The organism is Arthrobacter sp. BC5 (assembly GCF_056680255.1).
Genome location: NZ_CM155273.1, coordinates 457115 through 568635, shown reverse-complemented (window position 1 = coordinate 568635; position 111521 = coordinate 457115). Strand labels below are relative to the sequence as shown.

The window sequence follows — 111521 nt, the reverse complement described above, 5'->3', positions numbered from 1 at the left end:
AGCTCGCCGGTAGTCCCGAACCTACAGCCCAAGGGGTCGCGCCGACGTTGCATCACCAGCAGGCGGCCTTGCGCGGCAGGTCAGGGCGGGGGAGGCTGGAGCGATGACCGGGACTGCGCTCATCACGGGGGCCACCTCCGGCATCGGGGCCGAGTTCGCGCGGCAGCTCGCCGCCCGTGGCTGCGACCTGGTGCTGGTGGCCCGGAACGGCGATGCGCTCGGGGAATCGGCGGCCGCCCTGCGCAGGCAGTGGGGCGTGGAGGTCGAGACGATCACTGCGGACCTGCTCGACGACGACGGCCTGGAGCGCGTCCTCACGCGACTGCGGGCGGACGCCCCTCGGACGGGCCCCGGGAAGGGAACCGAGCCCGCATCCGAGGCGGGAGTCCGGGAAGGGGAGCGGGCAGCACCGACAGCGGTCACGGTGCTCGTGAACAATGCCGGCTACGGATTGGTGAAACCGTTCGCCGACAATCCGCTCGACGACGAGATCCGCCACCTGCGGATCCACGTCGAGGTACCCCTGTCCCTCGCGCATGCCGCCCTCCGGTCGATGCGGCCCCGCCGGGCCGGAACGATCATCAACGTCGCGAGTGTCGCGGGCTTCACCCCGAGGGGGACGTACGGCGCGGCCAAGGCGGCCGTGATCAGCTTCAGCCGCTGGGCGAATCTCACCTATGGACCGGAAGGAATCGGGGTGACGGCGGTCTGTCCTGGCTTCGTCCACACCGAGTTCCACCAGCGGATGGGTGTCGACATGGCGGGCGTGCCCTGGCCGCTGTGGCTCGACGCCGGGCTGGTGGTCCGGGAAGCACTGCGGGACACCGCTGCGGGCAAGGCCGTCTCCATCCCCAGCCTGCGCTACAAGGCCTTGACGGCAGTCGCGCGCGTTGCGCCACCGTCCGTCGTGGCGAGGCTGGTGCAGCGGGGTCGCTGACCGTGCGGCACGATCCGCCGCACGGTGGCGCAATTCCGCTGATGTCAGTCCTTCGCCCCGCCGCCGTCCCACGCGTCGGGCTCGGCCAGGGCGTCCTCGGGGTGCCGGTCCTCGTCCGGATCCTCCGGTGACCCGTCACCGTTGAAGGCGGCGGGCACGGTACCCGCCGTATGGGTCCCCTGCTCGTCCCGGATGCTTGCCGCCTCGTGGACGGCCGATCCCGCCGAGGGGTCGAGGACGGCCTCGCGCCGGTCCCCGTCGGGGCGGCCGTTCTCCCCCTCGCCGGATCCCCCGGTGGTCGTCGGGGGCGCTGCCCCTGCGCCGCCGTCGTGCCCGGAGCCCTGCCCGCTCCGCCGGGCTTCCTTCTCCAGGGGCGGGACGGGTACGGCCGGGCCGAGGGGATGCTCGGCGGGAAGGCCTGCGCCGCCGGGATTGCCGGCGCTGCTCGAGTCGGTCATGGTGCTCCTTCTGGTCGGCGCCGGAGTTCCGACGACGGTCGGACGGGACGGCGGTGGCACCGGGAACACTACGCGACGGGCCACCCGGCTGCCGCAATGTGTCCCTGCTGTCCAGAACGCCTTCACCCGGGATCGCGGGAGATGCAGAACAGGTCGATAAGTATGCTTATGATAAGGCACCACAGATCGATGAAGATGCCCCTTACAAGGAGGTAGGACGATGGCAGGTTACTTCAAACTGGTGGACGCCCATGACGACGGTTTCCGCGTGAAACTCACCGCTCCGGATGGAACGCTCGTCGCGGTCTCCACCTTCTACGCCTCGAAGGAAGAGGCCATCGCGGGGATCGAACTCATCCGTGAGATCGCGGGCACCGGCCCCGTGGTGGACCACAGCCGGGTCGAATCATCGGATCAGGACGAACTCTTCTTCGGATTGCAGGGCACGCCTAGGTCGGAAGGCGCAGTGCGCCACGACGCCTGACGGCAGCTCGACCCGACCGGGATCGGAGTCGTAGGGCGACACGGTGTACGACTGTATACAGTGCCGGGGATGTGGAATAGGATGGGGCTATTCCACAATCTCTCTGAAGGGAGCCAACGTCATGTCGACCGCGGACTCATTCGGCGCGAAGGGCGTACTCGATGTCGCCGGCGCTGAATACGAAATTTTCAGGTTAAGCGCGGTCGAGGGCGCCGAGAACCTCCCGTTCAGCCTCAAGGTCCTGCTCGAGAACCTGCTGCGCACCGAAGACGGCGCGAACATCACCGCGGACCACGTCCGTGCCCTCGCGCAGTGGGACGCTGCGGCCGAGCCCAGCACCGAGATCCAGTTCACCCCTGCACGCGTCATCATGCAGGACTTCACGGGCGTCCCGTGCGTCGTCGACCTCGCAACGATGCGTGAGGCTGTCGCAGACCTCGGCGGCGACCCCAAGCGCGTCAATCCCCTCGCACCCGCCGAGATGGTCATCGACCACTCGGTGCAGATCGACGCCTTCGGCAACGCCGGAGCCCTCGAGCGCAACATGGAGATCGAGTACCAGCGCAACGGGGAGCGCTACCAGTTCCTCCGCTGGGGCCAGACCGCATTCGACGACTTCAAGGTCGTACCGCCGGGCATGGGCATCGTGCACCAGGTCAACCTCGAGTACCTGGCCCGCACCGTCATGACCCGCGAGGTCGAGGGCGTTCTCCGCGCCTACCCCGACACCTGCGTCGGCACCGACTCGCACACCACGATGGTCAACGGCCTGGGTGTCCTCGGCTGGGGCGTCGGCGGCATCGAGGCCGAGGCCGCGATGCTCGGCCAGCCCGTCTCCATGCTCATCCCGCGCGTCGTCGGCTTCAAGCTCACCGGCGACATCCCCGCCGGTGCCACGGCGACCGACGTCGTCCTGACCATCACGCAGATCCTGCGCAAGCACGGCGTGGTCGGCAAGTTCGTCGAGTTCTACGGCGAGGGTGTCGCCTCCGTGCCCCTGGCCAACCGCGCGACCATCGGCAACATGAGCCCCGAGTTCGGCTCCACCGCCGCGATGTTCCCCATCGACGACGTCACGCTCGACTACCTGCGCCTCACGGGCCGGCCCGCCGAGAACGTGGCCCTCGTGGAGGCCTACGCCAAGGAGCAGGGGCTGTGGCACGATCCGTCCCGCGAGATCCGCTTCTCCGAGTACCTCGAACTGGACCTGTCGACCGTCGTCCCGTCGATCGCCGGACCGAAGCGCCCGCAGGACCGCGTGGAGCTCAGCAAGTCCAAGGACCAGTTCCGCGAGGACCTGCGCAACTACTCGAACGACCCCGACCTGGACTTCGCGCCCGGCGGAACCGTGGACGAGTCCTCGCAGGAGAGCTTCCCCGCCTCCGATTCGCCGAGCTTCACGCCCGGCACGACGTCGTCGGTCACGGACGAGAACTCCGAGCCCCGCGAGACCGTCCAGGCGGGCGGGGGCGAGTCCACGCGCCCGTCCAAGAAGGTCAGCGTGACCATGAAGGACGGCCGCGAGTTCGAACTGGACCACGGTGCCGTCAGCATCGCGTCGATCACCTCCTGCACCAACACGTCCAACCCGTCCGTCATGCTCGCCGCCGCTGTGCTGGCGCGCAATGCGGTCGAGAAGGGCCTCGTGTCCAAGCCGTGGGTCAAGACCTCCGTGGCTCCGGGCTCCAAGGTCGTCACCGACTACTACGAGAAGTCGGGCCTGATCCCGTACCTGGAGAAGCTCGGCTTCTTCACGGTCGGCTACGGCTGCGCCACGTGCATCGGCAACTCCGGTCCGCTGGAGGACGAGATCTCGCAGGCCATCCAGGACAACGACCTCGCTGTCACCGCCGTCCTGTCCGGTAACCGCAACTTCGAAGGACGCATCAACCCGGACGTGAAGATGAACTACCTGGCCTCGCCGCCGCTGGTGGTCGCCTACGCCCTCGCCGGGACCATGGACTTCGACTTCGACAACGAGGCCCTCGGCCAGGACGAAGCCGGCAACGACGTCTTCCTCAAGGACATCTGGCCCAACCCGGTCGAGGTCCAGAAGGTCATCGACAGCTCCATCGACGAGGACATGTTCACGTCGAGCTACCGGACGATCTTCGAGGGCGACGAGCGCTGGCAGTCCCTGCCCACGCCCGACGGCGCCACGTTCGCGTGGGATCCCGAGTCCACGTATGTGCGGAAGCCACCGTACTTCGAGGGGATGCAGCGCGAAGCGAGCCCGGTCGAGGACATCGACGGAGCCCGCGTGCTGCTGAAGCTCGGCGACTCGGTCACCACCGACCACATCTCGCCCGCGGGATCGTTCAAGTCGGACACCCCGGCCGGCCGCTACCTCACCGAGAAGGGCGTGCAGCGCAAGGACTTCAACTCGTACGGCTCGCGCCGTGGCAACCACGAGGTCATGATCCGCGGCACGTTCGCGAACATCCGGATCAAGAACCAGCTGCTCGACGGCGTCGAGGGCGGGTTCACGAAGGACTTCTCGCAGCCGGACGCGCCGCAGGCCGCCGTGTACGACGCCGCCGAGAACTACCGAGCGGCGGGCACGCCGCTGGTGGTCCTCGCCGGCAAGGAGTACGGCTCCGGCTCGTCGCGTGACTGGGCCGCCAAGGGCACCGCACTGCTGGGCGTCAAGGCCGTCGTCGCCGAGAGCTACGAGCGCATCCACCGCTCGAACCTGATCGGCATGGGCGTCCTGCCGCTGCAGTACCCAGCGGGCCAGAATGCCGAGTCCCTGGGCCTGACCGGTACGGAGACCTTCGCGGTCAGCGGAGTCACCGAGCTCAACGAGGGACGCACGCCGCGCATCGTGCACGTCACCGCGACCCCGGCCGACGGCGGCGCGGCGATCGAGTTCGACGCCGTCCTGCGCATCGACACGCCGGGTGAAGCGGACTACTACCGCAACGGCGGCATCCTGCAGTACGTGCTGCGCCAGCTCGCCAGCTAGCGCACCCGCGGTCCGGGCCGGGAGTTCCACCTCCCGGCCCGGACCGTCCGCAGGGCACCCGTCCTGCGACCGATCCGCGAGACCACCGAGGGGGTGCCATGGCCGAGTCCACAGAACTGTCGGCGCGCGTGGACGGCGACGCCATCTTCCGCGTCCTCCGCAGCGAGATCCTCGCCGGCGTGCACCCGCCCGGAACGGCACTGCGGGAAGTGGTCATCTCGGAACGCTTCGGCGTATCGCGGACCCCCGTCCGCGAAGCACTCAGCAGGCTGCAGCACGAGCGTCTCCTCGAACGCGCTGCCCGCGGTCTCCAGGTCCCGCAGATCGACCCCCAGGAGGTCATCCAGATCTACGACCTCCGCGTCATGCTCGAGGAGGAAGCCGCCGGGCAGGCGGCACTCAACCGGGGAGCGGCCGACATCATGCGGCTCGAGGCGCTCCTGGAACGCGACCGCGCCGTCGTGGACCCCGATGACACCACCAAGGTCACCAACAACCTCGAATTCCACACCTCCCTGTGGTCCGCCGCACGCAACCCCGTCCTCATGGACCTCCTGCAGCGGCTCTCGACCCACCTCATCCACACCCCGCGCTCCACCCTCTCGGTGGGAAACCGGTGGCAGGAAGTGCTCCAGGAGCACGAGGCGCTCATCAGCGCCATCACGGAGCGGCGCAGCGACGACGCGCGCGCGATCGCCCGCACCCACATGGAGACGGCCCGAACGCTGCGCCTGCAGCTGCTCCGCACCACCGCGGCGGACTGACCGTGCCCGATCCCCGCCGGCGCCTCCTGCTCGACGTCGACACCGGCATCGACGACGCCGTCGCCCTCCTGTACCTGCTCGCGACGCCGGGTGCCTCCGTGGAAGCCATCACCTGTACCGCCGGGAACGTCGGCGCCCGGCAGGTCGCCGTCAACAACCTCGCCCTGCTCGAGCTGTGCGGTCACGCCGGCGTGGAGGTGGCCATCGGCAGCGAGGTGCCGCTCGAGATCCCCCTGGTCACGACGGAGGAGACCCACGGAGACCAGGGCATCGGGTACGCCGCGCTGCCGCCTCCGCGCGGGCACATCTCCGGCCGCCACGCCGTCGACGTCTGGCTCGAGGCGGTCCGTGACCACCCCGGGCAGATCACCGCGGTGGTCACGGGCCCGCTGACCAACCTCGCCCTGGCGCTCCGCGCCGAGCCGGACCTGCCGATGCTCCTGAAGGGCCTGGTCATCATGGGTGGGGCGTTCAACTACCCGGGGAACACGACGCCGGTCGCCGAGTGGAACACGCACGTCGACCCGCACGCCGCCAAGGAGGTCTATGCCGCCTACGAGGGACTGCCGGTCGAGAAGCTGCCCATCGTATGCGCACTCGAGACCACGGAGCGGATCGAGTGCACACCGGTGCACGTCGACGCCGTCTCCCGCGCCGCCGGCGCCGGGCCGGAGCGGCTGGACCCGGACGAGGCCGAGGGAACACGCAGCACGAGTGGCAACGCCGTGGTCGCCTGCCTGTCGGACGCCCTGCGCTTCTACATGGAGTTCCACCGCCTCTACGACCAGGGCTACATCGCGCACCTCCACGACCTGTTCGCCGCGATGGTCGCGACCGGGGAGGCGGGTTTCGAGGAGCGGCTTGCAACCGTGGACGTCGAGACGGGATCCCCCCTGACCTTCGGGCAGACGGTCGCGGACTTCGCGGGGATGTGGAAGCGGGCGCCCAACGCGCGGATCGTCACGGGCAACGACCCCGCGGCGGTCTTCGACCTGATGGTCCGCAGGCTGTCGGACCTCGCGAGGATGCACGGCTGAGCCCTGCTCGCAGCGGTGCACGCCCCGGTACACTGGTAGCTGCCCGCGTCGACGCGTGGCCGGCGCCGAGGTGACATGAGGTGCGTCCTCCCCAGTCCATCGCGCCCAAGGAACATCATGAGTTCATCCCTGACCCTTGCCACCACGTCCACCGGGCAGCGTCCGCGGCGGCTGCTCCTGGCCCTCGGCGGGGCCCTGATCGTCGCCACCTACCTGTTCCTCGTGATCGTTCAGCCCGCCGAGATCGCCGGCGGCATGGGCAGCGTGGCGTCGCTCGTCTCGTTGTTCGGGTTCCTCGGTGGCGGCGCGCTGCTGGTCGGCGGGATACTGCCGATGCTCAGCACGAGCTCCCTGGTGGTCATGCCGATCGGCATCGCCCTCAACATCGCGATCGGGCAGATCGCCGGCTCGCTCGGCATGCAGATCTACCTCGATGCGATCGGGACCGTTCTCGTCGCCGTGCTGGCCGGGCCCGCGGCCGGAGCCGCCACGGGAGCCATCAGCAACGCCATCTGGGGCCTCTTCAACCCGTTCGCCCTGCCCTTCGCTGCCGGTGCCGCGCTGATCGGGCTGCTCGCAGGCATGGCGGCGAAGTACGGCGCGTTCCGACGCGTCTACCTCGCGCCCGTCGCGGGCCTCGTGGTCGGCGCGATCGGCGGGCTCGTCGCGGCGCCGGTGGCCGTCTTCATGTTCGGCGCGGCCGGGACCTTCGGCACCAACGCGATCATCGCCGTGTTCCGCTCCATGGGGGACAAGCTGCTCGTCGCCGCCACCAAGCAGGGCCTGCTGTCGGACTCGCTGGACAAGATCGTGGTCTTCGTCGTCGTCGCCCTGATCGTGTACGCGCTGCCGCAGCGCGCCGTGCGGCAGTTCCCGTTCGCGCGGAACCACCGCGTGCTCGGCACGCGGAGCGGGGAGCGCACCGCCGAGCCCGTGCGCGGACAGGGCGCCGGCGCCGCCTGAGCCATGTGCCGCCGCCGGATCTACAACCCCTTCACGGAGCTGCTGGTCGCCGTCCTGGTGGTGGTGCTCGTCCTCGTGGTGAACCGCTGGGAGTTCTCCCTCGCGGTCCTGGTCCTGCTGGTGGTCCCGGCGGTGCTGGTGTCCGGCAGGCCCCGGCAGATCGGCCTCGCGATCGTACTGGTCGCGGGACCGCTCCTGCTCTCGTCACTCCTGCTCCACGGGCTGTTCTTCCCCGAGGGCAGCGCCGTCCTGGTCGATCTCGGTGTTGCCCGGGTGACGGCCGAGGGTCTTTCCTTCGCCGCGCTCATGGGCCTGCGCATGACGGTCTTCACCGGGGTGCTGCTGACCGCCGCCATGACCCTGGACATCCCGGAGCTGCTCGCCACGATGACGCACCGCGGATGGAACCGGAAGCTCGTCTTCGTCGTGGGGTCCGCCGTCGGGCTCCTTCCCCATGTCGCGCTGCGCGCACGGCAGATCACTCGCGCCCAGCAGGCGCGCGGGCTCGTCGTCGGCCGCGGCCCGCTCTCGCGCTTCCGCGCCCTGCTCACGGTGGTGACGCCCCTGGTCATCGGCCTGCTCGTGGATGCGTCGGAGCGGACCGCGATGCTCGAGGCCCGTGGCTTCTCGTCCTCCGCCGTGCGCACGAGCTACCGCCCCGACACGGACTCCGCCGGGCAGCGGCTCGCGCGCCGCGGGATGGTCGCCGCCGTCGGTGTCTTCTCGGTCGCCTGGCTCGTGGCTGCGGGGGCCGCATGATCCGGCTCGAGAGCCGGTCCTTCACCTACGACGACGGCGTGCCGCTCCTGGCCGGCGTCAGCCTCGGGGTGGATCCGGGGGAGTACGTGGTGGTGGCGGGAGCATCCGGGGCCGGGAAGACCACCCTGGCGCGGCTCCTGGCCGGACTGACGGGGACCGATGCCGGGTCCTCGTTCCGGGGAACGATCACGCTCGACGGCGAGGCCCTGTGCTTCGACGGCGCACCCTCCGATCCGCGCATCGATCCGGCCGCCTGGAGCGCGAAGGTGGCGTACGTGGCGCAGGGAGCGTGGGGCCAGCTGTCCATGATGTCGGCCACCGTCGCGGAGGAGATCGCCTTCGGTCCGTCCAACCGAGGGGTGCCCACGGCGGAGCTGCGGCAGCTCGTCGGCGATGTCGCAGGCTCGCTGAGGCTGTCGGCCCTCCTCGGGCGCGATCCGCGGCGCCTGTCCGGTGGCCAGCTGCAGCGCACCATCATCGCCTCGGCCGTGGTTCAGCGGCCCCGCATCCTGGTCCTCGACGAACCGTTCCAGGGGCTCGACGAGCTCGCGGCGCAGGACGTCGCCGCGGCCCTGGACGCACTCCGGCGGGACGGCACGGGCGTCGTCGTGTGCGAACCGATGCTGCCGCGCACCGCGCCGCAGGGCACCCGGGTCCTGGCGCTCGCCGACGGTCGGCCCGTGTTCGCCGGTCCGCTGGAGGAGGCGCGAGAGGCAGGGCTCCGACGGTACGGCATCGGCACCGCGGGCGAGCCGCCCCGTCTCGATGCCCCCGGCAGGCCGCCGCTGGACCCGGCGGCCGCCGAGCTCATCACCCTGCAGGGGGTCCGCTTCAGCTATTCCCGGACCGTGGACACGGCGGGAGCCCCGGTCGGACTCACGGGTGTCGACCTGTCCGTCCGCGCCGGGGAGATCGTCGCGGTGCGCGGAGCGAACGGTTCGGGCAAGTCCACGCTGCTGCAGCACCTCAACGGGCTGTACCGGGCGGACAGCGGTCGCGTCACCGTTGCCGGCGAGCCGATCCTGCGCCAGCCGACGGGTTCCCTCGCCGCGACCGTCGGGTACCTGTTCCAGGACACGGACCAGCAGCTCTTCGAACGCACCGTCCTCCGCGAGGTGAGCTACGGTCCGCTCGCCGCCGGACTGCGCAGGAGCGACGCCGCCCGGCGGGCCTCCGACGCGCTCGCAAGCATGGGACTCGGCGCGCTGGAGCAGGTGCATCCGTACGAGGTGGGCTTCGTGCAGCGGCGCCTGGTCGCGCTGGCATCTGTTCTCGCCACGGGATCTCGGATCTGGGCGCTCGACGAACCGACGGCCGGACTGGACGAGTCCGCGCGCGCGGCGCTCGCCCGGCTGGTGACAGGACACGCACGGGCAGGGGGAGCGGTGGTCATGGCGACGCACGACGCCGCCTTCGCCGACACCGTGGCCCACCGGACCGTGTGGCTGGAGGCCGGCAGGATCCAGGCCGACCCTCTGGGGCCGGGCGACTGATCCGGCACCCGCGGGCGGACCCCAGCACCTAGGGTGGTGGGCATGGACGTGTTGCGGGAGAGGCATCGGAGAATCCGCTCGGCGGGCGCTGAGCTCGCCGTGTTCGAGTACGGGCTCGAACCCCGGCCGGATGCGCCGACGATGGTGTTCCTGCACGGCTACCCGGACGACCACCGGGTGTTCCAGCCGGTCCTCCGGGAGCTCGCGCCGACGCACCACCTCGTCGCGTTCGACACCCGGAACGCCGGCCGCTCGCTGCCCCTCGATGGCGCCGGGTTCACGCTCGCGCAGCTCGTCGACGACGTCTTCGCGGTCCTCGCGGGCATCGACGCCCCGGGCGGCGTGGTCCTCGTGGGCCATGACTGGGGCTCCATCCAGGGCTGGGCGGTGGTGCAGGACGAGCGGGCGGACGGGCTGGTCCTCGCCTACACCAGCATCTCCGGGCCGGACCTGCGCCACTTCTCGCGGTGGCTGCGGACCCGGCTCCGGAGCGCACGGCTGCTGCCCCAGGGTGTCGGTCAGCTCCTGCGCAGCTGGTACATCGGCGCCTTCCAGCTGCCGGCCCTGCCCGAACTGCTGTGGAAGTACGTTCTCACCCGCCGCTACGAGTTCGCCGCCCGGCGCAGCGTGGGCTCCGATCCCATCCGCGGCCTGGCCCTCTACCGGACCAACATGTCCCGGGGCGTGACGCCGCCGCGCCGCCGGCCGGTCACGCTTCCCGTGCACGTGATCGTGCCCCTGCAGGATCCGTTCCTCTCCCCGCACCTCGTCGACGGACTGGAGGAGTGGGTGCAGGACCTCACCGTCACGAGCGCGCCCGGCGGCCACTGGTGGATCGCCGCGCGGCCCCGTGCGTTCGCCGAACTGCTCGACCCTGCGCTGCGCGACGACGGCGCCTGACGTCCCGCACCCGTCGGGGGCTACGCCTCCAGCAGGCCCCGGATGTCCTCCGCCGTGAGCGCGGAACTGAAGACGGCGTCGTCGTCCATCACGGACGTGAACAGCTTGGCCTTCTGCTCCTTGAGCTTCATGACCTTCTCCTCGATGGTCCCCTTGGACACCATGCGGTAGACCATCACGTTCTTGGTCTGCCCGATCCGGTGCGTGCGGTCCACGGCCTGGGCCTCGGAGGCGGGGTTCCACCACGGGTCGAGCAGGAAGCAGTAGTCCGCCTCCGTCAGGTTGAGGCCGAACCCGCCGGCCTTCAGGCTGATGAGGAACACGGGTGCCTTGCCGTCCTTGAAGGAATCGATGACCTCCCCGCGGCTGCGCGTGGAGCCGTCGAGGTATGCGTACTCGATGCCGCGGGCGTCCAGCTGCTCGGCCGCCTTCTTGAGGTAGGACGTGAACTGGCTGAAGACGAGCGCACGGTGGCCCTCCGCGAGGATGCCTTCGAGGTTCTCGAACAGCACCTCGAGCTTGGCGGACGGGACACCCTCGTGCTCGGGATCCACGAGCGAGGCATCGAGGCTGAGCATGCGCAGCAGGGTCAGGGACCTGAACACGATCATCCGGTTCCGGTTCATGTCCTCGATCAGCCCGAGGAGCTTCTGCCGCTCGCGCTGGAGGTACGTCTCGTAGATGTGCCGGTGCTCGGGGTGGAGTTCCACCTCGAGGATCTGCTCCTGCTTCGGCGGGAGATCGGAGGCGACAGCCTCCTTGGTCCGGCGCATCATCAGCGGGCGGATGCGCTTGCGCAGCCGCACCAGCGGACGGTTGTCGCCGATCTTCTCGATCGGGGTCCGGTAGTCCTCCGTGAACTTCCGTGCAGAGGGGAACAGCCCCGGTGCCACGATGTTGAACAGGGACCACAGCTCCATGAGGTTGTTCTCCATGGGCGTTCCGGTGATCGCGAGCTTGAAGGGGGCGTCGAAGTCCTTCGCGGCCTGGTGCACCTTCGACGCCCGGTTCTTCACGAACTGCGCCTCGTCGAGCACGAGCCCCGACCAGGAGAGGTCCTGGTAGACGGAGAAGTCGAGGCGGAAGAGGGTGTAGGAGGTGATGACGATATCGGCGTCGCCCACCTGCTCCCGGATGGGCACCCCGGAGGCGCCCTGGGTGTCGCTGATCGTGACTATTCTCAGCCCGGGCGCGAACCGGTGAGCCTCGTTGGACCAGTTCGGCACCACCGAGGTGGGAGCGACGACGAGGAAGGGGGCCCCCTGGCCGGAGTTCTCCTTCGCGTAGGTCATCAGGGCCAGGGCCTGCAGGGTCTTGCCGAGGCCCATGTCATCGGCCAGTACTCCGCCGAGCTGGTGGCGCCATAGGAACGCGAGCCAGCTGAAGCCCTCCGCCTGGTACGGGCGCATCTCGGCGACGAGGCCGGCGGGGGCGGGGGTTGCCTCGACATCCTCGAGCTCGAGCAGTCCGCTCACTGCGTCCCGCCAGGACTGTGCCTGCTCGGTCTCCTCCGCGAGGTCCTCGAGGTCCGCCCAGAGCCCTGCCTGATAGCGGCTGATCTGCAGGCCGGATTCGGGGTCCCACTCGCTGAGCGCCCGGGCTTCCTCGATCAGTTCACGCAGCTGGTCGAACACCGGCTGCTCGAGGGACAGGTAGCTGTTGTCGACGAGCTTCAGCTTCTTCCGTCCCTTTGCGAGGGCGCGGAAGATCGAGTCGAAGGGGATGGTGCGGCCGCTCACCGTGACCATGACGCCGAGGTCGAACCAGTCGCGGTTGTCCGTCTCGACCGTGCTGATGCGCAGCGTGGGAGTCTCGGTGAGTTCGCGGTAGTCGGGCTTCTCGCCGACGACGTCGACGGTCACGCCGTCGAGCTCCAGGAGCCGGGGCAGCACGTCCTCGGCGAACTCCACGGCCTGCATGTCCTCGAGCTTCAGGGACTTGAGCGGCAGGGAGCCGAGGACCTGGCGGGCCGACGCCGCGAGTACGTCCTCGGCGTCGGCGTCACGGTAGCCGTCGTCGCTGCCCGGACCGCCCCTGCGGAAAGGCCGGCGCTGCAGCGTGTCGCCCAGCGGATAGTCGAAATGCCAGTCGAGCGACACCGAACCGTCGGCCCCGTAGGCCGTGGTGAGCACGAGCACCGGCGGCTGGATCTCGGGGAGCTCCACGCTGCCGTCGCTGCTGTCCACCTCGATGGTCTGCCGCAGCTTCGGGTAGTACTCCTGCAGGAAGAGGGACTTCTCCTCCTCGGGGACCACGACGGCGCGGCCGCGCTGCAGCAGTTCGATGTCCTTCGGCGAGAGCCTCCGCGAGGTCGGAGCGAGCGTGATGGTGTCATCGGGTGCCACGGTGTAGATGCCGTGCGTGCTGATGACATGGGCGGTGTCCGAGGGGTGGGGCCGGCCGTCGACGTCGAGGGCGGGGCAGAGCTGGAGGGAGCCGTCCTCCGTCTCGGTGGCGTCGAGCTTCAGGGTCGCACGGGAGGCGAGTTCGATCGTGACGGACTTCTTCGATCCCACGAACGCGATGCCGAGGCGCTGAGCCTCGTCCAGCAGCTGCCAGAGGAGGGGGTTGCTGAAGTCGTCGAGGTACAGCCAGGAGTCGTTGTTGCCGAAGTAGTTGACGCCCGTGCCCCGATGCAGGGCGGGGAACTGGGAGAACCAGCGGTGCTGGTCCGGGTCCAGCTTCAACCCGTAGGTCTGGTAGCTGATACTGCCCCAGGACAGGTTGTTCTTGATCCACTTGCCCTTGCCGTTCTGGCTCACGGGCCGGACGCCGAGGCGGGTGTTGAGCGTGCGCTGGCCCTGGCGCTCGGCGGCGGAACCCCACCGCTGCACCGCGACCTCGGGCGTCCGCAGTTCGAACTGCAGGCCGAGGGCCGTCAGCGGCGCGGGCGGTGAGTCCGGCGGCGCATCGGCCTCGAGGAGGTCCGTCAGGGACGCCTGCCAGCCTTCCGGCGGAGACGAGCGCGGCGCCGGACGCGCCCCGAGGTCGCGTTCGTGCTGCGCCAGGAGGCTCTCGGTGTTGCTCTGCAGCGCGGTGGCCACGACGTGCTTGCAGTCCGCACCCACAGGGCAGCTGCAGAAGTTCTCGAGGGGGCGGAAGCGTCCGTCTCCCTTCAGCCCCAGGCGGAGCTTGGTCCTGTAGTCGGTGGGCGCGCTGCCGCGCACCTTGCCGGTGAGCAGCTTCGACCCGGCATCCCAGGCGAGGGAGCTGACGGCGCCGTCCTTGGCGTAGGTCTGCCCGCGCTGGAACGCGGCCCCGCCCACGATCCGGATGATGTCGGTGACATCGACCATGGGGTGGCTGGAATCGGGCATAATTCCATGCTCTCACGCGCGGGCGACGCCCGTTCGCCAGGACGGTTCCTTTCGCCGACGGCCGTCCGTCGTCGTCGGGCCGTGACCTCTCCGGCGATGCGGTGCCGCTCCCTGCCCTACTGTTGGAAAGGGGACTGACAATCGGCTGGGCCGATGGAATGGAAGTGGTCGCGCGTGTTCGAAGCAGCAAGCATCATCTACGCGGCGGCAGGACTCGCCGTGTTCGCCGCCGCGCTCCTGCCCCGCCTGCTCATGCGGGCACCGGTCTCCATGCCCATGGTGTTCCTCGCGGCCGGGATCCTGGTCTTCAGCTTCGCGCGCGACCTGCCCGACCCCGACCCCGTGAAGTACAGCGACGTCACGATCCACCTCAGCGAGGTCTGCGTGATCATCTCCCTCATGGGTGCCGGGCTCGCCCTGGATCGCAAGGTGGGGTGGCGACGGTGGTCGACCACGTGGCGTCTCCTCGGCATCGCTATGCCGCTGTGCATCCTCGTGGTGACCCTCATGGGGCTGTGGATCCTCGGCCTCGGGCTCGCCTCCGCCCTGCTCGTGGCCGCGGCACTCGCCCCCACGGATCCCGTCCTGGCATCCGAGGTGCAGGTCGGTGAGCCGTCGGAATCCGAGGAGGACCTCGAAGCCGAGGACGAGGTGCGCTTCGGGCTCACGTCCGAGGCCGGCCTCAACGACGGGCTGGCCTTCCCGTTCGTGTACCTCGCCATCCTGATCAGCACCGTGGGGATCTCCCCCTCCGCCTGGTTCCCGGAGTGGATCCTGCTCGATGTGCTGTGGCGCATGGTCATCGGGTGCGCGCTCGGGTTCGGTATGGGCAGGCTGCTCGCCCGGATCTTCTTCCGGACACCGATCAAGAGCGTCCGCCTGGCCAACTACTCGGAGGGTTTCGTGGCGCTCGCGGCCACCTTCCTGACGTACGGAGTGACCGAGGCCGTCGAGGGGTACGGCTTCATCGCCGTGTTCGTCTGCGCCGTCACCATCCGGGCGGGTGAGCAGACCCACGGCTACCACGGGGTGCTGCACAGCTACATCGAGCAGCTCGAGCGGCTCCTGACCGTCGTCGTGCTCGTCCTGCTGGGCGGCGCCGTGGCGCGGGGGCTGTTCGAGGGACTGCGCCCGCTCGAGGTGGTGGTCGCCGTCGCGTTCATCCTGCTGGTCCGCCCGGCCACGGCCTGGCTCAGCCTCGCGCGCGGCAAGACCGGCCCCAGGGAGCGCGGTGTCCTCGCCTTCTTCGGCGTCCGCGGCATCGGCTCCATCTACTACCTCAGCTATGCCCTCTCGAAGGGGGAGTTCACGGCCGACGACACGGCGCTGTGGCGCATCGGCGGGCTGGTGATCGTCATCTCGATCGTGGTGCACGGCATCACTGCGGCCCCGGTCATCAACGCGCTGGACCGCGCCCGGCAGCGCAAGGCGCGCGAGCAGGGCGACGAGAGCCAGGCGCCCTCCACCCCGGTGTAGGCACCTGTCACCGGGCAGTCTTCCGCTCGAGGGCGGCCCTGACCGCGAGTCCGCCGACGAGCGCCCAGAACGCCCCGCCGATCCCCAGGACGGACAGGCCCGACGCCGCCAGGAGGAAGGTCACGGCACCGCTCATGCGGCCCGTCACGTCACTGAAGGACGCCGTCACGGCCGTCGCCATGGTGCCGATCAGGGCGAGCCCCGCGACGGCCTCCACGAGCCCGGCCGGCGCGGCCCCCACGACGACCACGAGGGCGCCCGACGCTCCCGCGAGCACCAGGTAGGAGATCCCGGCCGTCAGGGCCGCTATCCAGCGCCGGTCCCGGTCCTCGCCCGCGCCCTCGCCGGCGGACAGGGCCGCGGACAGGGCCGCGAGGTTCACCGCGTGCCCGCCGAAGGGGGCCACGACGGCGGTGGCGAGTCCGGTCGCGGCCAGTGCGGGCCGCCACGGTGCGCGGTAGCCGAAGGACGAGAGGACGGCGACGCCGGGCAGGTTCTGCGAGGCCATCGTCACGACGTACAGCGGCAGCGCGATGCCGATGACGGCCGCCGGATCGATCACCGGGACGGTGAAGGCCAGGCTCGGGACCAGGGTCGCCGGATCGATTCCGGTGCCGTGGCGGGCGAGCTGCAGGCCGATGACGGCGAGGGCCGCGACGAGCGCGAGCGGCACGGCCCACTTCGGGACGAGCGCGGAGGCGGCGAGCCAGACGGTGATCACCGGGAGCACCAGGAGGGGGATGGACCCCAGTGACTGGAACGGGGCGAGGCACAGGGGCAGCAGGACGCCGGCGAGCATGGCCTGGGCGAGGTGCTGCGGGATGCGTGCCACGAGCCTGCCGAGCCACGGCACGGCTCCCGTCAGGGCGATCAGGATCCCGGTGACGAGGAAGGCGCCCACCGCGGCGGGCCAGCCGCCGTCGGGAACGCTCGCGCCGGCCAGCAGGGCGGCACCCGGCGTGGACCAGGAGAGCGTCACGGGGATGCGGTACCGCAGTGACAGCAGGACGATCCCCAGGCCAACGGCAGCCGTCAGCGCGAGCAGCCCCGAGGCCGCCTGCTCCGGCGTCGCACCGGTGGCCCGCAGACCCGCGAGGACGACGGCGAAGGACGACGTGAAGCCGACGATGGCCGTGACCACGCCGGCGAGGACGGGTTCGTGCAGGCTGGGCCGGGTGGCCGTCCTGGTGTGCACCGCGGGTCTCCTGACCGGGAGCGTCGCGCGCCCGTGGATCGAGGGTGTTCTGTATATGGAACGGCAAGCGTAGAATGCAGGGATGCCCGAGGACAAGCCTGACCGGAATGTGTCCCTCCGGGCCGCCGTCGCCCGCCGCATCACGGCGCTCCGGCAGCAGAGGGGGCTCTCGCTGAGCGCGCTGGCGCTCCGGGCCGGGATCGGGAAGGGCACACTGTCCGAACTCGAGGCCGGCACGCGCAACCCGACGCTGGATACGCTCTACGCGCTCGCGGGACCGCTGGGTGTCCCGCTCACGGGCTTCGTCGGCGACGAGGCCGGGCGCAGCGTCTCCGACGGCGTCGTCGAAGCCCGGTTGCTCGAGGTCCGCCTGCACGACGACGGCGGGACCACCGAGGTCTTCTGGCTCACCATCGCGGCGTTGGGCGGACGGGTGTCACCGCCGCACGGCGCCGGCACCCTGGAGCACCTGCGCGTGGTGCGGGGGAGCGCACGGGTGGGGCCCATCGGTGCCGAGCAGGAGGTCCGGGCGGGGGACTCGCATTCGTGGCCGGGAGACACGGCGCACGGTTACGGATCGACGACCGGTGCCGAGGGGGTGCTCACCATCGAGACGCCGGGCGTCCGCCCCTGATCAGGCGTTGCGGACCTGCTCGAGCCGGCGCTGCACGGCCTCCAGCTCATCGCTCAGGGACTGCAGGCGCTCGGTTCTCTGCTCGACTGCGAGTTCGCGGACGAGGAGGTCCTGGCGCTCGCGGAGTTCGGTCTCGGAGGTCGGCAGCTCGCTGGTGGTCATGGTTCCAGTCTGTCAGGGTGCACGGGGGTCCGCGACTCGTATCCCCACTCCTGTGACGGCGTGCGGAAATAGATGTGCCCGGGCAGCCGTTCCCTCAAGAGGTCCGCGGCACACCCCGCCGTGGTCCCGCGAATCGAGAGGTGCACCCATGACTGTCCCCCTGTCCATCCTGGATCTGGCGCAGGTCGCCGAGGGATCCACGCCGGCGGAGACGTTCGCCTCGAGCGTGTCGCTCGCGCAGCACGCCGAGGCCTGGGGCTACCGCAGGATCTGGTACGCCGAGCACCACAACATGGGCAGTATCGCGTCCTCGGCCACGAGCGTGCTCATCGCCCACGTCGCCGCGCACACCTCCACCATCCGGCTCGGTTCCGGCGGCGTCATGCTGCCCAACCACTCACCGCTGACCATCGCCGAGCAGTTCGGCACGCTGGAGAGCCTCCACCCCGGCCGGATCGACCTCGGCCTCGGCCGTGCCCCGGGCAGTGACCAGGTCACGGCCCGCGCCCTGCGCCGCGACCCCATGTCCGCCGACAGCTTCCCCTCCGACGTCCTCGAGCTGCAGGGCTACCTGACAGGGGAGACGCGGGTCCCGGGTGTCCAGGCGACGCCGGGCAAGGGCACCAACGTGCCGCTGTACATCCTCGGGTCCTCCCTCTTCGGCGCGAGGCTCGCGGCGGCGCTCGGCCTGCCCTTCGCCTTCGCGTCCCATTTCGCGCCGCAGGCCCTGCAGGACGCGGCGTCCATCTACCGCCGGGAGTTCAAGCCGTCGGCCCAGGCTGACAGGCCGCACTTCATCGCCGGCGTGAACGTCATCGCGGCAGACAGTGCGAACGACGCCCACCACGAGTTCCACGAGGCGATGCTCCGCCGTGTGACGCTCCTCCTCGGCCGCGGACAGACCTTCACGCGCGAGGAGTCGGAGGCGATCCTCGCGTCGCCGGGCGGCCAGCAGATGGCCGACATGGCGCGCTACAGCGCCGTGGGGACGCCCGACGTCGTGCGGGACTACCTCGAGCGCTTCTCGGCCCAGATCGGGGCGGACGAACTCATCGTCGCGACGCAGGCCGAGACCACCGAGGCATGGCTCCGATCCTTCGAACTGCTGGCCGAGAGCATGCTCCCGGTGGCCGTCTGAAGGTCACGGAAAAAAGAACCTTTGCGATCCTGCTTGCCATTACCCTCCAACGTTTGGTTAAGTGGGACCCGGTTGTAGTGTTGCGCATTTGTATTTCGCGCGGTTTAGCCCTCGCGGGGTAGGCCGCGTCTCTGAAAAAGCGGACAAGCACGCCGCAACTGGACCGCTCCGAAAGTCGGAGTGTGTCTGAGTTTCAGAAGGATGAACAAAAATGGCAACAGGTACCGTGAAGTGGTTCAACGCTGAAAAGGGCTTTGGATTCATTGCTCCCGACGACGGAAGCGCAGACGTGTTCGCACACTTCTCCGCCATCAACGCAAGCGGCTACCGCTCGCTTGATGAGAACCAGAAGGTCAGCTTCGACACCGAGCAGGGCCCCAAGGGTCCTCAGGCGTCGAACATCCAGCCCCTCTAAGGTTCGGATCTTCTCCTAGATCTTTTCGACAGCAGCAGGTCGGACTCCGGTCCGGCCTGCTGCTTCGTTTAACTCCCCGGGTCCATGCCTCTGCGGCAGCGGTTCAGGCGTCCCTGCCACAGAGGCCGATGAAGGCTCCGAGCTCCTCGAGGCCGGCAGGGGTGGCGGGCATGTGGTGGGTCAGGCGTGGCGAGCGGATGATCACGGCACGCCACTGCCCCCGTGAGACCGCGACGTTGACCCGGTTGCGATCGAGCAGGAACCCGATGCCCCGCGGAGCCTCCGCGGCGGAGGAGGCCGCCATGCTGACGAGCACCACGGCGGCCTCCTGGCCCTGGAACCGGTCCACGGTGCCCACCCGGACGTCGCCGTGTCCCGCCGCTGCAAGGGCCTGCCGGATGAGGTGCACCTGCGCGTTGTAGGCGGCGACCACCAGGATGTCCTCCTGTGCGAGCGGGCGCGGGGCAGCACCCGCATGAGGGGTCCAGGCCAGGCCGAGGTGCCGTCGGACCTGGTGGAGGACCTCGGCCGCCTCCTCGGGAGACGACGTCGCGTTGTCCGCGTGATCCACCAGAACGCAGTCGACGCCCGGCGCTGCTCCCTCCAGATGACGTCCCCGCGCCGCCGGCGCCGTGGCGAGGCGCCCGTCGTAGGCGAACGCGGAGACCGATTGGCACAGCTCGGGATGCAACCGCCAGGTGTCCGCGAGGAAGTAGCCGAACCGCGCGGGCAGGGTGGCGTGACCGTCGGAGAGCCATCCCAGTGCCGACTCGTCGACCGGCTCGGGGTGCGTTCCCTGCGTGACCTGCGGGAGCTGCTGCGGATCACCGAGCAGCAGGAGCCTGCGGGCGGCCTGCGCGACCGCCATGGTGTTGGCGAGGGAGAACTGCCCGGCTTCGTCGATCACGAGCAGGTCGAGGGATCCAACGGGGACCCTGCTCCCGGTCAGCGTCCAGGCCGTGCCGCCGATCAGGCAGCCGCCGTCCGCCGCGATGAGCCGGGCGACGTCGTCGTCGGATCTCTGGCTCCACGGCGCGGACGCGTCGGCGGTCCGCTTGGCCACGAGGTGCGCCGGGACTCCGGCTTCCATCGCCCGGCACACCAGGTTCTCGACGACGGCGTGGGACTGCGCGACCACGCCCACCTTCCAGCCTGCACGCACCAGCTGCTCGATGACGTCGGCGCCGACGTGGGTCTTGCCCGTGCCGGGAGGCCCCTGCACCGCGAGGTAGGAATCCGTGAGGAGGTGCAGGGCCGTCGTGATGGCTGTCGCGTACCCGTTCCCGCCGGGGGGCACCGGGGGCAGGGCCACGCCGTCGGCGAGCCGGGGAGGGAGACGCCGGAGCAGGTCCAGTGCCGGCCCGGCCGGGACCTCGGGCAGTGCCCGACCGACCCGGTCCGCCAGCGCCACGAGGGCGTCCTGCAGGGATTTCGTCATGAGGGGCTGGTCGGGGGCGAGCGCCAGCGGGAGTTCCGGGCGCGGCTCGGCTCCCCGCCTCAGCTTCTCCCGGAGCACGGCAGTGGTGAGTCCGTTCCCGTCCTCCGACAGCTCGGTCACCTCGATGCCGAACCATCCGCCGCGTCCCGTACCGCCGCTGTCGGCGATATCGGCACCCGCGGGCACCGGGGCGTCGTAGATGGCGAAGTAGGTCGCGTCCTCGCGGAAATCGGCACCGGGCTGCAGGTTCGCCGTGGCCCGCAGCGTTCGTACCGGGTTCGAGCGGGACGTCGGCTTCGCCCAGTCCTGCAGGGTCTCGAGTGTGTGGAACACCATGACGTCGCGGGACTGCTCCCACGCGTGGGCAGGGGCAGCGAGCCGGTCGAAGTGGGACCACCAGAACTGCTTCCGCTCGCGTCGGTGGTAGCCGACGGCCGCGGCCACGAGCGCGATGGCCTGGTGGTCCGGGCCCTTCGCGTCCTCCGGCGGGAGGTTCGCGAGGTAGTCCAGGAGCCGCGCCTCTTCGGGGGCCGGCCCGTATGCGGCGGCCGCGGGCTCCGCCACGGTCTCTGGGTCCGGGTCCGGGTCCTGGTACGGAGGACCACCGTGGCGCCTGCCCAGTCCGAGCAGCCAGTCCCGGAGCCGGAGCGTCGACACGCAGTCATAGCGGTTGTAGTCGCTGATCCCGGCGAGGATCTCCGCCGCGGTGTCGTCCTCGCCGGCGTCACGCGCGGCGCAGTACGCGGCATAGGCCACCACGGAGGCTCCGGCATCCTTGACGTCGCCCGAACGGAGGGTGCCGCCCAGGTAGAGGGGTTCGAGCTTCTTGAGGCTGTAGGAGCGTTCGGAGATGCGGAGGCTGGAGCGCACTGTCTCGTACAGGTCGACGAGCACGCCGTCGCGCAGCAGCGTGTCCACGGCGTCCTCGCCGAGCACGTGCACGAGGGAGAGCCGCCGCAGCGCGCTCTTCTCGTACGCGGCGTAGTGGTAGACGTGCAGGTCGGGATACTGCTGCCGGCGGTGCGCCACGTAGTCGAGGAAGCGGATGAACGCCGTCCGCTCCTCGGCGCGGCTGTGGGCCCAGAAGGGACGGAAGGGCGGTTCATCGGCGTCGCGCGCCGGCCGTTCCACGACGCCGAACAGGTACTCGATGCCCCAACTCCCGTCCGACGGGTCCTGCCACAGCGGGTCGCCCTCGAAGTCGAAGAAGATGTCGCCCGGACTCGGTGCGGGCAGGGAGGACAGCGTGTGCTGCGGCAGCACACGGTAGGAGACCGTGCGCTCACCCCCGTCGGCGTCGAGGTAGGCCACGCCGCCGTCGGTCGGTGCGGTGCCGACCTGCAGGCGCGCCTGTTCCTGCAGGCGGGTCAGTGACGCGTCCTCCGGCCGCGCGGGCATGGCGGCGAGCTGGTCGATGGTGGTGATGCCTTCGCTGCGGAGCCTGGCCCGCCGTTCTCCGGTCATCGAGGCGACGAGGAGGAGATCCCGCGTGGCCTCGACCTGCTCGGCGCAGTAGTCGCAGCGTCCGCAGGCGGAGATCCCGGGAGAGCCCCAGGCCACCGGCTCCGGCTGGGCCCGGTGGGCGGTCACGGCCTCGAGGAAACGTGCCCGGCGCTCGCGGAACACCGGCAGGAGATCGGTCAGGCTGTGCACACTGCGCGAGCGGTCCCCCAGGACGAGCGTCACCTCGGGGGATGTCGGGATCCCCGATGCCTGCAGCTGGTCGCCGTATGCCGCGAGCTGGAGCAGGGCGCCGACCTTCGCGTGGCGGGCGAGCTTCGTGTCCCACACCGCGTAGGAGCCGTCGGGCTGCCGGACGAGGAAATCGGAGCGGCCGTGGAACGTGCCGTCGAAGAAGGCGGCCTGGAACACGACCGACGCGCCCGAGCGCAGGGCTCGGAGGGACTCTTCGTGCTTGTCCGCCAGGGCCGTCCGGTGCATGGAGGCAGCAGGTTCGACGTCGTACACGCCCCCGGGATTGCCCGGCGTCCACAGCCCGTGCTCCGCGACCAGGTCGTCGAGCACGCGGTGCTCGTGCACGTCGCCGAGGAGGGCGGCCCGCTGCAGCATCTCGTCCGCCGCGAAGTCGGCGCGCTCGGCCCTGCCCAGCTTCTCGTCGAGCGTGCGCAGCAGGCGGTACCCGCACTCCGAGGCCGTCACGAGGTCGGTCGCGGAGAACACGAGGTCCGGGTGGGCCGACGGACCGCCGACGGCGTCGAGCAGGAACATGGGCTGAAGGTACCTTTCGCCGCGTCGGGAGGAGGACCCCAGTTCATCACGGACCGCCGACGATCGTGTGACGCGGGTCTCGGCGCGCACCGAGCGGTGCCTTCGGGCGGGATGGGAGGATTGGTACAGCCGACCACCGAAGCAGGAGCAGTCCATGAACCCCCGCACGCTTTTCCGCACCGTCGCCGTCGCGGAGGCGGTGACCTGGGCCTTCCTGCTGCTGGGCATGTTCTTCAAGTACGTCACGCGCACCACGGAGGCCCTGGTGCCGCCGGCGGGAGCCGTGCACGGATTCGTGTTCCTCTGCTTCGTGGTCACCGTCGGCTTCATCTGGATCAACCAGCGCTGGTCCGTCCTGACCGGGCTGCTGGGACTCGCCTCCGCGGTCGTCCCGTTCGCCACCGTCCCGTACGAACGGTGGATCGAGCGCCGCGGGCAGCTGGCGGGCGCGTGGCGCCTCGCCCCGGGGGCGGAGACGCCGGCGAACCCGGCCGAGAAGCTCCAGGCCTGGGTGCTGCGGAGTCCGCTCGTCGCATTGCTCGTCGCGATGGTCGGCATCTCGGTCGTCTTCACCGCGTTGCTGCTCGTCGGCCCTCCCGGATCCTCGAGCTGACGGAGGGCTGACCGATGGCGGATCCGCGGAACACGACCGACGACGAACGATTCTTCCTCCACAGCGGCCGACGCTGGCGCAGGACCGATCCGTCCCTGCCCGAGGACGTGCTGGCGCGCCTCATGTCCCATCTCGGGCGTGGACGCTCCGGGGTCCGCAACAGCGCCAAGGGCGACGACGGCGCGGCACTGCCGCGTGCCCGGCGCACCGTGCAGCTGGCGAAGGAAGGGCTCGGTGAGCGGGGGAAGCCCTGGTGGGAGCAGTCGGAGGCCGAGAGGAAGGCGCGGTGGACCGCAGCGCTGAAGGAACTCGACGCGCTGCACCCGCCGCGACCCGACGGCCCGGCGCGGAAGCGCTCCGTCGATGGCTGAGCGATCCTCGGACGGCCTGTTGCGCACCGAGATCCTGCGCATCGCGGAGCAGCGCGGGAGCGACAAGACGCTGTGCCCGTCGGATGCCGCCCGCAGCGTCGGCGGGGAGGAGTGGCGGGACCTCATGCCTGCCGCTCGGCGCATCGCGTTCGAGCTGGCAGGCGAGGGGCGCGTCGACGTCACCCAGCACGGCGAGAGCGTGGAGCCGGATGCACGCGGGCCCATCCGGATCCGCTGGGTGGATGGTACGGCGTAGATTGTGGCCATGGAGCCCTCTGCGCATTCCTTCGCCGGTCTCGCTGCCGCGTCGTATGCCTACGCGGCGCCGGTCGGGCCGTCGTCGCGCCTCGTGTTCAGTGCGGGTGCCTGCCCCCTCTCCCCGGACGGAGCAGTTGCTGGGGCGTCGTTCGCGGAGCAGGCCCTCCTCGCCCTGCACAACCTGGGCCGAGCCCTCGACGCACAGGGCGCGGCGCTCGCCGACATCGTCCATCTGCGTGTCCTCGTGGCTTCTGCCGACCGGCACGATCTGGCCGCGGTCTGGAATGCACTCCTCGGGGTGGTGAAGGAGCCGGCGCCGCCGAGCACCCTGATGGGGGTGACGGTGCTCGGCTATCCGGGCCAGCTCGTCGAACTCGAGGCCGTCGCGGCCGTCGCGGCCGAGCTGTAGGTACGCCGTCGGTCATCGTCCTCCCGGGTGATCCTGCCGACCTGTCAGCTGCCGGCGCGGGCCCTGCTCACCTGGCAGCGGCCTCCGAACGCACGACGGCGGCACCCGGGAGGTGCCGCCGTCGTCGTGTCCTGCGGTGTGTCCGCCGGCTACTTCTTCGCGAGTTCGGGGTGGTGGAGCTCGGTGACGTCCGGGTGCGCGCGGACGCGCCCCTTCAGGACGTTGGAACCGTAGGAGGACAGCATGGGGTTCTCCGGGTCGTCCGTGATGCCGCGTGCGGCGGCCCTCAGGTCATCCGTGAGCGGTACGGGCTCGATCACGGCGTCCAGTCGGGGCGACCAGAAGAACGGGATGGCGTAACGGTCCACGCCCGGCGCGGGGGCCGTGACCCGGTGGATGGTGGCCGCGAGATAGCCCTCGGTGGCCACCTCGAGCATCTCGCCCAGGTTGACCACGAGCGCGCCGGGGATCGGCGCCACCGGCACCCATTCGCTCGCGCTGTGGGGGAGGACCTCGAGGCCGCCGACCTGGTCCTGCAGCAGGAGCGTCACGAAGCCGTAGTCGGCGTGGGCGCCGACGCCCTGCGACCCGGATCCCTCGACGACTCCGCCGACGTAGTGCACGAGCTTGGCCATCCAGGCGGGCGTCCGCTCGAAGGGCTCGGCGAAGTAGTCCTCGGGAAGGTGGAGGGCGACGGCGATCGCGGAGAGCAGCTCGGCGCCCACCTGCGACATCAGGCCGGCCCAGGCCATGGCCTGCTCCTCGAGCTCCGGGAGGGCTTCCCGAGGCCAGAGGTTCCGGCCCTGGAGCAGCCAGAACGGCTCGCCGGCCGGGTAGTCGCTGAGCGGCTCGCGCTCCGGGGAGAAATCGATCTGCTCCCGGGCGTCGGGACGGCCACGGGTGATCTCGGTGCCGAGGCCGGCGTAGCCGCGGAAATGGGGCGATGTCCGGTTGTGGATGCTCAGCCGCTCCTCGAGCGGGAGCTCGAAGAACCGGCGCGTGACATCGAAGAGATCGTCCACCTGGGTAGGGGCGGCGCCGTAGTTGACGACGTGGAAGAAGCCGACGGTGTGGGCGGCATTGCGCAGCTCATCGATGAACCCGGGGTTGAAGGATCCATCGGCAGAACGTGCGGTACTGAGGTCAAGGGTGGGGATCGATCCCGCGGAATGCTGCATGCGCAGGAGATTACGCCCGTTCAAAAGCGTCGTATGACTTTGCGTTACTCCGTGTTGCGGCGGGCGTCGTCCGCGCCGGGACCGGAGAGCTTCGCCAGCACCCGGACGGTGCGCAGGCCGCCGTCGGACCCCGACCAGTGCCGCTCGAGGGCGCCCTGGCCCGCGCTGCGCACGACGGCCCGCAGGGCCAGCGCGATCAGCACGACGTCGTCCGCGTACCCGATCACCGGCAGCACGTCCGGCACGAGGTCGATGGGCAGGACGAGGTACACCACGAGCGCGCCGAGGATGATCCGGGTCCGCCGGGGGAGGGTGGTATCGGCGGCAAGGCGCCGGATGAGCCGCAGGAGGTCCGGTCCGAGGCGCAGCACATCGGTCAGGGAGAGGATCTCCGGATGGCGCCGCGCATAGGCGACGAGGCAGGCGAGGAACAGCACGTAGGCGAGCAGGGTCGCGAGGGCGGCCTGCAGCACCGTGTTCCACTCCATGCCGGTCCCCTTTCCGATGCCCCTGCACGCCTACCGTACGCACACGTGACCGGCCACGCCGCTCGGTGACCTCGACGACGGCGATGACGATGGTGACGACGGCCGGCGTGCGCCGGGGTGGCAGGGCTCAGGGTGCGAGCGCGGCCCGCAGGACCGCCGCGATGCTCTCGGTGACCTGCTCCTCGGTGACGGCGTCGGGATCGGCCGCACATTCCACGGCCATGCCGTTCACCGTGGCCAGGAGGATCGTCGCGAAGACCGTGTAGTGCCCGGGGTCCGACGGCGCCCCGAAGGTGCCTGCCCGCTGGGCCAGCGTGGCGGCGAGCATGGCACGACGGCTGCGCCGGTGCTCGCGGAAGACTGCGCCGACCTCCGGGTCCCGCCCGGCCTGCAGTGCGAACTCGACGACGAGCGCGTGCCACCGCTGCTCCTGCAGGACCCCGCGGGCGAGATAGTGCGCGGTGTGCAGGACGGTCTCCTCGAGGGAGGTCAGGTGGTCCACCTGGCTCAGGACGTCCGCGGCCGTATCGGCGAGCCGTTCACTCAGCAGCGTGGCGAAGAGTTCCTGCTTCGACCCGAAGTTGGAGTAGACCGCGCCCTTCGTGTAGCCCGCGCGTTCGGCGATCGTGTCCAGCCGTGCGGCGACGTACCCGATCTCCTCGAAGACCTCCAGGGCTGCGGCGAGCAGCCCGGCGCGGACATCTTCCCGGCGCGGTCGCCGCCGCGGGCGGCCCGCCGTCGTGCTGCCGTTCTCCGGCTGTGCTGTCGTCATCTGTCCTCCCGCACTTACGATACCATTGGTATTGAATACTTCAGGTATTGAAATTGAGGACGCCATGGACATCTCCCTGCTCGCCGCGCAGCCCGACCGGTCGGCGGACCGTGCGCCGGCCGTCTCCGTCCGTGGGCTGACCCTGCGGGCCGGGAAGCGGACCGTCTTCGAGGACGTCACGTTCGACGTCGGCACCGGGTCGCTCGCCGTCCTCGCAGGACAGTCGGGGACGGGCAAGAGTGCGCTCGCGCTGGCGCTCGCCGGTCGGCTCGCCCCCACGGCCGGGCAGGTGTCCGTCTTCGGGCTCTCGCTGCCCCGGCAGGCAGGGACCGCGCGGCGGAGAATCGGCTTCACCGGCAACGCGACCGTGACGCCGCTCGACGAGACCCTCACGGTCAGGCACCACGTCGCCGAGGCGCTCGGACTCGCCGGCCCGTGGTGGCGGCGGTCCGGTACCCATGAGCAGGTCGGCCGCACCATCACCGCCGCCAACGACCTGCTGGGAGCGCTCGGGGACGCCTTCGGCGACGATCCCGCCGCCGTCGCCCTCGCACAGGCCCGGCTCCACCGGGGAGAACTCGTCCGGGACGCATCGCCCGTGGCCCGCTTCGCGCTCGGCCTCGTCCTCGCCCTGGCCTCGGGGCCGGACATCCTCGTGGTCGACGACGTCGACCAGCTCCGCACCGCGGACGAGCGCCGCGCCGCCTGGGCCGCACTCCTCACCCTCGAGCGCACGCGCCGGAACGGCGTTGCGCCGCTGACCGTCGTCGCCACCTGCCAGGACCGGCGGGAGCTCGACGACGTCCTCGATGCAGGCCATCGCCTCAGCGTGCTTCCGCTGCGCCCCGTCGCCGTCCACGCCCTCGGCTCCGCGGCACCCCTTCCCTCGTCTCCAGCCCCCGAAATCAGGTAAACCGTGTTCTCCCTGCTCCGCACGGAACTCTCACGCTTCCGCATCACCCTCACGTCGAAGGCCGCGCTGCTGGTCATCGCCGTCATCCCCGCCCTCTACGGCGGGCTGTACCTCGCCGCCAACTGGGACCCGACGGGCAGCCTCGACCAGCTGACGGCCGCCGTCGTCGACGAGGACCGGCCCGCTACCGCCACCGGCCCCGACGGCACCGAGGCCACCATCTCGGCCGGCGCGGACCTCACGGCCACGCTCACCTCCTCCGACGACGCCGGCTTCACCTGGGTGGCGGTCGACCGGGAGCAAGCGCAGGCGGGGCTCGACGACGGCACCTACGCGGCGACCCTCGACATCCCGGCCGACTTCTCCGCGCAGCTCGCCTCGGTGAGCGGCGAAGCCCCTGCCCGTGCGTTGCTCGATATCACCACCAACGACGCCGACAGCTACATCGTGGGGCAGGTCGGCAACACCGTGGCGGCGAACCTTCAGCGCCAGGTGCAGTCCGGCGCCACGAAGGACTACCTCGACAGCATCTACCTCGGCTTCTCCTCCCTCCACGGAGAGCTCGCCGAGGCCGGCGAGGGTGCCGGGAGGATCGCCGACGGCGCCCAGGGCGCCGACGAGGGATCGGCCTCGCTCGTCGTCGGCCTCGGGGACCTCGTCAGGGGCAGCACCGAGCTCTCGGCAGGCACCGCGGACGTGGCCGCCGGAGCGGTGGATCTCTCGACGGGTGCCGGGGACCTCGCCGCAGGGCTCGGGCAGCTCGATGCGGTGACCGTGGACCTCGCTCCGTAGTCGCAGGAGCTGGCCGACGGTGCCGCCTCGGCCGCCTCGGGCGGAGCAACGCTCCGGGATGGTGCCTCCCGGCTCGCTCCGGGCGTGCAGTCCGTCGCGGACGGAGCCACCCGGCTCACAGCATCCGCGACGGCGCTGGCCGGCGGTACACGCAGCGTCGCCGACGGCGCCGGGCAGCTCGGCGACGGTGCCGGTGCCCTCTCGACGGGTGCTGCCCAGCTCTCGTCCGGAGCGGGGCAGGCGGCTGCCGGTTCCCGGGCAGTGGCCGACGGCCTCGCCCAGCTCATGGCAGGATACGGCTCCCTCACGGATGCCGAGCGGCTCGCGGCGCTCCAGCAGCTCGTCGGCGGTGCGGAGGCCGCCGCTGCAGGCAGTGATCAGGTCTCCCGTGGGGCCGGTACGCTCGCCACCTCCGCCACCGACCTCGCCTCGGGCGCGGGAACGGCAGCCGCAGGCGCTACCACTGCGGCCGACGGCGCCGATCAGCTGGCCGCCTCAAGCGCGGGCCTGGCGACGGGTGCCCAGGACGCGGCCGCGGGTGCGGCAACGGTGGCCCAGGGCGCCGACAGCCTCGCGGACGGGCTCGCCCGACTGCAGGCCGGGACGTCCGCGCTCGCCCAGAACACGCCCACCCTCCGGGAGGGGATCGTTTCGGCCTCCGACGGCGCCGACCGGATCGCCGCCGGCGCGGCGACACTCAGCGGCGGTGCGGCCCGGCTCGCAGGAGGAGCGGCCTCGCTGGCCGACGGATCGGGGCAGGCGTACGACGGCGCGACACGGCTCGAGGACGGCCTCGGTACCCTCTCCCGTGGATCCCGCGACCTCGCCACGCAGCTCGACCAGGGCGCAGGGCAGGTCCCGGACTACGGCGACGAGCAGCGCAGCGAGCTGAGCGGCGTCGCCTCCTCTCCGGTGTCCATCGAGCGCACGCACGCCAACGCGGTGGACGCCTACGGCGAGGGCATGGCGCCGTACTTCATCCCGCTGTCCCTCTGGGTGGGTGGCATCGTGACGTACATCGTGCTCCGTGCCCTGTCGCCGAGGGCGCTCGCCTCCACGGCCGCGTCCTGGCGGGTCTCGGCCGCCGGGTACCTGCAGGGTGCGCTGTTCGCGGTCCTCCAGGCACTGGTGCTGCTCGGGATCCTGGTGGCCGGCGTCGGGCTGACCACGCCGCACCCCGTGGGACTGGTGGCCTTCACCATCCTCACCGCCCTGGTCTTCACGGCCATCCATCAGGCGCTCGTCGCACTCCTCGGCGGCATCGGACGGCTGGTGGCGCTGGTGCTGCTGATGCTGCAGCTCACCTCCGCCGGTGGTACCTATCCGGTGGCCACCGAGCCGGGGTTCTTCCAGTTCCTGAGCCCGCTGCTGCCGATGACGCATGCGGTCACGGGTCTGCGCCACCTCATCGCCGGTGGTGACCTCGGCGTCGTGTGGCTCTCGGCCGCCCAGCTGCTGGTGTTCTTCGTGCTCGCGGCCGGACTGTCGGTCGTCGCCTCGCACCGCGGCCGCTCGTGGTCGCTGGAGAAGCTGCACCCCAGCCTCGCGATCTGACAACTCGCCCTCCACAGGCGGTGCGGGCGCATGCGGGAGGTCGCTGGAGCTTATAGGTTGGAGGAGTACCCGAGCTCGATACCTCCACCAGGAAGGCACCATCCCATGATCTTCATCGTCGTCAAGTTCAACGTGAAGCCCGAGTGGAGCGAGCGCTGGATCGACCTCACGCGGGACTTCACCGAGGCGACGCGCCAGGAACCCGGGAACCTGTGGTTCGACTGGTCGCGCAGCGTCGAGGATCCCAACCGCTTCGTGCTCATCGAGGCGTTCCAGGACGACGCCGCCGAGGCGCACGTGAACAGCGACCACTTCTCCCAGGCGATGCAGGACATGCCCCAGGCGCTCGTGGAGACCCCGGAGATCATCAGCGAGCGTATCGGCGCCGAGGGCTGGGGACGCATGGGCGAGCTGACGGTGGACTAGGCGCCGGCCCTGCCCCGCCGGCCGCGCGGGCGGTCATGCGCCGACGGAGTCAGTCCGACGGCGCGCTCCGGACGGCGGGGAGCGTCCGCTCCATGATGAAGTCGTCCTCGTAGCGGTCGCCGAGGCGGAACCGCTTGGTCCCCACCCTGCGGAAGCCGTTCTTCGTGTAGAAGCGGATGGCCCGGAGGTTCTCCTGGTTGACGCCGAGCCAGACGCCCGGCTGCCCGGACCGCGCGGCGAGATCCAGGGTCGCGGTCATCAACGCCGCTGCGGACCCCTTGCCGTGGTGGTCGGGGTGCACGTAGAACTTGCTGAGCTCGAGGGCGGGTGCGACGGTCAGCGCGGCCAGCACGTCGGCGTCGACGGGCTGGTCCTCGACCAGCATGCTCCAGCCGGCGATCCGGCGACCGTCCCTGATGCAGAGGATGGTGCGGCCTCCAGCGGTGAGGTGCTCCTCGAACCGTTCCGCAGAGAGCTGTGCGTCGATGTGCCGCTGGATGTCCTCGGGCGGGGAGTCCGGCGGGCAGGCGAGGGGGAAGGTGGTGGCGGCACACACGGCCAGTGCCGCCGCGTCGTCGGCCGTGGCCGTCGCGATGTCGATCGTCATGCCTCCAATCTAGGACGAGATGCAGCAGGACGCGGACCGGGGTCCGCGTCCTGCCGGTAGTTCCGCTGCCGGTACCCGGCTCGCCGCAGCCCTATGGGGAGAGGACGCTCTTGGGCAGGTGGTGGGTCGTCACCGCGCCGACGGGAGCCATGGGGTGCAGCGGGTCGGGCGCCGTGCTGCCGGTGGGGCCGCCCAGCCGCGAATGGCAGACCGCGCTCAGGAGGGCGTACGCGTCACCGGGCGTGTGGCCGTGGGTGTCCACCAGGAAGTCGAACGCGTCCTCGTAGCCGCGCTGGACCGACTCCTGCACGGGGTCGCCGAGGCCGACGAAGATCCACTCCGACTCGGTCTCCACCCTCGGCGCCCGGAGAGGCAGATCCTTGACGACGTCCACGCTGATGACGGCCACCCCCTCGGCCTCGATCGCGACGAAGGACGACTCGCCGACCGCCATGATCGCGTGGATGTCCCCGATGGACAGGTAGGCGCCCTCCGTCATGACCGGCAGGTACACCGTGGTGCCGGGGCGGCAGTCCGTGAGGTCCATGTTGCCGCCCTGCGCGTAGGACGGCATGACCGTCGAGTGCGATCCCCGTGCAGGCGCCGTGCCGATGCAGCCGATCATCGGGGCCGGTTCGAGGGCGTGGCGGTCCGTCACATGGACGCCGTCGCCGTCGATGGGGACCCGGCGCGTGAACATGTCCGGGCCCATCCTCTCCTGCAGGGCGCCCACTCCCGGCAGGCTGACGGACCAGCCGCAGTCCTTCAGCCGGATCTCGTGGATGGTGACGGCGAGCGCGTCCCCGGGTTCTGCACCCTCGACGTACAGCGGACCCGTGACCGGGTTGAGCTGGACGGTCAGCTTGCCCATGTCCTTGTGTTCGTGGAGCTGCGCGTACACCTCGTCGCTCGTCTCGAAGCCGATGAGCGCCCCGGTGCCGGGAGCGATGCGCAGTGCGGGCTCCACCTCGGCCGTGAAGCCGGGTTGCCCGTGTTCCTTGCCGAGGAAGTGGTCGAGGCCGTCCGTCAGGGGGGCGGTTGATGCTGCAGTGCCGGTCATGGTCAAAGTCCTTCGCGTTCGCCGGTGGTCACGGTCTGGTAGTCCTCGTCCGGAGCGGAGGAGTTCCTCCCGGAGATGTCCGTGGTGCGTCCGGTCCTCCTGTAATAGGCGAAGACGCAGGCGCCGATGACGAGCCAGACGATGCCGCCGATCTTCGCCTCGGCCGCCGCGTTGAGCAGCACGTACCCGATGATGAGGAAGCCGATCACCGGGACCACGAGGTGCAGGAGGTAGTTGGTGGACTTCTTGCGCACCATGTAGTGCACCACGACGGAGACATGGAGCATGAGGAACCCGAACAGCGCCCCGAAGTTGACCAGCGCCGAGATGATGTCGATCTGGCCGACGAAGAACAGCACCAGGACGGCCGAGATCACGGACACCGTGATGATCGCGTACTGGGGGACCTTCCGCGAGTTGATGGCGCTGAGGAACCTGGGCAGCTGGCCCTCGCGGCTCATCGAGTAGAGCAGCCTCGAGGTCGCGGCCTGTGCGGCCATGGCATTCGCGATACCCAGGGCGAGCACGTTCACCACGAAGAAGGCCGTGGCCCAGGTGCTGCTCGAGGCTGCTTCCACCAGGTCGAAGAAGGCATTGCCGGCAGCTTCCTCCGAGAAGGGACCCTGGTCGGCCGCGAGGAGGCTGGCCAGCCAGGTCTGCGTCACGAAGCAGAACGCGGCGATGAAGAGCGCGATGATCATGGCCCTCCCGGCCGCGGTGCGCTTGCCGGTGGATTCCTCGGCCATGGTGGAGATGCCGTCGAACCCGAGGAAGCTGAGGACGGCGATGGAGAGGGCCGAGGCCAGCAGCGGGCCGCTCACCTTGTCCGCGTCCCAGACGGGTGCGGCGGAGAACTCGGCGCCCGGGATGGTGCCGCCGTTGAGGGCAGATGCCGCGATCACGATGAAGATCACCACGAAGGCCAGTTCCACCACGAGGAAGATGCGGTTCATCAGCTTGAGCGAGCTCACGCCCAGCAGGTTCACGGCCGTGTTGATGGCGACGAACACCAGTGCCCACACCCACCGCGCCGAGCCGGGGAAGATGCCGATCATCGACTCCGCGGCGAACACGTAGAGGAGCGTCGGGATGAGGAGGTAATCGAGGAGGATCGCCCAGCCGGCGAAGAACCCGACCGTGGGGTGGATGCCGCGGCCCACGTATGAGAAGACGGACCCCGCGAGCGGGATGGACCTCGCCATCTGCGAGTAGGCCAGGGCGGTGAAGATCATCGCCACGAGCCCGATCAGGTAGACGAGGGGAACCATGCCGTCGGCCGCGTTGTAGACCGTACCGAAGATCGCCCAGGGGGCGATCGGCACCATGAAGATCAACCCGTAGATGAGCAGGTCGGTCGTGGAGACCGACCGTTTGAGCTCCTGCTTGTATCCGTAGGATTCGAGCTGCTGCTGCGCGCTCAACTCGCCGGAGGAGTGGGGAGTGGCCACCGATGTGCCTTTCGTTCGGACATGCGGCGGTCCCGGTCCAGGAAGGGTGGAACGCGCCGCAGAAGGGGGATCGAGACCTTCAGCGGGCGAGCCTGATCGGTCTGAGCAGTATCCTTGCGCACAAAAGGTCTTTCTGGAAGACCTTTTGTTTCCGGCAGGTAAAACCTGACCTAGGGTGGGGGAATGCAGGTGTCTGACCAGGCCCAGACTCGAACGCCGCCCCTCGAAGGGCTTCTTTCAGCTCCCCTGCAGGCCCACTCCCGCGGGGACGAGATCGCGGACAGGCTGGTCACGGCGATCGCGGTGGGGGAGTACCTGCCCGGCGCCCGCCTTCCCTCGGAGCGGGACCTGGCGGTCTCCCTCGGCGTCGGCAGGATGACCGTCCGCGAGGCCATCGCACGGCTGGTGTCCCAGGGGATCCTCGAGACGAGGCGCGGCCGGAACGGCGGGTCCTTCGTCACAGGGCAACCGGAGGCATTTTCCGGACAGGCTGTGCAGCGCACGCTCGGAGCACGCTGGGAATCGATGCGGGACCTGAGGGAGACGCTGTGCCTCCTGCACGGAGCGCTCGCTCGCTCCGCCGCTGACAACCGGAGTGACGAGGACGTGGTGGTACTCCGCGCACGCCTCGAGGACTTCCGCGCAGCGGCGTCGGGCAAGGCCTCCCAGTCGGCCGACGCGGCGCTGCATGCGGCGATCAGCACGGCGACGCACAACGCGCTGTTGGGTGCGCTCCTCGCGGAGGTCGAGGCCCGCCTGAACCTGGCCGCGCCCTCGCATCCCTGGGGGCCGGTGGACGGCGTCGAGGCCATGGAGGCCCGGGCGCTGAAGGACCACGAGCTGCTGGTGGCCGCGATCTGCTCGCAGGACTCCGATGCGGCGGAGGGCATCGCCCGCCAGCACGTGAAGATCGACTTCGAGATGATCGAGGCGGCGCTCGCCAGGACCGCCGCCGCCACGTCTGCGCCGCCCGGGCCGACGTAGCCTCACGGCTGTGCACAGGGTCCCCGGCCCGGCCCCGAAGGTACCAGCGGCCGAGGACCGGATGAAGCGACCGGGAGTGTCTGCTCACCCGCCGGGCGGGTGAGCAGACATGCGCCCTAGTCGAAGACCGGCTCGCCGTTGCGGGTGAGCTTCCAGTTCTCCACGAAGAAGTCCGCCGGGTCGATGGTGCCCTCGGCGATCAGGTAGTCGATCAGCAGCTGGCGGATCTCGGTGGTCTGGTTCACGAGTACCGGGGCCGTGGCGATGTGCGGGAAGTTCCCGCCGCCCGACTGCCGGTAGTTGTTCGTGGCCACCGCGAAGCGCTGCGCCGGGTCGATCGGCGCTCCGGCGTAGCTGAGGTCGGTGATGCGCTGGCCCACCGGCTTGCTGATGTCGATGTCGTAGGAGACGCCCGACATCATGTCGTAGTTGTAGTCGGGCGTGCCCGCGGCGTTGGTGAGCGTCGCAGGATCCACAGGAGTGCCGGGTGCGCTCTGGTTGAAGTACTTCGCCGAGTACTCGAGGTAGTCCTTGACCTGGGCGCCGGTCATCTCCACCCCGAAGAGCGTGTTCGGGAAGACGTACAGCCCGGCCATGTCACGGATGGTCACGGGACCCTGCGGGATCACGGCGGCCCGGTTGAAGGGCGCCACGATGGACAGGACAGGGAGGTCGGCGTTGGGCGTCCCTTCGAGGGCCCTGTCCACCGCTCCCGCCTGGACCTCGTTGACGAAGTCCATGACGGCGGTGTCACGGATGCGCGACTCGGCGGCGGACATGGTCGCCGTCGCCGTGCCGATGGCCGTGTTCACGTACTCGATCACGCGCTGGTGCTGGTCGGCGGCGATGGCCGAGATCTTCGGGTCGGCCTCGACGGTGTTGGTGTTGAGCAGTTCGGAGTTCGCCGAGGTGACGTCCCACTGGCCGCGCACCTTCGTCAGCTCGAAGTCCATCACGGACAGGCGCATGCCCCAGTTCTTCGGCTCGGTGAGGAGTACCTGCTCGCCCGTCTGCCTGTTCGTGACGAAGCGCTCCGGGATCTCCTGGTGCTCGTGCCCCGCGAGGATCGCATCGATACCCGGTACCTGCTCGGCGAGCAGCGTCGACGCGTTCTCGACCGGCAGTCCGCCTCCGTAGGAGGATGTCCCGGAGGGGCCGGAGTGCGAGCTGACGACGACGACGTCCGCGCCCGCGGCCTTCATCTCCGGCACGTATTTCTGCGCCTGCTCCACCATGCCCTCGAAGCGGAGTTCACCCTCCACGTTGTTCTTGTCCCAGATGGCGCTCCCCGGGGTGGTCAGCCCGAGGATGCCCACCCTGATGGGCTTCTGGCCCTTGAGCTTCACGGTCCTGATGACGTACGGGGTGAAGGCGTCCGCTCCGGTGTCCCAGTCCTTGACGTTCGCGCCGAGCAGCGGGAAGTCGAGCTGGTCCTCGTAGGTGCGCAGCAGCGGTACGCCGTAGTTGAACTCGTGGTTGCCGAGCGTCGTGGCGTCATAGCCCATGGCGTTCATGGCGGCGGCCATGGGATGGGTCTCGCCGGTCTCGTCCACGGGCTGGACGTTCGCGTAGTAGTCCGTGAGGGAGGTGCCCTGGATGGTGTCGCCGTTGTCGATCAGCAGGGTCGATTCCTCGCCGCGGTCCGCGCGGACCTGGTTGACGAGGGTGGAGACCTTGGCGAGTCCGACGTCGTTGTGTGCGGCGTCGTCGTACTCGGCGTTGGTGAAGTAGTCCCAGTTCTCGATGTAGCCGTGCAGGTCGCTGGTGCCCATGACGGTGATGGTGACGGCGCCCTGGGTGCCCTCGCCGCCGCCGGGCGCGGCGGATGCTGCGGGCGCGAGACCGAGTGCTGCGACGCAGCCGAGGGCGACGGCCGTGGCGGCACGCCGGTGGCCCCTTGGAAAACTTTGTGACACGTGAGATCAGCTCCTGTAGTGATGCGGTGGCGACAGCCTATCCGTGACCGGTGACACACTGGTGACGGCAGCCTTGCTCCGGATGAACGGAGCAGGTCCAGTGCCGGGCGTCCCCGCCAGGGGCGCCCTTGACCTGATCCAGGCCCCGGGAGGACCGCCCATGACGACGAACGCAGCGCAGCAGGCCTATCGCCAGGACGTCCTGGGCCCCGGGTACGACGTGCGGACGCTTCCGCTGCGTCCCGACGAGGAGGGTGAGGTCGTCGCGACGCTCGTCCGCAGGGCCCTCCCCGGAGGTTCCCGGCGGGCGGTGCTCTACGTCCACGGCTTCGTGGACTACTTCTTCCAGACCAACCTCGCCGATGCCTGGCACGAGGCCGGCTTCGACTTCTACGCGCTGGACCTGCGGAAATACGGACGGTCGCTGCGTGCGCACCAGACACCCAACTACACCGCGGCGCTCGAGGAGTACGACGAGGAGCTCGACGAGGCGGCCCGCATCATCCGCGAGGACGAAGGGCACGATGTCCTCGTGGTCATGGGGCACTCCACCGGTGGGCTGATCGCGTCGCTGTGGGCCCACCGCCGCCGTGGCAGCGGGATCATCGACGCCCTCGCCCTGAACAGTCCCTGGTTCGACCTCAACGCGAGCCTCTTCCAGCGCACCCTCGGAACCGCCGCGGTCCATCGGCTCGGGACGCTTCGGCCGCGCGTCGTCGTCGGCAAGCTCGGATCCTCCTACGGCCGGTACCTGCACCGGGACACCGGCGGCACCTGGGACTACGACCTGGCCTGGAAGCCGCACGGCGGGTTCCCCGTGGTGGCAGGCTGGTTGCGAGCCATCCGGCGGGGCCATGCAGAGCTCAACCGCGGCCTCGCGATCGACTGCCCCGTCTTCGTGGCGTGCTCCGACGCCACCTCCGATCCCGCACGGGAACCGGGCCGCATCTCGTCGACGGATGTGGTGCTCGACGTCGCTCACATCGCCGGGAGGGCGCCCAAGCTCGGCAGGCTCGTGACCCTGGTGCGGATCCCGGGCGGCATCCACGACCTCGCACTCTCGCCCGAACCGGCGCGGTCCGCGTTCTTCGCCGAACTGGCGCGGTGGCAGGACGCGTACGTACCCGGGCCGGGCGCCGGGGCGTGACGCAGGTCCGTCGGATCACGGCGGACGACGGCGACGGTGTGCTCGCACTCGCGACCCTTCGGGCTGCCTGGGCTTCGGACGACGCCGGGCGCACGTCCGGTCATGAACGGCGCTGGCACCTCGACGGTCAGTTCCTTGCCGCATTCGCCGCCTGGTTCCGGTCGCAGGACCGCGTGTTCTTCCTGGCCACGGACGACGACGGCATCGCGGTCGGTATGTGCAACGTCGCGTTCTTCCGGCGCATGCCGAAGCCCGGGGTGGCGCCGTCGTGCTGGGCGTACCTTGCGAACGTCTACGTGGCGCCCGGACACCGCTGCGTCGGCACGGGGAGTTCGCTCGTGGAGGCGGCGACGGAGTGTGCCCGGGATGCGGGCGCGATCCGCCTCGTCACCGCTCCTAGCGACCAGTCGCGGTCGCTCTACGGACGCCACGGCTTCGGCGCGGCGGACGGCCTCCTGGTTCTCATGCTCGACTGAGGCAGGCAGGCGCCAGCTGGGCGGTGAGCTCGGCGGGTGGGTGGTCGGCCCGGTCAGGCGAGCCTGCGCGTGGCCAGCCGGTCCGCGAAGGCCTGCTCCTCGCACAAAGCCGTGTGCGCGAGCGTGAAGACCCGGGCATCGGACCGCAGTTGCCCGATGAGCGCGAGGACCGAGCGGGCCTCCAGGGCACTGGGGTCGAGGAGCAGGGCCGCCGTCGCCTGGAGGCGTCCCGCCCCGGCCCTCGCCGCGGCGGTCTGGAGGCCGTGCACGGCGCCGTACCACTCGGTAGGATCCGGGCTCCGGAACGAGCGCTCGATCGTGAGGATGCGTTCGTCCAGCAGGTCGATGAACCGGGAGACGAAGGAGGTGGCTGCTCGGGCCGAACCGATGTCCGCCATCAGCTCGGAGAAGGCTGCCTTGTCGATGACGGGCTGCACCTTGCTCCTTTCGCGCGTCAGGGTCCGGTGGCCGGAGTGCCATCGAAAGGTCCAGTCTCGCCGGAGAAGATGAAGCTGGAGCGGAGAAACCCTCGGGGTTCGTTCAAGAAAAGGCGCAGCGGCCATACGTCGCCGGGTTTGCCGGAGGGCCTCGGCCCTGGTGTTCAGGAGGGTCCTCTCCGGACGTCGTAGGTGAGGAAAGCGAACTGGCCCTGCTGTTCGACGGAGCGGAGCGTGAGCCGGTCCGATTCCACGCGCAGGGGCAGCAGCGGCGCGCCGCCGGTCAGGGCGACCGGCGCGACGGACACCTGGATGCCGTCCAGCAGGCCGGCTGCGAGGAACTGCCCGGCGAGGTCCCCGCCGCCCACGATCCAGATGTCCTTGCCACCGGCGGCCTCGTGCAGGCGCTCGAACACCGCGCGGACATCGCCGGAGACGAACCGCACGTCCGCGCCCTCCGGCACCGGCAGTTCCCGGGTGGTGAAGACGAACGTCGGCCGCCCGCCGTACATCGTGCCCCATGTGCCGGGGTCCTCCAGGAGTCCCTCGAAGTCGAGGACCCACTCGTACGTCGTCGAGCCCTCCACGAGCACGCCGACCGTGTCGAGGAACCGCGCGTAGTGCTCGGGCGGCGGGGGCTCGACGGCGAAGAGCCAGTCCAGCGAGTTGTGCTCGTCGGCGATGAAGCCGTTGAGGGTGGAGGCCGTGTAGAAGATGACGCGTGTCATGGTCCATCTCACCACCGGCGCGGCGGCGGCGTAAGGGGCTGGGAGGGTCAGTCCCGGGTGTCGATCCCGCCGATGAACGCCCGGACCAGGGCGTCGAACTCCTCTTCCCGTTCGATCTGCGGCATGTGCCCGCACTGCTCGAACAGGTGGAACCCGGCGTGCGGGAACACCGTCCGCGCGTGGTCCAGGTGCGACGACGGCAGCACCCGGTCCTCGTCTCCCCACACCACGAGCGTGGGCTTGTGCTGGGCCGCCACCGTGCGGAGGAGCTGGGTACGCCAGCGACGCCGGACGCCCCGGAAGGTGCCGAGGTGCCGGGCCACGGCGAGCAGGACGTCGTCGTACGCCGGGTTCCTGCCCACCTCCTGCGCGTGGTCGAGGCGTTCCTCGGTGACGAACCGCTTGTCGTGGAACAGTGCCCGCTCCGTACGATACGCAGCCTTGCGCGACTTGTCCTTCATGAGCCTCCGGCCCACCGGCCGGACGGCGAGGATCCGCAGCGCGAGCGTCACCTCCCTGCCGAAACCGGCGCTGTTCGCGAGCACGAGGCTCCGGACACGCTGCGGCTCCAGCGCACTGATCTTCATGGCGATCGCGCCACCGAGGGAGTTGCCCACGACGTGCAGCGGGCGATGCTCGCCCACCGTGTCCAGCGCGGCGAGGACGAAGCGGGCCATGGACTCCATGGAGTACCGGCCCTCCGTCCGCTCGGACAGCCCGAATCCCGGCAGGTCCACGCTGATGACCCGGTGGTCCGGGGCGAGGCGCGAGGAGAGACCTGCCCAGTCCTCCAGGCTTCGGCCGATGCCGTGCAGCAGGAGGACCGGCGGCTTCTCGCGGGCGCCCTCGTCGCGGTAGCGCACGCGGATGCCGCCGACCAGCAGGAAACCCCCGGGCGCGGAACCCGGAGCGCCGGATAGCCCGGTGCCGGAACGCGCTCCGCTCATCGGCGCACCTTCGCCGCGAGGCGGACGAGTGCGGTGGCGCGGCGTTCGAGCGTGCCGAAGGACATCGGGGCAATGCGGGCGACGACGTCGGGCACCTTCGCGCTCAGTCCGATCAGCAGTCGCGGCCTGCGCGCCTTCACGGCGTCGAGCATGAGTTCGGCGGCCCGATCCGCAGGAAAGGTGAGGAGCCTGGTGAACTCGTCCTTCGCCTTCCTCACCTCGGCCTGGCTGAGGTCCCCGCCGATCCTCGCGTTGAGCGCGATGCCGGTCCGGATGCCGCCGGGGTGCACGGTCGTGGTGCCGATGCCGCGCGGCAGCAGCTCGTTGCGGAGCGCTTCGGTGAACCCGCGCAGGGCGAACTTGCTCGAGGAGTAGGCCGTCTGGCCCTTGGGCCCCACGAGCCCGAACAGGCTGGAGACGTTCACGATGTGCCCGCCCGGTCCGATCCTCGGCAGCAGCAGGTGGGTGAGCAGCACCGGAGCGGAGAAGTTGATGGCCATGACCCAGTCGAAGTCCTCCATGCTGATCTGGTCGAACCGCCCCGCGAGGGCCACGCCGGCGTTGTTCACCAGCAGGTCCACGGTGTCGGTGGCGGCGAGCAGGTCGGCGGCCAGGTGCTCGACGGCCGCCCGGTCCGCGAGATCGGCGACGAACGTGGTCACCGCGGCGCCGGGCCAGGTGGAACGGATGGAGGATGCGACGGCGTCGAGCCCCGCCTCGTCCCGGTCCACGAGCAGCAGGGTGCTCCCGCGCTCCGCGAGGCCGCGGGCCAGGTGCTCGCCCATGCCTCCTGCTGCACCCGTGACGACGGCGGTGGCGCCGGCGAACCGGAAGGGGCGGATGCTCATGCGTGGATCTCCTGGAGTTCGGGGGCGGGGGAGGACGGCGGGGCCGGGGCGTCGAAGACCATGTTCCTCGCCAGGTTGCCGTGCAGGGCGGTCGGGGCATCGAGCAGGTAGTTCTGGCGCATGGTCCACGGCTGCCGGTCGCCCTGCTTCGGGAAGGCCGAGACGGCGCGCTGCACGTACCCGGAGGTCAGGTCGAGGAGCGGGCGGGGCATCATGTCGCCGTCCACCGCGGGTGCTCCGTATCGGTGGCCGTGGCGGTCCATGTACCTGATGAGGCGGCAGACGTAGCGGGAGCTGAGGTCCGCCCGGAGCGTCCACGAGGCGTTGGTGTAGCCGACGCACAGGGCGAGGTTGGGCACACCGCTGATCATCAGGCCCCGGTACACCCAGGAGTCACCGAGGTCCACCGGCTGCCCGTCCACAGTGAAGATGGCTCCACCGAGTGGCAGCATCGAGAGGCCGGTGGCGGTCACGACGACGTCGGCCTCGAGCTCCTTCCCGGACGCGAGGCGGACGCCGCGCGCCGTGAACGTGTCGATGGTGTCCGTGACCACGGAGGCGCTGCCGGACGTGAGCGCCTTGAACAGGTCGGCACTCGGGGCGACGCAGAGCCGCTGGTCCCACGGGTTGTAGGCGGGCGTGAAGTGCTCGTCGACCAGCTTCTCGTCGCCGAGGATCCGTGCCGTCTGGGTGCGGATGAGCTTCTTGGCGAGCTCCGGCCGGCGGCGGCACAGCTGGTAGAACGCCTGCGTGAAGAGTACGTTCTTGGCGCGGGCCACATGGTGGGCGAGGCCGGCGGGGAGGTGGCGTCGCACCGCGTCGGAGAACCTGTCCCGGCTCGGGACGGCGGTGATGTAGGTGGGGGAGCGCTGGAGCATCGTCACGTGCGCCGCCTTCTGCGCCATGGACGGCACGAGGGTGACAGCGGTGGCGCCGCTGCCGACCACGACGACGCGCTTGCCCGCGTAGTCCAGTCCCTCGGGCCAGAACTGGGGGCGGACGATCTCCCCTTCGTACGCATCGAGGCCGGGGAAGGACGGCTCGTACCCGTGCTCGTAGTTGTAGTATCCGCTGCACAGGTAGAGGAACGCGCACGTGAGCCGGTGGCGCTCGACCCCCACGCCCCCGTTGCCGTCGTCGTCCGTGACGTCGAGTTCGAGGGTCCACCGGGCGTCGTCGGAGGACCAGGCCGCTCCGACCAGCCTGGTCCGGAACCGGATGCGCTCCCGGATGGCCGGGTCCTCCGCCGTTTCCCGGATGTAGGTGAGGATCGACGATCCGTCGGCGATCGCCTTGGCCTCGGTCCACGGGCGGAACGGGTACCCGAGAGTGAACATGTCGCTGTCGGAGCGGACGCCGGGATAACGGAAGAGGTCCCACGTGCCGCCGATCGCACTGCGGGCCTCCAGGACCGCGAAGCTCTTGCCCCGGAGTCCGGTGGAGACGCGGTAGGCGGCGCCGATGCCGGAGAGGCCGGCCCCGACGATCACGACGTCGAGATGTTCGAGGGAGGTGTCCATCCCTCCATTATTCGGGGCTACCGCGGCTTCTGCTTGACTCTGCGCGACAGCTCTTTAACCTTGGACGACATGGGCTCCATCATCCGCTCCGCCGGCATGCGCGGCTTCCGCGACGTCGTCGAGCAGTTCGGCGGCGACGCCGAAGTGCTCGCGGCTCAGTACCGCGTGCCGGCGGAGGCGATCGACAGCGACGACGTCCTCGTCTCGGACATCGCCCTGGCGAAGCTCCTCGAGGGTGCGGCGCGAGATCTGCCGTGCCCGGATCTCGGATTGCGCATCTCGGAGTACCAGGACATCGGCATCCTCGGGCCGCTCGCCGTCGCCGTGCAGAACTCGCCCACGGTCGGCGCAGCCCTGGAGTGCGCGTCCCAGTTCCTCTTCCTCCACAGTCCGGTGCTGCGCTTCACCATCGTGCCGGACCCCGAGGGCAGGCCGGGCGACGTCGGCCTCTGCTACGGATCCTCCGAGGGCACGCCGCCCCGGCAGGCCACCGACGCGATCCTCGCCTTCGCGCACCGCATGATCCGCTTCCTGGTGGACGGGCCGTACGGGCTGCACTCGGTCCATCTCTCGCACCTGCCCAGGGCGCCCGTCTCCCGGTACACGGAGTTCTTCGGTGCGGATGTCCGCTTCGGGCAGGCCGCGTCGCTGCTGCGCGTGCCCCGGAGCCTCCTCGACCGCCCGCTCGCGGGAGTGGACGCCACACTGCGGGAGATCGCCCTCGACTACCTCCACAGCCACTTCCCGGAGCCCGGCCGCGTCGTCGCCCCGCAGGTCCGCAACGCCGTCGACCGCATGCTCGGCACCTCGCCGCCGCGCATCGACTCCGCAGCGAGGCTCCTCGGTATGCACGCCCGGACGCTGCAGCGACGGCTCGCCGTGGAAGGCACCACCTTCGGGGCACTGCTCGACGACGCCCGGCGGGACGCGGCGCTCCGCCTGCTGACACGGACGGATCTTCCGCTGCAACAGGTGGCCGGACTCGTGGGGCTGTCCGAGCAGTCGGCCCTCACCCGGTGCGTGCGCCGGTGGTGCGGGACGACGCCCCGGGAGGTCCGGATGCTCGGGCCGGTCCGGGCCGGGTGAGCTTGTCGGGGTTGCGGACGAGGTAGACGCCGCTGATCCGGCTCCGGTCGTCCAGGGCGACGGCCAGCGTCAGTTCCAATCGGGTCCCGGCGTGGATCAGTACGCCCGGGCCTCCGTTGAGGGTACCGATGTCCACCTGCATCTGTGGGAGCGGCGTCCGGGCGATCTTCAGGAGGAAGGCGGCGATGGGTTCGGCGCCGGCGATCGGCTTGCGCGCGGCCACGACCTTGCCGCCGCCGTCGGAGAGCAGCACCGCATCGGGGGCGAGCACGTCGATCAGGGCCCGGAGGTCCCCGGTGACGAGGGCGGCCAGGAAGGCCTCGAGCACGTCGGTACTGCGCTGGGGGGTCGTCGCGACGTGGTGCGCGGCGTTGATGCGGGTGCGGGCCCGGTGCGCGATCTGGCGAACCGCTGTCGGGGTCTTGCCCATGGCCTCGGCGATGACGCCGTAGGGCAGGCTGAAGACGTCGTGGAGCATGAAGACCGCGCGTTGCTCGGGGGTGGCCTGCTGCAGCACGACGGACAGGGCGTAGCTGAGTTGCTCCTTGAGGAGGAGTTGGTGCTCCGGGCCGTCGTCGTCGGCCACCAACGGCTCGGAAGCCACGGTCCGGGGTAGTCCTCCCGGCGTCGGCCCGCGGCCCGCACCGCGTTCAGTGCGACGCGGGTGGCCGCCATGGCGAGGTACGCGCGTGGATCGCGGACGGTGGACGCATCCACGGCGGCCCAGCGCAGGTAGGTCTCCTGGACGATGTCCTCGGCGTCGGCCCGGGAGCCGATGATCTCGTAGGCGATGGTGAAGACGAGGGGCCGGTGGGCCGTGAACAGCTCGTCCTGTTCCGTTCTGGAGGTCACGGCCTCAGTGTACGGAGACCGCGGGTCCGGACGGCCAGGTGAAGGACCCCGGTGCGCGCGCCTCCCCGGCCAGCCAGGCCACCGTCATACGGCAGACGCGCTCCTTGGCCCAGCCGCCGGCCCGCCCGGTCAGTGCCAAGCGCCGCGCGGTGTCATCGGGATGCGCCACCTGGACGTGCCCGTGCCCTGCCCCGAGGTCCAGGCACTGCAGCAGATAGCCGATGTCGATGGCAGCGGGCACCGCGCCGGCCAGCCGGGCCAGCACGGTATCGGCGGCGTGGGCTCCGAGGGGAAGGGCGGACGCGCAGGAGGCCCGCAGGTGCGCCCCGGCCACACCCTGCACGGCCACGGCATCCCCGGCACCGACGACACGCTCGTGCCCGGGCACCGTGAGGGTCGCGTCCACCGTCAGCCGGCCGTCGGCCCCGACGGGCAGGCCGCTGTCGGCGGCCAGGGCCGGTACGGCGAACCCGGCCGTCCAGATCGTCGTGCGAGCAGCGGATCGGTCCGGTTCGTACCCGGTGTTCTCGTGCCCGAGCACGTTTCCGGCGACCGGGTCCACGGTCCCCGCCTCCACCGCGATGCCCAGACGCCGCAGGCGCCGGGCGATCGACGGGCGTGCTGTCAGCGGGTGCGCCGGACCCGAGGGAGCCACGATCGTGATCCCGAGGTCCGGCCGGGCAGCAGCGAGAGCACATGCCAGCTCCACCCCGGTCGGTCCCGCACCCGCGACCGTCAGTGCTGATCCTGCCGGCAGGTCCGCCACGGCGCTCCGGGTGGCCTCGGCGGCACCGGGGTTCGTGATCGACAGCAGCGGTGTCGATCGCTCGCCGCTGCCCACCGCATACACCAGCCAGTCGAAGTGGAGCGGATCCTGCTGCTCCAGGGCGACCAGCCGCCGTGCCGGGTCGATCCGGACCGCCCGGGCACGCAGCTGCCGCACGCGCGGGTGCAGCACGTCCGCCCAGGTGACGGCCGCCGAGTCCCGCGCCCCGGCGGCGAGCGCGTGCAGCCGGATCCGCTGGGTGAACGCCGCTCCCGGATCCACCAGGGTGACCACCACCGGCGACGCGCTCCTGCTCCCGGCCAGGCGATTGGCCGCCATGACCCCCGCGTACCCGCCGCCGACGACCACTACCCGCACTGGTTCACGCATCATGCTCTCCTTCTCGAAACATCCTGACGCCATCAAGACACCTCCCGACGGGGACGTGTGACACCCCATCGGATTCTGTCCGCGCCGACCGACCCCGCCGCCCGACCCCGGCGCCCGCCCGCGGCCGACCTACACTGGCAGGCAGGACTCGAGCGCGGGAAAGGGGAGCGGTGGCGGGGATCACCAGCGCCGACGTGGCCCGCGAGAGCGGCGTCTCACGGACCACCGTCAGCTACGTGCTGACCGGCCGGGACGGCGTGAACATCTCCGAGGAGACCCGCCGGCGTGTGCGCGAGACAGCAGCGCGGCTGGGATATGCGCCGTCGGCCGCGGCCCGCGCCCTGCGCACCGGACGCAGCGACCTGGTGCTGTGCATCCTGCCGGACTGGCCCGTGGGGCCCGTGATCGAGACGCTGCTGGACGAGCTCGCCGACGGGCTGTCGGGCCGCGGGCTGTCCGTCCTCGTGCATCACGGGCGGCGGACGCGCCCGCTCGCCGAGCTGTGGCGGGCCGTGACCCCGCGGGCGGTGATCGGGTTCGCCCCCTTCGCGGACGAGGACCTGCTCATGATGCGGCAGGCCGGGATCCAGGTGCTCGGAACCCTCGGCGAGGAGGATCAGCCCGACCCGGCCCTCCCGTCCCAGAGCCAGCTCGCCGTCGGCGCCCTGCAGGCCCGGCGACTCGCTGAGCGCGGTGTCGGGCGCCTCGGCTACGCGTGGCCCACGGACCCCCGGCTCGAGGTCTTCGCGCGCGACCGCCTGCTGGGCGTCGAGCGTGCCTGTGCCGAGCTCGGCCTCCCGGATCCGGTCGTGCGGCCCGTCGCGCTCGACGCCCGGGCCGCCGCGGCGGCGGTGCGGTCCTGGCGGGAGCAGGGGGTCACCGGCGTCGCCGCCTACAACGACGACGTCGCGCTCGCCGTCCTCGCGGGGCTGCGCGCCGAGGGGGTGTCCTGCCCGGACACCATGGCGGTGGTGGGGGTCGACGACGTCCCCGCGGCGGCCCTCGCAGCGCCTCCTCTCACGACGGTGTCGCAGTCGATCGAGGTGCAGGCCCGCTATCTCGCCGCCCTCGTCCTCGCGGACCTCGACGGGTCAGCGGAGAAGCCTGAGCATCCCGGCCATGGATTGCACCTTGTGGAGCGGGAGTCGGCCTGACGGGAGGCCGGCAGCACTGACGCGAGGAGGACCGGAGCTCTCGCTCCGGCCCTCCTGTCTCTGCGGGTCCGGTACTGGACTGTTGCCCGGCCCTTGCTACGGCGCGGGGTACCGCACCACGTAGCTCGGTGTCCCGGTATTGGCGTTGCTGACCGGAGCTCCCGTGTTGTTCACGACGTGGTCGATGGTGCCCGCTCCCAGGTTCACGGTCAGGAGATGGTTGAGCACCACACCCGGGGTCTCCGGCACCTCGAAGCCGCGGGTGGCGTGGATGCTCGGGTCCACATTGGTGAAGATGTACGAGCCTCCTCCCCACAGGGTGTGGTCCTCGACGTCGTCGGCCACCTTGTAGCCGGCCCAGCCGAGGACGCCGTCGTGCTGCCAGGCGGCCTGGTTCGGTGCGTCGTACGGCAGTTCGTTCTGGAAGAAGACCGTGCGGCCCCTCTCGCCGTTCCAGATGACGTTGTACTCCTGGTAGTGCTCCACGAAGAGGCCGGTGGCGGTGACGTCGTCGCCGTTGACGATCACGCCGTTGCGCCCGGTGCTGACGTCCCAGCCGAAGGCACCCTCGTTGCCGTGGTCCGCACGCCACACCCAGGTGTGGTCGATCAGCACATTGTCGCTGTTGACCTCCAGGCTCACGTCGGCCTTGCCAACGTGCGGGCCGCCGATCCGGAAGTAGACGTCGCTCAGCGTCGTCGGGTTCGCGGGATCGCTGTGCTGCGCTCCGTTGTTGCCGTTCTTCGTCCCGACCTGCAGCAGGACGGGGGAGTTCACGGTGCCGCCGTCGATCGTGACGCCCGCGATGACGACGCCGGGCACGTCGGCCACGCGCATCGGCGTGGCCCCGTCCACGGCGGTGAGGGTCGCGTGGCCGAGGCCGAGGACCACCGTGTCGGCGCGCTTGACGGCGATGGTCTGGGCGATGTCGTAGACGCCCGGGGTGAGGAGGAGGTGCTTGCCGCGGGCGAGTGCGTTGTTGATCGCCTGGACGGAGTCACCCGGGCGCGCCACGAAGAACTCGGACAGCGGGATCGTCCGGCCGTCCGTCAGGCCGTCACCCCACGAGATGCCGCGGGAATCGGTCTGCGCGGCCGGCACGCGCACGCCGTAGGACCCGGAGGCGTCGGCGAAGAGGTAGGGCTTCTCGCGGCTGACCAGGGTCCGGTCGAGCGTCGTGTACGGGGGAGTGGGGAAGGACTCGTCCGTGGGTGCGCCCTCGGTGCCCGAGAAGACGGCGTTCCAGACGCCGTTGGACCAGCTGCCGATCTCCGCGTTGCGGGTGAACCACTGCTGCTGGGACCCGTTGACGATGTCCCCGGCCTTCGAGTCGGCGAGGTAGCCGCCGCTCGCGTACTGCGGGCCCGCGGTGCAGTAGTCCATCAGCGAGAGCGTGCCGCCGGTGACGTTGACGCGCCGCAGCGAGACGGCCTGGGACACGGCCCAGAAGTTGGCCGTCGCCCGGCAGTCGTCCTGGCCCGCGCCGTTGACCTCGAGGGTGAGGTTGGAGAGGGTGCGCCAGAAGTTGTTGAGCGCGATGCAGTTGGCCGTGCCGTTGTCCTCGAGGCAGCGGTTGTAGACCTCGATCTTGCCGTTGATGGTGACGTCCGACGGGGAGGCCCCGAGGCCCGCCACCTCCGTGTAGTAGCCCACCTTGAACTGCAGGGGCTCGGCGTCCGTGCCGTAGGTGCCCGGCAGGAAGAGGAGGGCCTCGCGTTCGGTGCCCATCTCGTTGTCGATCTGCCGGGCGTTGACGGCATCGACCGCTGCCTGGATCTCGCTGACGGGCATGCTCGGATCGAAGATCGTCACATTGGGCCCGAAGTCGGGTGTGGGCACCGGTGGTGCCTCCTTCAGGGCGACCGGCGCCGTGCGCGAGGAGTCCACGGGCGGTGCCGCGACGGCCGATGCTCCCGTGTCGGCGGCCAGGAGCGCCGTCACGCCGATCGCTGCTGCCAGCCGGGTGCGCCCGGTCCTGGTGGGGTGGGGGATTGTCATGCTGAACGGTTCCTCTCCGTCGAGGTGGTCCTACTCCGGTGTTGATGAGTAGTGAATCGTGTCACTACCATTCGAGAAGTACATCCCTGGAGCAGGGCGAAGTCAAGAAGTGGAGGAAGCCCGAGGGATTTCCTTGAAGGGTGCCGGTGCCGGTGATAGAGCTTGGGGGACCGCTGCCGGCTACGGGCCGGCAGCCAGGCCCGTACCCGACCCGAGGAGACACCATGGCAACGCCCGACGACGAAGAGCGCACCCTCAGCGAGTGGAGCCGGACCCTGACCCAGGCCCTGCAGATCCTGGACCTCGAGGTGGACCACCCGAGGATCGTCGAACTGGCCGACCGGTCCTCCGGGCACGTGTCGCCGCATGCGGGCGCCATCAGCGCGTTCCTGGTGGGCTATGCGGCGGGCACCGTCACCACGGACGGCCGGGAGGAGACGAGCGCCGCGGTCGAGAAGGCCGTGAAGACCGTCCTGACCGTCATCCGGAAGGACGAGGAGACGCAGGAGGAGAAGGGCTGGACGGGATCGGCGCAGTGATCATGCGGCGGGCGCGGGCCGACCATGCCGCATCGAGGCCAGGCGCGTGAGCGTCCAGGCCAGCACGACGACGACGAGCGCGGCCGCGGCCAGGCCGAGGCCCGCGTAGCCGAGCAGCACGAGGGCGGGGCCGGCGAGGGCTCCGCCCAGGGCCCCGGCGAGGTTCATGACGAGGTCGGAAGAGCCCTGGACGGGTGCCCGTTCGGCGGCACCGACCGCGCCGGCCAGCAGCGCCGATGCCGAGACGACGCACGCGGACCACCCCAGGCCGAGCAGAATGAGGCTCACCGTCACGCCGGCCTCCGACTCCGAGCCCTGCCAGGCGGTGAGAAGCGCTCCGAGCAGCAGGACCTGACCGCACAGGATGCCCCGGGTCGTGCCGTAACGGTCCGCGATCCAGCCGAATGCCGGAGACAGCGCATACATGCCGGCCACATGCAGGCTGATGGTCAGCCCCACGATGGACAGGCCCGCGCCGTGGTCGTGCAGGTGCACGGGGGTCATGGACATGAGCGAGACCATGGCTGCATGGCTGACCGCGATGGTCACGACGGCGAAGCGGGCTGCGGGATTCTCGGCCAGGATGCGCAGGCCGCGGCGTCTCCGCGGAGGCGCACCCCCGGCCGGGCGGTCCGCAGCCTGCCGGGCGAGTGCGGTCAGGAGCGGATCGGGCCGCAGTCCGAGCGCATACACGGCAGCCGCACCGGCCTGCGCGGCTGCCGAGAAGACGAAGCCGCCACTGAGCGGCGGGATGCCGAATACCAGGGCTACGGCGGCACCGGGTTCGAAGAGATTCGGCCCGAGCACAGCCCCGATCGTGGTCGACCAGACGACGACGGCGAGGCTCCGCCCGCGAGTCGCCTCGGTGGCGAGGTCGGTCGCCGCGAAGCGGGCCTGCAGCCCCGTGGCGGACCCGACCCCGAGGAGCACCAGGGCGAGGAGCAACAGGGGAAACGCGGACAGCGAGGCCGCGACGATCGCCAGGACCGCGCCCACGCCGGACACGACGGCGCCCGTCGCCAGGGACACCCGGCGTCCGCTGCGCTGGGCGAGGGCAGCGAGGGGAACGGCGGCGGCGGCGGCGCCGAGGGTGGCCATGGTGGCTGCCATCCCGGACCACGCGCTCGACCCCGAGGTCTCGGCCGCGAGCAACGCACCCAGCGACAGCGTCGCCCCCGCACCGAGACCGCCCAGGACCTGGGCGACGACGAGGACGCGGATGACCCGGCGCTGCTGACCGGGTTGCCCGATCTGCTGAGCGTCCGCTGCGTGCTGGTCGTTCCGGGTGTGCTGTGTCTTCGGTTGCCCGGACTGCTGTACCGGCTGTTTCTCCACGGCGTCTGATCCTCCCGGTCGTCGCGACCGGAGCAGTCTATCCGCGCGGCTGCCGGGTGCGAGCTGCACACCCCGGTGCCGCCGCGTCGGACAGCACGGCCCGGTGCCGCCGCGTCGGACAGCACGGCCCGGTGCGGAACGCTCCGCCGTTCGCGGCCGCCCCCCCCGGCTGCGGGTGCTCCCCGAGCGGCGCTGCCTCCCCGGCTCGGACCTGCCACCGGGGCATCCGCCGGTTCAGGCGAGGAGTCTGGCTTTCTGGACCGCGAACTCCTCCTCGGTGAGGATCCCGTCTGCCTTCAGCGACGCCAGCTCCCTGAGCCGGCCGATCAGGTCCGGGGGCGGCTCGGGTGCGGTGGCAGGTGCCGCCACCGATGCCTGGGCTGCGACGTTCTGTTCGAAGGCCCGATGGCGGTCGGCGGCGATCTGCGCGTCGCGGTCGGCGAACCGTTCGGACTGCCGACGCTGCACGCGCCCGCTCACGGCGGTGGCTGTGCTGGCGACGACGGCGGTGCGGGCGACCCCCCGCAGTAGACCTGGCATGGCGGTAGCTCCTCAGTCTGTCTCGTCGAGGGCATCGAGCGCCTCGATCATGTCGGTGGCGGAGATCCTCGAGCTGGCGATCAGCTCCCCACCGCTGTGCCGGACCGCAGCCACGAACGGTGCGGCCCACGTGTTCTCGTAGACGATGAGCGCGGCCAGAGTGCCGGGCCTCATCGCGTCGGTGGCCTGGCGGATGTCGTCGACTCCGAGGATCCCGGAGGATGCCCCGGCGAAGGAGGAGAATCCGCTGCTCTCGGAGAGTGGTTCGGAGAGCTCGACGACGTCGACCGTTCCGTCCTCCGCCTTGCGGACGATCAGGAGGTCGAAGAGCCGGATGACTCCTCGCTCCACGAGGTCCATGAGCGCCGGGGCGGCCTCGCCGTTCAGGCGCTCGGGGGAGAACTCGATCAGGACGAAGTCGATCGGGGCGACGATCTCCTCCGTGCGGTCGATGGCTGAGGTGTCGGTGATGGTCACTGCGGGGCCTCCTGGGAGTCGAGGTGCGGGACGGGACGCCGGACACCCGGGTGGGGACCTGTGCCGGGAGCGCAGCTCCCTCGCCTCCGGCGACGGTCGTGATCGGTCCGCCGTCGTCCACGCAGGCACCACGCTAGGGGTGCGGAACCGGCGCGCGTAGGGCCGATGGTCCCGTCACGAACACCACTCGACCGCCTTCCTGGAAGGCGGTCGAGTGGTCGCTGCACGGTCGCCCGGCCCGGGGCAGCCGATCAGGCAGGTGTTGTCAGGCGTTCGCGGCTTCCGCCTTCTGCGCGGGCGTGCCCGTGCCGTTGGTCGGGAAGCCGTCCGGCTCGGCGTCGGGTACCTGCGCGCTGGCTTCGGCATCGTGCTTGGAGGGCGGCGTGTGGGTGCTCGGCTCGAACCGGACGATGATCTGCTTGGAGGTCGGGGTGTTGCTGCCCTGCGCCACGTGTTCGAGGGGCACCAGGACGTTCGCCTCGGGATAGTACGAGGCAGCGCACCCGCGCGCCGTGGGGTACGAGACCACGCGGTAGGCGCGGAGCACGCGCTGCACGCCGTCGTCGTGCACGCCGTGGATGTCCACGTTCTGGCCGTCCTTGAGGCCCAGTTCCGCGATGTCGTCAGGGTTGATGAACACCACGTGCCGGCCCCCCTTGATGCCGCGGTAGCGGTCGTTGTTGCCGTAGATGGTGGTGTTCCACTGATCGTGGGCCCGCAGCGACTGGAGGATCAGCGTGCCCTCGGGGCGCTCGAGGTACTCGAGGTCGTTGACGGTGAGGACGGCCTTGCCCGTGGGGGTGTTGAAGGTGCGCGAGTCGCGCGGGCCGTTGGCCAGGATGAAGCCGCCGTCCTGCCGGATCTTCCGGTTGTAGTCCTCGCAGCCCTCGACCACGCGCGAGATGTGCTCGCGGATGAGGTCGTAGTCCTTCTCGAACCCTTCCCAGTCGGCGTCGATCTTCCCGTCGATCGTGGCACGGGCCAGGCGGCTGATGATCGCCGGCTCGGAGAGCAGGTTCTCGGAGACGGGTTCCACGCTGCCCCACGAAGGGTGCACGGCGCACACGGTGTCCTCCACGGAGACGAACTGCACGCCGGTGGCCTGGCGGTCGATCTCCGTGCGGCCCCTGCACGGCAGGATCAGCGCCTCCTTGCCCGTCACGAGGTGCGAGCGGTTCAGCTTGATCGAGATCTGCACCGTCATGTCGGTGTTCTCGAACGCCTTCTCCGCCACCTGGGTGTCGGAGATGGCGGAGACGAGGTTCCCGCCGAGGGCGACCATGACCTTGACCTTGCCGTCCCGCATGCGCCGGATCGATTCGACGGCGTCCGCTCCGTGCTCGCGCGGGGGTTCGAACCCGAACTCCTTGCCGAGCGCATCCATGAAGGTGGGCGGCATCTGTTCCCAGATGCCCATGGTGCGGTCCCCCTGGACGTTGCTGTGGCCGCGGATCGGGGAGGCGCCCGCCCCCTTCTTGCCCATGTTGCCTCGCAGCAGCAGGAGGTTGATCATCTCCTTGATCGTCGCGACGCCCTTCTTCTGCTGCGTGATGCCCATCGCCCACGTGATGATGACCTTGTCCGCGGCGATGTACCGCGCGGCGAGCTCATCGATCTCCTCCGTGCGCAGTCCCGTGGCTTCGAGGACGGTGGCTTCGTCGAGCTCGAGCAGGTACTCCCGCAGTTCGTCGAGGCCCTCGCAGTGCTCCTCGAGGAACGCGTGGTCCAGCACCGTGCCCGGGTTCTTCGCCTCGGCCTCGAAGACGCGCTTGGACACCGCCTGCAGGAGTGCCATGTCCCCGCCGAGCCGGACCTGGAGGTACTGGTCCGCGATCTCGGTACCCTTGCCGAGGACGCCACGGACCAGCTGCGGGTTCTTGTAGCGCTTGAGGGCGGCTTCCGGCAGCGGATTGACGGCGACGATCTGCCCGCCGTTGCGCTTGCAGGCCTCGAGCTCGGTGAGCATGCGGGGGTGGTTGGTGCCCGGGTTCTGGCCCATGATGATGATCAGGTCCGCGTCGGCGTAGTCATCGAACGTGACGGTCGCCTTGCCGATCCCGATCGTCTGCCCCATGGCCCAGCCGGAGGACTCGTGGCACATGTTGGAGCAGTCCGGCAGGTTGTTGGTGCCGTAGCCGCGGGCGAACAGCTGGTAGAGGAACGCAGCCTCATTCGAGGTGCGGCCGCTGGTGTAGAAGGCGGCCTCGTCCGGCGAGTCGAGGCTCTTGAGCTTGTTCCCCACGATCTCGAAGGCCTCGTCCCAGCTCACGGGCCGGTAGTGGTCCTCACCGGCGGGCTTGTACACCGGCTCCACGAGTCGTCCCTGCATGCCGAGCCAGTATTCGGAGCGTTCACGGAGGTCGGTCAGGGAGTGCTCGGCCCAGAATTCGGACGAGATCACGACGGGTGCGGCCTCCCAGGTGACGGCCTTGGCCCCGTTCTCGCAGAACTCGAAGGTCTTGCGCTTGTGCGGGTCCGGCCAGGCGCAGCTGGGGCAGTCGAAGCCGTCCTTGTGGTTCATCTTGAGGACGGTCTTCAGTGTCCGCTCCACGCCCATGTGCTCGATCGCGGGCTTCATGGAGTGGTAGACGCCGGGGATCCCTGCCGCCCAGTCCTTCGGCCGCTTCTCGACCTTGAGGTCCTTCTCGTCGGCTTCTTCTACACGGGGTTCCTTGCGCGTCATGATGAACGTCCTCTTCCGCGGCCCGGGGTGGGCACTCCTCGACAGGTGATGCAACTGCCCTTGTATATCAGGCCTAGCAGGGCAGCGGGCGTGACCGCAAGCACTCCGTCTCCCGCACCGCCCAGCTTGACGCCAGGAAGCGCCGCCGCGCGGTGAGCGGCAGGTCGGGCCCCGCGCAGTATGCCGGTAAGGTGCGGCCGCGGTCCAGACGTCCGAGCGCGGAGGAGGGTTTCGAGGATCGACGACGGACGCTGGTTTATTTAGTTGACCTAACGAAACAGCAAGAGTACAGTTACTTAGAGCAACGAAGTATACGAGCCCAGGGGTTTTCGATGTCGGTAGCGCAGCACACCGCTGCAGAGCTGGTGCACAACATCTTCGACCTGCAGCGAGCCCTGCGGGGAGTCACTGCCGCGGGCATGAAGCACTCGGAGTTGGGGCCGGCACACACCGGCGTCCTCTTCTTCATCGGAGAGAGTGGGCCCATGCGTGCCTCTGCGCTCGCGGCCAGGCTTGGCATCGGACCGTCGGCCCTCAGCCGGCAGCTGGCCGACCTCGAGCAGTACGGGTTCGTGGTCCGCACGCCTGATCCGCTCGACGGGCGGGCCTGCCTGCTCTCGCTCTCGGCGCAGGGGCGGACGTACCTGGCGGAGACCTACGAGCGCAGGGCCGAGACGCTGCGGGAGATCCTCTCGGACTGGACCGAGAGCGAGGCCGAGGCGGCGTCGTCGTCGGTCCAGCAGCTCACCGCAGCCCTGCGCTCCGCCGCCTCGACCCCGAACGGGGCTCCACCCGGAACACCACGCACCACCGCACACCGCACGGGCAACGACGGCCGTCACCACCTGGACCCCGCGTCCGAGATCCCGAAGGAAGAACGCTGATGGCCACGCATTCCACCACGTCGACGACGGTCGACGCGCCCACGCCGCACGCGGCAGCGGCACCCCGCCGGCCGGGCGCCGAGCCCATGAGCCACAAGCAGATCCTGCAGGCGCTCACCGGCCTGCTCGCCGGTCTGTTCACGGCGATCCTGAGCAGCACCATCGTGGCGAACGCCCTGCCCACGATCATGAGCGACCTCAACGGCTCCCAGACGGACTTCGCGTGGGTCATCACCGCAGCGCTGCTCGCGAACGCCGCCACCACCCCCATCTGGGGCAAGTTCTCGGACCTGTTCGACAAGAAGATGCTGGTGCAGGTCAGCATCGTGATCTTCGTGGCCGGTTCGGTCCTCGCGGGCTTCGCGCAGACCATCCCGCTGCTGCTCACGGCGCGCGTCATCCAGGGCGTCGCCATGGGTGGCCTGACCGCGCTGGCCCAGGCCATCATCGGCACCATCATCGCCCCGCGCGAGCGTGGCCGGTATTCCGGCTACATGGGTGGCGTCATGGCCGTCGCGACGGCGGGCGGCCCGCTCCTCGGCGGCTTCATCGTGGACTCGCCCCTCGGGTGGCGCTGGACGTTCTTCGTCTGCGTCCCGCTCGCCATCATCGCCCTGGTGCTGCTGCAGATCACCCTCAAGCTCCCCGACACGCGCCGCAGGGCCCGCATCGACTGGCTCGGGTCCATCCTGCTGACAGCGGGCGTGAGCCTGCTCCTCATCTGGGTCTCCTTCGCGGGCAAGGAGGGTTACTACGAGTGGTTCTCCCGCGAGAGTGCGCTGATGGTCGGCGGCAGCGTGATCCTGCTGGCACTCCTCCTCGTGGTCGAGGCCAGGGTGGCCGAGCCCATGATCCCGCTCACGATCATCTCCGAGCGGACCACGGCCCTGGCCATCATCGCCTCGATCGCCGTCGGTATCGCACTGTTCGCCAGCTCGAGCTACCTCGGCCAGTACTACCAGGTGGCCCGCGGCGCCACGCCCACCGAGGCGGGCCTGCTCACGCTGCCGATGATCGCCGGCAACCTGCTGGGCTCCATCGGCGCCGGCCAGCTCGTCACCAAGTACGGCAAGTGGAAGCGGTACCTGATCGCGGGTGCCCTGTTCCTGATCGCCGGCCTCGGCCTCGCCGGGACCATCGACCACCTGACCGAGCTCTGGCTCGTGGGAATCTACACCTTCATCTTCGGCCTGGGCCTCGGCCTGATGCTGCAGAACCTCGTCCTCGCCGTCCAGAACACCGTGGCGGTCAAGGACATCGGGTCGGCCAGCGCCTCGGTCGCGTTCTTCCGCTCGCTGGGCGGTGCCGCGGGCGTCGCCGTCCTGGGGGCCATCCTCGGCACGCAGGTGGAGACCAGGACCACCGAGGGCCTCGCGGCAGCCGGCATCCCCGCCACGGGCGGTGCCGCCGGCGGGTCCTTGGACCTCGTCGACCTCCCCGCACCGATCGCCGACATCGTTCGGGCCGCCTACGGTGACAGCACGGCGATGATCTTCCTGATCACGGCGGTCATCGCGGTCGTCGGCCTCGCCTGCGTGCTGTTCATCAAGGAGACCCCGCTGCGCCGGACGGTCGACTTCGCCCAGGCCGCACCCGCCGGCCCGGCGGCGTCGATGTCGCCCGCGGCGACCGGGGCCGCGCCCGCCGTCGCCGGCGCCCAAGCGGCCGCGCAGCCGGGTTCGCAGACGGGCGCCGCGCCGGCCCTGAGGGAGTCCGACGTCGTCGCGGTGCAGCCCTCCCACGGCCGACACAGCGCCGGTCCGCTCGAGATCCGCAAGGCCGACCTGGACCGCGCCGCACAGGAGCTGTCCGCACTGGACGCCGACGTGCGGGACCGGGCCGGAACGGACCGCTAGGCAGACCCATCAGCGAGCAGGCCATCGGGAGTCCCCGGTGGCCTGCTCGCGTTGCGGGTATGTTCCCGCCTTCCACGAACCCCTTGTCCATCTGCGGAATGTGACGTAGCGTACTGCCCAGTGGTCGTCGAAACGTTTAGACGATCATGACGGCGGAGGACCACCTCGAGCCGTGATCCCGCGGACATCGGAGTCGGCATGGCCAATATCCACGACGTAGCACGCGTCGCAGGTGTGTCCATCAGCACGGTCTCCTATGCCCTGAGCGGCAAGCGTCCGATCGGGGAGAAGACCCGCCTGCGGATCGACGAGGCCGTACGGGAACTCGACTACATGCCGAACGCGGCCGGCCGCATGCTCGCCGGAACGCGAACCCGCATCTTCGCCCTGACCGCCCCGCTGAGGAGCGACACCTACGCACCCGCGCACATGGCGTTCGTCCTGGCGGTCGCGACGGCCGCCCGGAAGTACGACTACGACGTCCTGCTCCTGACCGAGGACGAGGCTACGGACGGGCTCCGAAGGGTCTCCTCGAGCAGGCTCGTGGACGGCATCATCGTGCTGGACGTCTCCGTCCAGGACGAGCGTGCGGACCTCGTCCGCTCGCTCGGTGTCCCTGCCGCGCTCATCGGGGTGCCGGGCGACGCGGAAGGCCTGGTCTGCGTCGACCTCGACTTCGAGGCCGCGGCGGCACTCGCGGTCGACCGGCTCGTCGACGAGGGCCATGCCTCGATCGCGCTGCTGGGCCACCCGGAGGTGGTCTACGAGCGAGGCTCGAACTTCCCGATGCGCTTTCGCGACGGCTTCCTGCGCCGCGCGGCGGAGCGGGGAGTCGCGGCGTCGTTCTCCATGGTGGAGAAGGACCCCGCGCAGGTGCGCACCGCCCTGGCACGCGTCCTCGACGCCGCCCCGGTGCCCACCGGCCTCGTCGTGCATGCCGAGGAGGGTGTCCACAAGGTCATCCTCGAGGCTGTCGCGGCACGCGGACTGTCCGTCCCGCAGGACCTCTCGGTGATCGCCGGCGTGCCGACGTTCGACACCTCCTCGTTCACGCCGCCCCTCGATGCCATTCCGCTCATCCCGGTGGATTCCTGCACCCGTGCTGTGGAGCTGGCGGTCCAGCAGCTCGATTCGACCGTAGAACCCCGTATCGAACTCATTCCACCCAAATACCGCGACCACGGTTCGGTCGCGGCACCCAGACCGGGCACATAGCGCCGGCTCCTCATCCACCGACCCGTTCCACCCCGACGGCGGCACTCCATGGCCCATCGTCGAAACGTTTCGATTACCGCAGGCCGTCGCACGACGACCGACGAACACTACAAGGGAGTAGGCATGAACAAGAGCAGATTGATCCTGGGGGCGGCTTTCACCGCCGCCGCACTCGCCCTGTCGGGATGCTCCGGCTCGGACTCCGGTTCGAACGGCGAAGGGGGCCAGGGCGACACCCTCAAGCTCTGGCATTTCGAGAGCGAGACGAGCGCCATGGGCATCGCCTGGACCGAGGCCATCAAGGTCTTCGAGGAGGAGACGGGTGCAACCGTCGAGTTCGAGGAGCGCAGCTTCGAGCAGATCCGTTCGACGGCGAGCCAGGTGCTGAACTCGGACGAGGCACCCGACCTCCTCGAGTACAACAAGGGCAACGCCACCGCCGGGCTGCTGTCCAGCCAGGGCCTGCTGAGCAACCTCGACGACGCTGTGGAGGAGTACGGCTGGGATGACAAGCTCGCGCCGTCACTGCAGACGACGGCGAAGTACGACGAACAGGGCATCATGGGCTCGGGCAGCTGGTTCGGTGTCCCGAACTACGGCGAGTTCGTCGAGGTGTACTACAACAAGGACATGTTCGCGGCCGCGGGCCTCGAGGTGCCGACCACGCTCGACGAGTTCGAGGACGTGATGCAGGCGTTCACCGACCAGGGCGTCACGCCCATGGCGCAGTCCGCGGCGGAGTACCCGCTCGGCCAGCTCTGGTACCAGCTCGCGCTGACGCAGGCCGACCGCGAGTGGGTCGAGGACTACCAGCTGTACACGAACCCGGTGGACTGGCAGGGCGAGGAAGTGTCCTTCGCCACCGAGACGGTCAAGGACTGGACGGACAAGGGCTACATCTCCACCAACGCCACGGGATCGACGGCGGAGGACGCCGGGACCGCGTTCATCAACGGCACGAACCCGATCTTCTTCTCGGGCAGCTGGTGGCACAACCGGTTCACCACCGAGGCGACGGGCTTCGAGTGGGGCACGTTCCTCTTCCCCGAGGCCGAACTCGCGCCAGGGTCCGCCGGCAACATGTGGGCGGTCCCGGAGAACGCCGCCAACAAGGAACTCGCTCACAAGTTCATCGACATCACGATGCGCCCCGAGATCCAGAACCTGATCGGCAACAACGGCGGGGTCCCCGTCGCCGCGGATCCGGCGGACATCACCGACGAGAAGAGCTCGGAGCTCATCGCGAACTTCAACCAGCTCACCGAGAAGGACGGGATCGCCTTCTACCCGGACTGGCCCACGCCCACCTTCTACGACGAGCTGAACGCCGGCCTCCAGGAGCTCCTGAACGGCACCGTCTCGCCGGAGGAGTTCCAGGAGCAGGTCGGCGAGCAGTACCAGAGCGGCGTCGACGACATCGTCGGCTAGTTCCCCGCATCCGTCCGTGCCGCCGGTATCCGATCCGGACCGGCGGCACGGACGGCATCCCCTGCCTGTCCCCGCACTCGGAAGGTGCAAGCCCATGGCGATCGCAACCCGGTCGAAGGAGCGCGCCCAGCGCGCCAGCGCCACCCCCAGTCTCATCCCCGGCTCCCGCAGCAGTTCCTTCTGGTTCTACCTGCTGCCCGGCCTCGCCCTGCTCATGCTCATCATCGTGATCCCGCTGCTGTGGAACGTCTACCTGACCTTCACCTCGTACCGCGGCATCCGCCCGCCGGAGTTCATCGGCCTGGAGAACTGGGTGGAGCTCTTCGGTGACACCACGTTCTGGACCTCGTTCCGCAACTCCGTGGCCATGATCGTCGCGATGGTGGTGGTGCCCACGCTGCTGGGCCTCGTCCTCGCCGCGATGCTGTTCGATCTGATCGGCCGGAAGTTCGGCGGCCGCATGGCGAGCTTCCTCCGCGCCACCTACTACCTGCCGCAGATCCTGCCCGGTGTGATCGCGGCCATCGTGATCGGCTGGATCCTCCGGCCCGAGAACGGCGCCCTCAACCAGGTGCTCGCCGCCGTCGGACTGGGCAGCCTCCAGGGCAACTGGCTGGGCAGCCCGGAGACGGCCCTGCCCAGCATCATGGTGATCATGGTCTGGGTGCAGCTGGGTTATCCCGTGGTCATCTTCATGGCGGCACTGCAGCGCGTGGACCCGGAGCTGTACGAGGCCGCGGAGCTCGACGGCGCCAACTGGTTCCAGCGCTTCCGTGCCATCACGGTCAGCATCATCAGGCCCGAGATCTTCGTGGTCACCCTCACGTGCGCCATCGCCGCGCTCAAGGTCTTCGGCCCCATCTACGCGCTGACCGGCGGCGGACCCGGCACGTCGACGATCGTCCCCGCGTACTACGCCTACAGCGAGTTCTTCCAGTCCCAGCAGGTGGGCTACGGCGCGACCATCGCCACCGCGCTGACGGTGGTCATCGCCGTCGTCAGTATCATCTTCGTCCTCGTGCAGACGAGGCTCGAGCGCAGCGAGGAGGCACGCTGATGGCCATCACCGAGACCACAGCCGAGAAGACCGCACGTGATGCGGTCCAGGAACCGACCCGGCAACGACGACGCAGCGGGCGGGCACGCAAGACCGCCGGCGACTGGGTGATCCTCGGGGTGGCCGTGCTGATCGGGCTGCTCATCGCCGTCCCGTTCCTGCTCATCCTCGCCAACTCGTTCAAGTCGCCCACGGACTACGCCTCGGGCGGGCCGCTCTCCCTTCCGTCGGCGCTCTACTTCGACGGCATCACCGCCTTCTGGGAGCGCGTCGACTTCCCGCGCAAGCTCTGGAACAGCTTCTTCATCAGTTCCGTGGTGGCGGTGCTCGCCGTCGGGATCTCGATGTTCAACGCCTTCGCCCTCGGTATCGGACGCGTGCGCGGCCGGACCTGGCTGGTGCTGCTGATCCTGCTCGCCAACATGCTGCCGCAGGAGGTGCTGCTGTACCCGCTGTACTTCATGTTCCGGCAGGTGGGCCTCTACGACAGCGTGTGGGCCGTGATCATCATCTTCACCGTCATCCAGAGCGCCTTCGGGACCTATCTCCTGGCCTCCGTATACGGCACGTTCCCGAAGGAACTGCTGGAGGCGGCGTCGCTCGACGGCGCGAGCCGCTGGCAGATCCTGTGGCGCGTGATCTTCCCGATCTCGCGGCCCACGCTGAGCGTGCTGCTCATCTTCTTCTTCATCTGGACGTGGAACGAGTTCCTGATCCCGCTGACGTTCCTCGTGGGCAACGACAACCAGACCGTCCCCGTGGCCATCACGGTCCTGCAGGGCGATCGCCTCATGGATGTCACCACCACCAGCGCCTCCGCCCTCCTCGGGCTCCTACCCACCCTCATCTTCTTCCTCATCTTCCAGCGCACCCTCACCCGGGGCATCACGGCAGGAGCAGTCAAGTAACCATGAAATTCACCGACGGATTCTGGCATGTCCGCCCCGGCGTCGATGCGCAGTACGCGCAGGAGGCCTACGACATCGAGGCGGTGGACTACCGGCGCCTCGTCGTCTCGGCCCCGACGAAAATCATCGAGCGGCGGGGCGACACGCTCAACCGGGCGCTGCTGACGGTCACCCTCAGCAGCCCGCTCGAGGGGATCGTCGGTGTGCGGATCGAGAACCACCGCGGCGACTCCCCGCACCGGGGCTTCGACCTCGTGGGAGCGGTGGAGGGGCTCGGCGCAGCGAAGGCGGACGACGACGGCGGCGTGCTGACCGCCGGCCCGCTCACGGCGCGCATCAGCAAGGGTGCGCCGTGGAACCTCACCTTCGAGGCGGACGGCCGCTCGCTCACCTCCAGCGGGCACAAGTCCGTGGGGCGGATGGGCCTCGCCCCGGACGCACCCGTGGCCGCAGAGCCCGCCGGCGTCGCGGGGGTGTCGACGACGGGACGTGCGCCGTCGTCGTCGTACCTCCACGCCCAGCTCTCCCTCGGCGTCGGCGAACTGGTGTACGGCCTGGGCGAACGCTTCGGCCCACTGGTGAAGAACGGCCAGGCGGTCGACATCTGGAACGCCGACGGCGGCACCTCCAGCGAGCAGTCCTACAAGAACGTCCCGTTCTACCTGACCAACCGCGGCTACGGGATCTTCGTCAACCATCCCGAGCACGTGTCCTTCGAGGTGGGGTCGGAGTCCGTGGAGCGCGTGCAGTTCTCGGTGCCGGGGGAGTCGCTCGAGTACTTCGTCATCTACGGTCCCACGCCGGCGGACATCCTCGAGCGGTACACGCGCCTGACCGGCCGCCCCGCCCGGGTACCCGCCTGGTCCTACGGCCTGTGGCTGTCCACGAGCTTCACCACGGACTACGACGAGACGACCGTGGCGCACTTCGTCGACGGCATGGCCGAACGCGACCTCCCGCTGAGCGTCTTCCATTTCGACTGCTTCTGGATGCGCGAGTTCAACTGGACGGACTTCGAGTGGGACGCCCGGGTCTTCCCGGATCCCGAGGGCATGCTGGAGCGCATGCACGGTAGGGGCCTGCGGATCAGCGTCTGGCTCAACCCGTACATCGGCCAGCGATCGAAGCTCTTCGACGAGGCCGCGAAGGCCGGGTATCTGGTGCGGCGGGAGGACGGCACGGTCTGGCAGTGGGACATGTGGCAGGCGGGCATGGGCCTGGTGGACTTCACGAACCCGGACGCGACGGCCTGGTTCCAGGCCAAGGTGCGCACGCTGCTCGGGCAGGGTGTCGACGCCATCAAGACCGACTTCGGGGAGCGCATCCCGCTGGGCGTCCGCTGGCATGATGGAACGCCTGCGGAGACGATGCACAACCTCTACCCGCAGCTCTACAACCGCGCGGTCTTCGACGTCCTCGAGGAGGTGCGGGGCGCGGGCGAGGCCGTCCTGTTCGCCCGCTCCGCCACCGCCGGCGGGCAGCAGATGCCCGTGCACTGGGGAGGCGACAACTCGTCCTCCTTCGAGTCGATGGCCGAGACGCTGCGTGGCGGCCTCTCGCTGGCGCTCAGCGGATTCGGCTACTGGAGCCACGACATCGGCGGCTTCGAGGGCTCACCCGATCCTGCGGTGTTCAAGCGGTGGGTCGCCTTCGGCCTGCTCTCCAGCCACTCGCGCCTGCACGGCTCCACCAGCTACCGCGTCCCGTGGGCGTTCGATACGGGGGACGAACCCGAGGGCCAGAGCGCCGTGGACGTCACACGGATCTTCGCGCGGCTCAAACTGTCCCTCATGCCCTACCTGTACGCCGTCGGGTTGCAGGCCCATGCAACGGGGACGCCCTTCATGCGGCCCCTCCAGCTGGCGTTCCCGGCGGATCCCGCCGTCGCGCACCTGGACCGGCAGTACATGCTCGGCCCGGACCTGCTCGTGGCTCCGGTGTTCTCCGCCGACGGCGCGGTGGAGTACTACCTGCCAGCCGGGACGTGGACACACCTGCTGACCGGGGAGACCACCGCGGGAGGCGGCTGGCGGCGAGAGGTGCACGGCTTCGACAGCCTGCCGCTCTGGGTGCGGGAGGGCGCCGTCCTCGTCACCGGGAGCACCGCGGACCGGGCCGACTACGACTACCTCGACGACCCGCTGCTCACGGTCTACCCCGGTGCTGCGGACGGCAGCACGGTGCGTGTGGTCACCCCCTCGGGGACCGAGGGCGAGTTCCGGGTATCCCGCTCCTCGGCCGGCTACCGCATCACGGGGCCGGCGGGCGTCGGCTTCCGTGCGCGCGTCGCGGGAGGCGCCGAGGAGGCGTCCGACGGCGGGGTGGTCGAGCTGACGGCGGCGGGCGCCCAGTAGCATCGAGGAGTGAAACCGTTCCTCCTGCTGGCCACCCGCGCCGAGAACTATGCGGCCGACGCCGAGTATGCGAGCTTCCTGCGCTACGGCGGCCTCGCCGAGGGCGAGCTGCGGCGCATCCGGCTGGAGGCGGAACCGCTGCCCGAGCTCGACCTCGCCGACTACTCGGGGATCTTCCTCGGCGGCAGCCCCTTCAACTCGTCCGATCCCGAGGAGTCGAAGAGTGCGGTCCAGCGGCGGGTCGAGGGCGAGCTCGCCGCGCTGCTCGACCGCGTGGTCGAGGAGGACCACCCCTTCTTCGGTGCCTGCTACGGGGTGGGCACGCTCGGACGGCACCAGGGTGCCGTCATCGACACCACGTATGCGGAACCGATCGGCGCCGTGGAGATCACGCTGACCCCGGACGGCGCGGCCGATCCGCTGCTCGCAGCCCTGCCGCCGTCGTTCGCCGCCTACGTGGGACACAAGGAGGCGTGCAGGGCCCTGCCGGGATCGGCCGTGCTGCTGGCCTCGTCGGCGACCTGCCCCGTGCAGATGTTCCGCGTGGGGGAGAACGTGTATGCCACGCAGTTCCACCCGGAGCTCGACGTCGACGCGCTCGTGGGCCGCATCCGCACCTACCGCCACGCGGGGTACTTCCCGCCGGAGCAGGCCGACGAGTACATGGAGCGGGCCCGTGCCTCGGTGGTGGACCAGCCCGAGGCCATCCTGCGCGCGTTCGTCACGCGGTACGCGCGGGACTGAAGGGCTCGTAGTGGTCCCGCGCTCCGCCTGCCGGACCGGGCCGGGCATTCCCGGGCTCCCTGTCCAGTGTCGGCGCCGGGCGGTACTGTCGGAGCACAGGCCGCGCAGGGCGACTCAGAAGAGGTAGCTGTCATCCGTTCCAGCACGAGCACCGCACCGGCAGGCCGCACGGTCCCCGTCATCCCCGCTCCCGGCGAGAAGCGCCACCACCAGGTGCTCATCATCGGCGGCGGCAACGCCGGCGTGTCGCTCGCCGCGCGCCTCCGCCGGTACCGCGTGAAGGACATCGCGGTGATCGAGCCACGGAGCCGCCACCTCTACCAGCCCCTGTTCTCCCACGTCGCCGGGGGGACCGCCGACGCCCTCGAGGCCGTCCGGCTGCAGTCCGCGGTGATGCCGAAGGGCGTCACCTGGATCCAGGACAGGGCCACCGATGTCAGCACCAGCTCCAGGACGGTGCTGCTGGAGTCGGGTTCGGCCGTCACCTACGACCACCTCGTCGTCTGCCCCGGGATCCAGAACGACTGGACGGCCATCCCGGGCCTGAAGGAGGCGATGGAGGGGCCGTACGGAGCGTCGAACTACGAGTACGAGCTCGCTCCGAAGGCCTGGAAGCTCTTCCGGACCATGACCGGCGGCACCGTGGTGTTCACGCAGCCGCCCGGGCCGGCCTCCTGCGACGGTGCCGCCCAGAAACCCATGTACCTGGCGTGCGACTACTGGCGGCGGCAGGGAGTGCTCGAGGACATCCGCGTGGTCCTCGCGGTCTCCACGCCCACGATCTTCGGCATGGAGATCATCGACGAGGAACTGAACCGGAAGATCGAGGAGTACGGCATCGAGGTCCGGTACAGTACCGAGCTCGCAGCCGTCGATCCCGAGGGCAGGACGGTCAGCCTGGTGAACACCGGAACCGGCGCCGACGAGACCCTGGGCTACGACGTCCTCCATGCCGTACCGCCGCAGTCCGCGCCGGAGTGGCTGAAGAGCACGGACCTCCCGGCGCGGGGTAACCGCGGAGGCTTCGTCGAGGTGGACCCGGTCATCCTGAGGCACACGCGCTTCCCCACCGTCTGGTCCCTGGGCGATGCGGCGTCGACGCTGAACTCGAAATCGGGTGCGGCGCTGCGCATGCAGACGAAGGTGCTCGCCAAGAACCTCAAGGCGGTGCTCAGGGGCAGGAAGCCCACCACGGAGTACAACCACTATTCGGCCTGCCCCTTCGTGGTCAGCCGCAACACCGTGGTGTTCTCCGAGTTCGACGACAAGTACGCGCCGATGCCCACCGTGCCGGGCTGGAACAACCTCGCTCGCGAGCGGAGGCTGACGTTCGTCGCGGAGCGCATCGTGCTGCCGAAGGTCTACTGGAACCTCATCCTCAAGGGCCGCGCCTGAGTGCAGCAGGTCAGGACGCCTGGCTGGAGCGGTGCTGCTCCTGGACCTTGTCCGGCCGGGGGGCGCCCCCGTAGCATCCGGTCATGGAGATCATCGAGTACCACCCCCGGCGTGACCAACTCGTGTACACCTTCGGCGGCAGCGCCCCCGTGCTGACCGTCCAGCCGGGCACGGCGCTGAAGCTCTGGTCCGAGGACGCGTTCAACAATGCGCTCACCTCCATCGAGGACGTGTCGGGCGAGAAGGTGGACCTGAACTTCATCAACCCGCAGACCGGCCCGTTCTACGTGGCGGGCGCCGAGCCGGGGGACACCCTCGCGCTGCACATCGTGGACCTCACGCCGGCACGCTCGTACGGGGCCTCGGCCACCATCCCGTTCTTCGGAGGGCTCACCAGTACGGACCGCACTGCCACGCTGCAGGAGCCCCTGCCGGACATCACCTGGATCTACGACGTCGACACCGAGCGCCGGACGGTCGGTTTCCAGTCCCGTCTCGGGGACTTCGAGGTCGCGCTCCCGCTCGAGCCGATGCTCGGAACCGTCGGTGTCGCTCCGCCCGGTGGCGAGGTGCGCTCGGCCCTGGTTCCCGAGCGGTTCGGCGGGAACATGGACGCGCCCGACGTGAAGCCCGGCACCACTGTCTACCTCGGCGTGAACGTGGAGGGTGCACTCTTCTCCATCGGCGACGGACACTACCGGCAGGGTGAGGGCGAAGCGTGCGGCACCGCCGTCGAGGGTGCCATGCACTCGACCATCATCGTGGAACTCATCAAGGGCGGCGCTCCGGCGTGGCCGCGGCTGGAGACGGACTACCACTGGATGGCGGTCGGCTCCTCGCGTCCCATGGAGGATTCGTGGCGCATCGGTCAGCTGGAGATGGTCCGGTGGTTCGGCGATCTCTTCGGACTCCATCGGCTCGACGCCTACCAGCTCCTGACGCAGACGGCGCTCGCCCCGATCGCCAACGCCGTCGATGCCAACTACAGCGTGGTGGTGAAGGCTCCGAAGGCGCTGTTCCCCGCCGTCGACGCCTACGGCGGGCTCCATGCGCACCTCCGGCGGCAGGGCGCCGAGCTCTACTGAGGTGGTGACTGCGCGGCGATGGCGAAGGGCGCCGATCCGAGGACCGGCGCCCTCCATGGAGCGGGCTACTTGGCGAGGAAGCGAAGCAGGACCTCGTTGATCTCGGCGCCGTGCGTCCAGAGCATGCCATGCGGTGCGTCGTCGATCTCCACGTACTCCGCGGAGGGCAGGCGCTTGGCGAACTCCCGGCCGGTGGAGTCGATCGGGAGGATGCGGTCGTCGGTCCCGTGGACGATCAGGGCCGGGACGGTCACCTTCTCGACGTCGGAGCGGAAGTCGGTCAGCCAGGAGTCGACGACGGCGAAGGATGCGTACCAGGAGGAGCCGGCGGCGACGTTCCAGGCGTTGCGCAGTGCTTCCTCGCTGAGGCGGTTGCCGAGGAAGTTGTCGGTGTTGAAGAAGTCGTCGTAGAAGTTCGTGAACCAGGCGTAGCGGTCCTCGATGGCGGCACTGCGGATGCCGTCGAACACCGTCGAGGGGACGCCGACGGGGTTGTCGTCGGTCTGCAGGAGGAACGGTTCCAGGGAGGCGAGGAAGGCGGCCTTCGCCACGCGCGCCTCGCCGTACGTGCCGATGTAGCGGCCCACTTCGCCGGTGCCCATGGAGAATCCGACGAGGACGACGTCGGTGAGGTCGAGGGTCTCGAGGACGGTGCTGAGGTCGGCGGCGAAGGTGTCGTAGTCGTAGCCGGTGGTGGGCTTGCCGGACTTGCCGAAGCCGCGGCGGTCGTAGGTGATGACGCGGTAGCCGGCGTTCAGGAGGGCGTTGGTCTGCTTCTCCCAGGAACCGCCGTCGAGGGGGTAGCCGTGGATCAGGACGACGGGCTGGCCCGTGCCGTGATCCTCGTAGTAGAGCTCGATGTCCGTGGTGTTCTCCGTGCCTACCTTGATGAAACCCATGACCATGTCCTTTTCCCTAGCGGAGAGAACGGTCGTTCTCTCTCGGTTCCCACAGCGTATAGAACGATCGTTCTCGATTCAAGTAGTATGGGTGGATGAGTTTTTCCGAGACCCGCACCCGCATCGTCGAGACCGCTGACGAGCTGTACAACGCGAAGGGTATCCAGGTTGTCGGCATGGACGAGCTGCGCGCCGCAGCGGGCGTCTCGCTCAAGAAGCTCTACCAGGAGTTCCCCTCGAAGAGCAGCATCGTGATGGCAGTCCTCGAACGGCGGCATGCCTCGTGGGAGGAGGGCCTCGAGGCAAGGGTCCGGCAGGCCGGGACGCCGCGGGACCGGCTCCTGGCCATCTTCGACTTCCTCGCCCAGTGGTTCGGCGAGGATTCCTTCCGCGGGTGCGGGTTCATCAACAGCTTCGCGGAGCTCGGCGCCGTCAGCCACGAGGTGGCGGACTACGCGCGGGAGCACAAGGCGTCCTTCCAGGAGTACGTCGGGCAGCTCGCGGAGGACGCCGGCGCTCCGGCCTACCTCGCACCGCAGCTCTCGATCCTCGCGGAGGGCGCGCAGACGACGGCGGCGATCGCGGGGACATCCGAGGCGGCAGGGCAGGCTCGGCGTGCCGCCGAGGTGCTGATCGATGCGGCACTGGGCGGGCGGGCCCGCGCCGCAGCCTAGCCCACGAGGTCCTGGTACTCGGGGTGGTCCTCGATGAACGCCGCCACGAACTCGCACTGCGGCACCACTGTGAGGTGCTGTCCGCGGGCGTCGTCGAGCGCATGCCGGATCAGGGTGCTGCCCACACCGTGGCCCTCGACCTCCTCGTCCACCACGGTGTGCGTGAAGACGATCGTGTCGCCCGAGCGCTCGTAGGCCGCGATGCCGGCCTCGTCGCCGTCGAGCGTTGCGACGTAGCGGCTCCTCGCCTCGTTGTTGCTGACCTGGACTCCGGCGTTCCCGGTGCTCTCCATGTTCTGGGTGCTCATGCTGTCACTGTGGCACCCGGTGCGAGGAGGGTCAACGCCGGTCTCGCACCTGCGCACAGCCTCAGTCGTGCTGCGGTGCGGGCTGTGCGCTCTGCTCGGCCGTGCTCTTGTCCGACAGCCAGGCGAGCGCCTCGGCCTCCGAGGTGAAGTAGCGGGTCGCGGTGGGGGACCGGTGGGAGAAGCCGGACATCACCTCGTCGACGGCGTCCTCACCCACGAGCGCGACCTTGGAGAAAGCGCGGTAGGCGGCCATGCCCACGCGTGCCTCGGGCGTGACGCCGGCGATGCCGTGCATGTGGACCAGGAGCGGCAGTGGCGCGGGACCGTGGAACTCGGCCAGGGCGCGGGCGGCGGCGACCCCGTTCGCACGGGTGATCTCGACGCCCCTCCTCCACGTGAGCCTCAGGATCCCCTTGTCGAAGTCCGTGGTGAATGGGTCCATCAGAGTCCTTTACCGGAAGGGCATGGCCATGGGCAGTGGCTTGACAGCCTAGCAAGGCGGTCTCCCAGAATTCACGTGTATTCCACCCCCAGCACACGTGGTCCGCCGCGGTCATCGAGGATGTAGCGTCATGGTCCATGACACTGAGCATCCTGGTGACAGGGGCGAGCCGAGGGATCGGTGCCGCCATAGCCCACCACCTCGCCGGGCGGGGGCACCGCATCGGCGTTCACGCCGGCCGTGACGCTGCGGCGGCCGAGACGGTCCGAGCCGGCCTTCCCGGCGCCGGCCACACCGTCGTCGTGGGGGATGTCGGCGACGCCGGGGAGTGCCGGCGCGTCGTCGATGAGGCTGTGCAGGAGCTCGGGGGCGTCGACGTGCTGATCAACAACGCCGGTATCTTCGAAGCCCACCCCGTTGCGACGACCAGCTTCGACGACTGGCAGCACGCCTGGCGGCGCACGCTCGACGTCAACCTGTTCGGCCCGGCCAACCTGGCCTGGCTCGTGGCCCGCCATCTCCTCGACCGCCCGTCAGGGCCCGACGGCGGGCGCCTCGTCAGCGTGGGATCACGCGGCGCCTATCGCGGCGAGCCGCTCACTCCCGCGTATGGCGCCAGCAAGGCCGCGCTGCACTCCATGACCCAGTCGCTCGCCGTCGCGCTCGCGCCACACGGCATCCTCGCGGCCGCCGTCGCGCCCGGCTTCGTGGAGACGGACATGGGCAAGCCCGTGCTGGAGGGTCCGGGAGGGGATGCCGTCCGGTCGCAGAGTCCCTTCAACCGCGTGGCGACACCGGAGGAGGTTGCGCAGACGGTTGCCTGGCTCGCCACGGAGGCCCCGCTCTGGGTCAGTGGCACCGTGGTCGACGTGAACGGGGCGTCCTACCTGCGGTAGGGCGTCTCCGCCGGAGGCAGCATGCCTTCGTGACGCTCTGTGACAGGAGCGTGTGGACGTCGGCGCGCGAATGCCCCTACGCTCGAACCAGAATCAAGAGTTCCAACGCAAAACCCTGGTTTGTTGGACGGCAACCCTCTCGCTGTAGTGGGGTGCCCCAGGTGAGGATTCGGCCCGGCATACACCGTTCGGGCAAGTATGGCGCTTCCCCTGGCAGTGCCCCGACATGAGGATTCCCCGTGCCTGCACCCCGCCATATCCGCTTCAACGCCTTCGACATGAACTGCGTGGGCCACCAGTCGCCCGGACTGTGGCGCCACCCGGAGGACCAGTCCTGGCGCTACAAGGACCTGCGCTACTGGGCCGACCTCGCGAAGACCCTGGAGAAGGGACTCTTCGACGGCATCTTCATCGCCGACGTTCTCGGCACGTACGACGTCTACGGCGGCTCCAACGAGGCCACCCTGCGCCAGGGCACGCAGACGCCGGTCAATGATCCCCTCCTGCTCGTCTCCGCCATGGCCCTCGTCACGGAGCACCTCGGCTTCGGCGTCACCGCCGGCACCGCCTACGAGCACCCGTACCCCTTCGCGCGCAGGCTCTCCACGTTGGATCACCTCACCAACGGCAGGGTCGGCTGGAACGTCGTCACCGGTTACCTGCCCTCCGCTGCCCGCAACATGGGCAACCAGGACCAGCTCGAGCACGACGAGCGCTACAACCACGCTGACGAGTACCTCGAGGTCCTCTACAAGCTGCTCGAGGGATCCTGGGAGGACGACGCCGTCGTGCGCGACCGTGAGACCGGCGTGTTCACCGATCCCGCCAAGGTCCACGAGATCAACCACGACGGCGAGTACTTCACCGTCCCGGGCATCCACCTCAGCGAGCCCTCCCCGCAGCGCACACCGGTGATCTACCAGGCCGGCGCCTCGCCTCGCGGCATCCGCTTCGCCGCGGGCAACGCCGAGGCGGTCTTCGTCGGCGCGCCCACCAAGTCGATCCTCAAGGACGTGGTCACGAAGATCCGAGACGCCGTCGAGGCCGAGGGACGCGACCGCTACTCCGTGCGGATCTACACCATGCTGACGGTCATCACGGACGAGACGGAGGAGAAGGCGCAGGCCAAGCACGCCGACTACCAGCAGTACGTCAGCTACGAGGGAGCGCTCGTGCTGCTGTCCGGCTGGCTGGGGATCGACCTCAGCGTCTACGACCCCGACGAGCCCATCGGCAACGTGAGGTCGAACGCCATCCAGTCCGCCGTCGCGAACTTCCAGAAAGTGAACGACGACGGCGCTCCCTGGACCGTGCGCGACATCGCGGAGTGGGCGGGTATCGGCGGCCTCGGCCCGCGGGTCGTCGGGTCAGGGGCGCAGGTCGCGGATGAACTCCAGGCGTGGGTCGAGGAGACGGACGTGGACGGGTTCAACCTCGCCTACGCCATCACGCCCGGGTCCTTCGAGGACGTCGTCCGCTACGTGGTTCCGGAACTGCAGAAGCGCGGCGCCTATCCCACCGAGTACGTCGAGGGGACCCTGCGCAACAAGCTGTTCGGCAAGGGCGACCGCCTGCCCGAGGAGCACCGGGGCGCGGGCTACCGGCTCCAGCACGTGCGCCCCTGAACCTCCTTTCGCCCTTCCACCGCCGGACGCGCGCGTCCGGTCCTGCACCGTCCCTGCTTCCGCCTGCCCAAGGAACGACATGATCTCGTTACGCCACCTCACGAAGACCTATGGCCGCGGCGACACCGCCGTGACCGTGCTCGACGACCTCGACTTCGAGGTGCCCACGGGCTCCATCGCCGCGGTCGTCGGCCCCAGCGGTGCCGGCAAGAGCACCCTGGCCCAGTGCATCAACCTGCTCGAGCGCCCCACCTCGGGGTCCGTCGTCGTCAACGGGGAGGAGCTGTCCGGGCTGCCCGAGAAGCGCCTCCGTGAGGCCCGCCGGCGGATCGGGACCGTGTTCCAGTCCTCGAGCCTGCTCAGCCGCCGGACGGCCGCGGAGAACATCGCGCTGCCGCTCGAGTACCTCGGTGTGACTCCTGGGGAGGCGCGTGCCCGGGTCGCGGAACTCCTCGACCGCGTGGGCCTCGCCGACAAGGCCGGCCACTACCCGTTCCAGCTCTCCGGCGGCCAGGCACAGCGAGTGGGCATCGCACGGGCCCTCGCGCTGCGGCCGTCCATCCTCCTGGCCGACGAGGCGACGTCCGGGCTCGACCCCGACACCACGCACTCCGTCGTCGGCCTCATCCGCCAACTGCGCAGCGACCTCGACCTCACGGTCGTGTTCATCACGCACGAGATGGACACGGTTCGCCAGGTCGCCGACACGGTCGCGCGCCTCGACCACGGACGCATCGTGGAACAGGGCAGCCTCGTGGAACTCCTGACCTCCCCTGGCTCGCTCCTGGGGCGTTCGCTTCAGCCTCGACGCGGCCATGCGGGGCCCGAGGCCGGAACACGCACCTGGTATGTCACCTACGACTCCACGGACGTCCCCGGCGACTGGATCCAGCGCGTCACTGCGGACCTCGGCGTCGCGGTGCACCTGCTCGGTGCCTCCGTCGAGACAGTGCACGGGGTCAACACCGGCAGCGCCACGCTCGGCATCGGATCGGACGACGACGCCCGGGTCGCGGCGGTGCTCTCGCGCTACGGACTGAGCGGGACACCCGACAGTGGCGCTCACCCGCCGGGCCCTGCGCCAGCCGCGCGGCAGCAGGCCCGAATCCTCGCGGGCGCGCTGGGGGACGTGGCATGAGCGCCGTCCTCCTTCCCCGCGCCGACGTGCCCGTCGGTGACCTGCCCGCACTCCTGCTGCCGGCATACGGTGAGACCGTGATCATGGTCGGGATCGTCATGGCCGTGGTCCTCGTGATCGGGACCCCGCTCGGAGTCCTCCTCCACAATGTCGCACCCGGGGGCCTCTACGAGCGCCCCGCCCTCCACACGGCTCTCAGCTGGGTGATCAGCATCGGGCGGTCGTTGCCGTTCCTGATCCTGATGGCGGCCATCGTGCCGTTCACCCGCTTCATCACGGGTACGAACATCGGCATCGCCGCCGCCGTGGTCCCCATGTCGCTGGCGGGCATCGCCTTCTTCACGCGCATCGTCGAGAACGCGCTGCGCTCCGTCCCGCCGTCCATGATCCGGGTGGCCCGCGCGGCGGGTGGGTCGAATCTCCAGGTCATGCGCACCGCACAGTTCAGTGAAGCCGTTCCCGCCATCGTCGGCGGGCTGACCATCCAGGTGATCGCCATGATCGAGTACTCGGCGATCGCCGGCACCATCGGGGCCGGTGGCATCGGTTACGTGGCCGTCACCTACGGTTACCAGCGCTTCGACAACACCGTGATGCTCGCGACGATCGTGATCCTCGTGGTCACCGTCGCCGTCGTGCAGATCGCCGGAGATCGGCTCGTCCGCTTCACGACGCCGCAGAAACGCCTGCAGCGCGCCTGACGCCGCCTCTCCACCTGCTCTTCCGTACATCCCATCCCTGCGCTTCCTTCGGCGCGCCCAGAAAGGTTCGATCATGACCGAGAACACCACACCCGCGAGCACTCCGGCCCCGGCGGCGGACCACGGCTTCACCCTGCGCAGGCGGCGCAAGGCGCCCTGGATCGCCGGTGGCGCCGCCGTCGTCGTGGCGGCCGGCGCCTTCATCGCCGTACCGCTGCTCAATCCGTCGGAATCGGCAGCGGAGACAGAGGGCGCAACCTTGCTCGTCGCAACGGCGGAGGGCAACCACGCGGAGCAGGCACTCATCGAATTCATCGATGCAGAGGTAGCACCGAAGCATGGCATCGACATCGAATTCAAGGGGCTCAGCGACAGCAACACCATCAACCGGGCCGTGAGCGAGGGGGAGGTCGCCGCGACCGTGTACCAGCACGAGTTGTGGCTCGGACAGGTGCTCGAAGCCAACCCCGACTTCCGGGAGACCGCCGTGGCGCCGGTGTTCCGCTGGGGCTTCGGTATCTGGTCGGACAAGTACTCGAGCGTGGACCAGATCCCCGACGGCGGCACCGTGTCCCTCTACTCCGATCCGGCCAACGAGGCCCAGGGCCTGTGGCTCCTGGAGCGGGCAGGACTGATCACGCTCAAGGACGGCATCAACAAGTGGGAGGCGACGCAGGACGACATCGCGTCCAACCCGAAGAACCTGACGTTCACACTCCTCGACTTCGGTGCTCAATCGCGTGCGTTGCCGGACCTCGATGCGGCCGTCGGTTACACGGAGTACTACACAGCCGCCAAGGTGCCGCTCGAGAAGCAGATCTTCGCACCGGCTGCACCGGACGAGTTCGCGGCACAGCTCACGATCGGAACCGACTACCTCGAGACGGAGAACATCAGGAAGCTCACCGATGCCTTCGCCGACCCGGCGGTGCAGGAGTTCCTGCGGACGGACCCTTCCGTCAAGGATCTGCTGCTGCCCATCGATGCTTCATGAGCATCTTCCGTCCGCGCCGGGAATAGGACTGCGCTGGAGGCGGAACACCGGGTAAGGGCTGGCCAGCGCCGCGGCCGGAGGGCTAGCGTCGAAATCAAGGCATCCGACCGACCAGAAGGAGTTCCCATGTCACGAGTAGCCATCATCGGTGGGCACGGCAAAGTAGCGCTGCACCTCACGAAGATCCTGACCAGCCAGGGTCACCAGGTCAGCTCGATCTTCCGTAACCAGGACCACGCCGGCGACGTCGAGCAGGCAGGCGCGACTCCCGTGGTCGCCGACCTCGCCGAACTGTCGGTGGAGCAGATGGCGGACGTCTTCCGCGGGCACGACGCCGTCGTATGGTCCGCCGGCGCCGGCGGCAGCAGCCCCGAAGCAACCTATGCCGTGGACCGGGACGCGGCGATCCGGTCGATGGACGCCGCACAGGAGGCATCGGTGGGCCGGTACGTCATGGTGTCCTACCTCGGAGCCCGCAAGGACCACGGTGTGCCCGAGGACAACGGGTTCTTCCACTACGCCGAAGCCAAGGCCGCGGCGGACGAGCACCTGCGCAACTCCAGGCTCGCCTGGACGATCCTCGGCCCCGGCGCTCTGACCACCGATCCCGGGACCGGGATGATCGAGGTCTCGGACAAGCCGCAGCAGGATTCCGTGCCGCGTGAGGACGTAGCCCTCGTGGCCGCCGTCGTCCTCGGCAACCTGGGCACCGTGGACAAGACCATCCAGTTCAACTCCGGCGAGACCCCGGTCGCGGAGGCCATCGAGACCGCCCTGTAGTTCCTGTTCGGCAGTTTCCATTCAACGAGAGAGGCGACGCCCCGAAGGGGCGCCGCCTCTCTCACGTCCTGCGACCTCGAGGTGGGCCGTCCTACCCCGTCCCGCCGGTGGACAGCTGCACCAGGAGTTCGACCTTCCGGCCGAGCGCGAAGCCGCTGAGGTCCGGCAGCCGGACCAGATACTCGTCCTCGACGAGCAGGTTCAGGAGGCGGTAGGTCGTCGCCTTCGGCAGCCCGAGGTTGCGGCTCACCTCCAGTCCCGTGACGCCCGGGCCGCAGCGCGCCACCTCCTCGAGGACAGCGAGCGCACTGCGCACAGCTTTCGGCTGGCGTGCCCGCAGGCCGACGTCGTCCGACTGCTCCGGCATCATGGGGCTCCGCCCGCGGCAGGCCGGCCACCTCCGAGCACCGCGTCCTGGGTGGGCACGTCGTACAGTCCCAGCGTCGGCGCTGCCGTCCCCCGTCGCCGGTGCCAGAGGTACCAGAGCAGGGCGGAGGCGAGCAGGGCGCAGTAGATCCAGCCGCTCGCACTCCGTCCCTGACCGGCCAGGGTGATCCGGTAGGTGACGAGGGCACCCGCGAGTGCCAGCGACGTGAGCCCCGCGGCGAGTGCCGGGCGGAGGGTCAGCTCCCCGATGCGCCGCAGGAAGACGGGTGCCGCGCAGCACGCCAGCAGGTAGGCGGCGACGTAGGCTGTGGCCGCGGTGCCGATCAGCTTGTTCATCGCCTCACCCGTCCCGACGCCGAGCAGCATCATCGCCGCCGGTCCGAGGGTCACCAGAGGCATCGACGCCAGGACGGCGGCGGCCGGCGTCCGGAATCGCGGGTGCGCGTCGCCCAGCCAGGCAGGCAGGACGCCCTCCCGCCCCATCGTCAGGAGGACCCGTGCCAGCGCGGTGGTGCAGGCGAGTACGCACGCGAAGAACGACAGCGCGGCGCCGACGTCGAGGAGGGGAATCAGCCACGGCATGCCGGCCGCGCGCATCGCGGGACCGAAGACCTGCGGCTCCTCCGGCCGCATCGCATACCCGGACTGCAGCACGGTCAGCTGGGCGAGAGTCGCGGCCACGTACAGCACGCCCCCTGCGGCTGCGCTCCAGACCAGCACGCGGGGAATCGTCCGGAGCGGCCTGTGGGTCTCCGCGCCGAGGACGGTCGCACTCTCGAAACCGACGAATGCCATGAGCGCCAGGACGGCGCCGGTTGCGAGGCCACCGAAGCCGGGATCGGGCACGGCAGCCCGGACGCCGATGTCCGGCCCGGCCTCTCCGGCGATCCCGAGGAACACCAGGACGATCGGCACCGCGAGGACCAGCAGAGCCGCTGCCTCTGCGAGGAGCATGGCCAGGGACGACAGGCGCAGGCCGCGCAGGAGCAGCCAGGTGCAGCTCCCGCCCACAGCGAGGACGACGACGGCGGCCGCCGGACCGGTGAGCCGTGGCTGTCCGAACGAGGCCAGGAAGTCGGAGGCATGCACGGTCAGGCCGATCAGAGCGAACATGGCGATGCCGGCATAGCCGATGATCAGCGAGCACCCCGTCGCGAGGGCGACCAGCGGACGCCAGGTCCCCCTGCTGCCGAGGGCCTGGGCCACGTAGCTGTACAGGGATCCGGCCGCTCCCATCCGCCGGGCGTACTGGCCCAGGGTATAGCCGACCAGCAGGACCAGGACCGTGGCGCAGAGGATCGATGCCACGGCATAGCGGCCCGCGGCGGCGGTGACCATGGCGGGCATCGTCACTGCCGCGGCGACCGGCGCCATGGCGGAGACGGACTGGGCCAGGGCATCGGCCGGCCCGAGGCTGCGCCGGGCGAGGCCGTGGAGAGGAGAGGTGTCCGCCAGTCCCTCGACGGGAGGAGGGCTGGCGACGGCGTCCTGCAGTGGGTTCATGATGTGCCTTTCCCCCGCGAACAGTAGGTGCGCCGTGTTGCCCTGGTGTTTCGCGACGGTTGTATGACGCACTGCCCTGCGGACCCCGGGCAACGAGTCTCATTTGGAACGACGACACCTTTTACCGGGCGATGACGGAGCGGAAACCGGGCATTGGAAGCATCACCGCATGGCTACTTCCTCCACCGGCACGGCGCCCGCTTCCGCCGTCGGCACCCAGCGCCTCACCGGCACGCTGGGAGCCGGATCGATCGTGTTCATGGTTGTTGCGGCCGCATCGCCGCTGACTGTCATTGGCGGCGCTGCGCCGCTCGGAATCCTGCTGGGCAACGGGCCGGGGTATCCCAGCATGTACGCCATCGCAGGCCTCATCCTCCTCCTGTTCTCCGTCGGCCTCAGCGCCATGAGCCGCGTCGTCCCCAAGCCAGGAGCGTTCTTCACCTACGTCGGCTATGGCCTCGGCAGGAAGCAGGGCCTGGGAGCAGCGTTCCTCGCGCTCCTCACCTATACGACCATCCAGGTGGCGGTATACGGCTACCTGGGCTTCAGCCTCAACCTCGCACTGACCAACCTCGGCCTGCCGGAACTGCCCTGGTGGCTCTACGCGCTCGCGATGATCGCCTTCGTCGGCGTGCTCGGCTATCGGCACATCGAACTGAGCTCGAAGGTACTCGGTGTCCTGCTAGTCGCCGAGATCGGCATTGTCCTGGTGCTCGCCGCCGTCGTGATGGCGACCGGCGGCGCCGAGGGCCTCTCCGCCGCTCCGTTCACGCCGGTCAACATCGTCTCCGGAGCCCCCGGCGTCGGCCTCACGATGGCCATGGCGGGCTTCATCGGGTTCGAGGCCACCGCGATCTTCCGGGACGAGGCGAAGGACCCGGAGAAGACCATCCCGCGCGCCACCTACGCCGCCGTCCTCCTCATCGGCCTGTTCTACACCTTCAGTGGATGGGCGCTGGTCATGGCATGGGGTCCGTCCGAGGTCGTGCAGGCCGCCGCTGCCGACCCGGGTGGAATGATCGTCATCACCGCCGCGAACTACCTCGGGACCGCCGGCGCCATCGCCATCAATGTCCTGCTCCTCACGAGCCTGTTCGCCTGCGTACTGTCCTTCCACAACGTGATCACGCGCTACCAGCACTCCATGGCCGCGGCGGGCACCATGCCGCAGTTCCTGGCGGACGTGCACCCCCGCCACCTCTCACCCCACAAGTCGTCCCTCGCACAGACCATCACCGCCACCGTCCTGATCGTCCTCTTCGCGCTGCTGCACATGGACCCCGTGCTGCAGGTCTTCACCTGGCTCTCGGGCATCTCCACCCTCGCGATCGTCGTGCTCATGGCCCAGACGTGCCTGGCTGTCGTGGCCTACTTCGGCCGCCACACCGAACTCACCGGAGGCAGCTGGCGTACCAGGATCGCCCCGGTCCTGGCCCTCGTGGGCCTCGTCGGCGCAGGAGCCGTCATCGTCGCGTACTTCCCGATGCTCGTCGGAGGTGGTTGGGGCCTGAGCATCGCGCTGATGGCCACCATCCCGCTCACGATGGTGGCCGGCCTCCTCCGCGGCCGCTACCTCGAGCGCAAGGGAGGCGCCGCCTACGACCGGATCACCGACGCGCTCGCGGGGTAGGACCGCACTGCAGGATCTACTTCACACCACCAGTTCCACCGACCTAAGGACCCGAAAGAGACCATGACAGTTGTAGATGACACCACCGCAATCGCCTCCGCCGCGACGGAGGCACCGGGACACGTCGACGTCCTCGCCGGACTCGACGGCGCCGAGATCACGAGGGTGCAGGCCCTCGTCCACGCGGCCGGCGGCACCGATGCGGACACCCGCTTCGTGTACGTGGGGCTCGTCGAGCCGGCGAAGGGCGAGGTGCTCGCCTACGAGGACGGCACCGGCCCCCTTCCCGAGCGCATCGCCCGCGTGATGCTGCTGAACCTGGGCAGCGGTGAGGCACGCGATCTGCGGGTCTCCCTGACGTCCGACGTCGTCATCCAGAACAGGATCGTGGACGGATCGACCGGGCAGCTACCCATCCTCGAGGCCGAATTCGAAATCGTCGACCCCATCCTGCAGGCCGACAGGGCGTGGTGCGACGCCATCGAGGCCCGGGGACTGGACCCGATGAAGGTCATCTCGGCTCCGCTCTCGCCGGGGTACTACGAGAACGACGGCGAGAGCGGGCACCGGATCATCCGCTGCTTCGGCTTCTACCGCGAGAACGTGGAGGACAACATCTGGGCCCGGCCCATCGACGGCCTCTGCGCCTACGTGGACCCTATCGGCAGGACCGTGCTCGATGTCGTCGACTACAAGACGTTCGATCTGCCTCCAGAGGTCGGCAACTTCCACCTGGCCGACTACCGCGGCCCGGAGCTCACCACCCTGAAGCCGATCGAGATCACCCAGCCCGAGGGTCCGTCCTTCAGCGTGGATGGCTCACGAATCGAGTGGGCGAACTGGAAGCTCGGCGTCAGCTTCGACGCCCGTGAAGGGCTCATCCTCCGCCAGCTGACATTTCAGGACCAGGACGTGGACCGGCCGGTGATGTACCGGGGGTCGATCGCGGAGATGGTGGTCCCCTATGCCGACCCCTCGCCCACGCGCTACTGGCAGAACTACTTCGACACCGGGGAGTACCTGTTCGGCCGGTTCGCCAACGAGTTGCAGCTGGGCTGCGACTGCCTCGGCGAGATCCATTACTTCGATGCGACGATCGCCGACGAGTCGGGAAGCCCGAAGACGATCAAGAACGCGATCTGCATGCACGAGGAGGACTACGGCACGCTCTGGAAGCACAACGACCTCTTCACCGGATCGTCCGACGTCCGCCGCCAGCGCCGCCTGGTCATCAGCTTCTTCACCACCGTGGGCAACTACGACTACGGCTTCTACTGGTACCTCTACCTCGACGGCACCATCGAGTGCGAGGCCAAGCTGACCGGCATCCTCTTCCCCTCGGCCTATCCCGGCGGCGATTACCCGTTCGCTTCCGAGGTGGCCCCCGGGGTCGGCGCTCCCTACCACCAGCACCTGTTCTCGGCCCGCCTGGACATGACGGTCGACGGCGTCAACAACACCGTGGTGGAGGTCGACGCGCAGCGACTCCCGATGGGCCCGGGCAACCCGTACGGCAATGCCTTCACCAACAAGAGCACACCCATCACGTCCGAGGCCGAGGGCGGCCGGATCGCCGATGCCTCCGTGGGCCGGACGTGGCACATCATCAATCCCGAGGCCAGGAACCGGCTGGGGAAGCCGACCGGGTATGTGCTGTACCCGGAGCAGACCCCGACCCTGCTCGCCGACCCGGAGGCCGGGATCACGTCGCGTGCCACCTACACCACCAAGCACCTGTGGGTCTCGGCCTACGACCAGGAGGAGCGCTACCCCGCCGGGGACCTGGTGAACCAGAACCCCGGAGGGGACGGATTGCCCCGCTACATGGCCGCGGACCGCAATCTGGAGAACACCGACGTCGTGCTCTGGCACACGTTCGGGCTCACCCACTTCCCGCGTCCGGAGGACTGGCCCGTCATGCCCGTGGACTACGCCAAGTTCACGCTGAAACCGCATGGCTTCTTCGGCGGCAACCCGGTGCTCAACGTTCCGGCCAGCACCAGCGGCCACTGCGCGATGGGCGCGGGCGACGGCGGTGAGGCCGCCGGGTCCTGCCACTGACTTCGGCTGTTCCTCTCCGCCCACCTCCTCCGTCCGCCGTCCCCGGGAGCACTCCGATGAACACCTCGCTCAGCGCGATCATGCTTGTGTCAGCAGCAGCAGGATTCGCCGTCTGCGCGAGGGGGTCGGCCCCCCGGGGACGGCGTCGGCATGCGATGCCGACGGCGGCGCCGGACCACGCGGGAACGCCCGACGCGGGACGTACTCCCGGAAGCGCCGTTGTCGGTATGGCCGTCATGCTCGTCGCCATGGCGGACATGGCCTTCGACAGTGTGCACCTGCTACCCGGCGTCGTCTGGGGCGTGGTGATGCTGCTGGCTGGTCCGCTCCTGCTGGCGGGCGAACGCCGCAGGTCCGGGCCCGAGCACTGTGGTTCCGGCCGCCATCGCTCACTGTCCATGATCGCGATGGCGGCCCTGACGATCGGCGGGGGACACGCACACCCTTCAGGCCCTGGTGCGACCGCCGATGTCGGTCATGCGCACGATGGCCAGAACGTCCTCCCCGTCCTGCTGGCGACGGGCGTCGCAGCTCTCCTCGCCTACACCGTGGTGCTGGTCGTGGCGGACCACCGCGCGCACCGGGCTGACAGGACCGGCGGCAGGATCCGGCCCCGCGCCGCCGTTGAGTCCTGCCTGGCAGCCGTCAGCGTGACGGCGATGGCTGCGTCGATGTTCGCCTGACAGCGGGGCCGGCCGGCATGCAGCCGGTCTTGCGGGCCTACAGACCGTCGGCGGCGTGGAACGTGCGCAGGGCCTCGACGACGAGCTTGTGGTCCTCGAGCTGCGGCAGCCCGGACACCGTCACGGTGGCGACGGGACCCACGCCCCGGATGTACAGCGGGAACGAGCCGCCGTGGGCTGCGTGCGTCGAGGCGTCGAACATCGGGTTGTCCTCGGCCCGGCCACCGTTGCGCCGCCCGCGCAGGCCGACGAGGAGGGACGGCACGAGGTATCGGGCGGCCGTCCGGCTCTTCGCGTCGAGCCAGTAGTCGTTGTCGGGGGTGGCGCCGTCGAGCGCGGCCCGGAACAGGATGTGGTTCGGCCTGCAGATGCTCACGGCGATCGGCAGGTTCCGCCCGACGCCGAGCTGCACGAGCAGCTGACCGAGGGCCACGGCGTCGTCGTTGGTGAAGCGGGTGAACTGCAGCTCCGCTACCTCGGCCTCGACACTCGCTATGAGCGCCTCGAGCGCGTCGGCGGGCTGGTCGTTCCCCCCGTCCGGGTCGTACGGGACGAGGATCCTGGTGGCGGCGTCGTTGCTCATTGGATAAATCTACTGGTCAGCATCCTCCGACGGAATCTACTTCGTCTGTTTAGCGGATCGGTCTTTGGAACTACCATGACGGGGCCCGCAGACGGCCGTCGACAGCGCAGGTCCGGCGTCCCCACCGGAAGTCCTTGCCGTTTACCACATGACCGGTGCTAGCGTGACACCGAGCACACTGCCCGACGACGTCTCCGTCGGGTCGGAGCGGCACCACCTGGACGGGCAAGGAAGCCCGTCCAGCATTCCACCAAGGAGCGCGTCACCGTGGACATACAACTTCTCCTGGCGCTGGTACTGGGGATCGCCACCATCATCGTCCTGGTGCTCAAGACGCGTCTCGACGCGTTCGTGGCACTCCTGATCGCTGCCCTCGTCACAGGCATCGTGGCGGGCCAGGCACCGCTCGAGATCGTCTCGTCGATCACCACCGGGTTCGGCAACACCCTTGCCTCCATCGGCATCGTCATCGGGCTCGGCGTGGGAATCGGCAAGATCCTCGAGGTCTCGGGTGCAGCCAACGCCCTTGCGCTCGCATTCCTCCGGCTGTTCGGCAAGGGACGCGAGCCATGGGCACTCGGCAGCGTCGGCGCGCTGGTCTCCATCCCCGTGTTCTGCGATTCCGGCTATGTGATCATGAACCCGCTGGCCCGCTCGATCGCGAGGGTCAAGCGTGCCGGCTACATCACCCTCGCGCTCGCCCTGGGGTGCGGGATGACGCTGACCCATCACCTCGTGCCGCCCACACCCGGACCATTGGCCGTCGCCGGTATCCTCGGCGCGGACCTCGGTGCCCTCATCCTCGCCGGTTTGGTCTTCACGGTCATCCTGCTGCCGATCGTCGTGTTCTATGCCAAGTGGATCGGTCCGAAGATCGAACCCGAGATGTCGCGGACGGTGCGGGAGGCCGTGTACGGAAGTGCGACGGCCGGCGTGCACGGCCGCACCGGGACCGCGGTCGCCGATCGCCCCGTCGACGGGTCCAGTGCGCTCCGCGGGAACGACGGCGGCGCGGAACGCCGGAGCGACGTCTCCACGGGGTCGGACGGGGACGACGACGTGCCCGCCGATCCGTCCGTGGACCTCGGCACACCTCCTGCCGGAGCCAAGCCCCACCGCGTGGGCGCGCTGGTCGCCTCCCTGCCGCTGCTCGTCCCCCTGGTCCTCATCATCCTCAATACCGTCAGCGGTGCAATCGACCAGAGCAACCAGGGAGTAGTAGGCGCCGCCGCCGGTGAGTACACGCCGTCAGCCTGGGCCGTACCCCTCGCATTTGTGGGCAATCCGGTGGTGGCGCTGGTCATCGGCGTGATCCTCGCCGTCTACACCCTGCTGCCCCGGTGGACGCCTCGCAGCAAGGTGCAGGGGTGGTTCGCCGAGGCGGCGGCATCGGCCGGGCTGATCCTGCTCATCACGGGTGCCGGTGGGGCACTCGGCCAGGTGCTCCGGAGTTCGGGTGTCGGCGATGCGCTCGCCGAAGCGATCGCCGCAACGGCTCTGCCCGCCTTCCTCGTCCCCTTCCTGATCGCGACACTCGTCCGGATCGCCCAGGGTTCGGGAACGGTCGCCATGATCACAGCAGCCTCCGTGACCGCACCGCTGGTCGGCTCGCTCGGCATCGACCCGATCGTCGCGGCGCTGGCCTGCACGGCCGGATCCATGGTGTTCAGCTACTTCAACGACTCCTACTTCTGGGTGGTCACCCGGTTCGCCGGGCTCGAGGGAACTGCGGCACTGCGCGGCTGGTCGGGCATCACGACGGCGGTATGGGCCGGTTCCATCCCGTTGCTGTTCATCGCCAACGCAGTCCTCGGCTGAGCCGCTCCCGTGGGGGCCAGCGCCGACCCCGCGGACGGCAGCTACTTCTTGGTCCGCCGGCTCCCGCCGTGCCAGTCCTCCTGCAGGCCCGCCTCGCCGTCGTCGACCCCGAAGCTGCGCAACTGCGGGCGCTCCCGCAGGCTCCGCTTGAGTTCGGCGAACCCGGGGAAGCGCGCCAGCCCCACGACGTGGTCCCACAGCTCCACCGCCTCGTCCGGGCGGGGCAGGCGGCTGATGACGGGACCGAAGAAGGCGACCCCCTCGGGCGGGTCGAAATGGATGATCGGCGTGCCGACGTCCCTGCCCGTGAGCGAGAGCGCCTCGTCGGTCTCCGCCTGGATGACGGCGTCCCGTGCGTTCTCCTCCAGGGCATCGGCGAGTGCTGCGGGCAGTCCGACGTCGTCGAGGACCGGCAGCAGGAACTCGGCGGTCCCGCGGTGTGCGCCGTCGGAGTCGTCCTCGCGCGTGTCGAAGATCCGGGTACCGAGCCGCTCGTACAGGCGGCCGACGGCGTCGGGCCCGTGCTCTTCGCGCGTCCGCGCGGCGACGCGGAGAAGGCGGAGACCTGCGGTGTGGCCGGCCTCATAGCCGGCGGGGAAGTGGGCGTCGTAGCCGATGGAGCTGTTGAGCAGGCGCAGCGAGATGAAGCGCCACTCCACGGCGTAGTCACGCTGCTGGGCGACCATCCGCACCCACTTGCTGGTCATCCACGCGAACGGGCAGACGGGATCGAAGTAGAACCTGATATCCGGGGAGGTCATGGACTCACGCTAGGGAGCGGGCGGTGGAGGGTCAAGGTCAGAGTTCGGGCACGCAGGGACCGGTGCCGAGGAGTGCGAGGCCGGCGCGATCGCCGTCGCCGAACGAGGTCACTCCGACGTTCCTCTCGTAGAGGAGCTCGCCGGGATCGTCGACGTGGTCGAGCCCGACGACGTGCGCGAGCTCGTGCATGATGATCGCCTTGAGGTAGGCGCGGCCGTCCGGGAAGAGGAGGGTCTCCACGGCGTCCGGTGCGTCGAGCTGGACCTGCCCGCCCACGTAGACGAGCGGCTTTCCCTGCGTCCGGGCGTAGTCGCTCCCGCCGAGCCCGGCGACGTCCCCGACGAGCTCGGGTATCTCGGCCGGGCTCGTCCAGGTGATGAGTACGGGCACCCAGGTCTTTCCGTACAGCTCCGGCTGATACAGGTCGCGTTCCTCGCTGGGCGGTTCGGTGGTGGTGCCGTCGTCGATGAACTGCAGGCCGGTGGCGGCGGACACCTCGGCGACGGCCTCCTGGACCAGGCCCTCCGAACCCACGGGTGCGCCGTTCGGGCGGACGACATAGTGCACGGGACGGCAGGGATCGTAGGCCACCCATTCCTGCGACTCCACCGGCGAGTCGAGCAGCTTGTACGCCGTCGAGGCCGGTGCCACCGGCGGAATGCCGAGCGGGGCATCGCCGGCTTCCACGCCGCGGGGCGGCACGTCGGCCCCGGGCAGGTGGGGGAGGGCGACGGGCAGCACGAAGCGGTCGAACAGCGTCGGAGTCAGGTAGAGCAGGGCGACGAGCGCGAGAGCCGCCACGGTCCCGAGGCGCAGCCGGCGGCGCGGACCCACCCGGCGCCTGTTCCTCGTCGCCGGCGTCCGCCAGGGCTGGGGAGCGGCCGGCCGGCCGAGGGCCTCGTCGAGGGACCACTGCGGGATGCGGCCCGACGGCGACCGGCGGACTGCCTCCAGCCGCGCGTCACGGCCCTCGTGGTACCACTCGCGATCCCTTGCCCCCATGTGCCCTGCACTTCCCCCCGTAGCGATGATCCCGATCCATCCTGCTGTAGGTCCACTGCCCGCGGGGGAGTCCTTCGGCAAAGCTGCGCGAAGGCTGACGGGTGCGTCTTCGCGTGCGGGCTCGGCCGGCGGGATGCCCGGTTTGGCGGCGCGTTGCCGATCGACACGCCCTTTTCCGCCGAAGCGCGTGCACGAAGCCGCAGTGTGCCCGGACGTCAGCAGAGATGCCGGGAACGACGCCGGCCCCGCCGACTGCCGGGCGAGGCAGCAGACGGGGCCGACGACCGGCCGCACCTAGGAGGTCTCGATGTCCTTCGAGGCGTAGTCGAACCGGAAGGTCACCGAGGTGTCGGAGAGCAGGTGCAGCTCGTGGTTGTCGCCGTCGCGCACCCCGAACCGGCCGTAGTTCTCGTCCCACGAACCGTTGACGAGGATCTTGAACTGGTAGGTTCCGGCGGGCAGCTGGTGGGTCTGCTTCCAGGTGTTCTCCGTCGGCTCCCAGACGAACTGCAGTTCGCGCAGGTCCGTGCTCCAGTGGCCTGCCTCGCCGAACAGCGGGTCGAAGTCGCCGGAGAGGGCGACGGACTGCGGCTGGTCCTGCCACGCGTCGTCAGCGGGAGTGTCGGATGGGGCGTGCTCGGGCGCGGTGTCCGACACCTCGAGGGTCGGCGTGACGTCGGGCGGAGTCGGGTCCTCTGCCTCCGACGAGGAGGCGGCGTCGGAGGGTGCCAGGTCCGCCATCGTCTCCGAGACCTCGGAGGTCTCGGCCGTCTCGGGTGCGGGCTCGGCCTGCACCGTCTGTGCCTCCTCGCCCAGGGATTCGGGCGCCTGTGGTGCGTGACCGGCCTCGGGGGCCTCTGCCGGCACGGGCGCGCCGCTGATCATGGCGTTGATGAACTGCTCGGGATCGGTGAAGGCACGGACGGCCCGCACGCCCTCGTCGGTCGCGGTCCAGCCGCTGCGGCCCTTCACGAGCCAGCCGGCCTTGACGAGCTTCGCCGTCGCCGTCGTCAGGGCCTTGTAGCCGCGGGGGACACCGCCGGCGAGGAGCTCGGCTTCCTTGTCGTCGAAGGGCACTTCGGCCACGGCCTGCGACAACAGCTCGCTGGGCGCGACGACGGTGCCGGACGCCTGGTGGTCGGCCAGCAGGGCGAGGGTGGTGCGCAGTCGGGCGTTGGTGCGATTCCGGGGGCTAATGGCGGTCTCCTTCGTGGTGTTCATGCAATTGGCTGCGGTTCATCATCACTGTGTTCCTGCCCTTTCGGGAAGAGATAGCCGGAGACGAATTCCTACCCAGGTCAGGCCGGGGATGCTACGGCTGCGGCTGACAGCACCCTGATTTTATCGGAGGCCGGGATCGGCCGGGGCCGACGGCGGCTGGTTGCAACAGTAGGAGAAGCCCGGGCGGGAGAAGAGACGGGTGAATACTCGAATTCCCGCACCCGATACCTGTCCGGGCGGGCCTCAGACCAACGGGGGAATGACCCTGTTGGAGGCCAGTTCGTCGAAGAGGTCCAGGAACCTGTCCTCGGTGTCGAGGCAGTCGGCGAACCCGTGCTGCCGCGCCTTGATGGTCGACGTGACGTTGTCGAAGCCCGAGCGGAAGAGGAAGTCACCGAAGGACCAGCCGGCGAGGTCCTGGTACGGGGTCTGCACGAGGTCGTATTCCGTCACCATCTGCTGCCAGAGGTCCTGGTGCTGGGGCATCGCTTCGGCGAGCAGGACGGGCTGCGGTTCGGCGTAGTCCATCTGGAAATGACGGGCGAAGACCGGCCAGAGATGGCGCCACCGGATCTGGTCACCGTTGGTGATGTTGTAGACCTCTCCGGCGGCTCGTGGTTCCGCACCTGCCCACACGGTCGCGCGGGCCAGGAGCGACGCGTCGGTCACCTGGTAGAGCGCATCGTAGGCGGCGTGGGTACCGGGGAACCGCAGGGGCTGGCCCAGTTCCCGGCAGATGCTCGCGTACACGGCGATGACCATGAGGATGTTCATCGGGTTGCCGACCGCGTACCCCACCACACCCTCCGGCCGCAGCATGGTGGCGTCGAAGCCGTGCTTCGCTGCGGCAGCGCGGAGGATGTCCTCCTGCTCGTAGTAGAAGTTGGGCTGGATGAGCCGCGGGTCACGTTCCTTCGCGGGGGTGTTGAAGTAGCCCAGGTGCGCTCCGTACGCCTTTCCGCCCTGGTACAGGGTGACGTGGTGCAGCGGGGCGCCTGCTGCTTCCAGACCCTGCAGGGTATGGGCGAGCAGGGCGCTGTTGACCTCGATCTGCTCCGCGGTCGTGGACCGCTCGATGTAGGCACCGAAGACGAGGTGGGTGGTGTCCCGAGCGCTCTCCAGTCCGGTCCGTGCTGCTTCCCGGTCGAGCAGGTCCACGGGCAGGTGCTCCCACTGGGCTCCGGTGACCGGCCGGCGGCTCAGGCCGCGGACCCGCGCCCCACGGCTGAAGTATTCGTCCGCTGCATGCCGGCCGATGACCCCGCCGGCGCCGGCAACCAGGACGACGGGGGAGTTTCGCGCTGCGGTCGGTTCTGTCTGGGCGTCGGTCATGGTGAGCTCCTTCGAGGGTGGACGACCCGGGCCGGCAGTCCTCATCGCGGTCCGGCTTCCAGGGTCAGCGTCAACCCTATCGATGACGACGGCGGAGGAGACGGCGAGCAGCCGGGATGCGCGCGGGTCGGGATCTGGTGTATCAGGCGGATCAGGATGCAGGCCCGGTGCTAGGCTCCGCCGGATGATGCCTCCCGCCCGCACCTCGCTGCCTCGAACGCTCGCCCGCGTGGTGCTCGGAGCCTTTCTCCTCTTCGCGGGCACCGCCCACCTGACGGTGGCGCGGTCCGAGTTCGCCGCGCAGGTCCCGTCGTGGCTGCCGCTGGACGCGGATCTCGTGGTCGTGGTGTCCGGCGTCGTCGAACTGCTGCTCGGCGCCGCGCTGGTGTTCCCCGGCCGGTACCGCGTCCCGGTCGGCTGGGTGGTGGCGGCGTTCTTCGTCGCGATCTTCCCGGGCAATATCGCCCAGTACGTCGACGGCGTGAGCGCCTTCGGGCTCGACACCGACGGCGCCCGGCTCGCCCGCCTGTTCTTCCAGCCCGTGCTGGTGCTGTGGGCGCTGTGGTCCACCGGCGCGTGGCGGGACCGGCGGACGCCGAAAGAGCCTGGCTGAACGAAGCAGCGCACAACGATGCCCGGCACGGAGACCGTGCCGGGCATCGTCGTCGGGCGGCCGAGCTAGTTCGCGGCTACCCGACGGCGGACCACGTAGGCGCCGCCGAGCACCGCGAGCACCAACCCGCCGCCGAGCGCGAGGGCACCGGCGTCGTCGCCCCTGGGCGTCTGGGCCACGCCGGTGTCGGCGCCGCCGACCGGCATCTGCCCCATCTGCGGAGGCTGCGGAGCGACGGGCGGGGTGACGACGACGGTGTTCTCCGCGACGATCCGGTCCACGATCGACGCGTCGTAGGGCGGGTTGCCGGCTGCGTCGCAGCCGAAGCCGTCCTTGTCCGCATCGAGGCCGAGCTGATAGCCGGGTGTTCCCGCCGGGATGTTGTAGACGCCGACGTTGGCGGCTTCCGTGCAGTTGTCGAACGGCAGGCCGACGGCGAGGGCCGGTGATGCCGAGAGCAGGGAGACGCCGGCGACAGCCGATGTAGCGAGTGCGATGGAAAGCTTCTTCATGGAGAACTCCTGAGACCTCGGAAGGGATGGTCGTCCGACCGTACGGCTCAAGGGGAGGGTGCGGCGGAGAAGTTCCCGATCAAGGATTAGGTTGCGCGGCGCAACTAACTGCCCTACCGCACGCGGAACTACTTCGCGTCGGCGATCGGGTACAGGTCCGTGCCCTCGAGCATCACGGAGTCGATCCTCGCCGTCAGGGCGCCGTCGGCCTCGGACGCCGCCTTCGCGTCGATCCACCGCTGGTCCGCGGCGAACGCAGCCCAGTTCGCCGTCGGGTCGCCCTCGTGCTCGAGGACGTAGACGAGGACGTCGTCGGTGCCCACGGGAGTCCAGTAGCCCAGGCTCTTCATGTTGTGCTCGATGAACAGGTTGATGGTGTTGTCCCGGAAGCGGGCCATCAGGGCGTCCATCCTGCCGGGGTTGGCGGTGTACGTGCGCAGTTCGTAGGTCATGGTTCTCCTCGAGGTATGTCGGGCGGGTCCAGGCTCAGCCTAGGCCCGGTCAGCCCGGCCCGGAGGCAGCCGTGCAACCCGCGGCACGCTGCGGGCGGCGCCGAACGGGTGAACGTCGGGCGAATTCTGTGCCAAGAACGTGCCTGAGGCCACCGATGGGGCGAGCCGTCAGGGTGTAATCGGCATATGACCTCCATGACCCGCCGTACCGTCCTGACCGCTGCCGGGACCCTCGCCGTCGCCGGTGCCGCCGTGACCCCCGTCGCCACAGCCCGGAACAGCCCAGCCGCTGCCGCCACCGGCAGCTTCGCGCACGGCGTAGCCTCCGGCGACCCCCTGCCGGACGGCGTCCTGCTGTGGACCAGGGTCACGCCGGGCAAGGACATGACGCCCGGTTCGGGCAAGGGCCCGGCCGTGCCGGTGCGCTGGGAGGTGTCGACGACGGCGGACTTCCGGCGGATCACGGCGCGCGGTACCACGAAGACCGGCCCCGAGCGGGACCACACGGTGAAGGTCGACGTGCGGGGACTGCAGCCGGCCACGAGCTACTGGTACCGCTTCACGAGCGGCAAGGACCAGTCGCCGGTCGGGCGGACCCGCACGGCTCCTGCGGAGGGTGCTGCCGTCGATCTCCTGCGGGTCGGCGTCGTGTCCTGCGCCAACCTGCAGGCGGGCTGGTTCTCGTCCTACCGGCACCTGGCCGCGCGCGATGACCTCGACCTCGTGCTGCACCTCGGCGACTACCTCTACGAGTACGCGCCCGGGGAATACCAGGCACGCGACGTCGTCGTCCGTCCCCATGATCCGGCCGTCGAGATGACGACCCTCGAGCACTACCGTCGCCGGCACGCCCAGTACAAGGAGGACGCCGACCTGCAGGCCCTGCATGCCGCGGTCCCCTTCGTGGTGACGTGGGACGACCACGAGTCGACGAACGACGCCTGGTCCGGCGGCGCCGAGAACCACACGGAGGGAACGGAGGGTGCCTGGGCTGACCGCCGGGCGGCCGCGATGCAGGCCTACGCCGAGTGGATGCCGGTGCGGTACGAGGCCGGCGGGCAGCTCTACCGACGGCTGAGCTTCGGGTCGCTCGCGAGCATCTCGATGCTGGACCTCCGCTCCTATCGCCACCAGCAGGCGCCGTCGACCACGGATCCGGCCATCGGCAGTCCCGACCGCAGCATCACGGGCGAGGCGCAGATGGAGTGGCTCCTCGACGGGCTGTCCGCGCAGCAGGCCCAGTGGAAGCTCGTCGGGAATCCGGTCATGATCACGCCCATCCTCTTCCCGCCCGCGCTCCCGGCCGCAGCCGTGGAGGGCATGGAGAAGCTGATGGGCACCGCCACGCTCGACGGCGTGCCGTACAACATCGACCAGTGGGACGGGTACACCGCCGACCAGTCGCGCGTGCTGCGGCACCTCGGCGACAACGGCATCACCGACACCGTGTTCCTGACCGGTGACATCCACTCGGGCTGGGCGTGCGACCTGCCGGCGGATCGGGCCACGTACCCGACGACCGGTGCGTCGGTCGGGACGGAGCTGGTGTGCACCTCGGTGACGAGCGACAACCTGGACGACATCCTCGGGGTGCCGCCGCGGACGGCGTCGCTGTCCGTCGAGGCCCGGTTCCGGACGAACAACCCGCACGTGAAGTACCTCGACTTCGACTCCCACGGCTACTCGGTGCTCGAGGTGCGCCCGCAGGGGGTTCGGATGGACTGGTACGTGCTGTCGGACCGGACGGACCCGGCGGCCGGCACCAGTCTGTCGCAGTCCTTCCAGGTGCTCGCGGGGACGCAGAAGGTGACGCGGGCGTAGCGCTCCCGGTGGGCCCAGGGGCCTCGCCGGTGTTCCCGGCAGCGACCCGATCGACGATGCGGGCGTCGTGCGCAGGCCCGGGGTCTCACGAGCCCGGCGCTGATCCGGTGATCCCGGGTCAGCGGGCGTCGTCGTCGGCCCATGCCCTTGCATAGAAGGTGAGCGACAGGGCATTCAGCAGTTCCTGGTACGCCTCGGGAGCCAGCACCTGCGCCGAGCCACGCGGAATGTCCTGCGAGAAAGCCGAGATGCCGAGCCCTGCCACTCCGTCCTCGAGGGTCAGGCCGGCGGCCTCCAGGATCGTCGGATACAGGCTTAACTGGTCCGCGGAAGGGCGCAATGCGCTCGTGCCACTGCCACCCGGAATCCAGATCCGGTTGAAGATGGTTCGATCGGGGTTGCTCTCGATCTGCTCGTGCAGTGGATCGCCGGCGGGCGATCGCCTGAGGTGGTCGCCCACGATCACCACGGCGGTGTCGTCGAGGTAGCCCCGGTCCCTCATGTGGTCGACGAGCCCTGCCACCTGAGCCATTGAGCACGAGAACACGGAGACGACCTCGAGTTCGGTATCCACGGTGCAGTAGTCGAAGACGTAGGCCGGCTCATGTGTGTCGAGCGTCAGCATCGACAGGTTGAACGGTGTCCCGGATAGTTCCGACTCGGCGTGCAGCCGATCTACCTCCTGCTTGGCGTAGGTCATGAGACGGCCGTCGTTCAGGCCCCAATCGTCGCGGAAGGACCCCGGCGGTTCACCGGCGGCCCGCCAGTCGTCGAGGTCCTTCACTTCGGAGTAGCCGTGGGTCCGCAGGTAGGTCTCCTTGGCGGCGAAAGCGGCGTTGGCCCCGGTCAGGAACACGTTGGTATAGCCGCGGTCCTCCAGGAGGTCACCGGTGCAGGTCAGGCCCGCAAGGTAGGTGGGGGTGTCGGTGCCGAGATCGTTGGACGGGGGCGCGCCCGCGGCAGCACCCGTGCCCTTCAACGGGACGCCGCACTCGGTCGCGACGATGCCGGACATGGTCCAGCCCCCACCGTGGTACTGCCGGAGGGTCTCGATGCTCTGCCAGCCCTCCGCTGCCCGGGTGACATCCTTCAGGGGCGCGAAGGCGTCCTTCTCGAAGAGCTGCTTGTCTTCAAGGGTGGCTTCGCCCGATTCGAGGTAGATCACCACCAGGTTGCGCGCGTTCTCATCACTGGTGATGACCGGCTCCACGTAGTAGTCGCCGAGATCGAAGTCGGAGTTCGCGCCTCTGATGTAGTTCGCCACTCCCACCGTGGTGGTGAAGGCGGTGGTGCCGCCGATGACGAGTGTGCCCACCAGGGCTGCGGAGACGGTGCGCGTGATGACCCTGGTGTGGCGGGGTCGTGCGTCCTGGCCGGTCCGGCGGCGCTCGCGGCGCCTGACGTGGTGACCGGCTGCGATCGCGGCAGTGATGAGGACCGGTGCGACCCCGATTCCGAGGATGCCTACCCAGACGATGCTGCCGCCACCGCCGTCCGTTTCCACGGAGATCAGGTTGAGGAGCATCTGACCGACAGTGATCTCGCCCCAGTAGTGACGGATGCCGGCGGCCGCGATGAGCAGGGCGAGCCCCGCCCAGATCAGGACGTAGACCAGCATGTAACCCACGACGACAGCCACTCGTCGGAGCACGTGCAGAATCCGGTCGGACATGGCGGGACCTCACTCTTGGGGGTGCCCGTGGATGATCGAAGGCCCTTGACATGCGACACCGCGGGACTTTCGCAGCCTAGTGCTCCGCGAACCGACCGTTCAAGACCCGTTCACCTTGCGTTAACGAGTTGTTAGCCGCAAAGCCCGCCGATGCAGGTTATCCCGGTGCAGTCGGGAGCTGTGTGGGGTGATCAGGAGGACCTGCGGTCGGGGCAAGGCTCACGACGGCGGCGTCCGGACGAGCACCGTGTCCCGCATGTATGCCACGAACTCGTCGGGCTGCTCGAACAGGGGGCGGTGGCCCGACGTCGAAAGCTCGGTGATCTCCTTGACCGGAGCCTCGAGCAGCGCGAACCATTCGGCGAACGGCTCGGTCCGGCCGCGCGCCTCGTGGGCTCCCTGCACGAAGTAGACCGGCACGTCGAGGCTGGTCACGGAGGCGCGGAAATCGGTTTTCTGGAGCTGAGGGTAGATGACCGCGAAGGTGTCCATGAACGCGCCGAGCACGTGGATCTGGTCGGTGAGCGTGTACTCGGGGACGAGGAAGTTCTCGGAGAACCCGCCCTCGCCCTCCGAATTCCCGGTGTGGTCGTAGGGGTATACCTGATGTTCGTAGGACAGGGCGGTCTCGTAGTCGAGCATGTCCGCGTAGGGCGGTGGGCCGATCCGTTCCAGCTTGTCCACCAGCTCCGGATCACCCGCCTGCTCCGCCCAGACGAGGGTGTCCTCGTAGAAGATGGTGTCCGTCTCGAGCGGGCTGACCATCTGCCCGGTGCCGATGTACGCGTGGTACAGCTCCGGCTCCTGCTGGACGGCGAAAACGCCGTAGATCGTCCCGCCCGACTGGCCCATGAGGTAGATCTTGTCCTCGTCGAAGCGCTCCCGCAGGTAGTCGGTCACCGTGATCGCGTCCTCGACGGAGCTCTCGAGGGTGAGCGTGGACGCCGGGTCCAGCTCCGGGTAGGACGTCCCGGTTCCCCGCTGGTCCAGGGTCGCGACGACGAAGTACTCCTCCAGCTGCTGCAGATGGTTCCGCATGGCGCCCAGCTCGGAGCCGCCCGGCCCGCCCGCGAGGAACAACAGCACGGGCTTGTCGACGTCGACGCCGCGCAGCATGAGGCCGAGGTCCTTGCCGCCCGACTCCACCGTGGTGAGTTCGGCGATGCTCCCGGTGGCGGGGTCCCCGTCGGCGGCTTCAATGGGGGCAGTGTCCGCCGGCCGTGCGATGACGACCGCGAGCCCGATGAGCGCCACCGCCGTGAGTGCGGCGACGGCGCGGCGAAGGTAGGTGGCGGCGCCGGCGCGGGCGGCTCCGTGGGAGAGTCTTCGTGCCATTCCGGCGCCGATCGCCGCCCCCAGGACCAGCGGGGCCAGGGCGAGGAGGGCGTGGAAGCCGCGCCCGACGATGAAGGCGAGGATGCCGTACGTGGTGGTGTGGACGCCGTCCACGGTGGGGCCGTCGGTACCGATGCGGGTGAGCTCGAAGACGACGATCACCACCACGGGGGCTGCGAGCATCGCCCACCGCGACCGGAGGACGAGCCCGGCGCAGGCGCCGATCAGCAGGCAGAGGAGCATCGTGCCCAGGGATTCGGCGGTGGTGAGGGGCCCGCGGGGAGTCCACCAGCCCAGCACGACACCGCAGCCGACGGTGAGTGCCAGGGCAATGCCGGTGCCGAGACGGCGGTCCCCCCAGATGCTTTCCAGGACCTTCCGTACGGGTGTGGAGGGCGCGGTGTCGGTGTCGAGGTGAGCGGGCATCGTGCGTCAGCTGCCTTCCGGACGGGGCAAAGCGGGCCGTGCATTCCTCTCCCAGCATTCCGGGAGGGTCCTGGACTGACTAGGGCCGAAGGTCCGCCGCCCTCGTCCATGCGGCCTCCCGGTGCCGGGGGACCAATGGCCCTGTCCATGCCATCCGGGGACAAGACAATGGAGGAGGAGATGATTCAGCCCGTTCTGCGGGCCGACCTGGAAGCGGGGCAGACATGAGAACGCTCACGAAGAACCAGCCACCATCCACGCCAATCCATCCCGACGGCGGGAGGCGGACTGGCCTCCGCCGGAAGATCGTCGGCGGATTCTTCCTCTTCACGGGAGGAATCCATCTGGGGATCGTCATGGCCGATCCGCAGTTGTATGCGGGTTTCGCCCAGGAGTCCTTCATCCCGCTCGTCCGGACGGCCTGGGACAGCATCTTCATGGCCGCTCCGGCGCGCTGGGGGCTTGCGCTCTCCCTGGGCGAGGCCACCCTGGGCGTTCTGCTCCTGCGCGGCGGCCAATGGGCCAAGGCCGGCTGGATCGGCGTCATCGCCTTCCATCTGGGGCTCATGCTGTTCGGCTGGGGCTTCTGGCTGTGGTGCGTCCCGGCGCTCGCCTTCCTGATCTGGGCCGCCCGTAAGGACTGGCAGGCGGCCCAGGGTTGAAGCACCTCTCGAAAGAGGGGTTCCCGTTCTTCGGGAGTCAGGCCGGGGACGCGCTGTCGCACTCCTCGCCGCCCGGACACGCCGCACGGCCAGGGCAACGCTCAGGTCGAGGTTCAGCGCTTCCCGGATGACATGCCGGCGATTGCGCCGACGACGAGGCCCACGCCGGCCCCGATGCCGACGCCGATCGCTATGCCGGGTCCACCGGCGATCGCCACTCCGATGGCACATCCAACTCCTGCGCCGAGAGCGATCCCGATTCCCGGGTACGACTCTTTCAGCAATTCATCCGCGCTTCGCTGTTCCATCGCTCGATCATTGTGGGAGCCGCACGTGCCCGGCAAGGGTCCTAGGTCCCGTTCTGCCGTCTCGAGGGCTGAAATCCTTGCTTACTCCTGCGCTTTTCCTTCCGCCCCTGGAATCCGGGCTCTCCTACGCTTTGAGGGGCGAAGCTATTGGGGGACGACGTGGAAGCAGGACAGGGCGCTGCCGAGCAGGCTCAGCGAATAGGTGAACGGGTGTCCCGGCTGGAGGCCGAGCTGGAGCGGGTCGAGGCCGACCTCGCGTTGGCTCGGAAGGCGCAACAGGCATGGCTCGTCGGAGCCGAGGGTGAGGCGCGGGTCGGCGCGCAGCTGAACCAGCTGGAGCTCCAGGGCTGGAGAGTGCTTCACGACGTGCACTGGCCCGGCCGGCCCAGGGCGAACCTCGATCACATCGCTGTTGGACCGGGAGGAGTCCTGGTCATCGATGCCAAGAACTGGTCGGGTGACGTGTGCCTGCGCGACGGCGAGCTGTACCGGAACGGCTACACGCGGAGACGTGAGACGGCGTCGTCGCTTGACCAATGCGCTGCGGTGGCGGCGCTACTCGAACCGCAGCATCGGAGCATGGCACAGGCATGGATCTGCCTGGTGGGACACCCCGAGCTCGTCGGCTCGACCGGCACCGGCGTGACAGTCGTCGGCATCGACGGGTTGACCGATGCGGTGCTTGCGCTACCTCCGGTTCTTGAGCAGCCATGCGTCAGCGCTATTCACGACCACCTGAAAGGGCTGCTGGCAGGGCCGACGAGTCCAGCGGTGGCGACGACAGCCCTGCTCGTTCACCCGAAGGAAGAATCACCGCTGCTCGCAGCTCGACGAGCGGCTGCCATGCCCTCTGTTCCTGCCGATCGAGCGGCGCCTCGTAGTCGCGCTCCCAGGCCTGCCAATCGACGACGTCGGACAGGCGAGCCCAGCTGCCTTGGTGCCCTATGGCGTCTTGTGCTGCTGGCCCTGGTGCTCTGGGCCGGGGCGGGAGCGCTGCAGCAGTTCGCCGAGTCGCTGTCGACGCCGCCCCTGCAACCGCCACCCGGCGTCGTGCAGCCCCAGGTGCCTGAATAGGTGACCGATGTGTGGCTCGGAGAGTGCTGGAACATCACCGCGCCCGCCTAGTCTCCGGGTACGACGACGCAACAGAGCAAGCCCGCCCTCAGGGGGCACTGTCCCCGATGCGGGTCCAAGGCCTGGCCGATCGCCTGTGGCATGGTTCCTCCCTCCCTGAAGGAGGAACCATGCGCGGGTGGTTCGGAAATCGGCTCAGCAGCGGTTGCGCCGCTGCTCTGCGGTCGAGGGGTTGTTGAAGCAGGTCTCCCCGGTGCTCCGCACAGCCGTGGTGACGATCGGCGCGCCGGGAGCTTCGCTCGTTACGACGAGCGGTTCAATGCCCTCGCGGGTCACAGTGGTGATCGGCTCTGCCGGCACGGTTGCCGTTGCGACCCGCTGGGTGGTTTCGCCATCGGTGACTGTCACTACCGGCGTGATCGGTGTGCATACTACGTCCGATTCCTCGGGCCCCGGCCGGGTACCGGTGGTGACGATCGGTGTACCGGGAACAACCGCTTCCGTCACCACCGGAGTCCCTGATGCCGTCGATTGTGTCGTCGACGTGCTGGAGGGGACGGGGTTGATGGTGTCCGCCCCGCGAACGAAAGCGAACGTGGTCGTGGTGGTGGTCGTGGTCCGGGTAGTCTGCGTCGTCGTCGTCGCCGTGCGTACGGTCTGCTGCGTCGTGGCGGTGGCGACAACCGTCTGGAACGTCGTCGTGGTGCACGATTCACGCTGCTGGGTGCTCGTGAAGACCGCCGTCACCGGCGTCGTCGTGGTGATCAGCGTCTCCCGCGGCTGGATGGTCGTCGTGACCCGTTCCTGCGGTGTTGTGGTCGTGGTGACGATGGTCGTGGGGGTCGTCGTCGTGGTCAGGACGGCCCGCTCGCACCTCTCCACCGGCTTCGCCGCCCGGTCGTCGTTGACCCGGCGGCAATTGGTGGTCGTTGGGGTCTGAGTGCTCCTCGGGGTTCCCCGCTCGGTGCGGGTGGTGGAGGTCGGCGTACCCGGAACGACGACGTCTTGGCTGACCGCGTCGCCGGCGTCGCGTTCTTCCTCTGTTACTACGGGAGTGCCGAGACGCTCGCTCTCGACGACGACAGGCCCACCGACGTTACGCTCCTTCGTCGTCACCTCCGGATCGGGCTGACGGACAGGGTCCGACGTATCGACCGTCACTGGATCGCCCGACGGTCGGTCCGTACTGAACGTGGTTGTCGGCAGACCGGAGGGAACGTCAGGTCCGACGACGACAGTTGTCACGGTACAGGTCTGGTTGACACCGCTGCCGGCTATCGTCCCGCCGATAGCGGTGCAGTTGGCCGCCCGTTCGGCGGGACCGGCGGATACCGGACCGGCTGGTGCAAGTGCGACGACGAGTCCGAGCGTGGTCGCGGCCACAAAGGAGGACAAACGCATGATGAACTCTCTTCTCCGTTGAAGATCCGCGTGCGCGGGGCCTCCAACCGTAGGGCTCCTGATCGGCCGGCGGCAACGATATCGATGCGGTTTTGAGAGGTTCGAGTAGCAGATGAGGGACATACGGGTGGTTGCTGCAGGTACCGAGTACCGACGGTGCGCCTATCCCGGTGAGAGCAACGCCTGGGGCACAAGCGCTCTCGAACTACGGCTCGACCGTGCCGGGGCGGGACTTCCCGCGCCTGGCCGCGCTGTACCTGGCGGGGCGGCTGCCCGTGGACCGGCTGATCTCGCACCGTATCGGCCTCGACGAGGTCAACGAGGCGTTCGACGCGATGCACCGGGGGGGGGGGCTGGCCCGCAGCGTCATCGTGTTCTAGTGAACGTCGACGGCTGGGGTGGCTGGGATGGCTGGGATGGCCAGGGTGGCTGGGATAGCTGGGATGGCCAGGGTGGCTTGGGTGGCGGGGGCGACCGTCGGCGAGTAGAGCAGCGGGGCGCTTGCAGCAGATCGTCCACGCCCGGCGTCACGAAGCTGCGCGTGGACGGCATCCTCCACCTGCCAGTAGGTATTTCTTCGGGGACTCCGATTCGGGTCAAGGTATCCCGGTGGAGTGAACCAGGGGATGCCGTTCTTCGATTCGACAATCCACTTCCCCTCGTGAATCACATGATGATGTCGCGAGCACAGGAGGACGCCCTGGCTGATACTCGTTGTTCCACCTTTGGCCCAGGGCGTGGTGTGGTGGGCCTCGCACCAGGTTGCCGGAATGGAGCAGTCCGGGAACGCGCAGCCCTTGTCCCTCGCAACGAGTGCCCGCCGCAGATGCGCAGGGAAGAGGCGTTGTGCCCGCCCGATGTCGAGGATCTGCCCCTGTCCGCCGAGGACCATCGGAATGATGTCTGCATCACAGGCCAGCGTGCGGATGCTTCGTGCGCTCATCTGCTGCCCGAACACGGCGTGGCCGGCACGTTCCATCTCGCCCACGAGGTCGGTATAGCTGATGGTCACCATGACCTGGGGCCGGTGTCCGCCTGCTGCGGGAAGCCTGTCGGTCGACAAAGCGATCCTGCATGCTGCGACCAGCCCGTCGAGGAGGTTCTGCGGGCGTGTCGCCCGGTCCGCATCGCCCCCACCGGCGTCAGTCGCACCAGCGTCGTCCCCTTCGCTCTGGCGCCCGCCCGTGGAGTACCCACCGGCGCCACCCTCTTCGTTCTCGGCGGCCAGCTCGTCGGCTTTATCTCCACCGATGGTCGGGTCCCCGGTGTTCTGAAGGGTCACCGGATCCCTCCTCGGATTCGTCGCGGTGTTCACGACGGTGACCAGATGCTCGAACTGCTCGTCGGTGGCGCCGATCTCCAGAAAATGCAGACCATTGCGTCTGCCCTTGAGGAAGACGCCCTGTCGTGCCTTGAGGACCTTGTCGGTGGGTTCCAGCCCGTCCTGGTTGAGCACACCCTCCCAGCGTCTCGCGAGGACCCGCAGGAGGTCTTCGTCCGATTCGACCGCTTGCCGCGTGAGGTGCTGCTCCATCGAATCGAGTTGCACCGGTGTTGCGAAGGACCGCACCCGTTGCACCGCCTCATGAACGATCGAAACAGCGCGTCCGCTGACCTCGCCCGCGCCTGCTGCAGCACCGAGGGTGCTCATCGACGCGGGAGTGGCCGAGCCGATTGCAGTGACCCCGGGCAGGAGGCTTGCCGCGAGCCTCAATCGGCGGTTCGCCTCGGTGCGGCTGATGCCGAGCCTGGCCCGCAGGAAGTCGGCACAGGTCCTGAATTCGGGGCGGAACCCATTATTGTTCCGCTGTTCGGCGCCTACTGAAGTGCTCGAGCCGCCACCCCCGGCGCCGTCCCCGCCGCCGCCCTCGCCGCCGCCCTCGGCGCCGCCCTCGGCGCCGTCGTCCTGCACTGGCGACAGGCTTTGCTGTGCCCGCACAAGGAGGGATCCATGGGCCTCCTGCTCCCCGGTGCCGGCGACGCCGTGTTCCTGCGCAGCTCGAGCGGCAACGATCTGGAGGTGATCGATGACCTTCGAGAGCTCTTCGATGTCCACGAGTGCTCGTACGACGTCGTGCTTACTGAGAAGAAGGTGACGCCTATTCAGGTCCTGCGCGAAAGCGAGCAATTCCCGCCGCGTCGACTCCAGGGAGGGACCGGTTCCCTCGGGATGCTCGAGCGGTGCGATGTCCATGCCTCATTTTATCGAACATGCGTACTATTCCAGAGGGTCCGGACTCTTTGTGGAGGAGAAGTCGAGCACTATTCCTCCACAGCCGTCGGCTGTCATCGCCGGTCGCGCCAGCGAGTCGGCCTACCGGAGAAAATCGCCGAGCCGTGGCGCCATCAGGCACGTCGGGATCGTACGGCCTGGATGAAGCCGACGATCAGCGCTCCGTGGTCGAGAGACCGTCCGCGAAGCGCAGGAGCTCGGCGCCCAACCGGCGGGCCTGGTCGGCCACCGCGTCGGGGGCGTCAACAGCAGACGACGACGGCGGGCCACCTGCCGAGGCCTGCACTCCGGGCTCCCGCTGGATGTCGATGTCGAACACCACATGGTCCGGGTGGTGCCACGTCGAGAAGACCTCCACGGGCCGCCCGTCCTGGTCGAAGCTCGTGCCCTCCAGCAACAGGACGGGCGACAATGCCTCCAGCTGCAGCAGTCTCAGCAAGTCACCGTCACCCGGCACTGCCCGGATCTGCCGCTTACCGGACGTGATCTGCACCCCGTACTTCTCACCGAGCACCGCGTGCAGGGACGCGTCCTGCAGCTCTTCCGCCGTCAAACCAGAAAAGGCAGGTGCCGGCAGCCAGGTGTGGATGACGGCGATGGGCACGCCGTCGGCCGTCCGCAGCCGCTCGAGCGCGAGCACCTGAGGCGTCCCGAGGAGCGCGGTGGACGCATCGGCGTCCTGCAGGGAGAGCGACCGCACCTCCGTGCCGACACTCGCCCCGGCGCTGCCGAGCTGGGCCGACAACCCGGACGTGCGGTGCACGAGACGGTGGTGCTCGCGGCGTGGGGCCACGGTGCTGCCGCGCCCGCGGCCCCGCTCGATCAGCCCTTCATCCGTCAGCGCGCCCAGCGCCTGACGCACCACGGACCGGGACACCCCGTACCGCACCTGCAGCTGCGCCTCGCTGGGCAGCGACGTGCCCGGCGGCAGCGAATGGTTCAGGATCTGCGCGCGCAGATGCCCGCGGAGCTGCAGGTGCAGCGGCTCGCCACTCCCCGCATCCAGTGGGCGCTCCTGTGGATCGTCTGGTCCGGTCATGAGAGGCTCCGGTTCACAATGCTGGTCGAGGACTACGTGTCGGCGCCGTCGGAGGACGGCGACGACGAAGCGCCGTCGGAGGACGACGACGCGTCGTCGTCGTGCTCCTCGAGGACCTTGCCGTCGTGGACCCGCTTGAGCTCGATGCCCTCGAGGTAGCTGGGCACGGGTGGGTCGAGGTCTTCGTCGCTTGTCATGGTCTCGATCCTAAATGTCGGGAGCAGCTACTTCTTCTGCGCTGTCCGCCAGACGTGGTCCCAGCCCGGCGCCAGCGCAGCAGCTCGCCGCATGGACAGGACCAGGCTCGCCTCGCGGGCGATGCCCTGGCCGGCGATGTCGAACGCCGTGCCGTGGTCCACGGAGACGCGCACGACGGGCAGGCCGACGGTGATGTTCACGCCGTCGTCGCCGTAGACCGCCTTGAAGGGTGCGTGGCCCTGGTCGTGGTAGCAGGCGATGACCATGTTCCACTTGCCCTTGACCGCGGCGGGGATGAGCGCGTCCGCGGGGATGGGCCCGTGGACGTTGATGCCTTTCTCGCGGGCGGCGGCGACGGCGGGGGCGAGGATGTCGGCGTCCTCGTCGCCGAACAGCCGGTTCTCGCCGGCGTGCGGGTTGAGGCCGGCAAGGCCGATCGGCTCGTCCGGGTTTCCGAGGGCGTCCGTGAAGGCCTTGACGAGCTCGATGACGTTGGTGGTGCGCTCGGGCGTGACGTCCTCGATGGCCTGCCGCAGGGAGACGTGGGTGGTGAGGTGGAAGAAGTAGAGGTCGCCCGCGGAGAGGACGAGGCTGAAGTTCTCCACGCCGAACTCGTGCGCGAGGAGCTCCGTGTGCCCGGGCCACTTGTGCCCGCCGGCGTGCATCGCGGCCTTGTTGAGCGGCGCGGTGACAATGCCCTGGACTGCACCTTCGCGCGCGAGGCGGCAGGCCTCGACGACGAAGCGGTAGGAGCCGTCGCCCGCAGCGGGGCTGAGCTCGCCGAGCTTGACGTCGGCCAGCGACGGGCCGGTCTGCAGCAGCTCGATGATGCCGGGTTCGTTGGTCGCGTCCTCGATCGAGGACAGCACGCGGACCGTGTCCGGGTCGCCGCCCACGTTGGTGACGCCCTGGCGCATCGCGGCCTCGTCACCGATGACGACGGGCCTGCACTCCTGCCGGACGTCGTCGTGCCCGAGGAGGGACTTCGCTGTGATCTCCGGACCGATGCCGGCGACGTCGCCGAGGGTGACGGCGAGGGTGGGGATGCTCATGAGGATGCCTCCGTTGAGTGGGCGAGGGTGGTGGACAGTGTCCGGGTGAGTTCGGTGACGGTGTCGAGCAGGGCGGTGACCGGCCCGAAGCCGCCGGCCTTCGTGACGACAATCTTTCCAGCCGCGGTGCCGCCTTCGACGACGCCGACCGGGATGCCCTCCTGGATGGCGCCGGTGATGCGCAGCGCCTGGGCCCGCGTGGCGTCGAGGACGGCGCGGGCCCCGTCGCCGCCGACGAGCACGAGGGCACCGACGGAAGCGCGGGCCAGGGTCTGCTGCACCACCGACGCGAGACTGGCCGCGATGGCGGTCCCGCTGAGGGTTTCTGAACCGCCGATCGCCTCGGGGGAGGTGATGACGACGACCCGCGGCAGGGACTCCGGGACCTCGAGTTCTCCGGCGGCCCACTGCGCGAGCCGGTTCGGCTGGTCGAGCAGGGACTCGTCGGGCTGCAGGATGCGGAGATCGGCCGGGTCCAGCTGGGATTGCAGGTGGTCGGTCTGGGCGCGGGCGACGTCGTGCAGTGAACTGACGACGACGACGATCCGCTGCCCCTGCGCTGCGGGTGCAGGTTCTGCTGCTGCGTGTACTGCTCCGGCGTCGGCCCAGGCTGCTGCCATCGCTGCGGCCAGACCGGCCGACCCGGCAGGGATCGCCGTCGGACCGGCGACGACGAGGGCTGCCGCCAGGGTGCGGAGGTCGCTGTCGGACGCCGCGTTGACGACCACGACGCCGCTACCCGCCGCGTCCCGAAGGGCCTGCGCATCCCGGTCAGCCGAGCCGCTGAGGCTGATCGTCGTCGGGCCGGGCAGAAGCTGCGAGAACTCGCTCGTCGGAACCGGCGTGACCGGGTCGCGGCCCGCGGGAGAGTCCTCGACCGGTCCGCCGTGCACGCGCAGCAGGCCGTCCTCGATCGTCCGCCCCATCGCCGGGTAGGCCGGGCACACGACCGCGAAACAGCCGGGGTGTTGCTCCTGCCATGCGTCGAGCGCTCCGGCCACCTGCGCCGGGACGCTGCCGCGCATCGTGGAATCGATCTTCAGGTACAGGCGGTCGGCCCCCGCGGTGACGAGATTCCTGATGGCGCTCGCCGTGGCCTGACGGGCGGTGGCGGGGTCCAGAGCGCGGGCGTCAGTGTTGACCGCCAGGGCGCTACCGGGCGCCACCGAGTCCGGGAGCAGTTCACCCAGCAGCAGGCGGGAGGACCAGCCCGTGCGGGAGAACTGGACCACGGAGTCGGTGGCGCCGGTGACGTCGTCGGCGGCGATGCCGACGATGGGGGCGGTGGGTGCCGTCACTCGTCGTCCCCGGTCCGGCGGCGCCGAGTCGTGGGTGCGGACGGATCACCGGCGGGAGGGAGCTCGGAGGCGGACGTCGGGGTGACCGCGACGGCGTCGTCGGTGTCGAGTCCGCCCTGACGCTTGAGCACCCAGGTGGCCAGGAGCGGGGCGAAGATCGCGGTGACCAGGACGGCGGAGGCGACCTGCGCCGTCGCGACCTCCACGAACGGGGAGAAGCTGGGGTCCGCAGCGGCGACGATGGCCGGCGTCGCGATCGAGTTGCCGGCCGTGGTGGCGGAGGCGATGCCGATCCCGGACTTGATGCCGCGGCGCAGGACGAAGCGGTAGCCGATGTAGACGAGGGTGCCGGTGATGAGGGTGGCGGCGATGCCCACGAAGATGCCGCTGAGGCCGCCGGTGATGACGTTGCGCAGGTCGATGCCGGTGCCGAGGGCGAAGGCGAAGAACGGGATGACGATGTTCGGCACGGGCCGCATGACCTCGGTCCACTTGGCGTCGAGGTTGCCGACGATGAAGCCGAGGATCAAGGGGATGACGGCGGCGAGGAGGGTGAGGAACGGGATGTTGCCGAGGCCCGAGATGCCGAGGAAGAGCAAGGTGAAGAAGGGGCCGTCGTTGATGGCCGAGGCCATGTAGGCGCCGCGGTCGCGGTAGTCGCCGTAGCGGCCGGTGAAGGCGAGCCAGAGGCCGCCGTTGCTGTTGTCGAAGCTGGCCAGGAGGGCGAGGATCGAGATCCCGAGGATGCCGTCGATGCCGACGACGAGGCCGAGGCCCGCGACGAGGGCGGCGGGGATGATCGTCTTGAATAGCAGGACGACACCGGTGGTCGCGAGCACGGGGCCGGAGGCCTTGGCGGTGATCTGCATGCCGGTGGCGAAGATCAGGACGGCGATCAGCGGCAGGGCCGACTCGGCGAACAGGGCGGTGGTGAAGCTGCCGAGTTCCAGGAAGCCGGGCGCGAACGTCCCGACGATCGAGCCGAGGATCAGGGGGATGAGCATGAGGCCGCCGGGGATGCGGTTCATGCCATCGAACAGGGGGATGCGGGACTTCGGAAGCGATTCGGCTGCCATGGCGAATCTTCTCTCTGTACGGGAGGTCTGTGTGGGACAGTGCGTACAACTAGTACGGACACGATGTATCTACTGTAGGCCGCGTGGGGCACATCACACAAGAAAGAGCCATCCTTTCGCCCGGCCTGGCAGAACTACTCCGTAGTCTTCACTGCCGTGGCACACGTCCACCTGACCTGAGGGGAACCGATGTTCGTCATCACCTTGAACGGCGACCGCGGGGTCCGTACCGCCCGCGCCGAGCAGTGACCCCTTCGACCGCCGCCGCGTCGGCGCTGGTGGTCATCCCCGCGTTCGGTTCGCCGGAACTGACCGATGCGGTGGTGCATGACCTGTGCCGCGACGGGAGCGACCTCGATCCTGCCCTGCGCATCGTGGTGGTCGACAACGCCGGTGACTACGTGCTGCCCGAGGGGAACATCGAGGTCCACCGCCCGGGGCGCAACCTGCGGTGGATCGGCGCCGCCAACTGGGCCCTGCAGACGGCGTCGCGCGATGGACATGCGGTCTGCGTGGTGCTGAACAACGACATCCGGCTGTCGCCGGGGTTCCTCGACGGATTGCTCGCGCCCTTCTCGACAGCGGACGACATCGCGCTCGCGGCGTCCTGCTACGACGATTTCTGGCTCCACCAGCGGGCCTCGGCGATCCCGAGTACCGCTGCGGAGTACGTGCCGCGCGGCGTGCTGCGCGACGTCGACTTCTGCGACGGCACCGCGATCGCGTTCGCGGTGCCTTCCGTCGTCGAACTGGGGGGTCTGGACGAGGTCACCTTCCCGCGGCACGGCTACGGCGCGGACATCGACCTGGCGATCCGCGTGCGAGCGGCCGGTCTGCGGTGCGTGGTCACGGAGGGCGCCTACGTCTCGCACCTGCGGCGGCAGACGATGAACCGGACCGGTCAGAGCTCCGAGGGCAACCGGGCGGAGATCCTCCACGGACTGGACGCCAAGTGGGGCGACGGGTGGCGGGCGGACGTCGGGCTCGGCCCGGACTCGTTCCCCGCCCACAACACCGGGAGCGGGGCGTCCTGGTACCTGACGGCTCCGGCATGGTGAGCATTCCGGGGCGGTCTCCGGGGCGGATCGTCTACGCGGGTTTCGCCACGCGCCACCACAGCGGCGGCGTGCACGTGATGACCCAGCACGTCCGGCTGCTGCGGAAGCGCGGCCACGAGGCCTGGTTGTGGCTGCCCGACGCGGACGACCGCACCGACTGGATCGCCGACGACGTGCCGATGCTGTTCGGTGCCACCACCGCGATCGGCGCCGACGACCTCCTGGTGCTGCCGGAGACACCGACCGTCCAGGGCCGCGATCCGGCACCCGGAGCCCGCAAGGTCATCTTCAACCAGAACCACTTCTACACCTTCGCCGCCGGCGCCCCGGGCGAGGACTTCCCCGGGTGGACGCCGGCGCCCGCGATCTGGGTGGTGTCCGAGGAGAGCCGCGACGTGCTGTCCGCGGCGCTGCCCGGCCTGCCGGTGAGCGTGGTGCCCAACCCGGTCGACGGCGAGCTGTTCGCCCCCGGCGCCGCAGGGCAGCTCCGGGTGAGCTGGTTCCCCAAGAAGCGGCCGCGGGAGGCCTCGCTGCTGAAGCGCCTGCTGGCCGACGAGCCACGGCTCTCGGGGGTGGAGCTGGTGGAACTGGTTCAGGCCCCGCGCGCGGAGGTGGCCGCCACCCTGGCGGGCTCGGCGGTCTTCGTCGCCCTCGGACACACCGAGAGCTACGGTCTGCCGGTCGCCGAGGCGCTGGCGTCGGGCTGTCTCGTGGTCGGGTACGACGGCGGCGGCGGGCACGAGCTGTTCGAGGCACCCGGCGCGTGGCGGGTCCCGGACCAGCGACCGCTGCTGATCCGCGACCAGGTGGCAGACCTGATCCAGGACCTCGACGCCCTGGCACCGGTCCGTGCGGAGAACCGCCGCTGGGTGCTCGACCGCTACCCGTTCACCCGTACCGGAGCGGCGCTGGAGGAGGCCGTCGCGGCCGCACGGGCCCGGCCCGGCGCCGACGCCGTAGCCGTGCATCCGGCCGCCTGGCTCGACACCCTCGGCCCGAACTTCACAGCGTATGCGTGAGGTCTCAGTGGGCTCCCTTCACGACGTTGACGAGGTCCTCGCCGGTCACGTAGCGGCGCACCTGCGCGTTGACCAGCGCGAAGGCGTGTGGGCCGGACTGCGCGATCGAGCCGGCGGCGTGCGGGGTGATGATCAGGTTCGGCGCGTTCCACAGCGGGTGGCCGGCAGGCAGGGGCTCCGGCTCCATCACGTCCAGGGCGGCGCGCAGCCGCCCGGACGTCAGTTCTGCGAGCAGTGCCGAGGTGTCCACGACCTTGCCGCGCGCCACGTTGACCAGCAGGGCGCCGTCGGGCATCCGGGACAGGAACTCCACGTCGACGAGACCTGTCGTATCCGCGGTGAGCGGAACGGTCAGCACCACCACGTCGGCCTCGGGCAGCAGGTCCGGCAGCTCCGACGTCGCGTGGATGCCGTCGCGTGCCGTGTGCGCCACGAGCACGGGAACGGCATCGAAGTTCCGCAGGCGGCGCGCGGTCTGCTCTCCGAGGTCACCAGCGCCGATGATCAGCACGCGCTTGTCGCGCAGGTCGTCGGCCTCCATCGGGTCCCACCGGCCCTGTCGCTGTGCTTCACCGAAGTGGGGCAGCCGACGCAGCGTGGCCAGGACGACGGCCAGGACCAGTTCGGCGACGGCGGGGCCGTGCACGCCACGCGCGCTGCACAGGGTCACACCGTCCGGGACGTGCTCGAGGATGTCCTCGACGCCGGCACTCGTCAGCTGGGTGACCTCGAGCTTCGGCATGGCGGCGAACTTCTCGGCGAGGTTGGTGGAGTCCTCGACCTGCGGCACCCAGAAGACGGTCTCCGCCAGGCGCTCGGGCTTCTCGCCCTCGCCGTCCCAGACGATCACCTCGACTTCGTCGGGAAGGGCTCCGAGGAGATCGCGGGCATTCGGATCGGGTACACATACGACAGTCATTTTGTCAGTGTAAACATTCAGAAATTCATCCACGGCGGCCGGAAACACCCGTGCCCGATGGATCAGCCGCGCCCGTCGGTGCGGCTTCGAAGGCAGAACCGAACTTCTACAGGAGACTCGTCATGGCCATCACACAGCTCACCTACCCCCACCAGGAGCCGGAGCTCACCGGCGAGGACATCCGGCTGCGCAACTGGGCCAGGAACTCCCGGCTGGGCCTGCCCGGCTCGGTCGTCGCGCCGGCCACCGAGGCGGAACTGTGCGATTTCCTGGCTACCAGTGACGGCCGGGTCCGGATGATCGGGAGCCGGATGTCGCCCGGCAGGATGATCGAGGTCGCGGACGGAGCCGGCACGCTCCTGGACCTGAGCAGGCTCAGCGGCCTGATCTCCAGCACCGACGACACCGCGACCTTCGCCGGCTCGACCTCCCTGGCCGAGGTGTACGCGTTCCTCACCGCGCGGGGGCAGATGCTGGACGCCTCACCCGGGGTGATCGCCGAGCAGACGCTGGCAGGCGCCCTGTCCACCGGAACCCACGGTCAAGGCCTGCAGCAGAGCTCGATCGCCGGCGCCGCGCTGGCCATCCGCATGGTGCTGGCCGACGGCACGGTCGCGGAGTTCGACCATGACCACCCGGACTTCCCCGCCGTCCAGCTCGGCCTCGGCTCACTGGGCGTGATCACCGCCGTGACGCTGCGTGCGCGGGAGTCGATGATCTACACCTGCGTGAAGAAGGCTGTCAACGCCGGCACCCTCGAGACGGACCTCGAGACCTGGAACCGGGAGAACATTTTGGTCAAGGCGTGGTGGTTCCCGCAGGAGAACCAGGTCCAGGTCTGGACCGCTAACGAGGCGTCCGACGACGAGGTGTCGCGATACCGGGCCGGCGGCAGTCAGCTCGTGGAGTACGCGACGACCGATACGTCCATGAACAGCACGATCGAGTCCACGCTGCAGCACCTCCGCGACGACAGCAAGGGCGTCGCCGACAACGGCAAGTCGCTCCGAACGGTGTCGCGCTTCCGGGACTTCACCGACGTCACGGGTGACATCTACCAGGTGTTCTGCAAGGGGATCGCGACCCCTCAGATCAACGTGGAGATCGGTATCCCGCTCGCGCAGGCCGGAGCGGTCATCAGGAAGATCAAGGACTGGCACGCGGAGACCCGCCCCCGCATGCACTACCCGGTGATCCTGCGCTGCACCGGCGCGTCCGAGGGATGGCTGAGCCCGTCCAACGGCCAGGACACCTGCTACTTCGGCTTCGTGGTCTACTACGCGGCCGACGGTTCGCTGTCCGAGGAGGGGAACAGCTTCCTCCGGGCGGTGGAGCGGGCCCTGGCCGAGGAGGGCGGCCGTCCCCACTGGGGCAAGTACTTCGACGAGTCCCTCTACGACTGGCCCGCGCTCTACCCCCAGTGGGAGGCCTTCCGCCGGGTGCGCGAGACGCTGGACCCGGAGCACAGGTTCGCGAATGCATTCACCGATGCGCTCCTCGACTGACCCGATGCCGCTACTAGGACAGGAACACCACCGATGAATGCCTGGGTGACCTTGCTGACTCAACCCGACTACCTGATCGGGGTGCGGACGCTGCGGGCGTCGCTCGCAGCCTCCGGCAGCACCATCCCCCTCGTGGTCATGGTGACCGAGGGGATCGACGAGCAGGCCCGGCGCCTCCTGCAGGACGACGGGTGCCTCCTGCGCGACGTCGCGCCGTTGCGGCCGGCCAGCGGGTCGGCTGACAGCTACGCCAACTCCCGGTTCGCGGAGGTGTGGACCAAGCTGGCCGTCTGGGGCCTCACCGAGTTCGAGCGCGTCGTCTTCCTGGACGCCGACATGCTGGTGACCCGGAACATGGACGAGCTGTTCTCACTGGACCTGCCCGACGGCGCCATCGCCGCCTGCCACGCCTGCCGGTGCAACCCCAACCGGATCGCGAGCTATCCGCCGAGCTGGAGGCCCGAGACCTGCTTCTACACGCACTGCCGCGGCGGGGACCACGTCACCGAACCGGGGGTGACCGACAACTACCTGAACGGCGGCTTCCTCGTGCTATCGCCCGACGAGGCCGTCCTCGCCGACATGGTGGCCCGGCTGGCAGGCGTGGACGACCTGTCGCACTACCCGTTCGCCGAACAGGACTTCCTCAACGAGTCCTACCGCGACCGCTGGCGTCCGCTGCCCTATGTGTACAACGCGCTGAAGACCCTACCGCACCAGCACCCGTCGGTCTGGGATGCGGCGTCGGTGAAGAACATCCACTACATCATCGACAAGCCGTGGGCGAAGCCGCTGGACCCCACGGACCGGTACGTCGAGCTGAACCGGCTCTGGTGGGAGATGGCCGACACCCTGGGCGCACCGGTTGGCTCCTGACTCCGCAGGCGAACGTGCTCAGTCCCGACCCCTCTACCCTGGGGATGGGTTTGCCCCTGCGGCATTCCGCGCCGCGAGGATGTGCGTCCGCATGACGACTTCGGCCCATTCGCCGCCCCGGGCTGATGCCG

The 111521-nt window shown here is 69.5% G+C and carries 104 protein-coding genes, 1 pseudogene and 1 riboswitch; of the genes and pseudogenes, 57 read left to right on the top strand and 48 right to left on the bottom strand.

The window, feature by feature from the left end; genetic code table 11:
• Positions 1 to 103: 103 nt before the first annotated feature.
• The gene (locus tag AC1MFI_RS02430; RefSeq protein WP_479819403.1) at positions 104 to 937 is read left to right on the top strand and encodes an SDR family NAD(P)-dependent oxidoreductase; all 834 of its coding nucleotides are present in this window, start codon (positions 104 to 106) and stop codon (positions 935 to 937) included.
• Positions 938 to 981: 44 nt separating this feature from the next.
• Here AC1MFI_RS02430 and AC1MFI_RS02425 read toward each other — a convergent pair whose 3' ends face one another.
• Positions 982 to 1395 carry a hypothetical protein gene (locus tag AC1MFI_RS02425; protein WP_479819401.1) on the bottom strand — a complete coding sequence of 138 codons (414 nt, stop codon included), beginning with the start codon at positions 1393 to 1395 and terminating at the stop codon, positions 982 to 984.
• A gap of 220 nt (positions 1396 to 1615) precedes the next feature.
• On the opposite strand from AC1MFI_RS02425, the gene AC1MFI_RS02420 reads away from it, so the two are divergent.
• The 8 genes from AC1MFI_RS02420 to AC1MFI_RS02385 all read left to right on the top strand — a co-directional run bounded on the left by AC1MFI_RS02420 (position 1616) and on the right by AC1MFI_RS02385 (position 10760).
• Positions 1616 to 1879: a YegP family protein gene (locus AC1MFI_RS02420; RefSeq protein ID WP_479819399.1), complete on the top strand. Its 264-nt coding sequence runs from the start codon at positions 1616 to 1618 to the stop codon at positions 1877 to 1879.
• A gap of 121 nt (positions 1880 to 2000) precedes the next feature.
• Positions 2001 to 4844, top strand: coding sequence for an aconitate hydratase AcnA (gene acnA, locus AC1MFI_RS02415; protein ID WP_479819398.1), 2844 nt, complete (start codon positions 2001 to 2003; stop codon positions 4842 to 4844).
• Positions 4845 to 4942: 98 nt separating this feature from the next.
• On the top strand, positions 4943 to 5608 hold the full coding sequence (locus tag AC1MFI_RS02410) for a GntR family transcriptional regulator (RefSeq protein WP_479819396.1): 666 nt from the start codon (positions 4943 to 4945) through the stop codon (positions 5606 to 5608).
• Positions 5609 to 5610: 2 nt separating this feature from the next.
• The gene (locus tag AC1MFI_RS02405; RefSeq protein WP_479819395.1) at positions 5611 to 6645 is read left to right on the top strand and encodes a nucleoside hydrolase; all 1035 of its coding nucleotides are present in this window, start codon (positions 5611 to 5613) and stop codon (positions 6643 to 6645) included.
• A gap of 117 nt (positions 6646 to 6762) precedes the next feature.
• A complete protein-coding gene (locus AC1MFI_RS02400) occupies positions 6763 to 7608 on the top strand; it encodes an ECF transporter S component (protein ID WP_479819393.1) in 846 nt (281 codons plus the stop codon).
• A gap of 3 nt (positions 7609 to 7611) precedes the next feature.
• On the top strand, positions 7612 to 8367 hold the full coding sequence (locus AC1MFI_RS02395) for an energy-coupling factor transporter transmembrane component T (protein ID WP_479819391.1): 756 nt from the start codon (positions 7612 to 7614) through the stop codon (positions 8365 to 8367).
• Positions 8364 to 9860 (top strand): ABC transporter ATP-binding protein, encoded by a 1497-nt coding sequence (locus AC1MFI_RS02390; RefSeq protein ID WP_479819390.1) that lies wholly within the window; start codon positions 8364 to 8366, stop codon positions 9858 to 9860. Before AC1MFI_RS02395 ends, AC1MFI_RS02390 begins: the two co-directional genes overlap by 4 nt.
• A gap of 42 nt (positions 9861 to 9902) precedes the next feature.
• Entirely contained in the window at positions 9903 to 10760 is an 858-nt protein-coding gene (locus AC1MFI_RS02385; protein WP_479819388.1) for an alpha/beta fold hydrolase, read from the top strand.
• A gap of 20 nt (positions 10761 to 10780) precedes the next feature.
• Here AC1MFI_RS02385 and AC1MFI_RS02380 read toward each other — a convergent pair whose 3' ends face one another.
• Positions 10781 to 14077, bottom strand: a complete 3297-nt coding sequence (locus AC1MFI_RS02380) for a DEAD/DEAH box helicase (protein WP_479819386.1) — start codon at positions 14075 to 14077, stop codon at positions 10781 to 10783.
• Between the two features lie 174 nt (positions 14078 to 14251).
• Between AC1MFI_RS02380 and AC1MFI_RS02375 the strand changes: the two genes are divergently transcribed.
• Positions 14252 to 15553, top strand: coding sequence for a cation:proton antiporter (locus tag AC1MFI_RS02375; protein WP_479820762.1), 1302 nt, complete (start codon positions 14252 to 14254; stop codon positions 15551 to 15553).
• A gap of 7 nt (positions 15554 to 15560) precedes the next feature.
• On the opposite strand, the gene AC1MFI_RS02370 is transcribed toward AC1MFI_RS02375, so the two are convergent.
• The gene (locus AC1MFI_RS02370; RefSeq protein ID WP_479819384.1) at positions 15561 to 16748 is read right to left on the bottom strand and encodes a benzoate/H(+) symporter BenE family transporter; all 1188 of its coding nucleotides are present in this window, start codon (positions 16746 to 16748) and stop codon (positions 15561 to 15563) included.
• An 82-nt stretch (positions 16749 to 16830) separates the two neighbouring features.
• Here AC1MFI_RS02370 and AC1MFI_RS02365 point away from each other — a divergent pair, with 82 nt between their 5' ends.
• Entirely contained in the window at positions 16831 to 17382 is a 552-nt protein-coding gene (locus AC1MFI_RS02365) for a helix-turn-helix domain-containing protein (RefSeq protein WP_479819383.1), read from the top strand.
• On the opposite strand, the gene AC1MFI_RS02360 is transcribed toward AC1MFI_RS02365, so the two are convergent.
• On the bottom strand, positions 17383 to 17544 hold the full coding sequence (locus tag AC1MFI_RS02360) for a hypothetical protein (RefSeq protein ID WP_479819381.1): 162 nt from the start codon (positions 17542 to 17544) through the stop codon (positions 17383 to 17385). It lies immediately after the preceding gene.
• Between the two features lie 148 nt (positions 17545 to 17692).
• On the opposite strand from AC1MFI_RS02360, the gene AC1MFI_RS02355 reads away from it, so the two are divergent.
• On the top strand, positions 17693 to 18682 hold the full coding sequence (locus tag AC1MFI_RS02355; protein WP_479819379.1) for an LLM class flavin-dependent oxidoreductase: 990 nt from the start codon (positions 17693 to 17695) through the stop codon (positions 18680 to 18682).
• A 211-nt stretch (positions 18683 to 18893) separates the two neighbouring features.
• The gene (locus AC1MFI_RS02350) at positions 18894 to 19097 is read left to right on the top strand and encodes a cold-shock protein (protein WP_026533290.1); all 204 of its coding nucleotides are present in this window, start codon (positions 18894 to 18896) and stop codon (positions 19095 to 19097) included.
• A gap of 103 nt (positions 19098 to 19200) precedes the next feature.
• Here AC1MFI_RS02350 and AC1MFI_RS02345 read toward each other — a convergent pair whose 3' ends face one another.
• On the bottom strand, positions 19201 to 22764 hold the full coding sequence (locus AC1MFI_RS02345; RefSeq protein WP_479819377.1) for a TM0106 family RecB-like putative nuclease: 3564 nt from the start codon (positions 22762 to 22764) through the stop codon (positions 19201 to 19203).
• A 154-nt stretch (positions 22765 to 22918) separates the two neighbouring features.
• On the opposite strand from AC1MFI_RS02345, the gene AC1MFI_RS02340 reads away from it, so the two are divergent.
• The 4 genes from AC1MFI_RS02340 to AC1MFI_RS02325 are packed head-to-tail and all read left to right on the top strand — an operon-like array spanning position 22919 to position 24415.
• Positions 22919 to 23377, top strand: a complete 459-nt coding sequence (locus tag AC1MFI_RS02340; protein WP_479819375.1) for a DUF3817 domain-containing protein — start codon at positions 22919 to 22921, stop codon at positions 23375 to 23377.
• Positions 23378 to 23391: 14 nt separating this feature from the next.
• Positions 23392 to 23748 carry a hypothetical protein gene (locus tag AC1MFI_RS02335; protein ID WP_479819374.1) on the top strand — a complete coding sequence of 119 codons (357 nt, stop codon included), beginning with the start codon at positions 23392 to 23394 and terminating at the stop codon, positions 23746 to 23748.
• The gene (locus tag AC1MFI_RS02330; RefSeq protein ID WP_479819372.1) at positions 23741 to 24004 is read left to right on the top strand and encodes a DUF3253 domain-containing protein; all 264 of its coding nucleotides are present in this window, start codon (positions 23741 to 23743) and stop codon (positions 24002 to 24004) included. The genes AC1MFI_RS02335 and AC1MFI_RS02330 overlap by 8 nt, the downstream gene beginning before the upstream one ends.
• A 9-nt stretch (positions 24005 to 24013) precedes the next feature.
• A complete protein-coding gene (locus AC1MFI_RS02325; protein WP_479819371.1) occupies positions 24014 to 24415 on the top strand; it encodes a RidA family protein in 402 nt (133 codons plus the stop codon).
• Positions 24416 to 24564: 149 nt separating this feature from the next.
• Here the strand turns inward: AC1MFI_RS02325 and AC1MFI_RS02320 are convergent, their stop codons facing one another.
• From AC1MFI_RS02320 to AC1MFI_RS02310, 3 genes are all read right to left on the bottom strand, one after another.
• Positions 24565 to 25593, bottom strand: coding sequence for an isopenicillin N synthase family dioxygenase (locus AC1MFI_RS02320; protein ID WP_479819370.1), 1029 nt, complete (start codon positions 25591 to 25593; stop codon positions 24565 to 24567).
• A gap of 44 nt (positions 25594 to 25637) precedes the next feature.
• Positions 25638 to 26081, bottom strand: coding sequence for a YkvA family protein (locus tag AC1MFI_RS02315; RefSeq protein ID WP_479819368.1), 444 nt, complete (start codon positions 26079 to 26081; stop codon positions 25638 to 25640).
• Positions 26082 to 26208: 127 nt separating this feature from the next.
• Positions 26209 to 26853: a TetR/AcrR family transcriptional regulator gene (locus AC1MFI_RS02310; RefSeq protein ID WP_479819366.1), complete on the bottom strand. Its 645-nt coding sequence runs from the start codon at positions 26851 to 26853 to the stop codon at positions 26209 to 26211.
• 64 nt (positions 26854 to 26917) lie between these two features.
• Here AC1MFI_RS02310 and AC1MFI_RS02305 point away from each other — a divergent pair, with 64 nt between their 5' ends.
• From AC1MFI_RS02305 to AC1MFI_RS02290, 4 genes are all read left to right on the top strand, one after another.
• Positions 26918 to 27766, top strand: coding sequence for an ATP-binding cassette domain-containing protein (locus AC1MFI_RS02305; protein ID WP_479819364.1), 849 nt, complete (start codon positions 26918 to 26920; stop codon positions 27764 to 27766).
• 3 nt (positions 27767 to 27769) lie between these two features.
• The gene (locus AC1MFI_RS02300; RefSeq protein ID WP_479819362.1) at positions 27770 to 28558 is read left to right on the top strand and encodes a YhgE/Pip domain-containing protein; all 789 of its coding nucleotides are present in this window, start codon (positions 27770 to 27772) and stop codon (positions 28556 to 28558) included.
• Between the two features lie 84 nt (positions 28559 to 28642).
• Entirely contained in the window at positions 28643 to 30112 is a 1470-nt protein-coding gene (locus AC1MFI_RS02295; RefSeq protein WP_479819360.1) for a YhgE/Pip family protein, read from the top strand.
• A gap of 105 nt (positions 30113 to 30217) precedes the next feature.
• Positions 30218 to 30538 (top strand): putative quinol monooxygenase, encoded by a 321-nt coding sequence (locus AC1MFI_RS02290; protein WP_479819358.1) that lies wholly within the window; start codon positions 30218 to 30220, stop codon positions 30536 to 30538.
• Between the two features lie 49 nt (positions 30539 to 30587).
• Here the strand turns inward: AC1MFI_RS02290 and AC1MFI_RS02285 are convergent, their stop codons facing one another.
• From AC1MFI_RS02285 to AC1MFI_RS02275, 3 genes are all read right to left on the bottom strand, one after another.
• Positions 30588 to 31145 carry a GNAT family N-acetyltransferase gene (locus tag AC1MFI_RS02285; protein ID WP_479819356.1) on the bottom strand — a complete coding sequence of 186 codons (558 nt, stop codon included), beginning with the start codon at positions 31143 to 31145 and terminating at the stop codon, positions 30588 to 30590.
• Positions 31146 to 31236: 91 nt separating this feature from the next.
• Positions 31237 to 32205 (bottom strand): acetamidase/formamidase family protein, encoded by a 969-nt coding sequence (locus AC1MFI_RS02280; protein WP_479819355.1) that lies wholly within the window; start codon positions 32203 to 32205, stop codon positions 31237 to 31239.
• Positions 32206 to 32207: 2 nt separating this feature from the next.
• Positions 32208 to 33653, bottom strand: a complete 1446-nt coding sequence (locus AC1MFI_RS02275) for an APC family permease (RefSeq protein ID WP_479819353.1) — start codon at positions 33651 to 33653, stop codon at positions 32208 to 32210.
• Positions 33654 to 33836: 183 nt separating this feature from the next.
• Between AC1MFI_RS02275 and AC1MFI_RS02270 the strand changes: the two genes are divergently transcribed.
• Entirely contained in the window at positions 33837 to 34637 is an 801-nt protein-coding gene (locus tag AC1MFI_RS02270; protein WP_479819351.1) for a FadR/GntR family transcriptional regulator, read from the top strand.
• A gap of 116 nt (positions 34638 to 34753) precedes the next feature.
• On the opposite strand, the gene AC1MFI_RS02265 is transcribed toward AC1MFI_RS02270, so the two are convergent.
• A complete protein-coding gene (locus AC1MFI_RS02265; protein WP_479819349.1) occupies positions 34754 to 36553 on the bottom strand; it encodes a bifunctional metallophosphatase/5'-nucleotidase in 1800 nt (599 codons plus the stop codon).
• A gap of 160 nt (positions 36554 to 36713) precedes the next feature.
• Here AC1MFI_RS02265 and AC1MFI_RS02260 point away from each other — a divergent pair, with 160 nt between their 5' ends.
• Together AC1MFI_RS02260 and AC1MFI_RS02255 are read left to right on the top strand one after the other, a co-directional pair.
• Positions 36714 to 37700, top strand: coding sequence for an alpha/beta hydrolase (locus AC1MFI_RS02260; protein ID WP_479819347.1), 987 nt, complete (start codon positions 36714 to 36716; stop codon positions 37698 to 37700).
• Positions 37697 to 38176, top strand: coding sequence for a GNAT family N-acetyltransferase (locus AC1MFI_RS02255; protein ID WP_479819345.1), 480 nt, complete (start codon positions 37697 to 37699; stop codon positions 38174 to 38176). The genes AC1MFI_RS02260 and AC1MFI_RS02255 overlap by 4 nt, the downstream gene beginning before the upstream one ends.
• 53 nt (positions 38177 to 38229) lie before the next feature.
• Here the strand turns inward: AC1MFI_RS02255 and AC1MFI_RS02250 are convergent, their stop codons facing one another.
• The 5 genes from AC1MFI_RS02250 to AC1MFI_RS02230 form a co-directional block, all read right to left on the bottom strand.
• Complete coding sequence (locus AC1MFI_RS02250; RefSeq protein WP_479819343.1) at positions 38230 to 38613, bottom strand: hypothetical protein; 384 nt, start codon at positions 38611 to 38613, stop codon at positions 38230 to 38232.
• A gap of 164 nt (positions 38614 to 38777) precedes the next feature.
• Positions 38778 to 39341: a dihydrofolate reductase family protein gene (locus tag AC1MFI_RS02245; RefSeq protein ID WP_479819341.1), complete on the bottom strand. Its 564-nt coding sequence runs from the start codon at positions 39339 to 39341 to the stop codon at positions 38778 to 38780.
• Positions 39342 to 39388: 47 nt separating this feature from the next.
• Entirely contained in the window at positions 39389 to 40288 is a 900-nt protein-coding gene (locus AC1MFI_RS02240; RefSeq protein WP_479819339.1) for an alpha/beta fold hydrolase, read from the bottom strand.
• Positions 40285 to 41136, bottom strand: a complete 852-nt coding sequence (locus AC1MFI_RS02235) for an SDR family NAD(P)-dependent oxidoreductase (protein ID WP_479819337.1) — start codon at positions 41134 to 41136, stop codon at positions 40285 to 40287. The genes AC1MFI_RS02240 and AC1MFI_RS02235 overlap by 4 nt, the downstream gene beginning before the upstream one ends.
• Positions 41133 to 42656, bottom strand: coding sequence for a flavin-containing monooxygenase (locus tag AC1MFI_RS02230; protein ID WP_479819336.1), 1524 nt, complete (start codon positions 42654 to 42656; stop codon positions 41133 to 41135). Before AC1MFI_RS02230 ends, AC1MFI_RS02235 begins: the two co-directional genes overlap by 4 nt.
• A gap of 69 nt (positions 42657 to 42725) precedes the next feature.
• On the opposite strand from AC1MFI_RS02230, the gene AC1MFI_RS02225 reads away from it, so the two are divergent.
• Positions 42726 to 43742, top strand: coding sequence for an AraC family transcriptional regulator (locus tag AC1MFI_RS02225; protein WP_479819335.1), 1017 nt, complete (start codon positions 42726 to 42728; stop codon positions 43740 to 43742).
• On the opposite strand, the gene AC1MFI_RS02220 is transcribed toward AC1MFI_RS02225, so the two are convergent.
• From AC1MFI_RS02220 to AC1MFI_RS02210, 3 genes and pseudogenes are all read right to left on the bottom strand, one after another.
• The gene (locus AC1MFI_RS02220; protein ID WP_479819333.1) at positions 43666 to 44346 is read right to left on the bottom strand and encodes a sigma factor-like helix-turn-helix DNA-binding protein; all 681 of its coding nucleotides are present in this window, start codon (positions 44344 to 44346) and stop codon (positions 43666 to 43668) included. The genes AC1MFI_RS02225 and AC1MFI_RS02220 overlap by 77 nt on opposite strands.
• An 80-nt stretch (positions 44347 to 44426) precedes the next feature.
• Positions 44427 to 44594: pseudogene (locus AC1MFI_RS02215) on the bottom strand (sigma factor); the annotation flags it as partial.
• A gap of 4 nt (positions 44595 to 44598) precedes the next feature.
• Positions 44599 to 45753 carry an NAD(P)/FAD-dependent oxidoreductase gene (locus AC1MFI_RS02210; protein ID WP_479819331.1) on the bottom strand — a complete coding sequence of 385 codons (1155 nt, stop codon included), beginning with the start codon at positions 45751 to 45753 and terminating at the stop codon, positions 44599 to 44601.
• A gap of 167 nt (positions 45754 to 45920) precedes the next feature.
• Here AC1MFI_RS02210 and AC1MFI_RS02205 point away from each other — a divergent pair, with 167 nt between their 5' ends.
• Positions 45921 to 46904, top strand: coding sequence for a LacI family DNA-binding transcriptional regulator (locus AC1MFI_RS02205; protein WP_479819329.1), 984 nt, complete (start codon positions 45921 to 45923; stop codon positions 46902 to 46904).
• 96 nt (positions 46905 to 47000) lie between these two features.
• On the opposite strand, the gene AC1MFI_RS02200 is transcribed toward AC1MFI_RS02205, so the two are convergent.
• Positions 47001 to 48902, bottom strand: coding sequence for an adenylyl cyclase (locus AC1MFI_RS02200; RefSeq protein WP_479819327.1), 1902 nt, complete (start codon positions 48900 to 48902; stop codon positions 47001 to 47003).
• A gap of 224 nt (positions 48903 to 49126) precedes the next feature.
• On the opposite strand from AC1MFI_RS02200, the gene AC1MFI_RS02195 reads away from it, so the two are divergent.
• Positions 49127 to 49441 carry a DUF6457 domain-containing protein gene (locus tag AC1MFI_RS02195; RefSeq protein WP_479819325.1) on the top strand — a complete coding sequence of 105 codons (315 nt, stop codon included), beginning with the start codon at positions 49127 to 49129 and terminating at the stop codon, positions 49439 to 49441.
• Here AC1MFI_RS02195 and AC1MFI_RS02190 read toward each other — a convergent pair whose 3' ends face one another.
• The 4 genes from AC1MFI_RS02190 to AC1MFI_RS02175 form a co-directional block, all read right to left on the bottom strand.
• Entirely contained in the window at positions 49442 to 50776 is a 1335-nt protein-coding gene (locus AC1MFI_RS02190) for an MFS transporter (RefSeq protein ID WP_479819324.1), read from the bottom strand.
• Positions 50777 to 51010: 234 nt separating this feature from the next.
• Positions 51011 to 51316: an SHOCT domain-containing protein gene (locus AC1MFI_RS02185; RefSeq protein WP_479819322.1), complete on the bottom strand. Its 306-nt coding sequence runs from the start codon at positions 51314 to 51316 to the stop codon at positions 51011 to 51013.
• Between the two features lie 12 nt (positions 51317 to 51328).
• The gene (locus tag AC1MFI_RS02180; RefSeq protein WP_479819320.1) at positions 51329 to 51793 is read right to left on the bottom strand and encodes a DUF6325 family protein; all 465 of its coding nucleotides are present in this window, start codon (positions 51791 to 51793) and stop codon (positions 51329 to 51331) included.
• A 265-nt stretch (positions 51794 to 52058) separates the two neighbouring features.
• Positions 52059 to 54476 carry an FdhF/YdeP family oxidoreductase gene (locus AC1MFI_RS02175; RefSeq protein WP_479819318.1) on the bottom strand — a complete coding sequence of 806 codons (2418 nt, stop codon included), beginning with the start codon at positions 54474 to 54476 and terminating at the stop codon, positions 52059 to 52061.
• A 332-nt stretch (positions 54477 to 54808) separates the two neighbouring features.
• On the opposite strand from AC1MFI_RS02175, the gene AC1MFI_RS02170 reads away from it, so the two are divergent.
• From AC1MFI_RS02170 to AC1MFI_RS02125, 10 genes are all read left to right on the top strand, one after another.
• Positions 54809 to 55360 (top strand): MarR family winged helix-turn-helix transcriptional regulator, encoded by a 552-nt coding sequence (locus tag AC1MFI_RS02170; RefSeq protein WP_479819316.1) that lies wholly within the window; start codon positions 54809 to 54811, stop codon positions 55358 to 55360.
• Entirely contained in the window at positions 55360 to 57216 is a 1857-nt protein-coding gene (locus AC1MFI_RS02165; RefSeq protein WP_479819314.1) for an MFS transporter, read from the top strand. Before AC1MFI_RS02170 ends, AC1MFI_RS02165 begins: the two co-directional genes overlap by 1 nt.
• A gap of 198 nt (positions 57217 to 57414) precedes the next feature.
• A complete protein-coding gene (locus tag AC1MFI_RS02160) occupies positions 57415 to 58431 on the top strand; it encodes a LacI family DNA-binding transcriptional regulator (protein ID WP_479819312.1) in 1017 nt (338 codons plus the stop codon).
• Positions 58432 to 58554: 123 nt separating this feature from the next.
• Positions 58555 to 59859 (top strand): ABC transporter substrate-binding protein, encoded by a 1305-nt coding sequence (locus AC1MFI_RS02155; protein ID WP_479819311.1) that lies wholly within the window; start codon positions 58555 to 58557, stop codon positions 59857 to 59859.
• Positions 59860 to 59953: 94 nt separating this feature from the next.
• Positions 59954 to 60916 (top strand): carbohydrate ABC transporter permease, encoded by a 963-nt coding sequence (locus AC1MFI_RS02150; RefSeq protein ID WP_479819309.1) that lies wholly within the window; start codon positions 59954 to 59956, stop codon positions 60914 to 60916.
• Positions 60916 to 61824, top strand: coding sequence for a carbohydrate ABC transporter permease (locus AC1MFI_RS02145; RefSeq protein WP_479819307.1), 909 nt, complete (start codon positions 60916 to 60918; stop codon positions 61822 to 61824). Before AC1MFI_RS02150 ends, AC1MFI_RS02145 begins: the two co-directional genes overlap by 1 nt.
• A gap of 2 nt (positions 61825 to 61826) precedes the next feature.
• Entirely contained in the window at positions 61827 to 64178 is a 2352-nt protein-coding gene (gene yicI, locus AC1MFI_RS02140) for an alpha-xylosidase (RefSeq protein WP_479819305.1), read from the top strand.
• 9 nt (positions 64179 to 64187) lie between these two features.
• Positions 64188 to 64922, top strand: coding sequence for a glutamine amidotransferase (locus tag AC1MFI_RS02135; RefSeq protein WP_479819303.1), 735 nt, complete (start codon positions 64188 to 64190; stop codon positions 64920 to 64922).
• Positions 64923 to 65102: 180 nt separating this feature from the next.
• Positions 65103 to 66317 carry an NAD(P)/FAD-dependent oxidoreductase gene (locus AC1MFI_RS02130; protein ID WP_479820760.1) on the top strand — a complete coding sequence of 405 codons (1215 nt, stop codon included), beginning with the start codon at positions 65103 to 65105 and terminating at the stop codon, positions 66315 to 66317.
• 83 nt (positions 66318 to 66400) lie between these two features.
• Positions 66401 to 67402: an acetamidase/formamidase family protein gene (locus tag AC1MFI_RS02125; protein WP_479819301.1), complete on the top strand. Its 1002-nt coding sequence runs from the start codon at positions 66401 to 66403 to the stop codon at positions 67400 to 67402.
• Positions 67403 to 67467: 65 nt separating this feature from the next.
• On the opposite strand, the gene AC1MFI_RS02120 is transcribed toward AC1MFI_RS02125, so the two are convergent.
• The gene (locus tag AC1MFI_RS02120) at positions 67468 to 68301 is read right to left on the bottom strand and encodes an alpha/beta fold hydrolase (RefSeq protein WP_479819299.1); all 834 of its coding nucleotides are present in this window, start codon (positions 68299 to 68301) and stop codon (positions 67468 to 67470) included.
• Positions 68302 to 68396: 95 nt separating this feature from the next.
• Between AC1MFI_RS02120 and AC1MFI_RS02115 the strand changes: the two genes are divergently transcribed.
• A complete protein-coding gene (locus AC1MFI_RS02115) occupies positions 68397 to 68975 on the top strand; it encodes a TetR/AcrR family transcriptional regulator (protein WP_479819298.1) in 579 nt (192 codons plus the stop codon).
• On the opposite strand, the gene AC1MFI_RS02110 is transcribed toward AC1MFI_RS02115, so the two are convergent.
• Entirely contained in the window at positions 68972 to 69283 is a 312-nt protein-coding gene (locus tag AC1MFI_RS02110; RefSeq protein ID WP_479819296.1) for a GNAT family N-acetyltransferase, read from the bottom strand. The genes AC1MFI_RS02115 and AC1MFI_RS02110 overlap by 4 nt on opposite strands.
• A 61-nt stretch (positions 69284 to 69344) precedes the next feature.
• On the bottom strand, positions 69345 to 69725 hold the full coding sequence (locus tag AC1MFI_RS02105) for a SpoIIAA family protein (RefSeq protein WP_479819294.1): 381 nt from the start codon (positions 69723 to 69725) through the stop codon (positions 69345 to 69347).
• A 137-nt stretch (positions 69726 to 69862) separates the two neighbouring features.
• Here AC1MFI_RS02105 and AC1MFI_RS02100 point away from each other — a divergent pair, with 137 nt between their 5' ends.
• The 6 genes from AC1MFI_RS02100 (at position 69863) to AC1MFI_RS02075 (ending at position 75859) form a co-directional block, all read left to right on the top strand.
• Complete coding sequence (locus AC1MFI_RS02100; RefSeq protein ID WP_479819292.1) at positions 69863 to 70621, top strand: SDR family NAD(P)-dependent oxidoreductase; 759 nt, start codon at positions 69863 to 69865, stop codon at positions 70619 to 70621.
• Between the two features lie 91 nt (positions 70622 to 70712).
• Positions 70713 to 70826: riboswitch (SAM riboswitch) on the top strand.
• A gap of 34 nt (positions 70827 to 70860) precedes the next feature.
• A complete protein-coding gene (locus AC1MFI_RS02095; RefSeq protein ID WP_479819290.1) occupies positions 70861 to 72246 on the top strand; it encodes an LLM class flavin-dependent oxidoreductase in 1386 nt (461 codons plus the stop codon).
• 79 nt (positions 72247 to 72325) lie between these two features.
• Entirely contained in the window at positions 72326 to 73384 is a 1059-nt protein-coding gene (locus AC1MFI_RS02090; RefSeq protein WP_479819288.1) for a methionine ABC transporter ATP-binding protein, read from the top strand.
• The gene (locus tag AC1MFI_RS02085) at positions 73381 to 74085 is read left to right on the top strand and encodes a methionine ABC transporter permease (RefSeq protein WP_479819287.1); all 705 of its coding nucleotides are present in this window, start codon (positions 73381 to 73383) and stop codon (positions 74083 to 74085) included. Before AC1MFI_RS02090 ends, AC1MFI_RS02085 begins: the two co-directional genes overlap by 4 nt.
• Positions 74086 to 74158: 73 nt before the next feature.
• Entirely contained in the window at positions 74159 to 75079 is a 921-nt protein-coding gene (locus tag AC1MFI_RS02080) for a MetQ/NlpA family ABC transporter substrate-binding protein (protein WP_479819285.1), read from the top strand.
• Between the two features lie 126 nt (positions 75080 to 75205).
• Positions 75206 to 75859: an SDR family oxidoreductase gene (locus AC1MFI_RS02075; RefSeq protein WP_479819283.1), complete on the top strand. Its 654-nt coding sequence runs from the start codon at positions 75206 to 75208 to the stop codon at positions 75857 to 75859.
• Between the two features lie 91 nt (positions 75860 to 75950).
• Here the strand turns inward: AC1MFI_RS02075 and AC1MFI_RS02070 are convergent, their stop codons facing one another.
• Complete coding sequence (locus tag AC1MFI_RS02070; RefSeq protein WP_479819281.1) at positions 75951 to 76229, bottom strand: helix-turn-helix domain-containing protein; 279 nt, start codon at positions 76227 to 76229, stop codon at positions 75951 to 75953.
• Positions 76226 to 77749: an APC family permease gene (locus AC1MFI_RS02065; RefSeq protein WP_479819279.1), complete on the bottom strand. Its 1524-nt coding sequence runs from the start codon at positions 77747 to 77749 to the stop codon at positions 76226 to 76228. The genes AC1MFI_RS02070 and AC1MFI_RS02065 overlap by 4 nt, the downstream gene beginning before the upstream one ends.
• Before the next feature lie 169 nt (positions 77750 to 77918).
• On the opposite strand from AC1MFI_RS02065, the gene AC1MFI_RS02060 reads away from it, so the two are divergent.
• From AC1MFI_RS02060 to AC1MFI_RS02050, 3 genes are all read left to right on the top strand, one after another.
• Complete coding sequence (locus AC1MFI_RS02060) at positions 77919 to 79379, top strand: APC family permease (RefSeq protein WP_479819277.1); 1461 nt, start codon at positions 77919 to 77921, stop codon at positions 79377 to 79379.
• A 63-nt stretch (positions 79380 to 79442) separates the two neighbouring features.
• Positions 79443 to 81440 carry a primary-amine oxidase gene (locus AC1MFI_RS02055; protein ID WP_479819275.1) on the top strand — a complete coding sequence of 666 codons (1998 nt, stop codon included), beginning with the start codon at positions 79443 to 79445 and terminating at the stop codon, positions 81438 to 81440.
• Positions 81441 to 81496: 56 nt separating this feature from the next.
• Positions 81497 to 82123, top strand: a complete 627-nt coding sequence (locus AC1MFI_RS02050) for a hypothetical protein (RefSeq protein WP_479819273.1) — start codon at positions 81497 to 81499, stop codon at positions 82121 to 82123.
• Positions 82124 to 82160: 37 nt separating this feature from the next.
• Here the strand turns inward: AC1MFI_RS02050 and AC1MFI_RS02045 are convergent, their stop codons facing one another.
• Complete coding sequence (locus tag AC1MFI_RS02045; protein ID WP_479819271.1) at positions 82161 to 82706, bottom strand: heme-degrading domain-containing protein; 546 nt, start codon at positions 82704 to 82706, stop codon at positions 82161 to 82163.
• A gap of 267 nt (positions 82707 to 82973) precedes the next feature.
• Between AC1MFI_RS02045 and AC1MFI_RS02040 the strand changes: the two genes are divergently transcribed.
• A complete protein-coding gene (locus tag AC1MFI_RS02040; protein ID WP_479819269.1) occupies positions 82974 to 84524 on the top strand; it encodes a GntP family permease in 1551 nt (516 codons plus the stop codon).
• Positions 84525 to 84565: 41 nt separating this feature from the next.
• On the opposite strand, the gene AC1MFI_RS02035 is transcribed toward AC1MFI_RS02040, so the two are convergent.
• From AC1MFI_RS02035 to AC1MFI_RS02020, 4 genes are all read right to left on the bottom strand, one after another.
• Positions 84566 to 85285 carry a mycothiol-dependent nitroreductase Rv2466c family protein gene (locus tag AC1MFI_RS02035; protein ID WP_479819267.1) on the bottom strand — a complete coding sequence of 240 codons (720 nt, stop codon included), beginning with the start codon at positions 85283 to 85285 and terminating at the stop codon, positions 84566 to 84568.
• 37 nt (positions 85286 to 85322) lie between these two features.
• Entirely contained in the window at positions 85323 to 86288 is a 966-nt protein-coding gene (locus tag AC1MFI_RS02030) for a peptidase (protein ID WP_479819265.1), read from the bottom strand.
• 294 nt (positions 86289 to 86582) lie between these two features.
• Positions 86583 to 87509, bottom strand: a complete 927-nt coding sequence (locus AC1MFI_RS02025; RefSeq protein ID WP_479819263.1) for a pullulanase X25 domain-containing protein — start codon at positions 87507 to 87509, stop codon at positions 86583 to 86585.
• A 243-nt stretch (positions 87510 to 87752) separates the two neighbouring features.
• Positions 87753 to 88841, bottom strand: coding sequence for an SDR family oxidoreductase (locus tag AC1MFI_RS02020; RefSeq protein ID WP_479819261.1), 1089 nt, complete (start codon positions 88839 to 88841; stop codon positions 87753 to 87755).
• Positions 88842 to 89025: 184 nt separating this feature from the next.
• Here AC1MFI_RS02020 and AC1MFI_RS02015 point away from each other — a divergent pair, with 184 nt between their 5' ends.
• A complete protein-coding gene (locus AC1MFI_RS02015) occupies positions 89026 to 89454 on the top strand; it encodes a DoxX family protein (RefSeq protein WP_479819259.1) in 429 nt (142 codons plus the stop codon).
• Positions 89455 to 89519: 65 nt separating this feature from the next.
• On the opposite strand, the gene AC1MFI_RS02010 is transcribed toward AC1MFI_RS02015, so the two are convergent.
• Positions 89520 to 89966 (bottom strand): excalibur calcium-binding domain-containing protein, encoded by a 447-nt coding sequence (locus AC1MFI_RS02010; RefSeq protein ID WP_479819257.1) that lies wholly within the window; start codon positions 89964 to 89966, stop codon positions 89520 to 89522.
• Between the two features lie 128 nt (positions 89967 to 90094).
• Positions 90095 to 90418 (bottom strand): NIPSNAP family protein, encoded by a 324-nt coding sequence (locus tag AC1MFI_RS02005; protein WP_479819255.1) that lies wholly within the window; start codon positions 90416 to 90418, stop codon positions 90095 to 90097.
• Positions 90419 to 90604: 186 nt separating this feature from the next.
• On the opposite strand from AC1MFI_RS02005, the gene AC1MFI_RS02000 reads away from it, so the two are divergent.
• Positions 90605 to 92239: an alkaline phosphatase D family protein gene (locus AC1MFI_RS02000; RefSeq protein ID WP_479819253.1), complete on the top strand. Its 1635-nt coding sequence runs from the start codon at positions 90605 to 90607 to the stop codon at positions 92237 to 92239.
• 118 nt (positions 92240 to 92357) lie between these two features.
• Here the strand turns inward: AC1MFI_RS02000 and AC1MFI_RS01995 are convergent, their stop codons facing one another.
• Together AC1MFI_RS01995 and AC1MFI_RS01990 are read right to left on the bottom strand one after the other, a co-directional pair.
• Positions 92358 to 93911, bottom strand: a complete 1554-nt coding sequence (locus AC1MFI_RS01995; RefSeq protein WP_479819252.1) for an LTA synthase family protein — start codon at positions 93909 to 93911, stop codon at positions 92358 to 92360.
• Between the two features lie 219 nt (positions 93912 to 94130).
• Positions 94131 to 95672, bottom strand: a complete 1542-nt coding sequence (locus AC1MFI_RS01990; RefSeq protein WP_479819250.1) for an alpha/beta hydrolase family protein — start codon at positions 95670 to 95672, stop codon at positions 94131 to 94133.
• A 224-nt stretch (positions 95673 to 95896) separates the two neighbouring features.
• On the opposite strand from AC1MFI_RS01990, the gene AC1MFI_RS01985 reads away from it, so the two are divergent.
• The gene (locus AC1MFI_RS01985) at positions 95897 to 96334 is read left to right on the top strand and encodes a hypothetical protein (RefSeq protein WP_479819248.1); all 438 of its coding nucleotides are present in this window, start codon (positions 95897 to 95899) and stop codon (positions 96332 to 96334) included.
• A gap of 113 nt (positions 96335 to 96447) precedes the next feature.
• On the opposite strand, the gene AC1MFI_RS01980 is transcribed toward AC1MFI_RS01985, so the two are convergent.
• Positions 96448 to 96642, bottom strand: a complete 195-nt coding sequence (locus AC1MFI_RS01980) for a hypothetical protein (RefSeq protein ID WP_479819246.1) — start codon at positions 96640 to 96642, stop codon at positions 96448 to 96450.
• A gap of 159 nt (positions 96643 to 96801) precedes the next feature.
• On the opposite strand from AC1MFI_RS01980, the gene AC1MFI_RS01975 reads away from it, so the two are divergent.
• Positions 96802 to 97716 carry a nuclease-related domain-containing protein gene (locus tag AC1MFI_RS01975; RefSeq protein ID WP_479819245.1) on the top strand — a complete coding sequence of 305 codons (915 nt, stop codon included), beginning with the start codon at positions 96802 to 96804 and terminating at the stop codon, positions 97714 to 97716.
• Positions 97717 to 97911: 195 nt separating this feature from the next.
• Here the strand turns inward: AC1MFI_RS01975 and AC1MFI_RS01970 are convergent, their stop codons facing one another.
• Positions 97912 to 98832 (bottom strand): hypothetical protein, encoded by a 921-nt coding sequence (locus AC1MFI_RS01970; RefSeq protein WP_479819243.1) that lies wholly within the window; start codon positions 98830 to 98832, stop codon positions 97912 to 97914.
• A 455-nt stretch (positions 98833 to 99287) separates the two neighbouring features.
• On the opposite strand from AC1MFI_RS01970, the gene AC1MFI_RS01965 reads away from it, so the two are divergent.
• A complete protein-coding gene (locus AC1MFI_RS01965) occupies positions 99288 to 99497 on the top strand; it encodes a hypothetical protein (protein WP_479819242.1) in 210 nt (69 codons plus the stop codon).
• Here the strand turns inward: AC1MFI_RS01965 and AC1MFI_RS01960 are convergent.
• From AC1MFI_RS01960 to AC1MFI_RS01935, 6 genes are all read right to left on the bottom strand, one after another.
• Positions 99494 to 101311 (bottom strand): HNH endonuclease signature motif containing protein, encoded by a 1818-nt coding sequence (locus tag AC1MFI_RS01960; protein WP_479819240.1) that lies wholly within the window; start codon positions 101309 to 101311, stop codon positions 99494 to 99496. The genes AC1MFI_RS01965 and AC1MFI_RS01960 overlap by 4 nt on opposite strands.
• A 193-nt stretch (positions 101312 to 101504) precedes the next feature.
• Complete coding sequence (locus AC1MFI_RS01955; protein ID WP_479819238.1) at positions 101505 to 102389, bottom strand: GntR family transcriptional regulator; 885 nt, start codon at positions 102387 to 102389, stop codon at positions 101505 to 101507.
• Positions 102390 to 102421: 32 nt separating this feature from the next.
• Positions 102422 to 102586, bottom strand: a complete 165-nt coding sequence (locus AC1MFI_RS01950; RefSeq protein ID WP_479819237.1) for a hypothetical protein — start codon at positions 102584 to 102586, stop codon at positions 102422 to 102424.
• A gap of 27 nt (positions 102587 to 102613) precedes the next feature.
• Positions 102614 to 103639 (bottom strand): 4-hydroxythreonine-4-phosphate dehydrogenase PdxA, encoded by a 1026-nt coding sequence (gene pdxA / locus AC1MFI_RS01945; protein ID WP_479819235.1) that lies wholly within the window; start codon positions 103637 to 103639, stop codon positions 102614 to 102616.
• Positions 103636 to 104937, bottom strand: a complete 1302-nt coding sequence (locus AC1MFI_RS01940; RefSeq protein WP_479819233.1) for a four-carbon acid sugar kinase family protein — start codon at positions 104935 to 104937, stop codon at positions 103636 to 103638. The genes pdxA and AC1MFI_RS01940 overlap by 4 nt, the downstream gene beginning before the upstream one ends.
• On the bottom strand, positions 104934 to 106013 hold the full coding sequence (locus AC1MFI_RS01935) for a 2-keto-3-deoxygluconate permease (protein ID WP_479819231.1): 1080 nt from the start codon (positions 106011 to 106013) through the stop codon (positions 104934 to 104936). Before AC1MFI_RS01935 ends, AC1MFI_RS01940 begins: the two co-directional genes overlap by 4 nt.
• 245 nt (positions 106014 to 106258) lie before the next feature.
• On the opposite strand from AC1MFI_RS01935, the gene AC1MFI_RS01930 reads away from it, so the two are divergent.
• Positions 106259 to 107071 carry a glycosyltransferase gene (locus tag AC1MFI_RS01930; protein ID WP_479819230.1) on the top strand — a complete coding sequence of 271 codons (813 nt, stop codon included), beginning with the start codon at positions 106259 to 106261 and terminating at the stop codon, positions 107069 to 107071.
• A complete protein-coding gene (locus AC1MFI_RS01925) occupies positions 107065 to 108090 on the top strand; it encodes a glycosyltransferase (protein WP_479819228.1) in 1026 nt (341 codons plus the stop codon). Before AC1MFI_RS01930 ends, AC1MFI_RS01925 begins: the two co-directional genes overlap by 7 nt.
• A gap of 4 nt (positions 108091 to 108094) precedes the next feature.
• On the opposite strand, the gene AC1MFI_RS01920 is transcribed toward AC1MFI_RS01925, so the two are convergent.
• Positions 108095 to 109009: a 2-hydroxyacid dehydrogenase gene (locus AC1MFI_RS01920; RefSeq protein ID WP_479819227.1), complete on the bottom strand. Its 915-nt coding sequence runs from the start codon at positions 109007 to 109009 to the stop codon at positions 108095 to 108097.
• Between the two features lie 122 nt (positions 109010 to 109131).
• Between AC1MFI_RS01920 and AC1MFI_RS01915 the strand changes: the two genes are divergently transcribed.
• Positions 109132 to 110514 (top strand): D-arabinono-1,4-lactone oxidase, encoded by a 1383-nt coding sequence (locus AC1MFI_RS01915; RefSeq protein ID WP_479819225.1) that lies wholly within the window; start codon positions 109132 to 109134, stop codon positions 110512 to 110514.
• A 45-nt stretch (positions 110515 to 110559) separates the two neighbouring features.
• Entirely contained in the window at positions 110560 to 111390 is an 831-nt protein-coding gene (locus AC1MFI_RS01910) for a glycosyltransferase family 8 protein (RefSeq protein WP_479819223.1), read from the top strand.
• Positions 111391 to 111521: the final 131 nt, after the last annotated feature.

Excerpts from the sequence above, each read along its gene's own strand:
- AC1MFI_RS02430 (WP_479819403.1), top strand. The coding sequence starts at position 104 with ATGACCGGGACTGCGCTCATCACGGGGGCCACCTCCGGCATCGGGGCC.
- AC1MFI_RS02425 (WP_479819401.1), bottom strand. The coding sequence starts at position 1,395 with ATGACCGACTCGAGCAGCGCCGGCAATCCCGGCGGCGCAGGCCTTCCC.
- AC1MFI_RS02420 (WP_479819399.1), top strand. The coding sequence starts at position 1,616 with ATGGCAGGTTACTTCAAACTGGTGGACGCCCATGACGACGGTTTCCGC.
- acnA (WP_479819398.1), top strand. The coding sequence starts at position 2,001 with ATGTCGACCGCGGACTCATTCGGCGCGAAGGGCGTACTCGATGTCGCC.
- AC1MFI_RS02410 (WP_479819396.1), top strand. The coding sequence starts at position 4,943 with ATGGCCGAGTCCACAGAACTGTCGGCGCGCGTGGACGGCGACGCCATC.
- AC1MFI_RS02400 (WP_479819393.1), top strand. The coding sequence starts at position 6,763 with ATGAGTTCATCCCTGACCCTTGCCACCACGTCCACCGGGCAGCGTCCG.
- AC1MFI_RS02395 (WP_479819391.1), top strand. The coding sequence starts at position 7,612 with ATGTGCCGCCGCCGGATCTACAACCCCTTCACGGAGCTGCTGGTCGCC.
- AC1MFI_RS02390 (WP_479819390.1), top strand. The coding sequence starts at position 8,364 with ATGATCCGGCTCGAGAGCCGGTCCTTCACCTACGACGACGGCGTGCCG.
- AC1MFI_RS02385 (WP_479819388.1), top strand. The coding sequence starts at position 9,903 with ATGGACGTGTTGCGGGAGAGGCATCGGAGAATCCGCTCGGCGGGCGCT.
- AC1MFI_RS02380 (WP_479819386.1), bottom strand. The coding sequence starts at position 14,077 with ATGCCCGATTCCAGCCACCCCATGGTCGATGTCACCGACATCATCCGG.
- AC1MFI_RS02365 (WP_479819383.1), top strand. The coding sequence starts at position 16,831 with ATGCCCGAGGACAAGCCTGACCGGAATGTGTCCCTCCGGGCCGCCGTC.
- AC1MFI_RS02360 (WP_479819381.1), bottom strand. The coding sequence starts at position 17,544 with ATGACCACCAGCGAGCTGCCGACCTCCGAGACCGAACTCCGCGAGCGC.
- AC1MFI_RS02355 (WP_479819379.1), top strand. The coding sequence starts at position 17,693 with ATGACTGTCCCCCTGTCCATCCTGGATCTGGCGCAGGTCGCCGAGGGA.
- AC1MFI_RS02350 (WP_026533290.1), top strand. The coding sequence starts at position 18,894 with ATGGCAACAGGTACCGTGAAGTGGTTCAACGCTGAAAAGGGCTTTGGA.
- AC1MFI_RS02345 (WP_479819377.1), bottom strand. The coding sequence starts at position 22,764 with ATGTTCCTGCTCGACGCCGTCGGCGGTCCGTCGGCCCACCCGGACCTC.
- AC1MFI_RS02340 (WP_479819375.1), top strand. The coding sequence starts at position 22,919 with ATGAACCCCCGCACGCTTTTCCGCACCGTCGCCGTCGCGGAGGCGGTG.
- AC1MFI_RS02335 (WP_479819374.1), top strand. The coding sequence starts at position 23,392 with ATGGCGGATCCGCGGAACACGACCGACGACGAACGATTCTTCCTCCAC.
- AC1MFI_RS02330 (WP_479819372.1), top strand. The coding sequence starts at position 23,741 with ATGGCTGAGCGATCCTCGGACGGCCTGTTGCGCACCGAGATCCTGCGC.
- AC1MFI_RS02325 (WP_479819371.1), top strand. The coding sequence starts at position 24,014 with ATGGAGCCCTCTGCGCATTCCTTCGCCGGTCTCGCTGCCGCGTCGTAT.
- AC1MFI_RS02320 (WP_479819370.1), bottom strand. The coding sequence starts at position 25,593 with ATGCAGCATTCCGCGGGATCGATCCCCACCCTTGACCTCAGTACCGCA.
- AC1MFI_RS02315 (WP_479819368.1), bottom strand. The coding sequence starts at position 26,081 with ATGGAGTGGAACACGGTGCTGCAGGCCGCCCTCGCGACCCTGCTCGCC.
- AC1MFI_RS02310 (WP_479819366.1), bottom strand. The coding sequence starts at position 26,853 with ATGACGACAGCACAGCCGGAGAACGGCAGCACGACGGCGGGCCGCCCG.
- AC1MFI_RS02305 (WP_479819364.1), top strand. The coding sequence starts at position 26,918 with ATGGACATCTCCCTGCTCGCCGCGCAGCCCGACCGGTCGGCGGACCGT.
- AC1MFI_RS02290 (WP_479819358.1), top strand. The coding sequence starts at position 30,218 with ATGATCTTCATCGTCGTCAAGTTCAACGTGAAGCCCGAGTGGAGCGAG.
- AC1MFI_RS02285 (WP_479819356.1), bottom strand. The coding sequence starts at position 31,145 with ATGACGATCGACATCGCGACGGCCACGGCCGACGACGCGGCGGCACTG.
- AC1MFI_RS02280 (WP_479819355.1), bottom strand. The coding sequence starts at position 32,205 with ATGACCGGCACTGCAGCATCAACCGCCCCCCTGACGGACGGCCTCGAC.
- AC1MFI_RS02270 (WP_479819351.1), top strand. The coding sequence starts at position 33,837 with ATGCAGGTGTCTGACCAGGCCCAGACTCGAACGCCGCCCCTCGAAGGG.
- AC1MFI_RS02260 (WP_479819347.1), top strand. The coding sequence starts at position 36,714 with ATGACGACGAACGCAGCGCAGCAGGCCTATCGCCAGGACGTCCTGGGC.
- AC1MFI_RS02245 (WP_479819341.1), bottom strand. The coding sequence starts at position 39,341 with ATGACACGCGTCATCTTCTACACGGCCTCCACCCTCAACGGCTTCATC.
- AC1MFI_RS02240 (WP_479819339.1), bottom strand. The coding sequence starts at position 40,288 with ATGAGCGGAGCGCGTTCCGGCACCGGGCTATCCGGCGCTCCGGGTTCC.
- AC1MFI_RS02235 (WP_479819337.1), bottom strand. The coding sequence starts at position 41,136 with ATGAGCATCCGCCCCTTCCGGTTCGCCGGCGCCACCGCCGTCGTCACG.
- AC1MFI_RS02230 (WP_479819336.1), bottom strand. The coding sequence starts at position 42,656 with ATGGACACCTCCCTCGAACATCTCGACGTCGTGATCGTCGGGGCCGGC.
- AC1MFI_RS02225 (WP_479819335.1), top strand. The coding sequence starts at position 42,726 with ATGGGCTCCATCATCCGCTCCGCCGGCATGCGCGGCTTCCGCGACGTC.
- AC1MFI_RS02210 (WP_479819331.1), bottom strand. The coding sequence starts at position 45,753 with ATGATGCGTGAACCAGTGCGGGTAGTGGTCGTCGGCGGCGGGTACGCG.
- AC1MFI_RS02200 (WP_479819327.1), bottom strand. The coding sequence starts at position 48,902 with ATGACAATCCCCCACCCCACCAGGACCGGGCGCACCCGGCTGGCAGCA.
- AC1MFI_RS02195 (WP_479819325.1), top strand. The coding sequence starts at position 49,127 with ATGGCAACGCCCGACGACGAAGAGCGCACCCTCAGCGAGTGGAGCCGG.
- AC1MFI_RS02185 (WP_479819322.1), bottom strand. The coding sequence starts at position 51,316 with ATGCCAGGTCTACTGCGGGGGGTCGCCCGCACCGCCGTCGTCGCCAGC.
- AC1MFI_RS02175 (WP_479819318.1), bottom strand. The coding sequence starts at position 54,476 with ATGACGCGCAAGGAACCCCGTGTAGAAGAAGCCGACGAGAAGGACCTC.
- AC1MFI_RS02170 (WP_479819316.1), top strand. The coding sequence starts at position 54,809 with ATGTCGGTAGCGCAGCACACCGCTGCAGAGCTGGTGCACAACATCTTC.
- AC1MFI_RS02165 (WP_479819314.1), top strand. The coding sequence starts at position 55,360 with ATGGCCACGCATTCCACCACGTCGACGACGGTCGACGCGCCCACGCCG.
- AC1MFI_RS02160 (WP_479819312.1), top strand. The coding sequence starts at position 57,415 with ATGGCCAATATCCACGACGTAGCACGCGTCGCAGGTGTGTCCATCAGC.
- AC1MFI_RS02155 (WP_479819311.1), top strand. The coding sequence starts at position 58,555 with ATGAACAAGAGCAGATTGATCCTGGGGGCGGCTTTCACCGCCGCCGCA.
- AC1MFI_RS02150 (WP_479819309.1), top strand. The coding sequence starts at position 59,954 with ATGGCGATCGCAACCCGGTCGAAGGAGCGCGCCCAGCGCGCCAGCGCC.
- AC1MFI_RS02145 (WP_479819307.1), top strand. The coding sequence starts at position 60,916 with ATGGCCATCACCGAGACCACAGCCGAGAAGACCGCACGTGATGCGGTC.
- yicI (WP_479819305.1), top strand. The coding sequence starts at position 61,827 with ATGAAATTCACCGACGGATTCTGGCATGTCCGCCCCGGCGTCGATGCG.
- AC1MFI_RS02125 (WP_479819301.1), top strand. The coding sequence starts at position 66,401 with ATGGAGATCATCGAGTACCACCCCCGGCGTGACCAACTCGTGTACACC.
- AC1MFI_RS02120 (WP_479819299.1), bottom strand. The coding sequence starts at position 68,301 with ATGGGTTTCATCAAGGTAGGCACGGAGAACACCACGGACATCGAGCTC.
- AC1MFI_RS02115 (WP_479819298.1), top strand. The coding sequence starts at position 68,397 with ATGAGTTTTTCCGAGACCCGCACCCGCATCGTCGAGACCGCTGACGAG.
- AC1MFI_RS02110 (WP_479819296.1), bottom strand. The coding sequence starts at position 69,283 with ATGAGCACCCAGAACATGGAGAGCACCGGGAACGCCGGAGTCCAGGTC.
- AC1MFI_RS02105 (WP_479819294.1), bottom strand. The coding sequence starts at position 69,725 with ATGGACCCATTCACCACGGACTTCGACAAGGGGATCCTGAGGCTCACG.
- AC1MFI_RS02100 (WP_479819292.1), top strand. The coding sequence starts at position 69,863 with ATGACACTGAGCATCCTGGTGACAGGGGCGAGCCGAGGGATCGGTGCC.
- AC1MFI_RS02090 (WP_479819288.1), top strand. The coding sequence starts at position 72,326 with ATGATCTCGTTACGCCACCTCACGAAGACCTATGGCCGCGGCGACACC.
- AC1MFI_RS02085 (WP_479819287.1), top strand. The coding sequence starts at position 73,381 with ATGAGCGCCGTCCTCCTTCCCCGCGCCGACGTGCCCGTCGGTGACCTG.
- AC1MFI_RS02080 (WP_479819285.1), top strand. The coding sequence starts at position 74,159 with ATGACCGAGAACACCACACCCGCGAGCACTCCGGCCCCGGCGGCGGAC.
- AC1MFI_RS02075 (WP_479819283.1), top strand. The coding sequence starts at position 75,206 with ATGTCACGAGTAGCCATCATCGGTGGGCACGGCAAAGTAGCGCTGCAC.
- AC1MFI_RS02070 (WP_479819281.1), bottom strand. The coding sequence starts at position 76,229 with ATGATGCCGGAGCAGTCGGACGACGTCGGCCTGCGGGCACGCCAGCCG.
- AC1MFI_RS02065 (WP_479819279.1), bottom strand. The coding sequence starts at position 77,749 with ATGAACCCACTGCAGGACGCCGTCGCCAGCCCTCCTCCCGTCGAGGGA.
- AC1MFI_RS02060 (WP_479819277.1), top strand. The coding sequence starts at position 77,919 with ATGGCTACTTCCTCCACCGGCACGGCGCCCGCTTCCGCCGTCGGCACC.
- AC1MFI_RS02055 (WP_479819275.1), top strand. The coding sequence starts at position 79,443 with ATGACAGTTGTAGATGACACCACCGCAATCGCCTCCGCCGCGACGGAG.
- AC1MFI_RS02050 (WP_479819273.1), top strand. The coding sequence starts at position 81,497 with ATGAACACCTCGCTCAGCGCGATCATGCTTGTGTCAGCAGCAGCAGGA.
- AC1MFI_RS02045 (WP_479819271.1), bottom strand. The coding sequence starts at position 82,706 with ATGAGCAACGACGCCGCCACCAGGATCCTCGTCCCGTACGACCCGGAC.
- AC1MFI_RS02035 (WP_479819267.1), bottom strand. The coding sequence starts at position 85,285 with ATGACCTCCCCGGATATCAGGTTCTACTTCGATCCCGTCTGCCCGTTC.
- AC1MFI_RS02030 (WP_479819265.1), bottom strand. The coding sequence starts at position 86,288 with ATGGGGGCAAGGGATCGCGAGTGGTACCACGAGGGCCGTGACGCGCGG.
- AC1MFI_RS02025 (WP_479819263.1), bottom strand. The coding sequence starts at position 87,509 with ATGAACACCACGAAGGAGACCGCCATTAGCCCCCGGAATCGCACCAAC.
- AC1MFI_RS02020 (WP_479819261.1), bottom strand. The coding sequence starts at position 88,841 with ATGACCGACGCCCAGACAGAACCGACCGCAGCGCGAAACTCCCCCGTC.
- AC1MFI_RS02015 (WP_479819259.1), top strand. The coding sequence starts at position 89,026 with ATGATGCCTCCCGCCCGCACCTCGCTGCCTCGAACGCTCGCCCGCGTG.
- AC1MFI_RS02010 (WP_479819257.1), bottom strand. The coding sequence starts at position 89,966 with ATGAAGAAGCTTTCCATCGCACTCGCTACATCGGCTGTCGCCGGCGTC.
- AC1MFI_RS02005 (WP_479819255.1), bottom strand. The coding sequence starts at position 90,418 with ATGACCTACGAACTGCGCACGTACACCGCCAACCCCGGCAGGATGGAC.
- AC1MFI_RS02000 (WP_479819253.1), top strand. The coding sequence starts at position 90,605 with ATGACCTCCATGACCCGCCGTACCGTCCTGACCGCTGCCGGGACCCTC.
- AC1MFI_RS01995 (WP_479819252.1), bottom strand. The coding sequence starts at position 93,911 with ATGTCCGACCGGATTCTGCACGTGCTCCGACGAGTGGCTGTCGTCGTG.
- AC1MFI_RS01990 (WP_479819250.1), bottom strand. The coding sequence starts at position 95,672 with ATGCCCGCTCACCTCGACACCGACACCGCGCCCTCCACACCCGTACGG.
- AC1MFI_RS01985 (WP_479819248.1), top strand. The coding sequence starts at position 95,897 with ATGAGAACGCTCACGAAGAACCAGCCACCATCCACGCCAATCCATCCC.
- AC1MFI_RS01980 (WP_479819246.1), bottom strand. The coding sequence starts at position 96,642 with ATGGAACAGCGAAGCGCGGATGAATTGCTGAAAGAGTCGTACCCGGGA.
- AC1MFI_RS01960 (WP_479819240.1), bottom strand. The coding sequence starts at position 101,311 with ATGGACATCGCACCGCTCGAGCATCCCGAGGGAACCGGTCCCTCCCTG.
- AC1MFI_RS01955 (WP_479819238.1), bottom strand. The coding sequence starts at position 102,389 with ATGACCGGACCAGACGATCCACAGGAGCGCCCACTGGATGCGGGGAGT.
- AC1MFI_RS01950 (WP_479819237.1), bottom strand. The coding sequence starts at position 102,586 with ATGACAAGCGACGAAGACCTCGACCCACCCGTGCCCAGCTACCTCGAG.
- pdxA (WP_479819235.1), bottom strand. The coding sequence starts at position 103,639 with ATGAGCATCCCCACCCTCGCCGTCACCCTCGGCGACGTCGCCGGCATC.
- AC1MFI_RS01935 (WP_479819231.1), bottom strand. The coding sequence starts at position 106,013 with ATGGCAGCCGAATCGCTTCCGAAGTCCCGCATCCCCCTGTTCGATGGC.
- AC1MFI_RS01925 (WP_479819228.1), top strand. The coding sequence starts at position 107,065 with ATGGTGAGCATTCCGGGGCGGTCTCCGGGGCGGATCGTCTACGCGGGT.
- AC1MFI_RS01920 (WP_479819227.1), bottom strand. The coding sequence starts at position 109,009 with ATGACTGTCGTATGTGTACCCGATCCGAATGCCCGCGATCTCCTCGGA.
- AC1MFI_RS01915 (WP_479819225.1), top strand. The coding sequence starts at position 109,132 with ATGGCCATCACACAGCTCACCTACCCCCACCAGGAGCCGGAGCTCACC.